This window comes from Dickeya sp. NCPPB 3274, from assembly GCF_000406205.1.
Taxonomy (GTDB): domain Bacteria; phylum Pseudomonadota; class Gammaproteobacteria; order Enterobacterales; family Enterobacteriaceae; genus Dickeya; species Dickeya fangzhongdai.
In genome coordinates, this window is the sequence record NZ_CM001979.1 from 1,652,741 (window position 1) to 1,768,083 (window position 115,343).

Here is a 115,343-nt window from a genome sequence, read left to right on the forward strand (position 1 = left end):
AATTTGGCTCCTCTGACTGGACTCGAACCAGTGACATACGGATTAACAGTCCGCCGTTCTACCGACTGAACTACAGAGGAATCGCTTGAACGGGGCGCATAATAACGGGGTCTGCCGTGCATGTCAAAGGTGTAAACCACATTTTTGACGCGTTTGGCGAGGGAATGCGCAATATGCCGACTTTTTCACACGATCGTCTTGATTGAACTGCGTTTTACGTTGCGTCGTCGTGCTAAAACGGCGGACCGGCAGCAGCGTGATGCTGCCGGTCCGGCGGGATTATTGCAGCCGCAGTTGTAACTGGTAACGGTAGCGGGGCGCGGTCAGCAGGAAATCCGGCGCGACGCTTGGGCTCCAGGAGTCGTCGCCGCCGATGCCCATGTGAAAGCCGTCCAGATTTAGCCAGGTGCCCGGCTCCGGCTGCAACAGATGCTGGTGGGTGCAATCCATCAACTGTCGCAGACTGTAGCGGCCGATACCGAAATGGAAGTCGCCTTCAATCAGCCAGTTACCGTAGCGCAGTTCACGGGTGTGGCAGCGCAGGCCGTTTTCCGATGGGAAAATGTACGGCGTGTGCATCGCTTCCAGCGGTTGCTGCCAGCGGCCGTGCAGCGCGGCGAGGCGGCGGTCGGGATAGTTTTCGTGCGGACCCAGCCCCAGCCAGCTTACCTGTGGGTTGACCGCCGCCAGTTGACCGCAGAGGCCGATGCGCGCCAGCGGCGGCAGGTGACGGGCAACGTCCACTTCGACATTCACCGTCAACACGCCTTGTGCGTCAATACGCCACTGTTTGCGACTGATGAACAGCACCTGTTGCTGATAATGGCCGACGTGTTCGGTGGTGATCAGCACGCCGTCGCTGAGCGTGTCGGCGCGGATCTGCCGGCAGTCGGTCTCATACTGATACAGCCCGGCCAGCTTCCAGCGCTCCACCCAGGCGTTCGGGTCGATGCGGTCCACTTCGCTGATGCCGATGTCGTTATCCAGCGGCGCGCGCGTCAGATTGTCCTGCAACGGACTGAGCAACTGCGGTTGCCCGTCGCGCCACCACTGCGTCAGCAGACCGCTTCGTTTGTCGAAGCTCCAGCGTTGCTGGCCGTGGCTGATATCGAAACGGTCATCATCCCGAGTCAGGGTTGGACAGGCGCCGTCGTCGCGGCGTGACGCCGGGTACGCCAGCGGCATCGGCAGCGGCCATTGATCCCAGGCGCAGCGGTGCCCGGCGGGCGACCAGTCAGTCGCGCTCGGCTGAACCACCTCCACCGTCAGCCACATATCGGCGTGATGTTGCGGCGCAGGCAACCGGTCGAGCAGAATGAGGGTCTGGCAGCCCTGCGGTGCGATAGTGAGCGGCACCACGCCTGACGCCAGTTGGACGTCATCCTGCATGATGCGCCAGTGCAGTTCCTCGTTATCGCTATGACGGAACAGGTATTCGCTGGCGACAGTCAGCGTCAGCGGGCTGTCCTCATGGCGGGTGAACTGGAAAAATTGCTGGGCGCGCTGGGCTTCGTACAGCGACGGGTGCGGCGTGCGGTCAGGGAACACCAGGCCGTTGAGGCAGAATTGACGGTCGTTGGGTTTATCGCCGAAATCGCCGCCGTAAGCCCAATGTGGTTTACCATCCTGCTCACGCACCAGCGCCTGATCCACCCAGTCCCAGACGAAGCCGCCTTGCAGTCGCGGATACTGACGGAACGCCCGCCAGTAACGGTCGAACCCGCCAAAGCTGTTGCCCATGGCGTGCGCGTATTCACACAGAATCAGCGGCCGGTTTTCTCCCGGCAGACCGATCCATTTTTTGATCGACCACTTCGGCACCGCCGGGAACGGCTGGTCCTGATCCACCCGGGCGTACATCGGGCACAGAATATCGGTGGCGGGCGTGTTGGCGCCGCCGCCTTCGTATTGCACCGGCCGACTCTGGTCTTGCTGCTTCACCCACTGGTAGAGCGCGCTGTGGGTAGGGCCGTAGCCGGACTCGTTGCCCAGCGACCAGATGATGATGCAGGGATGATTGCGATCGCGCTGTACCATGCGGGTGACGCGCTCGGCATAAGCCGGCAGCCAGCGTGGGTCGTCAGACAGGCGGCTCATCGGCTGCATGCCGTGAGTCTCGATGTTGGCTTCGTCCACCACGTACAGGCCATAGCGGTCGCATAGCCGATACCACAACGGATGATTGGGATAGTGGGAACAGCGCACCGCGTTGAAGTTGTGCTGCTTCATTAACAGAATATCCTGCCGCATGGTCGCCTCATCGATGGCCTGACCGCGTTGCGGGTGGTGTTCATGGCGGTTGACGCCGCGAATCAGCAGCGGCTGACCATTGAGCAGCAGCAGGCCGTTACGGATGGCGACCTCGCGAAAGCCGACGTCATAAGCTTCCGCTTCCGCCAGCGTGCCGTCGGCGCGCTCCAGCGCGACTACCGCCCGATACAGATTGGGTGCTTCCGCGCTCCACAGTGCGGGCCGTTCTACCTCCAGTTGCAGGCTGACTCGGTCATGGTAGGCGCCGCGTTCATCGACCGCCGGCGTGCCGAACGGCGCGCGGCTTTCACCCACCAGTTGCCCGCCGCGCCACAGCTGCACATACAGTTGCCACGTCTGCGCCTGTTCTTCCGGCAGAGTAGCCTGCGCGGTAACGCACAGCGTGCCCTGCGTGTAGCTGTGGCGTAGCGGGGTAGTGATCTGCACATCGCGCAGATGCACCGCCGGTTTATGCAGCAGGTAGACATCACGGTAAATGCCGCTCATGCGCCACATGTCCTGATCTTCCAGATAGGTGCCGTCAGACCAGCGCAGCACCATCACCGCCAGCCGGTTTTCTCCCGGCTGCAGGCAGGGCGTCAGGTCGAACTCCGCCGGTAGACGGCTGTCCTGGGAATAGCCGACCCATTTGCCGTTGCACCACAGGTGAAAGGCGGAGTTCACGCCGTCGAACACGATGCGGGTCTGGCCCTGCGCCAGCCAGTCGGCGTTAACTGAAAATGTGAGCGAATAACAACCGGTGGGGTTGTCTTGCGGTACGAACGGCGGATTGACCGGTATCGGGTATTTGACGTTGGTGTAAATCGGCGCGTCGTAGCCCGCCAACTGCCAGTTGGATGGCACAACGATAGCGTCAGCGTCGGTCAGATCCTGCGTCAGCCACTGCTCCGGTACCGCCTCCGGGCGCGGGAAATAGCTGAAGGTCCATGCGCCATTCAGCCACTGACGCCGATCGGAAGGCTGGTCGTCACGCGCAGCGTCAAGGCTGCGCCAGCTGGAAAACGGCGGGTGGGCGTCCAGCCGGCGAGCGTGAGGACAAGCCGGGTTTTCCCAATCGCGTCTGGCCAGAATATCCGCCAGCGAGATACCGGCTAGAGGAACGTAAGCGGAAGCAGTGGACATAAAGCAGGCTTTCCTTGTATTGGCTGAAAATGAGTGGCTGAAAGCGCCTGACTGGCGGATGAACAGAAATTGTTATCCGCTCACAATTTTATTGGCAGGATCGCGGCTTACCGGGCGTGAGTAAAGCGTAAGGGCGCCGGAAAGCGGTGCCGATCACAAAACCAACCGGCCTCGGGAAAATGGATTAGCGTTGTAATTGCCGCGCCAGTGTAATCAGCTGTAGCGCCACATCCTGCGGCGACAAGATGGAGGGTTGCCAGGCGGCGGTGGTCTGACGGGGGATCAGCGTGGTTTTCAGTCGCAGCGGGGCGGGGGTGTGCAGGTGTTGCAGGCATTCCAGCAGCCGGTTGACGCTTTCCCGGCCCAGTTGCCGGAAGTCCTGACGGATGGTGGTCAACGGCGGCTGGAAATAGGCGCTGTCGCGGGTGTCGTCAAAGCCGATCACCGAGATCTGTTCCGGTACGCGCAGGCCATACTCGTGGATGGCCCGCAGAACGCCCAGCGCCATTTGATCGTTGGCGACGGCAATGGCGGTCGGGCGAACCGCATTCGCCAGCAACAGATGCGCCTGCTGATAGCCGGAACTGGCGCTCCAGTCGCCTTCCGCCATGGCGCAGGGCGCCAGCAGATGGGCCGCAAGCGCCTGTTGCCAGCCTTCATAACGCAGCCGGGCGGATACCGAACTTTGCGGGCCGGCAAGCAAGGCAATCCGGCGATGGCCCAGTTCCACCAGATGATCGATAGCCAATTTGGTGCCCTGATGCGGGTCGAATATCACGCTCGGCAGGTCGGCGGCGGGGGCGGTGTCGAGAAACAGCGCCGGCGTGGCGGCGCACAACTGGTGGATTTGCTCCGCCGCTTCCTGTTCCAGCGGCACGTTGACGATCACGCCGTCCACCCGTTGCGCCAGCAGTTCATTGACCGCACGCTGAACGTCATTGCCATCGACGGCGCGCAGCATGGATATCACTACGTTGAATCCCAGTTCGCTGGCGGTGGTTTTAATCGCGGCGGCAATTTGGGAAGGCGCGTGCAGCGACAGGTCGATGGTCGCCAGCCCGATGGTGGTGGCGCTGCGGCGCGCCAGCTGCTGGGCCACCCGGTTGGGGATGTAGTGGAGCGCGGCCATCGCCTGCTCCACTTTTCCCCGGGTACGATCCGAGACATGAGGCGCCTGATTCAGCACCCGGGAGACTGTCTGGTACGATACACCGGCGTAAGCCGCCACGTCATTGAGCGTTACTGGTTTCGCTTTCATGATTCTCTGTTAATCAGTCCCTGTATTGTCACCTGGCGTTATCATAACAAAGGCTGGCGACAGTAGACTGCGACCGACAGAGAAAAATTACGCTGCGACCGGCGGATGCGTTACCTGCTGGTAATACCAGGCGATGGTTTTTCTGATCAGCGCATCGGTGGCATCCAGATAGGCGTCTGGCTCGGCGACGGCTTCCGGCTCCAGAATCAGCGGCAGTTCGGTACAACCCAGAATGATTTTTTCCACGCCCCGCTGCCGCAGCGAGTCGACCACCGGCAGCAGCAGCGTCCGGGCTTGCGCGGCATCGCCCGCCTTGTAGGCGTAGATACTGTTCATCACCGCGTCCTGCTGCTCGTCGGTCGGTAATGTACAGCGTACCTGCTGATCGGCCAGTGCGTGCTGGTAAATTTCGCCGCGCACGGTGGCGGTGGTGGCCAGGATGGCGACGTGACGGACGCGCTGCTCAGCCACCTGCTGACAGGTAGCATCAATAATGCTGATCATCTCCAACTGGGTATGCCGCTTCAAATCCTCAAACCAGTAATGCGCGGTGTTGCAGGGAATGATGATGCAGGTCGCGCCGGCTCTCTCCAGAATTTTCATGTACTCCACCATTTTCTTCAGCGGTGAGGCGCTGTGATTGAGAATACATTGGGTACGATCGGGAATATCCGGGATAGAAACCGCGATCATCGGAATATGTTCCTGATCCTTTCTGGCCGGAGTATGCCGGATGAGTTTTTGCATGGCATCCACGGTCGCACCGGGTCCCATGCCGCCAAGAATGCCGACTACAGGATTCACGTTTTCCGCCTCATTGATGGTGATGTTGGAGTGGAAAAATCATCGCACAGCGCCCGGAAATGTGAATTGCGAAATTCCCATCCTCTATGTATGTTTTGCATAACTGTACTGGCATTATGCGCGTAATGCGTTTTTCGGAAAGGTGAGAGTCGATGCTAAATAACATTGAAACCAAATGGTTATACGATTTTATCGCACTGGAGGAGCACCGCAGTTTTACGCTGGCAGCCGAGACGCGCAACATTTCCCAGTCGTCATTCAGCCGACGAATCCGGGCGCTGGAAGAGGCGGTGGGGTTCGATATTTTCGACCGCGGCGCCCAGCCGTTGCAACTGACCGAACCGGGCAAGATTTTTCACGCCCATATCCGCAACACCCTCGACGATCTGGAATACCAGATTCACAAACTGCACGGCGGCAGCCATTACAAGAACAAGATCACGATTGCGGCGGCGCATTCGCTGTCGGTGTTTGTGATGCCGGAGTTGCTCAAAACCGTGCCGGATCGGCAGGAGAAGATTTTCTATGTTGAATCCATCGATGTGGATGATGCGGTACTCAATCTGAAAGAAGGGCGCAGCGATTTTATTTTTTCGTTTTACAACGAGGAACTGATGTCGGAACCGTTTCGCCATACCCGCATCATGGATTCCACCCTGTACCCGGTTTGCGCCTGCGATGCAGCCGGCAAACCGTTGTTTGATATCCGTGCCGCCGGGCTACCGCTGCTCAATTACACCGACACCAGCTACATGGGGCGTCAGGTCAACCGCTATCTTTCCACGCTGGCGCCCGAGCGGTTTACCGTGAGTTTTGTCTCCTCGATGAGCGACTTGCTCAAACGTATGGCGAAGCAAGGCCACGGCATCGCCTGGCTGCCGGATTATTCCATCCGCGATGAGCTGGCGCACAAGGAGCTGACGGTGCTGAAACTGGATCAGGCGGTGATGAAGATGCAGGTGTATCTGTACCGGCTGGATGCGCGGCTTAACGTGGCGTCGGAGTCATTCTGGCGGGCGATGACCGCGCCGCGTTCGGCGCAATAAAAAACAGCGGCCGCAGGGCCGCTGTTTGATTGACGAACTAAGCTGTTTCCGGGAACGGTCAGGCGTCTTGTCTGGCCTGTTGCAGCACCACTTCCGCCTCAGGCTCTTCCTCGTCGTCGGTGATGTCTTTTTCCAGACTGGCCACCACGGCGGTCGAGATGCTGTTGCCGATAACGTTGGTCGCGGTACGGCCCATATCCAGGAACTGGTCGATACCCAGAATCAGCAGGATACCGGCTTCCGGCAGGCTGAACATCGGCAGGGTGGCGGCTACCACCACTACGGAGGCGCGCGCGACGCCCGCCATGCCTTTACTGGTGATCATCAGCGTCAGCAGGATCAGGATCTGCTGGGTCAGACTCAGGTCAATATTGTACGCCTGAGCGATGAACAGGATAGCGAACGACTGGTACATCATGGAGCCGTCCAGGTTGAAGGAGTAACCCAGCGGCAGCACAAAGCTGGTGATCTTCTTCGGTACGCCGAAACGTGTCAGGGCATCCATGGTTTTCGGGTAGGCCGACTCGCTGCTGGCGGTGGCGAACGCCAGCATGGTGGGTTCGCGAATCAGACGAGCCAGCACCGCGATGGAGCGGCCAAGGAACGCGTAGCCCACCAGGAGCAGCACCGCCCACAGCAGCGCCAGACCGAGATAGAACTCGCCGATCAGCTTGCCGAAGTCGTAGATCAGGCCCAGACCCTGAGTGGTGATGGCGGACGCGATGGCGGCGAACACGGCGATCGGCGCCAGCGCCATCACGTAGTCGGTCACGCGGAACATCACTTTGGCCAGTTCTTCGATAGTGGACAGAATGAAGTTGGCCTGTTTGTTATGGTGTTTAACGTAAGCCAGCGCAGAACCGAAGAACAGTGAGAACACCAGAATCTGCAGGATTTCGTTGTTGGCCATCGCTTCCACGATGCTTTTCGGGAAGATATGGCTGATGAAGTTTTTCAGCGTGAAGCCATCGGTATTCAGACCGGTGGTGACATGGTTGACCGGCGCGACCAGATTCATGCCGACGCCCGGCTGGAAGAAGTTCGCCAGCATCATGCCGATCAGCAGCGACAGGAAAGACGCGGTAACGAACCAGGTCATAGCTTTCAGGCCGACGCGGCCCACGGCAGAAGAGTTGCCCATGCTGGCCAGACCGGAGACCAGAGTGGCGAACACCAGCGGCGCGATGATCATCTTGATCAGACGCAGGAAGATGTCGGTGACCATATTGAAGTAAGACGCTACCTCTTTGGCGCGGGCGCTGTCCAGATTGTTGTGGCATGCCCAACCAATCAGAATACCGAGCACGATCGCCAAGCATATCTGTATTAATAACTTCTGCCTTTGCATATTAACCTCATGTTGATGAATGTATTCAGACAACACACAGTGTTATTGCAGCGTAGCGGTCAGAGATGTCGTGAGACATACGCAGGCCGATACCCTGATTTGTTTGTGGGGTGTTGTGTCTGCCGCGCGAAATATTACAACGAAATCGGATTTTTGCCCTTTTTTTCTGCTGATAAAATGAAATGCATCACTGAATGAGGTCAAAAATGCGTTATTTCCCTGCTGATTATGGCTAAAGCCCGCACAAATCCCAGGTGTATATGTCAATATAAACCTATATTTATCAATTGGTTAAATTTAATGACTCGTAAGGTGGCAAGTGGTTTTTGGGTTAATCATAACTTTTTTTTATATCTTCATCTGAGTCAGCAATAAATCCAATAATTTCCGCTGAACTATTTTTATCCCTTCACGGTTTTATTATTGGTTGATGACATGGGTGATTAATAAACAGTAATTACCCTTCTATTTATGAAAATATAATCTGGCGTAATACGAAAAAACCGGATCGTAATTGAATAAAAACAACAGTAATTTTAATGACCTGCTTTAATTGCATTGGATAGGACCACAAATGTTATTTTCTTCTTTCTGGATGTAAATGGAGTGTTGGGGTTTGGTTTTTATATGGCGATGTTTTAACCAATTCAGCGCGATGAGATGCGCGAAGACAATATTTCCTTCGCAAACATTGGTCATGGTTTCTGTATAAAATACGCCCACAATAGTAAACGGTTCTTATTATTATCTGCCGCGACAGGCGGCAATCGCTCATCCGGTAACCGCTTGTTGCCGGCGTGCTCCGGTTTAGCACGATTCAGATCAAGCTATTGGTGAGGCGACGTGTCATTTCGTCAGTGAAGCTCTTACACTATTTCCCCACACTATCTATGGAAATTGGATTACGGTGGTTATGGCGACACGACTGACAGACTCTCCGTCCCGGCTGTCTATTCTGTGGCAGGATGCCTTGCTGAAAATTTCTCAGTCACTGTTGCAACAGCGCAACATTCCCGACCTGTTGCGGGCGCTGGATGGCGTGTCGTTTTCAGTGGTGCGCTTCGGCCGGGTTAATCTGATCCTGCTTGATCCGCTGCATAACCAGATGAATTTCTACCGCCACGACCGCGAATCCGGGCTTACCCAGTGCAGCGAAGAGGCGATTCTGCTGGCGAACGGCCCCGGCGGGGTGGTGTGGAGCACTCAGACCCCGCTGCATTGCGATCGCACGCACTTCCTGCGCGATTTTCCCCACCTGACCGACCAGCCGGCCTACGCCGGACTGAGCGATTATTGTCAGTTGCCGCTGCGCGGCACGCACCGCGGGCTGGGCGGGGTTGAATTTCTCAAGACCGACGGCAGCCGTTTCACCGATAACGAACTCGATTTTTTCCAGGCGCTGGCCGGCGTGGTGGCGCTGGTGGTGGAAAACATTAGCGAACGCGAGCAGGTGCTGCAAGAAGAGGAGCGGTTGCGCCATGAGCGCGACCATCTGCGCATTCTGGTGGATGTCACCAATACCGTGATTTCCAAACTGGAGCTGAAGGCGCTGGCGCTGGAGGTGTCGCGCGAAATCCACCGTTTCTTCGGCATCGATTTTATCGCGCTGGTATTAAAAGAAGGCGAGGGCGAAGCGCAAGCGCTCAAGTATCTCGCCACCGTCTACCCGCAGGCTGGCGCGCCGAAAACGGTGCAAGGCGAGGTGGAGCGGGCGCAAACGCTGGCAGACGGCGTGATGGCGCAGCATCAGCCGCAACTGGTACGGGTGGCGGAGCGCCCCCAGGCCGGCGAACCGCGCCCGCTTAGTCAGTGGTTTGACAATGCGTTGTCTCACGTCTGCCTGTTGCCGCTGGCGTTTGGCAACCGGACGTTGGGGGTGCTGGAGCTGGCGCACCGCTCAGCGCTGGCGGTCAGCGAAGCGGATCTCCGGCTGCTGCGGCAGATTGCCGCGCGTATCGCCATTGCGCTGGATAACGCGCTGGCCTATGAGCAGATCACCCGCATGAAAGATTCGCTGGTGCATGAGAATTTCTACCTGACGGAACAACTGACCGAGCATATTCATCAGCGCAGCGGCGACGAGTTCGGCGAAATCATCGGCCGCAGCGCCGCCATCCGGCAGGTGCTGGAACAGGTGGAGATGGTGGCGGCCAGCGACAGCACGGTGCTGATTTTGGGTGAAACCGGCACCGGCAAGGAGTTGATTGCCCGCGCTATCCATAGCCTGAGCCAGCGTAAAGCCCAGCATATGGTGAAAATGAACTGCGCCGCCATTCCGTCCGGCCTGCTGGAAAGCGACCTGTTCGGCCATGAAAAGGGCGCCTTTACCGGCGCCACCAGCCAACGTCAGGGGCGGTTTGAACTGGCGGATAACAGCACGCTGTTTCTGGATGAAGTGGGCGATATCCCACTGGAATTGCAGCCCAAACTGCTGCGGGTGTTGCAGGAGCGGGAGATAGAGCGGCTGGGCGGCAGCAAAGTCATTCCGGTGGATGTGCGGTTGATTGCCGCCACCAACCGCGACCTGAAACAGATGGTGGCGGACCGCGAGTACCGCAGCGACCTTTATTACCGGCTCAACGTGTTTCCCATCGTCATTCCGCCGTTGCGCGAGCGGCCGGAAGATATTCCGCTGCTGGTGAAGTTTTTCACCCGCAAGATCGCCCGTCGCATGAACCGCACCATCGACAGCATTCCGTCCGACATGTTGCGTCAGCTGAGCCGTTTACCGTGGCCCGGCAACGTGCGGGAACTGGAAAACGTGGTAGAGCGGGCGGTGATCCTGACGCGCGGCACCACGCTTAATTTGCAGATAGATGAATTGCAGCATCATCTGTCGCCGTTGGCGGTGCCCAAACCGGCGCACCGCGATTTTACGCCGCCGCCAGTGGCGGCCGAGCCGTCATCCGGGCAGTTGGATGCCGAAGAGGAATCGGAGCGCGAGCGGATTATCCGGGTATTGCGAGAAACCAATGGCATCGTCGCCGGCCCGAAAGGCGCCGCCGCCCGGCTCGGGCTTAAACGCACCACATTGTTGTCGCGGATGCAGCGTATGGGGATTTCCGCCCGGGAAATCGAAGGGATTTCCTGATTAAGGCGATGAGGTGGTGACAGGGTCTGAAAAAACCCTCCTCCCCGTTCGGGGAGGAGGGGTAGGGATCAACCTGCCACTTCCGCTTCTTTACGCAGACGGGCTTTCAGCGCGCTGTACTCCTGTGTGACGTAGTTCTCCGCCCAGTTCTGGTCGGCGATCGGTTCCAATTTCACCGCGCAGTGCTTGTATTCCGGCGTCTTGGCGATCGGGTCCACTTCGTCCAGCGTCAGCTCGTTGCAGGCGCCGATCCACCACTGGTAGGTCATGTAAACCGCGCCTTTATTGATGCGCTCGCTGACCATCGCCCGGCTGATCACCTTGCCGCGGCGTGACGCCACCCACGTCAGTTGCTGATCGCGAATGCCGAGACGGGCGGCGTCTTCCGGGTTCATCTGCACGTAGCCCGGTTCGTCCGCCAGCGTTTGCAGCGCAGTACAGTTGCCGGTCATGGAACGGCAGGAGTAGTGACCGACTTCGCGCACCGTGGAGAGCACCAGCGGGTAGTTGGCGTCGGTTTGTTCCATCGGCGGGTGCCATTCTGTCGCGAACAGCAAGCCTTTGCCGTTCGGGCGGTCGAACTGGTTGCCGGCATACAGCCACGGCGTGCCCGGGCTGTCTTCGGTCAGACACGGCCACGGTATATAGCCCAGACCGGCCATTTTCTCGTAGGTGGCGCCGTAGTAGAGCGGGCACAGATTGCGCAGCTCATCCCAGATTTCCTGAGTGTTGTTGTAATGCATCGGGTAACCCAGAGCGGTCGCCATCAGACTGATGATTTCCCAGTCCGGCTTGACGTTGCCCTGCGGCTCCACCGCCTTGTAGAAACGCTGGAAACCACGGTCGGCGGCGGAATACACCCCTTCATGTTCGCCCCAGGACGTCGCGGGGAAGATCACGTCCGCCACGGCGGCGGTCTTGGTCATGAAGATGTCCTGAACGATCAGTAGTTCCAACTGGTTGAAGGTTTCGCGCACCACCGACAGGTCCGGTTCGGTCTGCAGTGGGTCTTCACCCATCAGGTAATTGGCCTTGATCTTGCCTTCTTTGATCATGTGCGGCACGTCGGTCAGCGAGTAGCCGATGCGGTCGGACAGCGACGGCACGCCCCAGGCTTTGGCGAATTTTTCGCGCACGTCCGCGTCGGTGACTTGCTGGTAGCCGGGGAACTGGTTCGGCAGGGCGCCCATATCGCAGGCGCCCTGCACGTTGTTCTGACCGCGTACCGGGCCGACGCCGACATTCGGGCGGCCGAGGTTGCCAGTCAGCAACGCCAGACCGGACAAGCCTTTCACCACATCCACACCCTGGGTCCACTGGGTGACGCCCATGCCCCACAGAATGGTGGCGGACGGCGCGGCCGCGTACAGGCGGATGGCGTCGCGGATCAACTGCGGGTCGAGACCGGTGATGTCCGCCACGTATTCCGGCGTGTATTTCACCACCAGATTGCGGTATTCCTCGAACCCTTCGGTATGCTGGGCCACGAAATTCGCGTTATACAGCCCTTCATTGATCAGCACGTTGGCGAAGGCGTTGACCAGCGCCATGTTGGAGCCGTTTTTCAGCGGTAGCCACAGGTCGGCGATACGGGCGGTTTCGATATGACGCGGGTCGCAGACGATGATTTTGGCGCCGCGTTCTTTGGCCTTGATGATGCGGCGCGCCACAATCGGGTGAGAGTCGGCGGCGTTGTAACCGAACACCAGAATGCAGTCGGTGTGTTCGATTTCGCAGATCGAGTTACTCATCGCGCCGTTGCCCAGCGTCACCTGCAGGCCGGAGACTGACGGGCCGTGGCAAACGCGGGCGCAGCAGTCGATGTTGTTGGTGCCGGTGACCGCGCGGGCGAATTTTTGCATCACATAGTTGGTTTCGTTGCCCGGCCCGCGGGAAGAACCAGTGTGCATGATGGCGTCCGGACCGTATTTCTCCTTGATGGCTTTCAGGCGGGAACTGGCGAAGTCGATAGCTTCGTCCCAGGACACTACCTCAAACGGCGCGCCTTTCTGGCGGCGGATCATCGGTTGCTTCAGTCGCGGGGTTAACAGCTTGGTGTCGTTGAGAAAATCCCAGCCGTAATAGCCTTTCAGGCATAGTTCGCCTTCGTTGGTCAGGCCGTTGGCGCCTTCCGCGCCGACTACTTTGCCGTTTTCCACCAACAGGTTAATTTTGCAGCCTGACCCACAGTAAGGGCAGACGGTAATCACTTTCTGCATGACATTGCTCTCCTTCATCGTACCGACGGCACGCTCAGAATTTCATTTCCGCGGCTTCATCGAGTGCTGCGCGCCGCTGTTTACGTTGGATCATCTCCTGAATGTCTTCCCGGCTGATCAGGCGCAAGGCTTTGGTCGGGCAGACTTCGACACAGGCCGGGCCGTTGGCGCGCCCTTCGCATAGGTCGCACTTGTGCGCCTCCGCCTTAATGCAGTTACCCAGTGTCTGATAATGGCTGATACGCGCCACCGGTTTACTGATCACCGTCATGGCGCCGTACGGGCAGGCCACTACGCAGGTTTTGCAACCAATGCATTTTTCCTGCTGCACCCGGATATGATCGCCGGCGTGTACGATCGCCCCGTTAGGGCAAACATTGGCGCAGGGCGCGTCTTCACAGTGGCGGCATTGAATCGTGGTGCTGACATTCAGCCCCTTCACCACTTTCAGGCGCGGTGTGAAATGTTCTGGCGACAGCGACGACGGGTTGCCGTCGCTGTGCGCCAGCACGCAGGCGACTTCGCAGGTGCGGCAGCCAATACATTTCCTGGGGTCTGCTAAAACGAACCGGTTCATGACAGGGTCTCCTTCCGCGGCTCTGATGGACTAAGGGTTATGTCGAAGGCTCGGCCCGCCGACACATCACCCTATATAAAGCAGGGTTTATGCCAGAATGAATGCTTATGGTTTATCAATTTGATTTTTAAATAATTTAAAGTGATTTTCTTGGGAAAAGACCGCCTGTGACCAGCCGGTGACGAGTGTCAGTCGACGAGGTTCGGCAGATTTGACGACGTGCGCCCGGCGCGATGCAGACCACCGCGACAGGCAGAGAAAAACCACGCTGTTGCGAGGCGCGTTCCAGCTCTGAAAACTGCCTATCGAGGTTAGAAAGTCCGGCCTTTATTGTGTCTTCAGCGCGATGGCGCTTTACCCGCACATTTCAGCGGTGCGCAATAGTTTTTTATTTTTTAATGAAATCAACATGGAGCCTTTTGCAGGTGGTAAGACTGAAATAGGATGATTGTATCCCATGGGATACAGTGTTACTCTGTTCATTGATAAGGAGTGCCAATGCCTGAGATTGACAGACTGGCGGGGCTGATTTTCCATTTGTACCTTCTTATACCCAAAATAATTCGAGTTGCGGGAAGGCGGCAACCGAGGGAATCCCCGGGAGCTTACATCAGTAAGTGACCGGGGTGAGTGAGGGCAGCCAACACACCTGCAACTTGAAGTATGAAGGGGATATGATGATCGGCACCACTTGCCGCACGTTCATGTCTGTTATGGCAACCATGAGCTGATCATCAGCATTCGTACTGGAACAGAGATCGAAGGATATCTGCCGAATAACAAGCGCAAGATGGCGCTTGCACATATCAGAGCCCATCGGGAACAACTGCTGAGTATGTGGGAGCGGGCGGTAGTGGGGAGAAATCCGGGAAAATTGTGAGGCATTTATGCATAAAATCGTGGAAGTTGACGTTATTGGCGACTTTTCGTTGCGCCTGACCTATGAGGATGGTTTGGTGTGCGACATCAATCTTTATCAATATGCCTCCAGCCCGGTATTTTCGAACGCCGGCCTATTTATCAAGTTTGGGCTGCTGCCGGATGGCGCGCTGGAATGGTCGCCGGATATTAAGATTTCCGCGTCGGAATTGCGGAAAAAAGGGGAGTATGTCAGCCACACGCTGGCGGTGCGAGAAAACAACTTCGCTGATGTCATCTCTCGCGCCTTCTATGATGCCGTGATTGAAAACCGGCCGGAAATTCTGCAAGCGGCGTTGAAAATCGCGGTGGAAAAACATGGCAACAGCACAGTAGCCAAAGAGGCGGGGGCGAAAAGTCGCACCAGCCTGTATAAATCGCTGAATAAAAATACCCATGTCAGTCTTGCGACGGTGGTCAGCCTGGCGCATACCGTGCTGCAACTGGAAGAGAAGTAAGCCGTGGGTCTGCCAGGGGCGGAGCTGGCGTCTGCTCCGCCCGTAGCCATATCAGGTCAATACCGCGTCAACGTACGAGCGCCTTACCCCAGCACCTCAAACCCGCCATTCTCCTCCCAGCCAGATAATCGCTGATACAGGGTGTCCACCGCCCGGGTTACTTCCGGGCTGATGGGAAAATAGAACGCCACCAGCGCAGGCTGGATGCCGACAAAAATCACCTCGGGAATGTCTTCCTTCAGGCTGTCGATCAGGTAGTTCAGCGGCAGGCTGTGGGTATTCATCAGCATGTCTTCGGCGATGCGACCCGGATCGACGATGCGGATGGCGCCCGGCGTCAACCCCATGTCGGTGGCGTCCACCACCAGCAGGCGGCGAGGCTTCAGTTCCCGCAGCGTGTGAGCGGCATTTTCCGGAATGGCGCCGCCGTCAATCACCGACCAGCCCGCTACCGGCTGCTGGCTCATGCGTTCCGCCAGCAGCGGGCCGGCGCCGTCGTCTCCCATCAGGGTGTTGCCGACGGTCAGCACCATGTTTTCGATATATAAAGGGGCTTCGGTGTGTAAAGGGTGTTCAGTCATCAAGGCGTTTCACCATCAGATAAATAGCCGGTTCCCGTTGCATCGCCGCCAGATAGTCCACCAGCGTAGCGGTCCATTCCGGGTAGCGATCCCCCGCCGCCAGTGCGGTGAAGGCAGCGCCCAGCAGCGCGGTGTGGGTGTGGTCAATGGTGATTTCGCCAAAGCGCAGTAAGCCCAGCATTTTGCGGCGGGCTTCCTCATCACTTAGCTGACCGACCCAGCCTTCGTACTCCGCCAGCGGGCAATGCAACACCTGTTTCAGGCAGTCGATGACGCCGACGTGATGGCCGATAGCCAGCGAGTAATACATCACCTGCTGCGCCTGCTCCGGTACCTTGTCGCGGCTGTCGAGAAACTTGCGGTTCAGGGCATAAAAACGAACGCTGCTCATGACAGGATCTCCCCGCGCAGCATGGCGTGATAAATCTGTAGCAGATGACCGACGATCTCGTTTAGCCGCGGGTCTTCATATTGGTTGAGCCAACGGTTGACGCGATGCTCAAAGCCTTCCAGCGGCTGGTTTTCCAGCAAGTCGAGGAAACGGTCGCTGATTTCCCGCCCCTGGCGATACCCCGCCATCAGGCGGGCTTCCCGTTCCACCCGCACCCGCAAATCCAGCGGCACCGCCGGATGAATCAGCGCCGCTTTCTCGTGCTCGGCCTGCTGGTGGTCGCTGCCGTGCAGTTTCTGCTCCAGCAGCCCCAGCGCCACCGCAAAACCGTAAATCGTCGCCGCCGGGGTCGGCGGGCAACCGGGGATGTAGACGTCGATCGGCACGATTTTGTCGCTGCCGCCCCACACGCAGTACAGGTCGTGGAAGATGCCGCCGCCGCAGCCGCAGGCACCGTAGGAGATACAGATTTTCGGATCTGGCGCCGACTCATAAGCGCGCAGCGCCGGGCTTCGCATGGCGCGGGTTACCGCGCCGGTAAACAGCAGGATGTCGGCGTGGCGCGGTGATGCCACCACCTTGATGCCGAAGCGTTCGGCGTCGAACAGCGGCGTAATGGCGGAGAAGATCTCGATCTCGCAACCGTTGCAGCCGCCGCAGTCCACGCGGTAGACGTAGGCGGAGCGCTGGATATCTTTCAACAGCGTCTTTTTCAGCTGCTGGGCCTGTTCGTCGAGCGTAATCGGGGTAGTGTGGTAGTGATCGACCCCGTTGGGCAGCATACTCATTGCGCATTCCCCTTGTGAGTGGTCGGGGCGGGCAGGTGCTGACTCAGCCGCACGTTGCCCTGATGGTTCATGTTCTGTTTGCGTTTGCAGTCCGGGCAGGTTTCGAACTGGTGGCGACGCGCCTCCACCTCGTTTTCCGGCACCCCGGCGTGCGCCAGCAGCGCCATCGCGTATTCCACCTCTTTCTGCGGCGCGAACGGCCGCTGGCAGACATGGCAGTTCAGCAGTTGGAAGGTGGCGCGCTGATACAGGTCGGCCTTGCTGGCGACCGCCATTTCGAACTCCTGCGACAGCACGATGGCGCGGGTCGGGCACACTTCTTCGCAGCGGCCGCAGAAGATGCAGCGGCCGAGGAACAGCTGCCAGGTGCGGGTGCCGTTGTCCAGGTCGTTAGCCATCGTCAGGGCATTGGCCGGGCAGGCCATGGTACAGGCGGCGCAGCCGATGCACTGTTCCGGGTCGTACTCCGGTTTGCCGCGAAATCCGGCGGGCACCGCCAGCGGCGCGAACGGGTATTTCACCGTGCTGTTGCCCGCCTTGAGGATGGTTTTGAACAATTTAATCATGGGGCCTCCCTCATTTCAGCGGCGAACGGGTGCGTTCCAGTCCGTAGCGCTCGATCTCTTTGTACGGCACGGTGGTGACTTTCTTCTTGCGGACATCCACCAGCGTGACGCGGTCGGTACAGGAGTAGCAGGGGTCGAGGCTGCCGATGATCAGCGGCGCGTCCGACACCGTGTTGCCGCGCAGCATAAAGCGCAGCACCGGCCAGTTGGCGTAGGTGGCGGCGCGGCAGCGCCAGCGGAACAGCTTCTGGTTGTCGCCGGTCATGCTCCAGTGGATGTCTTCGCCGCGCGGCGCTTCGGTAAAGCCCAGAGCGAACTTGTGCGGCTGATAATGGATGTGCTCGTTGAGGATCGGCCCGTCCGGCATGTTGTCCAGCCCGAATTCGATCATCGCCAATGAGGTGAACACTTCACGCACCCGCACCAGCACGCGGGAGTAAACGTCGCCGCCGTCGAGGTGATGCAGCTCCATCGGCAGGTCCAGATAGCCGGCGAACGGGTGGTCGACGCGCACGTCGCGTTGAAAACCGCTGGCGCGAATCATCGGCCCCACCGGGCTGTAGTCGCGCGCCACCTGACGGTTCAGCACGCCGACGCCCTGGGTGCGTTGCGCCATGTTGGCGGTATTGAGCAGCATATCGGTCAACTGCGTCACCTCTGCGCGCATTTCACGGATCAGCCGGATGGTCTTCAGCCGGTCCTCTTTCAGAATGTCGCGGCGAATGCCGCCGATCAGGTTGAGACCGTAGGTCTTGCGCGCGCCGGTGAGCATCTCGGCGATCTGCATCGATTTTTCGCGTACCCGGAAGAACTGCATGAAGCCGGTGTCGAAACCGACGAAGTGGCTGGACAGCCCGATATTCAGCAGGTGACTGTGCAGGCGCTCTACCTCCAGCAGGATGCTGCGGATGGTATGGGCGCGCGCCGGCACCACCACGCCCAGCGCGTTCTCGATGGACGAGGTATACGCCACGCTATGGGTGAAACCGCAGATGCCGCATACCCGGTCGGACAGAAACGTCACTTCGTTGTAGCCCATGCGGGTTTCCGCCAGCTTTTCCATGCCGCGATGGACGTAGAACAGGCGGTAGTCGGCATCGATAATCTGTTCGCCGTCGACAAACAGCCGGAAGTGCCCCGGTTCGTCGGAGGTGATGTGCAGCGGGCCGATCGGCACCACCCGGGTGTCGCCGGTGGCTTCGTTGACGAAGGTGTAGGACTCATCGTCACGGGTGGGGGCAGGGCGCTGGCGGTAATCCATCGCGTCTTTGCGCAGCGGGTAGAGTTCGTCCGGCCAGTCGTCCGGCAGCACCAGCCGGCGTTCGTCCGGCAGGCCGACCGGGATCAGCCCGTACATGTCGCGCACCTCGCGCTCTCCCCACACGGCGGCGGGTACGCGCGGCGTCACCGACGGAAACTCCGGCACCGTTGGGTTGACCAGCGCTTTCACCACCACCCAGCACTTCTCGCCCTGTTCCATCGACAGCACATAGTAGACGGCGAAATGGCCGTTGAGGGTACGTTCGTCATTGCCGAACAACACCGACAGCCAGCCGCCGTGCTGGTAGTAGAGGTATTCCACCACCTCCGGCAACTGGTTCAGTTTGACGGTAATGGTCAACTGATTGGCGGTTTGCCGTTCTTCTTCCAGAATCGCCGTCGGGAATTGCTGTCTGACATGGGCGACGTAATTGGCGCCTAAATTTTCAGCGCTGGTCGCGGCGGATGAATTAATCACGGTACATCTCCTGACGGGAAGGGGTTAACGATGACGCAGGCGCCGTGTCCGGCGTGGTAGTACCCAACGTGGTAGTACCCAACGAGGTAGTGCGGGCGCTCAGCGATGGCCAGCCCAGACGCGGCGGCGTTGACTCGCCGGCATGGCTGCCGTTTAAAACAATGGCGGTGGCCTGTTCCAGCAAATGGATGACCGGCTGCGGAATGCGGGTGCCCATCACCAGCATCAACACCAGCAGAATCAGCATCGGCGCGGTAGTCAGCCAACCCAGTTCGCCTTTACTGACCGCTTCCGGCTGGCTGCCCAGCACGCTGGTGGCGATCATGCGAACCAGCCCGGCCAGCACCACGGTCAGCAGCGCCAGCAACACCAGCACCAGCGGTAAATGGCCGGCGTGGATGCCGGCGGTAACCGTCATGAACTCGCTCAGGAACACGTTGAACGGCGGCATACCGCCGAGCGCCAGCGCGCCGCCGGCCAGCAGCGCGCCCGTCACCGGCGCGACGCGCAGGATGCCTTTCACCGCGTCCATATCACGGGTGCCATATTTCAGCAGTACGTTACCGGAGCCGCAGAACAACAGGGTTTTCGCCAGACTGTGGTTCAGGGTGTGCAGCAGCGCCGCCAGAATGCCGAGCGGGCCGCCGATGCCGAGCGCCACGGCGATCAGCCCCATGTTTTCTACGCTGGAGTAGGCCAGCAGGCGCTTCATGTCGCGCTGCACCAGAATCAGGAACGCGGCGACCGCCACCGACAGCAGGCCGAACACCAGCAACAGCCGTTGCGGAAATTCCGGGCCGATGGCGGCGCTGATCAAGATGGTGTAGCGCACGATCACCAGCAGCGCGCAGTTGAGCAGCACGGCGGAGAGCAGGGCGCTGGTGGGGCTGGGCGCCTCGCTGTGGGCGTCCGGCAGCCAGGCGTGCATCGGAAACAGGCCGGTTTTGGTGCCAAAGCCGATCAGAATAAAGATGAACGCCAGATGCATCAGCGTGCCGTCCAGCTCGCTGGCGTGTTGCAGTACCTCGGTCCAGAAAATGGCGTTGCCCGGTTCCGCCATCACGTTGGCGGCGTTGGCGTACACCAGCACCGTGCCGTACAAGCCGAACGCGACGCCGACGGTACAAATAATGATGTATTTCCACGCGGCTTCCAGCGACGAGCGTTGGCCGTACAGGCCCACCAGAAACGCCGAACTGAGCGTGGTGGCTTCAATCGCCGCCCACATCAGGATCAGGTTGTTGCTGGTGATCACCAGCAGCATGGTGAACAGGAACAGGTGGAAGAAGCCGTAGTAGTGGCACAGCGTGGTGACGCTTACCTCACCGCCGTCCACTTCGTGGCGCATGTACCCCATCGAATAGAGGCCGGTGAGAAAGCCGATTACCCCGAGAATCGCCAGAAACAGCGCGCTCAGGCTGTCGAGATGCAGCCAGCGGTGGGCCGCCAGCAGCTCGCCTTGCTGGTACACCGTCCATACCGCCAGCAATGCCGCCAGCAGCAGCGCGCTGATGCCGAGCAGATGAATCAGGCTCACCAGCGTGCGCGCCGCCGAGCCGGTAAAGCGGCAGGCGAACGCCAGCAGGGCGGCGGCAAACGGCACGCCCAGCAGCAGGGAAAAAAGATCCAAAGTCGTCATGTGATTATCCTTTCAGCGCGGTCAGTTGCTGAACATCCAGCGTGTGCAGCGTGCGGTGGATTTTGCGCGCCATCAGCGCCATCACGATGACGGCGAAAATGGCGTCGGTGGCGATGCCGATCTCCACCAGCTCCGGCGCGCGGTAGGCCAGCAGCGCCAGCGTCAGGTGGGCGCCGTTTTCCATCAGGCAGTAGCCGAACACCTGTTTGAGAATGTTGCGCTGGCTGACGATGCACAGCAGGCCGATCAGGAAGTGGCCGAGCGAGACCGCCAGCACCGGTTTAAGGTCGTTGACCATCGGCAGTTTTACCGGCGCGACGGCAAAGTAGCTCAACAACACAATCAGGGTGGCGATCAGTATCAGGGTCGCGGTGCCGATTACGCCGCCGTCGGCTTTCGGGTCAGCCAGCCGGCAGAAGGCGAAGCTCATAATGGCGGGCACCATCACCACCTTGGTGATGAAGGCGGTCAGCGACCACAGATACAGCTCGTGGGAGCCCAGCAACCCGCCCAGCGCCACAAAGATCAGCACCAGCACCAGCGACTGCAACGCGTACAGCGCGGCGGACACCGTGGGTTTTCTGGCGGCGATCACCAGCAGCGAGGTGATGATCAGCAAACCAGCCAGATTATTGACGAGAAGAGATCCAGTCATGGGAGTTCCTTATTTCAGCCAGAGTGCGGCGATAACGCTGGAGCACAGCGACATCACTATCAGCACCAGCAGCACCAGATTCATCGACGCCGGCACCGCCGTGGCCGACGCCACCTCATCGGACGGCTCGCCCGGCACGGTGCGGCCAAACCAGTAGAGGAACCAGGCGAAACTGGCGACCGACTCCACCAGCGCAATGATCAGCAGCGGCAGCAGCCACCCGGCGTCGTTTGAGAGCGTAAACCCGGCGGCGAACAGCGGGAATTTGCTGAAGAAGCCGTTGAACGGCGGTACGCCGGTGATCGCCAGCGCCGCCACGCAGAAACCCACGCCCAGCAGCGGCAGACGGCGCATCATGCCGCGCAACTGCGGCAACATACGGGTGCCGCAGCTGTAGCTGAACGCGCCGGCCACCAGAAAGAACAGGCTCTTGGCGTAAGCGTGGTTGAAGATGTAGGCCATACCGGCGTCGAAGGCCATGCGCGAGCCGAAAATGGACAGCGACAGCGCCAGAAAGATGTAGGCGAGCTGGGTGATGGTGGAGTAGGCCAGCAGCCGCTTCATGTCTTTTTGCGGCAGGTACATCAGGAAACCGTACACCAGCGTGATGGTCGCCATGATGACGCCGACCACGCCGATGATGTGCGGCACTTCGACGGCGGACAGAATGGCGCGGGCGAAAATATACACGCCGACTTTCACCATCGAGGCGGCGTGCAGGTAGGCGCTCACCGGCGTCGGCGCTTCCATCGCATCCGGCAGCCAGACATGCAGCGGCAGCTGGGCCGACTTGCCCCAGGCCGCGAACAGAATGCCGCCGAACACGATGATTTTGCTGCTGTCGTCCAGTTGCGCGATGGCGCTGAGCGCGAAAGTGCCGGTGGTGGCGAACAGCCAGGCCGCCGCCAGATACAGGCCGACAGACGCGACATGGGTCACCAGCAGCGCTTTAAGCGCCGAACGCAGCGATTTCGGTTTCTGGTAGTAACCGATCAGCGCCCAGGAACAGCCGCCGGTGATTTCAAAGAACAGCAACTGGCCGAGAATGGTGGATGACAGCGTCAGCCCGGCCATTGCGCCGATGAACACCAGCAGAAACGCGTAGTAGCGATTGCTGCCGTCGTGCGGATGCTCGCGGTTGCCCAGCGTCAGGTAGCCGCAGGAGTAGAGGCTGACCAGAAAACCGAGCGACACCACCGCAAAGCCGATCAACAGACTGATGCGGTCAAACACAAAACCGAACAGATCAGTCTGACCGTAACGGTAAAGGGTGACGACCAGGTCGGTTTTGCCGCCGTCGAGGTAACGCCAGGCCAGCAGCGCCATGCCGAGCGTCGCCAGCAGGGCGAATAGCGTACACACCCCTTTGGCGAAGCGCTGCGGCGCAAAGGCGACCAACAGCGCGCCGAGAAACGGCAGCAGCAGGGTCGCAAGAGCAATATTCTCCATGATGGATGCCGACTCCTTATAGTCCGGTCAGGTAGAAAACGAACGCCAGCGCCGCTACGCCGAAGCCGAGCCAGGTCACCCGGCCGGTCAGCAGAAAGCGCCCGCGCGCCAGGCTGTTTTCGATAATCGCGGCGATGACGAACACCACCACCAGCTTGATGATCAGCGCCAGCGTGCCCCATAGCAGGCTGATCGCCGTGAGCGTTTCGGCCTTGCCGAACGGCACGAAAATCGACAGAAACAGCGTGGCGACCACCACCTGTTTGAGGCTGATGCCCCATTTCACCAGCGCCAGCCCGGCGCCGGCGTATTCGGTCAGCGGGCCTTCCTGCAACTCTTGTTCCGCTTCCGCCACGTCGAACGGGATTTTGCCCATCTCAATAAAGGTGGCGAAGGCGCAGGCCAGCAGCGCCAGCGCGGTGGCGGTGGGGGACACCCAGTGGCCGCTCGCCAGTTTGACGCTGATATTGCCGATGTTGGTGGAGCCGGCGACCAGCGCCACCACCAGCAACGCCAGCATCAGGATCGGCTCGACCAGAATGCCGAGCGTCAGCTCGCGGCTGGCGCCGATGCCGGCAAAGGTGCTGCCGGAGTCCAGACCGGACAAGGAGAAGAAAAAGCGAAACACCGCAAACAGGTACAGCAGGGTGATGATGTCGCCCGCCGCGCCGAACGGAGAACTGTCGGTCACGGCCGGCAGCGTCATCGCCACCAGCAGCATGGTGGCGAGCAGGATGAACGGCATCAGGCGAAACACGCCGCCGCTGTGCTCGGGCGCCACTTCCTGGCGGCGCAGCAGTTTGAATAGGTCACGATAATCCTGCAGCATGCCCGGCCCCTGCCGGGAGTGCATTTTGGCGCGGATCACGCGCGACATGCCGGACAACAGCGGAGCCGCCGCCATCAGCAGGACGGCCTGCAACAGCGCGCCCAGCAGCGGGAAAACGAGTGAAACGTAAGTCATGTTCCGGTCTCCTTAAGCCAGAGTGGCCAGTAGCAGGGCAACCAGCGCCGCCACCACATACAGGCAGTACACCCGGAAATCGCCGTGCTGAATCCATTGCACCGCGCGGCTGATGCGCTGCACGCCGCTGACCACCGGCATGACCACATGGTCGTCCCATACCGGTTCGACGTACGCCGCCGCCTGCGTGGTCTTTTCCAGCGCCTGTTGCATCGCGGGCGCCGGATCGAGGGTTTTGCGCACGCGGTAGAGCGGCGCGAACATCACCCGCAGCGGCTGGGTAAAGCTGCCGGCCGACGCCGACATGGCGGATTCGTAGCCGTAGCCGCAGGCCCAGGGCGTGCCTTTGTGGCGAAAGCCGAGACGCGGACCGCGCAGCAGGCTGTAGAGCATCAGCGGCAGCAACGGCAGCGCCAGCAGCAGGATGAAAATCAACGGCGTATTGAGGCGGGTTTGCAGGTGGTCGCCGGGGAAGACGCCCAGCCCCGCGGCCATCATGACGGCCGGAGTGTGCGCCAGATCTGCCGCGATGCGGGTCATCACCGGCACCACTACGCTGGCGCCGACGCCGAGCAGCACGCACAGCAACGCCAGCAGTAACATGGCGACCGTCATCGGCCAGGGGACCTCGCGGGCGTGAGCGGCTTTCTCACTGCGCGGCGCGCCGCAGAAACTGATGCCGTACACCTTGACGAAACACATCGCCGCCAGCGCGCCGGTGATCGCCAGCATCACGATGGCGATCGGCGCGGCCAGCCGCAGGCCGATGCCGCCGTCATGGCTGAGGGTGAACAACGACTGGTAGGTAAACCACTCGCTGACGAAACCGTTGAGCGGCGGCAGGGCGGATATCGCCATACACCCGACCAGAAACGCCAGCGCGGTACGCGGCATCAGCCGTGACAGACCGCCCATTTTTTCCATGTCTTTGGTGTGAACGCGGTAGATCACCGCGCCGGCGCCGAGAAACAGCAACCCCTTGAACACCGCGTGGTTGAGCAGGTGATACAGCCCGCCCAGCAGACCAAGCAGCGCCAGCAGCGGATGATGGGTGGCGATGCCGATCATGCCGACGCCGACCCCCATCAGAATAATGCCGATGTTCTCCACCGTGTGGTACGCCAGCAGACGTTTGATATCGTGTTCGGCCAGCGCGTACAGCACGCCCAGCACCGACGACACCGCGCCGAACGCCAGCACCACCACGCCCCACCAGGCTTCGGTAGCGCCCAGCAAATCAACACCGACTTTGATGATGCCGAATACACCGATCTTTACCATCACGCCCGACATCAGCGCCGAGGCGTGCGACGGCGCGGCCGGGTGCGCGCGCGGCAGCCAGCCGTGCAACGGCAACATCCCGGCTTTGGCGCCGAAGCCGAAGAACGCCAGCAAGAACACCACCGAGGCTTGCGGCGCCGATAACTCGGCGTGGCGGAAATCGGCGAAATCGAGGCTGCTGCTGTGGCGGTAGAGCAGGAAGAAGGCAATCATGATCAGCACCGAACCGGCATGGGCGATCAGGAAATACAGCAACCCGGCGCCGACCGCCTCTTCATCCTGATCGGCGATCACCAGGAAGTAGGAACTGAGCGACATCACTTCGAACAGCACAATGAAGTAGAAAGCGTTGTCCACCACCACCAGCGCTACCATTGAGGCGACAAACAGGTTCATGAAGAACCCCATCGCCCAGGCGCCGCGCCCGCGGTACTCCTCCAGATAAGCCAGCGAATACAGGGCGGACACCGCCACCAGCAGCGAGATCACCAGCGTCATAAACGCGGCCAGAGTATCGAAGCGCAGCGTGAGGTGAGCGAAGGCGTCAAACGGCCCGTCGAACACGGCGGTCAGCACGCCGCCGCCGAGCAGGACGGGCGCTGCCGCCAACGCACCGGCACAGCCGCCCGCCAGCGCGCACAGCCCGCTCAAGCGAATCGCCAGCGATTCCTGGCGGCATAGACATAACGACAGCAACGCGCCAGCCAGATACAGCATGAGCGACAGGCCCAGCCATTGCAGTGGCGTCATCAATTGCAGTGACATCATCATAGCGTTTGCTCCCTGTCAGTCCCTGCGGCGGGAAAAGGGATGTTGCCGTCCGGCCATTCCGCCGCCTGACGGCGTTTGGCGGCGACAGCGTCGTCCAGCGCGGCGTCATCCACCAGATACAGCGCGTGTGTCGGACAGACGCGCACACACTCCGGCCCCTGTTCGCGGAAATCGCACAGATCGCATTTCACCGCGATGCTGCGTACCCCTGCGTTCCACGCCAGCATCGGATGAACCGACGGCTGGCTCACCGGTACATCGGACAGCTGCGACAGCGGGATGTGGTGATCAAACGTAGTCGGGATTGCCAGCGGCGTGCTGCCGGATGGCGTGATGGCGCCGAACGGACAGGCGATGGCGCACAGTTTGCAGCCGATGCAAGTGTTTTCGTCCAGCAGCACGGCGTGGTCCTGATGCCTGATGGCGTTGACCGGGCACACTCTGGCGCAGGGCGCATCCTCACAGTGACGGCATAACACCGGCGCGGTGCCGTTGGCATCGCGCTCGACCGCCAACCTCGGATGAGACTGCAGGCCCTGCTGGCGATGCACCTGCGTACAGGCCGCCATGCAGGTGTTGCATCCGATACAACGCGTTGGCTCCGCAATGACGAAGCGGTTCATAGCCATACCCTCCGGGGTGATAGAAATGTTTCCTGCGCCGGAAGCATATTCCATGCCATAAGAAAAACAGTGGAGTGATGGTTTTTAAAATCAGTTAGTTAGATAAAATCGCGAAATCAACGGCGGCTAGTCGAACCTGCCGCTCGACATTAGTGACGACATTTTGCCGCCGGTTTTTACCCGATTGTCGTCACCGTCGACAGCATCGGACGGGGGTGAAAACTCGACACTTTTGACGAGCGCCGCCGGTTTTTTACCGGATAACGGTGAGTTAGTTACAACATACTATAGCTTGGGGCGCTTTCCGCTCGCGGCCGGCGCAGGATCAAAGCGGCTGGCACCGAATTTGCTTAGCATGCTGGCGTGACAAGTCGGCCTCAAACGGCAGGCGGCGATGGCGGGATGTGCTTGCGGTCGTCCGGGTCGTTATGTGCGCGCTGAGAATCAGCAGGAGACGGTGCTGTCGCCGGAATGAGGTGACGAGCAAGTGTGGTCAGGAACAACGGGAAATCGTTATGTGTCTGGGAATTCCGGGGCAGGTGGTGGAATGGGCGTCGGCGGATCATCAACTGGCGTGGGTGGATGTGTGCGGCGTGCGGCGCGAAGTCAATGTGGCGCTGGTGCTGGAAGACGGGCAATCGTCATCGCTGGTAGGCCAGTGGGTGCTGGTACACGTCGGGTTTGCCATGAGCCGGCTGGACGAGCAGGAAGCGCGCGATACGCTGGATGCGCTACGGCAGATGGAAGAAGTGGAGTCGGATGTCGGCGTTTTTCTGGCTAAGTCGGTCTGAGTTTGCTGATCCTCATACCGCTACACTTTCGCCAAACTATGTTTTCTTCTCGGAACGGGCTGGTCGTTTCCTTGAAATGGTGCACTTTATGCAGTAACCGCCGGATTGAGCGGTGCAGATGGCGGCAGGAAGGCTCAGGTTTGTCGGAAATAAAGTACTCCCCTATTTAAAGACAAAAATGGATCAACTCGATCTCGTCAGGAAATAACACTTTGGCTTTAATAGAGGCTTTTCCGTAAAATAAGACACTCGGTGGGATTTTTGGATTACCATGATCATGCATCGCATTGGATTCTTCGTTTGCAGCGGCCACGAGGTACTTGATCTTGCCGGCCCACTTGCAGCGTTTGCTCATGTGGCTAAGGTTGCCGGGTATAGCCCGTACGAACTGTATGTAATCTCGCGATTCGGGAACCCGATCGTGGGTAATGCGGGTCTTGCACTTGAGACGAAACCGTTTGGGGTACATACATTTGACACCGTCATATTTGTCGGGGGAAATATTGACGCCATGCAGTCGCCTGAGAACATAGACGCGGCCAGGCAATTGAGCACCAACGCCTCGCGGATAGCAAGCGTATGTACGGGCGCGTTTCTGCTGGCTGAAACCGGTTTGCTGGATGGGCGTCGGGCAACGACTCATTGGCGTCATGCCGCCCAGCTACAGTCTGCCTTTCCGCGCATCACGGTCGACGCTGATAGTATCTTTATCGCTGACGGACCAATCTGGACATCGGCAGGGCACACGGCTGGAATCGATTTATCGCTCGCTATGATTGAAAAAGATTTGGGTGCTGAAATTACACGCGCTATTGCCAGGCATTTAGTTGTTCCCTATCGCCGGCCTGGAGGGCAGTCTCAGTTTTCAGCTATGTCACAAATGGAACCTGAGTCGGACCGTATTCGCATGGCGCTGAATTTTGCCAGAGAACATCTGGATGAAACGTTGCCTATAGAGCGTCTCGCAGAAGCAGCCAGGCTAAGCCCACGGCAATTTGGGCGGGTGTTTCGCCGTGAAACGGGAGAAACACCGGCTAAGGCTGTCGAACGCTTACGTGTTGAGGCTGCCCGATTGCGACTGCAGGATGGTAGCGAACCCATAGAGCAAATCGCCCTTGCCGTGGGGTTCAATGACCCCGAGCGTATGCGACGTGCTTTTATCAAACTTCTTGGACACCCGCCGCAATCAATAAGAAGAGCTGGCAGAATGGATAGAGGGATCTGACCTTATTTAGGCTCCAGCGCCTACACCATAAATTATATAGCCGCGTCTCATCCGGTTGCTGCAAGTTGTGACCGCCTATCTTAGATCTGTTGAGGAAATGGCGGATTGAGTAATGGTTAGACCACGACTGTAGTCCTGCGCATTCAGTAGTTGGCGCTTATTGAATGACAGGAATTCGTGCAAGGCCCTTGGTGGCACCAGGCAGTACTTTTTCAACCATCGCAAGCACCTCCGGCGGAGCACTTCTTGGGTGACCGGAATTGAATTGCGGAGCGGGATCATATTCGATGACAAGCTGTGTGAATTCGGCATGCTGCTTTCCCTTCAGCTTTTCGGCAACATGAAGCGCAAAATCAATACCTGACGTTACACCTCCGCCGCTCATAAATCGGCCGTTGTCATCCTCAACGAAACGATCCGGAACCGGAATGGCGCCGTATTCTGCCAGTCTGTTGACGAAAGCCCAATGGCAGGCACTTCGTTTGCCTTTAAGGACGCCTGCCGCAGCAAGCGAGAGCGAGCCTGTGCATACCGACGTTATATATTTAGCGTTTTTAGCCAGTCGGCCTATCTGAGCCAGATACTCAGGGTGCATGGCTTCAGTCATATCTGAGCCACCGGGTACCATGATTAAATCAGTCTTAAATATATCCATCAGTCGCTCTGTATTGCCGTACTTGACACCAAATTCGAGAGTTACGGTTCCTCCGTTGAGGCTGGCATAGCGAACGGTTGTATTTGGCAGACGGTGAAAGATCTCGCTGGGGCCGGCAAAGTCGAGAAGCGTACCTCCATTGTATACAGCAAAAACAATGTTGAGAGGTTCGTTTGAAACCTGGCCCTTGTCGCTTAATTGAGCGCCAGGGTCGTTATTTTTAATATCGTCTGTCATGGTAATTATCTCCAGGGTTGAGATGCCTTGCAGCCTTGTTGGGTCAGCGGAAAACCTTCACAGAAAATCCTGTTTGGGATTGATCAAGCCAGAGGCGCGATGCGCAATCCCTGTGATAGCGCGACCCTGGCCCAATCTTTCGTTTCATTCTGGAAGTGATAGGCTGTGGCGTAAAGGACGTAAATGCCTTAAAAAAGGACACTGAGAGGGGGGTAACTAAATGGTTGAACCTAATACCGTTCTGGGCAAAGTCGTAACTTACAAACACCAGACCGTGTCTCTTTCACCGGCGTGGCTACTGCACAAAGGGCGTGCAAGCGCCGCAGTTCATTGAAGACGTAGCCTGAATTTATACCGCCAGGCGGCATCGTTATCGCTTCATGACGGTATCGCATCAGGCGCTGTTGTCAGGCGCCGGTCATATCGGGAGAATGCCGGGTGACCACCGGTTCAAGCTTGATGCGCATGGCGTAAATCACGCCGACGATCAGGCACAGAATACCAACGCTAGTCATCAGCGGCGGCCATGATTGACGCAACATAAAGGTATACGTCAGCGCCGACAGGGTTTCAAACACCAGCAGCGGCCCCACCAGTACGGTGGGCAGACGCTGGCTGGCGGCATTCCAGCACAGGGTGCCGAGCCAGGAGCTGAACAGGCCGATGACTGCTATCAGCGTCAGGAAACGCCACGGCTGCGGGCCGAACGGCAGCGTAAAATCCGGCGTTGTGACAGCCAGATAACTGTTGACCAGGATGAATCCGGCCAGCGCGATCGGCAGCGTCGCCAGCCCCTGTGCGGTGGCCCAGGTGGCGGGCTGTCGCTCCGGGTTCTGGCGTAGCCAGCGCGCGTTGCGCAGCGGATACCATGTCCAGCAGACGAGCGCCAGCAGCGCCAACGCCATACCGCCAAGGTAACGCCCGGTCGGCACGTCGGCCGCTTCGCCGTTCAGTTCCGCCAGATTCACCAGCAGCAAACCCAACGCGATCAGCAGCAACGCCGGAACCAGCCGCCGCCAGGGCATACGCCCGTCGTGGCGGCCGTACAGCAGGTTGGCGCTTACCGCCATCACCACCGGCAGCGTACCGATCAGCATACTGGTGATCGGTACGCCGATGCGTTGAATCGCCGCGGTCAGGAACAGGTAATAAAGTAAATTGCCTACCGTCGCCAGCTTGAATGCCTCCAGCCAGTCGCGGCGCGTCAGCTGTTGCAACCGTTTCCGGTCTATCCACGCCAGCGGCAATACAATTAGCCCGAATGCCAGGTAGCGTCCGGTGGATAATTGCATGGCGGGGTAATCTGGCACCAGCAAGGGCGCGACAAATACCAGTCCCCACATCAGCCCGGCGGACAGGGCAAAAAGGATCCCACTTAGCATGTTTTTTCCTGTTGATACTTCTATCTACCTGTCATCACTTACTATGCCCGTCTTCACGCACATGGCGCAAAGCAACCGCGGACTGTCGTTGCACGCGGGGGGGAAATACGCCGCCATATCACAAAAAGTTATAAATAGTAAATTTTCCTTATTTGTACGGAATAACAATACTTCGTATGAATAGTGATAACAAGAACGACGGACAAGGGACAAGGGCGTGAACTTTCAACAACTGAAGATTATCCGTGAATCGGCGCGGTGCAACTATAACCTGACCGAAGTCGCCAATACCCTGTTCACTTCCCAGTCTGGCGTAAGCCGTCATATCCGCGAGCTGGAAGAAGAACTGGGTATCGAGATTTTTATCCGCCGAGGCAAGCGCCTGCTGGGTATGACGGAACCGGGCAAAGAGCTGCTGGTCATGGCCGAACGTATTCTTAACGATGCCAATCATATTCGGCGGCTGGCGAACCTGTTCAGCGACAACGATGTCGGGCAGCTGGTGATCGCCACCACTCACACCCAGGCGCGTTACAGCTTACCGGGCGTGATCAAGGAGTTTCGCGCGCTTTATCCGCAGGTGCAACTGGTGCTCAATCAGGGCACGCCGGATGAAATCGTGGCGATGCTGGAATCCGGCGAAGCGGACATCGGCATCGCCACCGAGCAACTGATGAACGTGAATTCGCTGGCGGCATTTCCTTACTACCGCTGGCATCACGCCATTCTGGTGCCGGAAGGACATGCGCTGGCGGAAGAGCCGGCGGTCACGCTTGATAAGCTCAGCGCGGTGCCGCTGATTACTTACCGGCAGGGCATCACCGGCCGTTCCCGTATCGATCGCGCGTTCGCCGCCGCCGGCCTGACGCCGCATATTTCCATCAGCGCGCAGGACTCGGATGTGATTAAGACCTACGTCGAACTGGGGTTGGGGGTGGGCATCGTCGCCGACATGTCGTTTGACGCGACGCGCGATCCCGGTCTGGTGCGGCTGGACGCACGCCATCTGTTTGAAGCCAGCACGGTCTGGCTGGGCCTCAAACGCGGGCAGTTGCAGCGCAATTACACCTGGAAGTTCATTCAACTGTGCAACCCGGAGCTGACGCAGGATGATATCAAGGCTCGGGTATTCGCCGAAGACAACGAGGCAGTGATCGATTATCAAATCTGACGACGGCGATTCAGCCGCCGGCACCCGAAAATCCGGCCGCGTGCTGTTGCTGCGCGGCCGGATTTTTTTGTGATTGTCATCGGCGCAGGGACAACCGGCGCACAGTGATGAAACGCATAATTATGAAAAGTTCCCTGAATGAAGCGCTTGATCTCAGGGGGAGGGAATAGTAGCATGCCGCGGCATAACAACAGGTTATGCTTTTTTATTTTCTTTTGCGATACAAATAGTTGCGCATTTTAAATGCATAACTATTTGATTACGCACTCTGTTTTGGTGAGTCACATGTTTGCCTGTGGGTCACGTAATTGTGCAAAAAACAACCTTCATCTCTCCCCTTATCTGTCGTAGTTCAGCAGTTAGCTGGAATGCCCGGTGGCAGTGGTTTCACCATCGGCAAGTAGTCGCAGGGAGCACAGACAATGGATTCGTATCATGAAAAAACAGAAAGTTAGCCTTGCCTGGCAAATTCTCATCGCGTTGGTCATCGGTATTGCCGTCGGAGCCTGGTTGCATGAAAACCCGGCCAACAAGCAATGGTTGATCGCCAACATCCTGAGCCCGGCCGGGGATATTTTTATCCGGTTGATTAAGATGATTGTGGTGCCGATTGTTATCACCACGCTGGTGGTGGGCATCGCCGGCGTCGGCGACGCCAAAAAACTGGGGCGCATCGGTTTCAAAACCATCCTGTATTTTGAAATTATTACCACGCTGGCGATTGTGATCGGCATTACGCTGGCCAATGTGTTCCAGCCGGGGCACGGCATTGACATGTCGATGCTCACCCGGGTGGACATTTCCCAGTACGAGAAAACCACCGAGCAGGTGCAAAGCGGTTCGCACAGTCTGGTCAGTACCGTCCTGTCGTTGATTCCGCCCAATATTTTCGCCGCGCTGGCCAAGGGCGAAATGCTGCCGGTGATCTTCTTCTCGGTGCTGTTCGGCCTCGGGTTGTCGTCGCTGGCGCGCGAACAGCGTGAACCGCTGCTTAACGTGTTTCGCAGCGCGTCGGAAACCATGTTCCGCGTCACCAACATGATCATGCGTTACGCGCCGGTCGGGGTATTTGCGCTCATTTCCGTGACCGTCGCCAACTTCGGTTTCGCCTCGCTGTGGCCGCTCGCCAAGCTGGTAATTCTGGTGTATATCGCGATTTTGTTCTTTGGGCTGGTAGTGATGGGCGCGGTGGCGCGGCTGTGCGGGCTGCGCATCATGACGCTGATCCGCATTCTGAAGGATGAGTTGATTCTGGCTTACTCCACCGCCAGCTCGGAAACGGTGCTGCCGCGCATTATCCAGAAGATGGAAGCCTATGGCGCGCCGAAAGCCATCACCAGCTTTGTGGTGCCGACCGGTTACTCGTTCAATCTGGACGGCTCCACGTTGTACCAGAGCATCGCCGCCATTTTTATTGCCCAGTTGTACGGTATCGATCTCAGCCTGTGGCAGGAGTTGGTGCTGGTGTTGACGTTGATGATCACCTCCAAAGGCATTGCCGGCGTGCCGGGCGTCTCCTTTGTGGTGTTGCTGGCGACGCTGGGCAGCGTCGGCATTCCGCTGGAAGGGCTGGCGTTCATCGCCGGGGTGGACCGCATTCTGGATATGGCGCGCACCGCGCTTAACGTGGTAGGCAACGCGTTGGCGGTGCTGGTGATCGCCAAATGGGAAGGGCAGTTCGACGAAGAAAAAGCGCGCGCGTACGAGCAGGAACGGGCGACGCTGGCGACACGTCCCGCCGGTCAGGAATAATCCTGCCGTGTGACGTCAGACAACCGGGCTTCGGCCCGGTTTATCAGTTGGCCGGTGTTTACCCCTTCGGTCATCATGATTGGCGGCGAGCCGATAATTACCGGCGGGCAAATGCCGGGAGTATGGGAAATTGGGCGCTATACCGCGATGGTTTTAGGCGAGGTTAAGCGCCTGAGAGATGATCAGAACGGTTATGGCCCGTCAGGCGCCGGTTTTATTGGGCATGTGGATATGCCTGACAAGGTCACGCGGGCATGGGAACGACTAATGAGTAATCAGTCGCTGAGTAAGAAAATCAGATAACCGTTATAAATCATGCTGACAGGCCACGCTGTGCAGCCTGAGCCCTGATGGCTATAACCGATAACGACTATTATCTTGTATAGTCAGTTGTATTTCGGTAATACGCTCAGGAGTTATCCCATGAAAATCGCGCTGGTAGGGGCAGGCAAAATAGTGCTGTCCTGTCTTGATGCACTGAAAAACATTGAAGGCATTGATATTGCGGCCTTATGCGTCCGGCAGGGAAGTTTGCAAAAAGGCGAAGCATTAAAACGCCAATATAATATCCATGCGATTTACACCGATTATGATGCCATGTTGCAGGATAGCGACATTGATTTTGTTTATCTCGGGATACCCAATCACCTGCATTTTTCCTATTCCCATAAAGCGCTGTCCGCCGGAAAACATGTGATTTGTGAAAAGCCGTTCACGTCGAATTATGCGCAATTGCTGGAATTGGTCACACTGGCGAAATCAACAGGGCGTTATCTTTTTGAAGCCATCACCTCTATCCACACGCCCGGCTTTCATTATCTGGCGACTCATGCTGCTGAAATCGGTGAGATTAAGCTGGTACAGGCAAATTATTCGCAATATTCAAGCCGCTATAACGACTACGTCAACGGCATAGTGCATCCGGCATTCGACCCCGCCAAATCGGGCGGCGCGCTTTACGATATCAACTTATATAATATTTATAATGTCTGCGCCTTATTTGGGGCGCCGGAGAGCGTGAGCTATAGCTGCAATAAGGGGCACAACGGCATTGACACTTCCGGTATTCTGGTCATGAATTACGGGAAATTTATTGCTGTCTGCACCGGTGCGAAAGATTCGGCCAGTCCGGGTTATTTAACCGTTCAGGGGACGGCTGGCTATGTGAAAATTACCGATATACCGAGCGTATGTAAGCATGTTGAATTTTCGAAAGCGGGAACGCTGATAAAACATGACGACACGACGGATAAAAATCACATGATTTATGAGTTTGAGGCGTTCAGGGATATCGTTAACGCACAGGATATGTCCCGGTGCCATGAATTGCTGGATATTGCTCTCATCGTCTCTCATGTGCTGGAGCAGGCCAGAGAATGTTGCGGTATTCCTTTCCCTCTCACAGAAGAATAAACCCGCCGCCCGTCAGCGCAGCGGCGGGATGAGCACCGTCAGCGCGGCGTCGATACCTTGTCCTGCGTTTGGGTTTCGAAGTCGCTGGCGTCGTGACGCTCATGCAACTGGGTGGCGGGATCGCCGCTCAGGCGGTTGACCATGCGGCCGCGCTGAACCGCAGGACGGGCGAGAATAGCGTCCGCCCAGCGCTGCACGTGCGGATACTCGTGAACCGACAGGAATTCGGCGCCGTCGTAAAGCCAGCCTTTCACCAGACCGCCGTACCAGGGAAACGCGGCGATATCGGCGATCGTATAGTGAGAACCGGCCAGATAGTCGCTTTGCGCCAGCCGCTGATCGAGCACATCGAGCAGGCGTTTGGTTTCCATGGCGAAGCGATCGATAGCGTATTCGATCTTGATCGGCGCGTAAGCGTAGAAATGGCCGAAACCGCCGCCAAGATAGGGCGCGCTGCCCATCTGCCAAAATAGCCACGACAGGCATTCGGCGCGTTCGGCGGCGTCGGTCGGCAGGAATTCGCCAAATTTCTCCGCCAGATAAAGCAGAATGGCGCCCGACTCAAACACGCGCACCGGCTGCGGCCCGGAGTGGTCCACGAGCGCCGGGATCTTGGAGTTGGGGTTGGCTTCCACGAAGCCGCTGCCGAACTGCTCGCCGTTGCCGATTCTGATTAGCCAGGCGTCGTATTCCGCGCCGCTATGACCAAGCGCCAGCAGTTCTTCAAGCAGGATGGTCACTTTCTGGCCGTTTGGCGTCGCCAGCGAATAGAGCTGGAGCGGATGACGGCCGACCGGCAGGTCTTTATCGTGCGTGGCGCCGGCGATCGGACGATTGAGGCCGCCGCTGGCTTTATTCCAGGTCCAGACTTTCGGGGGGATGTATTCGGATGAGTGGGGCATGGCAAACCTCCTGATAATCACATTTGTCAGAGAAAGGGCGGTTAACGCGATGGACGCTCCATCATAACCCACGAGTGCACCGACGGTTGTTGCCACTGGTGCCGGGCGTATCCCGACGACGCGCCGACCAACGAGCTGTACCTTGTCTGGCCTACGCGTACGGTCAAAAGTTCGGGCGTTGCGTATGTGCGGAATGGCATTATCAATGCGTTTGCGGGAGATTCCCCGCTTTCCGGTTGAAGCGCCGTTTTAGTGCGCCTCGGTCACGGCGGGTTGCGCCGTGGCGGCCAGCGCCTGTTTTAACGCGCTACGGTCTACGGCGAACGGCAGCCGGGCGGCGACATCGGCCGGGATGGTCACCTGGGCGGCGACGAGGTCCCAGCGTGTTTCGTCGGTCAGACCCAGCGCCTGCGGCGTCTGCGGGCTGTCGTAGCGGCGCAATTGCGCCAGTAGCTCCTGATTGTCGAACCCGTGGCGCGCTTCCAGTTGCGCCTGCACCGCCAGGCCAAAGCCGACCTTTTCGCCGTGCAGCCAGCGTCTGGATTCCGGCTGGCGGGTCAGGCTGTTATGAATGGCGTGCGCGACGCCCAGCCGGGCACGCTCATCCTTGACGCTGTTGGCGATACCGGCCAGCGCGATCACCGCGTCGATCACCCGGCGTAGCGCCGGCGTCGCTTGTTGCCGCTGGTTGTCCGCCAGCGCCTGCTCGCCGTCCGCGTCAAAAATATCGACTGCCAGCCGGGCGATACGCGCTTTGATATGCAGCGACAGGGCATCGTCGCCGTGCCGCAGGTAGGGCAGAAATTCGTACCATTTGGCGAGCGCGTCAACAATGCCGGCTTTCAGATAACGCACCGGCGCGCGGGCAATCACGGTGCTATCCACCAGCACCCACACCGGCAGACGGCGCAGACTAAGCCGCCCCTGATGCACGCCGTCGCGGCTGTACAGCACGCTGATGGGCGACCAGGCGGCGCAGGTGGCGGCAATCGTCGGCACGGCGATCATCGGTAACGCGTCGGACTGGTCGGCCACCGCCTTGGCGGTATCCAGCACCTTGCCGCCGCCAACGCCGAGAATCAACTCCGCGCGTTCGATATACGCCTGTTCGCGCAGCGCGGCGATACTCTCTTCGGTGCAGTAGCCTTCCAGAAACAACGTCCGGTAGTGCAGGCCGTGTTGCCTGAGACTGGCTTCCAGTGGGGCGGCGGTGTGCTGCCAGGCGGTCGGGCTGGTGATGATCAGCACCCGTTTAGCCAGTGGTTGAATATAGTCGCCCACCTCGGCGAGCAGGCCGTCCTGATTGAGGTACGTGTCCGGAACCTGTATGGCGATCATGTTCTCGTTTCTCCTGTCGGTTTTTCTGCGCAGCCTAGCGCTGCATACCCCATTTGCGGACGGTCAGGCGTTCCAGCGTGGAGAAAATCAGCCCTTCCACCAGTAACCCGATCAGGATCACCGAGGCCAGCCCGGCGAATACGCGGTCGGTATACAACTCGTTGCGGTTCTGAAAGATGTACCATCCCAACCCGCCTTTGCCGCTGGACGCGCCAAACACCAGTTCGGCGGCGATCAGCGTGCGCCAGGCGAAAGCCCAGCCGATTTTCAGCCCGGAAATGATCGCCGGCAGCGCCGCCGGGATCAGCATGTGGACAACGTAGCGCCAGCCGGTCAGGCCGTAATTGCGCCCGGCCATGCGCAGGGTGTCGGAAACGCCGAGAAAACCGCTGTAGGCGTTGAGCGCCATCGGCCACATCACCGAATGCACCAGCACGAAAACCAGACTTTTTTCACCAAGACCGAACCACAGTAGCGCCAGCGGCAACAGCGCGATAGCGGGCAGCGGGTTAAGCATCGCGGTGAGCAACGCCAGCAAGTCGCGTCCCAGTTGCACCGACACCGCCAGCGTACTGAGCAACAGCGCCAGCACGCTGCCGATGACATAGCCTTTAAGCAGCGTGCCGAGGGATACCGCTATTTTCTGCGGCAGTTCGCCGCTCAACATATCCTGACGGAACGCCTGTAATGTCTGGAGAAAGCCGGGCAGCATCAGGTCGTTGTTCTGCCAGCGGGCGGCGACTTCCCACAACGCCAGCAGCAACAGCACCAATACCAGCCGACGCAGTAAGGTATGCTGCGCCAGCCGGGTCAGCCACGGTAGCGGCGCTTCCAGCGTGTCGGGCGGCAGCGGCGTCAGCTCACGCTGATACTCGGGCCTGACCGGGGGAGATGTATTCATGGGATACCTCAGGTGAAGCCGACGCGCCGCGAGAGGCCGGCGTCGGCGGGAATAACAGATCGTGGATACGTCGGGCGGCGTGCTGGAAAGCATCGCCGCCGGCATCGTTCAGCGAAAACTGATGGCAGTTGATTTCCGCCCGCACCCGGCCGGGATGAGGGGACAACAGCAGGATCCGGCTGCCGACCACCAGCGCTTCCTCAATGGAGTGGGTGACGAACAGCAGCGTGAAGCGCACCTCTTCCCACAGCGCCAGTAATTCCTCCTGCATCTTGCGACGGGTGAGGGCGTCCAGCGCGGCGAAGGGTTCATCCATCAGCAGGATTTTCGGCTGCATCGCCAGCGCGCGGGCGATCGCCACTCGCTGCTTCATGCCGCCGGATAACGTGTGCGGGTAGGCATCGGCGAATTTCGCCAGCCCGACCTTGTCGAGAAAGTGCAACGCCCGTTCGCGCGCCTCTGATTTGGTCAGTGTGCCGCTGGCGACCAGCGGGAACAGGGTGTTTTCCAGCACGGTTTTCCACGGCGGCAACTGGTCGAATTCCTGAAACACCATCATGCGATCCGGACCGGGGCGGGTGACCGGTTGGTTTTCCAACTGGATACTGCCGCCGACTGGCGACAGAAATCCGCCGATCGCTTTCAGCAGGCTGGACTTGCCGCAGCCGGACGGCCCCAGCAGCACGAAACGCTCCGCCGGGAACACGTCAAAACTGACGTCATGGGTCGCTTGTATCTGCGCGCGATGGGTGCGGTAACGCAGGTCAACGCCGTTGACCTGCAACAGCGGATGCAATGGATGAGCGGACATCGCAATCTCCTGTAGCCGGATAGTTAACTGCCCGGCTGATCGTGGATTTCATTGAAGAAGTAGTCTTTCCATGACGCGGCCTTGTTTTTCAGTACGCCAAGTTGTTGCAGTTTTTCGGCGTATACCGACGTTCGTTGCGGCACGATGGTGAAGTTCACCTCCGGGTCTTCGACGATGCGTTTGACCAGCGGTAGCGGCAGGCGCGAGTTTTCCACCCGGATATAGGTTTCAGCGGCGGCGGCCTTGTTGGCGTTGATAATGTCGGACGCGTCTTTCAGCGCGTCGTAAAAGGCGCGGTAGGTTTTCGGGTTTTCATCGTGGAATTTCTGGGTGGTGTAGAGCACGTTGAAGGTGCCCGGCCCGCCCAGCACGTCATAGGAACTCAGAATCTTATGCACGTTCGGGTGTTCCAGCGCCTGATACTGGAACGGCGGGCTGGAAAAATGGGCGGTGATTTCCGACCCGCCGGCGATCAGCGCCGCGTTGGCGTCCGGGTGCGGCAGGCTGACGGTAATATTGTCGAAGCGCTTGTAGTCGGCGTCGCCGAACAGTTTGGCGGTTTCAATCTGCAACGTGCGCGACTGGAAACCGACGCCGGCGGCGGGGGTGGCGATACGGTCGCGGTCGCTCAGGTCGCGCAGGGTTTTCACCGCCGGGTTATTGCTCAGCAGATAATTCGGCATCGATCCCAGCGAGGCGATGGCGCGTACATTCTGTTTGCCCAACGTGCGGTCCCACAGGGTCAACATCGGCGGCACCCCGGCGGACGCCACATCCAGCGCGCCGGACAGCAGTGCCTCGTTGATAGCGGTGGCGCCGGACAGCGTGCGCCAGTCGACCTTGATGTCCAGCCCTTGCTGTTTACCGTGTTTTTCAATCAACCGCTGGTCGCGCACCACATCCAGGATCAGGTAGCCGATGCCGAACTGCTGGGCGATGCTGATGCTGCCCTCCGCCTGTGCCGCCAGCGGCGCAGCACCCAGCGCGAGCATCAGTGCCAGCAGCCAACCGTTTTTGACGTGGCGGGAGGATGTATTCTGTCCGGTCGTATTTTCAGCTCGGTTTATTTTTACAACTCGGTTTATTTCTATGAATTGCATTTCCACTGGCGCCATCGGTATCGTCTCACAGTTAATTATTTAATTTAGAAAAGTCGGTGGTCATTTTTCATTTCTAACAAGATAATTCCCGCATGCTATTTTTATAATCCCTGACGGAAAAGCTTATTTGGAAATAAGTTATTTGAATTCTATTTATAGTTATTTCTGCTAAGCAGAGGCGATATTTTGTTAAGCAATATTATTGCTATTGTTTCCCGTATTACTCACTTACCCCGGTTTTCGTGAGGATTATAGTAAAACCTTTCTGATTTACGGGGACCCGGAGCATGCCTGTCTTTTCTCACGATTATTTACGTCATTATTTGCGCGAACGCCTGAACGAGGCGGCGGTGAACGCGGAGGTGGCCGGTCTGGTGGCGGATAATCTGGTGGAGTCCAGCCTGAAAGGCCATGATTCCCACGGCGTCAGCATGTTGCCGCGCTATATCGCCGCGATTCGCGAAGGCGGGCTGGCGCCGCATGCGCAGGCGGAAAAGACGCTTGACGTCGGGCCGATGCTGGCGTTTTCCGGGCAGCATGGCTTCGGCCAGGTGGTGGCCCGGCAGGCGATCGCTCAGGGTATTGAACGCGCGAAACAACAAGGCGTGGCGGTACTCAGCCTGGCGGATGCGCACCATCTCGGGCGCATCGGCGCCTGGGCGGAACAGGCGGCGCAAGCGGGGCTGGTGTCGCTGCATTTCGCCAATGTCTACACCCGCCCGATCGTCATGCCCTGGCAGGGGCAGCAACCGCGTTTCGGCACCAACCCGTTCTGCGCCGGGATCCCGGTGGCGGGAGGCTCGCCGGTGATTCTCGATTTCGCCACCAGTGTGATTGCCGGCAACAAGGCGCGTATCGCCTGGAACGAAGGCCGGTCATTGCCGTCGGGACAGATTGTCGACAATCAGGGCCAGCCATCGGTGGACCCGCGCTGGCTGATGGAAGAGCCGTTCGGCGCGCTGCTGGCGTTCGGCCAGCATAAAGGTTCCGGTCTGGCGCTGGTGTGCTCGCTGCTTGGTGCGGCGCTGACCGGCGGGGCCACGGAGCGCACCGCCACGGGTCAGGGTAAGCAGATCATCAACAGCATGCTGTCGATACTGATCGACCCGGAACGACTGGGCGGCGCGGCCAGCTATCAACAGGAAATCCCGGCGTTGCTGGATTGGGTGCGTCAGTCGCGGCCCGACGGCGGATTGCTGCTGCCCGGCGATCCGGAACAGCAGGCGTATCGCCAGCGGCTGGCGAACGGTATTTTCGTCGACGACACCAGTTGGCGGCAATTAACCGAGCTGGAACGGCAAGTCGCCTGATCCGGCGACCAGTCTGTGCACTGCGCTTATTTTTATTATTTTGAAAAATCTGCGTTTCGCTTTATTTCATGACGCTATCTACAACACGTTTTATTGTTTTGTCAGTTCATTATCGTGGCTGAAATAAGATGAAAAACGAGATGGCTAAAGCACATTGATTATTTCCCCAAGGAGAAGAATATGCATCTCGCCCGTTTTCCCCGTTTGTCGCTGGGCCATTTCCCCACGCCGCTGGAACCGCTGCCGCGTTTATCGGCTTATCTCGGCGGCCCGACGATTTATATCAAACGCGATGACGCCACCGGGCTGGCGACCGGCGGCAACAAAACCCGCAAACTGGAGTTTCTACTGGCTGAAGCGTTGCAACAGGATGCCGACATCATCATCACTCAGGGCGCCACCCAGTCCAACCATGTGCGTCAAACCATCGCCGCGGCGGCGAAGCTGGGGCTGAAGACTCAGGTTCTGCTGGAAAAGCGGGTTGAGGATTACGGCGTTGACTACCAGCGCTCCGGCAACGTGTTGCTGGACAAGTTGCTGGGCGGCGACATTGTCGATCACCTGCCGGCCGGCACCGACATGCAACAGGCGATGGAGGCGCTGGCGGCGACGTTGCGCGAACAAGGCCACCGGCCTTATGTGATCCCCGGCGGCGGCTCCAGCCCGACCGGCGCGCTGGGGTATGTCGCCTGCGCCGAAGAGCTGTTGTATCAGTCCAGCCAGCAGCGGCTGCGCATCGACCATATCGTGCACGCCACCGGCAGCACCGGCACTCAGGCCGGGCTGGTCACCGGGCTGACCGCCAGCAACAGCGGTATTCCGGTGCTGGGCATCAGCGTACGGGCGCCGAAGGCGAAGCAGGAAGAGAATGTCTGGCTGCTGGCGCAGCGCACCTGGCAGAAACTGGGGCTGGCGGGCGAGGTGCCGCGCGAGGCGGTTCAGGTCAACAGCGATTATGTCGGGCAGGGATACGGCATTCCCACCGCCGGGACGCTGGAAGCCCTGAAACTGGCGGCGCAGCTGGAAGGGATTTTGCTGGACCCGGTCTATTCCGGCAAGGCGCTGGCCGGGCTGATCGATCTGGTGCGCAAAGGGCAGTTTGGTAAAGACGACACCGTGCTGTTTATTCACACCGGCGGAGCGGCGGGACTGTTTGGCTACCGTCAGGCGTTCGAGCAGCAGGAAGGCTGGTGATGCCGACACGTTTTCTGATCGGCGTGCTGGGCGGGATGGGGCCGCTCGCCACCGTCGACCTGTTGCAGAAAATCATCGCCGCCACGCCTGCGGAGCGCGACCAGCAACATGTACCGATGGCGGTATGGAATGTGCCGCAGATTCCGGATCGCCAGCGGGCGCTGGCCGGGACTGGCGCATCGCCGTTGCCGGCGTTGCTGGACGGTATTGAACATCTCAACCGGCTGGACGTCAGTCACCTGGTCATTCCCTGCAATACCGCGCATCACTGGTTTGATGAACTGCGCTCGGCCAGCCGTGCGCCGGTGTTGCACATCGCCGACGCCACGCTGGCGCAGACGCAGCTGGCGTTGGCCGGCACGCCGTCGCCGCGGGTGGGGGTGATCGCCACCCACGGTACGCTGGCGGCGGGCTGGTATCAGCAGCGGCTGGCGGCGTTAGATATCGAAACGGTGCTGCCCGACGAGCAGGAGATGGATAATCTGTTCGTGCCGGGTTGTTATGCGGTGAAACGTGGCGAAGTCGCGGCGGGCGGAGCGCTGTTCGGGCAACTGGCCGATCGATTGGCTGCACGCGGCGCCAACCAACTGATTCTGGCCTGCACTGAAGTGGCACCCGGGCTGGCGGCAGCGCAGTCGCGCTGGCTGGCGCGCAGTATCGACAGCACCGAGGCGCTGGCCCGGCGCTGCGTCGCGCTGTGGCGGGAACAGGCGGACCTGTAACGAGAAACCGCCCGACGGCTGGGACCGAACGGGCGGTTGGAGGGAGAAACGTCCGCTACGCCGATGTGTCCGGCGCAGCGGGATAACTCAGTAATACCCGTACATGGCGGCGAACACCCAACCGAACACGCAGGAGGTGCTGACGCCAATCAGGCCGGGCAGGATGAAGCTGTGGTTAATCACAAACCGGCCGATATGGGTGGTACCGGAGCGGTCGAACTGGATGGCGGCCAGATCGCTGGGGTAGGTCGGCAGAATGTAGTAACCGTAGCAAGCTGGCGCGGATGCCACGATGTACGCCGGGTCAACGCCAATCGCCAACGCTACCGGCACAATCGCGGCCAGCGCAGCGGCTTGTGAGTTGACGAACTTGGACACCAGCAGCAGGATCAGCGCATACGCCCACGGATACTCTTTCACCAGCGAGCCCAGCGTATCCTTGATTTGCGTCAGGTGCGCGCCGAACATGGTTTCCGCCATCCAGGCGATGCCGTACACCGCGACAATCGCGATCATCCCGGAGCGAAACACTTCGTTTTTCGAAATCGACCCCGGATTGGTTTTGGTGGCGATGATGATGATGGCGCCGGACAGCAGCATGAACATCTGAATCACCAGCACCATCGACAGCGGTTTACCGCCGAAGGACGGACGCAGGCTTTCCACCGCGCCCAGCAGTGCTACCGCAGCGATAGTGGCAAGGAAGATCCACATGGCGACCCAGTTGCTGCGCGGCAGTTTGCGGTCCAGCAGGGTGGCGGTGTCGCCGTAAACGTATTCGCGGTTTTCCGGCACGGAAATGAATTTCTGGAAGTCCGGATCCTTGTCCAGGTCTTTACCCCTGAACCAACTGAAAATCCCGATGGCCAGAATACCCAGCAGGGTAGAGGGAATCGTGATTGCCAGTAAGTCCAGGAATTCAAGGTGTTTGCCGTGGAAGGTGAATTTACCCAGCATGGCGACCAGCGACACCACCGCTACCGATACCGGGCTGGCGATGATCCCCATCTGCGCGCCGATCGAACTGGCGGCCATCGGCCGTTCCGGGCGGATGTTGTTCTTGATGGCGACGTCGTAAATAATCGGCAGAATGGTATACACCACGTGGCCGGTGCCGCACAGAATCGTCAGCGTACAGGTCACGAACGGCGCAATGATCGACACATATTTCGGGTTGCGTCGCAGCATTTTTTCCGCCACCTGCAGCATCACATCCAGCCCGCCGGAGGCTTGCAGCGTAGCAGAAGCGGCCACCACGGAAATGATGACCAGCATCACGTCGACCGGCGGTTTCCCAGGTTCCAGTTTAAAAATGAAAACCAGAATGACGAGTCCGATACCCCCTAATAATCCGAGCGCGATACCACCTTTTCGCGCGCCGTAAAACAGGCAGATCAGGACTATGATAAGTTGAATGATAAAGTCCATAGATTCCCCATTGCTCAAAATGACGAGTTAATTAATTGAGATTGGATTACTGTCGTCATGGGTACTATAGAGATTATTCCGTCTGTTTTTTCTTGATCTAAATCTACTATTCCAACTGTTTCTTTCCCTGATGGCGAATTAACGGGATGTGCGGCGAGAATAAAAAACGTCTGATTTTTTTAGTTTATTAATTATAAGATTAATTTTATAATTCTTAATAAAGATGAGTTGTCGTGAATTTGTTTCATTGGTTTTGTTATTGCAGCGGTTTGTTTTAGTAAGTGTTTTATTTTTGTTGTGTCGGTGTTTTTTTATGGTTGTGTTTTTGCTCCGGTAGAGTGAGTGGAGTGAAAGTGAACACCGTTTTAAAAATGGAATAATAATGTGAATTTATAATAAAACTATGATTTTAAATGGTTTTATATAAATGTCATTCCTGTTTATCACTCTGTTTTTTAATGTCAACCGAGTGTGGAGGTGGCCGGGAATAAATGATAATAATTCCCAGCGGTTCTGAGTGCGTTATTTTATAAATCTACCGATGGCATCACATTATTTCATTTGTGGGTAAAATGACTATGGCGAAGAACGATTAATAGTTTTTCTGGTTATTAAAATAAAACAGTCATGCGTGTTTTTATCTATTAAGCGTGCGTCACGCATCAGTGCGGGGCAGACTAAAGCCCGTTGAAACGGGAATGACAGGTCAGCATTCATTTTGCCCCTTGGGCGCCAACCCATTCGACCATCGCCGGACAGCCGTTCTCTCGTTGTAACCCATCAATCACCCCCTGACGGTCTTCCTGCGTTCTGTTCTGGCTGACTTTCCATTTACCGTCGAGTGTCGCGATCGGGATTTCCAGCCCTACGATGCCGTTAAGTTGGGCGGCGACAAACGCGGCGGGCGCGTCGTCCACTTGCCACGGCCGGGGGCGCTGATGCTCATGGGCGTGGGTCAGAGCGCCAACCTGCCGCCGTAGCCATTCTGCTTCGTCAATCACCGTTGGCGTGCCGCGCGCCTGCACCATCACATAGTTCCAGGTCGGCACCGCTCTGCCGTGCGCTTGCTTCGACGGATACCAGTCGGGCGAGATGTAGCTGTCCGGCCCCTGAAACACCACCAGCGCTTCGCTGACAGCCCTTAACGCATTTACCTGCGGGTTATTACGGGCCAAATGGGCGCGCAATGTACCGCAGGCGCCGTCATCGATTAGCAGAAAAGGGATGAGGTTGGCCGACAGACCGCCGGGACCCGCGGTAATCAGCATGGCAAGCGGATGGGCGCGCATCAGCGCGTGCAGGATCGGCTGGCGCGCTTCCCGAAATGCGTGTGGACAATGCATAGCGATGATTCCTTCTGTGGCTGGGTAACATCATTCATACCGGCATTGTGCGGCAAAGCGGTCTGTAATGAAGGGCCACTTCTGCATAATATTGATAGGCCACTATTCATGTAGAAAGACCACTAATTAATACTGACGAACACACTATGTTGATAGCGATATATGTTGATAGCGATGTTCTGAGCGAAATCCGATGAAGGAGGAAACTGCCGATGCCAAGACCACGTTGCCTGACTGAACTGCCCGCGCTTGGCGCGCTGGACCGAACCGCCGGCGCCGTGGGGCGTCAACTGGCTCAGGCGCTGCGGCAAGCCATTCAGCGCGGGGAACTGAAAGCGGGCGAGCGTATCCCCTCGACCCGAACGCTGGCGCGATCGCTGGGGCTGGCGCGTGCGACAGTGGCGGATGTATTCGATCAACTGGCGGCGGAGGGGTATCTGGACGCGCGTAGCGGCTCCGGCACCTGGGTCGCCTCCGCGTTTGATCTGATGGCACCGGTCAGCGTGACGGCATCGCCACCTGCTCCCCCGATTCCGGTGTCGTTGCCATCCTCGGCGCAGCGTTATGCCGCCATCGCCCGTGCGTTATCGCCGTTACCCGCGGTGCCGTTTTCGGTGGCGGTGCCGGAAGGGGAGGCGGCGCCGGATGATCGCTGGCGACGTCTCGGCAACCGGGTGCGCGCCAGTCAGACGGCGGCGCTGACCGGCTACAGCGACCCCAGAGGATTGTTTTCGCTGCGTGCGGCGATCGCCACGTATCTGCGCCAGTCGCGTGCGGTGATCGGCGATCCAGACAACATCATTCTGACCGAAGGCACCCAGCAAGGGTTGTATCTGGCGGCGAGGGTATTGCTGTCGCCCGGCGACAGCGCCTGGGCGGAAGATCCGGCCTATGCCGGGCTGACCGAAGTGTTGACCGAATGCGGCGTGCAGACCCGGCGCATACCGGTGGATGCGCAGGGCATAAATGTGGAGCTGGCGATAAGCCGGTATGCCGATGCACGGGCGGCGTTTGTCACGCCGTCTCATCAGTACCCGCTTGGTATGCCGCTCGGCATGGGGCGCCGCCTGGCGCTGCTGGAGTGGGCCAGGCGGCACGACAGCTGGATTGTAGAAGATGATTACGACAGCGAACTGCGTTACGCCGGGCACCCGTTTCCCGCCATGCAAGGGCTGGACGCCGGGCGGGTGGTGTATCTGGGCACCTTCAGCAAGGTGATGGCGCCGTCGTTGCGGCTCGGGTATATGGTGGTGCCCGCCGCGCTGACGGAGGCGTTCGCCGGCGCCCGCGCGCTGATGGGACGCGCTTCACCGCTGGCTGACCAGCACGTGCTGGCGGCGTATATGCAGGAGGGGTATTTCGACGCGCATATTCGCCGTATTCGCACCGTCTATGCTGAACGGCGTCGCGTGTTGATTGAGGCCCTGCAACGCGAAACGCCCTGGCTGCAGGTGGAGCCCTGCGATCAGGGTATGCATCTGGTGGCGTGGTTGCCCGACGGCGTAGCGGATGTGGCGGTCGAGCGCGCGGCCCACGCCGCCGGGCTGGCGTTGCGCGCGCTTTCGCCGATGTATGCCGGTCCGACCCGCCGTTCGGGCCTGATGCTGGGGTTCGGCGGGTTTCCGCCTGAGATGCTGCGACACGCCGTCCGGCGACTGCGGGCGGTGCTGACGCCGTTTATGCCTTAGTCGCGCCAGTCTGATGTTATTGATGTTGCTCCCCGGTCACGCTCTCTTTGCAATCTCTCAGCTACGCTTGAAGGGTTCAGCTACGCCTGAAGTAGGGTAAATGCGGTTTTTCACCGGCGAGCGCGCCGTCGCCGTGAAGATGGCAGGTATTTTGCACTATCTGGCACAGAGGTATTTTACACGAGTGTTTCGCAATACAACCGCTACGGTACGTCTACAGCTATCGCTTCGAGGGACAGGGTATGCACGACAATTTACTGACTGACATGTTGATTGACGGAAAACGGGTGTCGGGCAAGGGGGCGCCTTACACGGTATACAACCCGGCGACCGGCGAAGCCATCGCCGCCATTGCGCAGGCGGACCTGACGCAGGTGGATGCCGCGGTGATGGCGGCGGATGCCGCGTTTGCCCATTGGGGGCAGACCACGCCGAAAACACGCGCCGCGCTGCTGCTGAAACTGGCGGATCTGATTGAGGCGCACGGCGAAACGCTGGCCCGGCTGGAGTCGCTAAACTGCGGCAAACCCTATCACGCGGCGCTGAATGATGAAATTCCAGCGGTGGCGGACGTGTTCCGCTTCTTTGCGGGGGCGGCGCGCTGCCTGAACGGTTCGGCGGCGGGCGAGTATCTGGAAGGGCACACCTCAATGATTCGCCGCGATCCGGTCGGCGTCGTCGCCTCTATCGCCCCCTGGAATTATCCGCTGATGATGGCGGCGTGGAAGCTGGCCCCGGCGCTGGCGGCGGGGAACTGCGCGGTGCTGAAGCCGGCGGAGCAAACGCCGCTGACGACGCTGTATCTGGCCAGCCTGCTGGCCGACCTGTTCCCACCGGGCGTGGTCAATATTTTGTTCGGACAGGGACGAGAAATCGGTGATGCGCTGACCGGCCACGAACGGGTGCGCATGGTATCGCTGACCGGTTCGATCGCTACCGGTTCGCATATCATCGGTAATGCGGCGGCCAGCGTAAAACGCACCCACATGGAACTGGGCGGCAAGGCGCCGGTGATTGTGTTTGACGATGCCGACCTGGAGCAGGTGGTGGATGGTATTCGCAGTTTCGGTTTTTACAACGCCGGGCAGGATTGCACCGCCGCCTGCCGCCTGTATGTGCAGCGCCCGGTGTATGAACAACTGGTGGCGAAGCTGGGCGAGGCGGTCGCTACTCTGAAGATTGGCGCGCCCGACGACCCCGCCACCGAACTGGGGCCGCTGATTACCGCCGAGCAACTGGAGCGGGTCGCCGGTTTTGTCGATCGCGCCCGCGCGCAACCACATATTCGGCTGATCACCGGCGGGGAGCGGGTGCCCGGCGGCGGTTACTATTTTCAGCCCACGGTCCTGGCGGATGCCCGGCAGGAGGACGAAATCGTCCAGCGGGAAGTGTTTGGCCCGGTCATCTCCATCACGCCGTTTGACGACGAAGCGCAGGTGGTGGCGTGGGCTAACGACTCACGCTACGGGCTGGCGTCCTCGGTGTGGACCCGCGACATCGGTCGCGCGCATCGCGTCGCCGCCTGCCTGGAATATGGCTGCACCTGGGTCAATACCCACTTTATGCTGGTGAGCGAGATGCCGCACGGCGGCCAGAAGCTGTCCGGCTACGGCAAGGACATGTCTGTCTACGGTCTGGAGGATTACACCGTGGTGCGGCACATCATGATCCGTCATTGACGGTATGGCGAGTATGGGCCGGTGATGAAAAAATGCCCGATACTGGGGCGGATTGCACACTAGTAGTGCGTCCGCCTTGTTTTTTGAGCGTTTTTTGCTCTTTATAAGGCTGCTAATGGCTGGGGGTGATACGAAATATATTATTTTGTTTATAAAGTGTTTCAAAAATAGACAATGACAGGAGGAAATCGTGATTTCCAAATCGGGTGGGCAAGTGGTGCGTTATATGCATTACTTAAATTGGTATCACGTGATACCTCACCCCCAAGGAGCGCATTTTGTCCAGACCACCGTCACATCTTAACCCGCTAGAGTGTTCTCAGCAGGCCCTTGACTTGATTATGAGCGATACCCTATCCGCCGACGCGATGGCGGCGCTCAACCATGAAACCCTTAACGCTTTTCGTGAATACGTCAATCCCGGTTTTCTGGAATACAGAAAATCCGTCACCTCCGGTGGCAGCTACGGTGCGGTAGAATGGCGCGCCAGCGGCCCCAACACGCTGCTTGATACGCAGGGCAATGAATACCTCGACTGCCTTGGCGGCTATGGCATTTTCAACGTCGGTCACCGTAACCCTACGGTGGTGGCTGCGGTGGAAAAACAGCTGTCCAAACAGCCGCTGCACAGCCAGGAACTGCTGGACCCGCTGCGCGCCATGCTGGCGAAAACGCTGGCGGCCATCACGCCCGGCAAGCTGAAGTACAGCTTCTTTAGCAACAGCGGTACCGAGTCGGTGGAAGCGGCGCTGAAGCTGGCGAAAGCCTATCAGTCTCCGCGCGGCAAGTTCAGCTTCATCGCCACCCACGGCGCGTTCCACGGCAAGTCGCTGGGGGCGTTGTCCGCTACCGCCAAGCCGGTGTTCCGTCGCCCGTTCATGCCGCTATTGCCGGATTTCCACCACGTGGCGTTTGGCGATATTCAAGCTATGCGGCAGAAAGTCGAACAGTGTCAGCGCAACGGCGAAGGCATCGCCGCGGTGATTCTGGAGCCGATTCAGGGTGAAGGCGGGGTAATCGTGCCGCCCGAGCAGTATCTGCCCGCCGTTCGCGCCTTGTGCGATGAAATTGGCGCGTTGCTGATTCTGGATGAAGTGCAGACCGGCATGGGGCGCACCGGCAAGATGTTCGCCTGCGAGCACTATGGCGTACAGCCGGATATCCTCTGTCTGGCCAAAGCGCTTGGCGGCGGCGTGATGCCGATTGGCGCGACGGTCGCCACCGAAGAGGTGTTCTCGGTGCTGTTTGACAACCCGTTCCTGCATACCACCACGTTTGGCGGCAACCCGCTGGCCTGCGCGGCGGCGCTGGCTACGGTCAACGTGCTGTTGCGCGACAATCTGGCGGATCAGGCGGCGCGTCAGGGGGCGTTTTTGCTGGCCGGGCTGCAACGGCTGGCGGCGGCGTACCCGGATCTGATCGTGGAAGCGCGCGGCAAAGGGTTGCTGCAGGCAATTGAATTTAAAGAAAACGCGATGGGCTATGCCTTTGCCAGCGAACTGTTCCAGCGCCGGGTGCTGGTGGCGGGCACGCTGAACAACGCCAAGTCGATTCGCATCGAACCACCGTTGACCATCACCCACGAACAATGCCTGCACGTGCTGCAGGAGTCGGAACGGGCGCTGGCGAGGCTACGGGCAACCGGTGTGGATGATGCCAAACCTAAACCTATCAATAAGGAACTCGCACTCCAGTGAACACCCACCCTTATGCGTTCAGCCCGGTGCTGAGCCGATACGTTAAGCCAGTCTGATTATTCGACTGGCTTTTTTTTGGTCCATTGCGCTGTAACGTCATTCGCGACAAAAGGCATGTTGTTCTGGCAGGCATAACATGAATAAATCATTAGCCGCCACATGATGTTATTAGTTCATGAAAAGTGATTTCATTTGAAATTGATTCAATGTATTTGGTTTTACTCAACGCTATAAATTTTAAGTCATTACCTTTCACGGCGTAGTGATCTTTTCTGACCTGGTTTCCGTCATCCTGGATTGACACACACGGCATGAGTGGTTATTTTTATTCACTTTATGTGATTTTATATTCATTTTGGTTTATATCAACGGACACAGTGACACTCACACAGAGTCCTGATAGCGATAGGATAACCATGGAACAAACCAGTTTGATTGCTTTTGCATTTGCCGCTTTATTACTGAACCTGAGTCCCGGCCCCTCCTTATTTTTCGTGAGTGCACGGGGAATGAGTCAAGGGAAAGCTGCCGGTGCTGTCTCGGCATTGGGGTTAGCTTCGGGGAGTTCCATTCATGCACTTCTGGCGGGGCTGGGGGTGACGGCGATTGTCGCTAAAAGCGCTTTTATTGCTAATGCCGTCGCGTTGATTGGTGGCGGGTATATTCTCTATCTGGGATGGGTGTCTCTTAAGGCAGCACAGGATGCAGGTGAAAATAACGGTACGCAGACAGCCTCAATGCCCCAGAATAGCTTGCTGAAACTGTATTTGCAGGCAGTATCAGTGGAGTTTCTTAACCCCAAAACGATTCTTTTTTATCTTTCAATATTACCTGGTTTGATTTTAACTGGCGGGTATACACCCGTACAGGCACTGCTTGTTTCACTGATTGTACCGGCGACAGCGTTACCGATTGACATGACCGCCGGGCTGACCGGGGGAATGTTGGCCCGCGCATCGCAAAATAATCGAGTCATGAGCGTGGTGCTGAATTATGTATCAGGCGGTGCACTCGTCTTTATTGGCGTGATTATTCTTTATAAGCATTTTATGACGAGCTGATCGCGTTGTCGCCGCGTTAAGCCAGTCTATTTCATCGACTGGCTTCTTTAAGGTTACGCTGTGACATCGTGATAAGAAATTAAAAATCATATTCGCTAAGTTTGTCTGCTATCTGCTGATTTCCTTTGTACTTATGTCTGAGTTCGTTCTGCTGCTTTTTTGCCGCTTTACAGTACTTATTCGCTTGCCGCTCAATGTCCCGCTGGCGTGATTTAGGCAGCGTGCTGTCCCATTCTTCGGAGAAATATTGGCATTCTTCCGCATTATTTAAGAAGCGTTGTACGTCGGCAGGTAAATGAACGTTATTCGCTAACGTAACCTGCAATGGTAACAGGAAAAGCAGCATGATGATTGTTGGTTTTGTTTTGTTGATGCTTTGCACTTTATTCGCCTGAATTGGGTGAACTAAATAGAACTGTTGCAAACCAAAATACCGGGTGTGATTTATAGTATCAACTGATTTTACAATGATGCGGTTATCATAGTGGTAATCACGTGGTTTTTATTATAGAATTTAGAGTTAATGCTTTTAAATTTCGGGAAGTTCAACAACTGACATTAACAGGGATTACGGTAATGAATTACATGGATCGGTACTTACAGCAGAAGTTAGAAGCCGAAAAAAATTTGGCATTGAATGCTGAGCATACAGGAAAAGCATTGAGTGATATTGCAAAGGATACCGTTGAAACAATCGAGGTTGGTGCTAAGAGACTCATCTGGAGAACTTCTGTTTTTTTTGAAGGCTATGAAGATGTGAATGAGAAAATCAACGTTGAAGATACTAGGATGGCTAAGAACATATGGAGGGTTGTAAAAGAAGGTAATGCTATATTTAGAATAACAGAGTTATATGTCAATGAGATTTTAAAGAATAGAGATTTTGATGTGGTATATAAGATTTTACTAAAACACACATCTAAGTTTATATTTAATGGTGTGACAAAAACGGCGATTGCATATTCTATAGCTAAAATTTTATCAGAGCAGCTCTACTTCAATATGGTAGTCAGAAGAAGGCTTCAGTCGTTTTCTAATATGTCTATTTTTGCATTTACATTATATGGAAATGTTGAACATGCTGCTGTATCTGCAGATAGACTAAAGCGAGAGTTCCCGGAATTTTATTGGGTTCTATACTCTGAGAGGTTGGAAATGGTTTATTTCGTTGTTGAACCAGCTTTTTCCAAACATATAAATCGTATAAAGAAAATCGGAACGGACGAGGAAGCGGCTTTAACATTGTTAGATTTATCAAATGGTGATTGATGTGATTAGGTATATTGTTAAATTTCTAATGGAGCTCGCTAGTGATATTTTATGGGGCGTTATCCCCGTTATTCTTATCGTAATGTGTTCTGTTATCACGTTAGAATTCTTTCCAGATATTTGGGGACGGTTAACATTAGGATTCACTGTAATGGTTTTGACTTGCGTTTGGTATAGAAAGTAACCAGGTGTGATTGTAACACCTGGCTTAATTTTAAAGGGAATTTTCATTCCATATGCTATATCCCGAAGTCCCGGCTGTTTTGTGTGACCATGAAATTGATTTATATTTTAGTAGGATCTTCTCATATGGAATGGCATCGTTGTTGTTGATAGAGTGAGGATAGGTTGACGATACATCAACAATTCTGGCATCTGCGAGCTTAATTTCATAAAATACTTCTAATTGTCCCGCTATATTTGTTCTATAGAAAAAGAATGTCGCTGTGAGGGACTCGTTGGATGTTATCGATACACCCAGCAAAGGTGAGGATTTATCAATCGGCTTAATGAGTTGAATTGGATGGTGAGCAATATTTTGCTCTCTGGTAATTGCGTGGTTAAGTCCCAGAACCTGAATTTGATTTTCATGTCCAGATTGATATCTATTTCCAATCGAGTCATGTGTTGAGCACCCGGATGATATTAACCCCTGTTGGTCACCCTCTAAGGTTAGATAAATAACATGCGACATAATTAACATCCTTATTGATTGGGTTGTTGTCTTTTATTCCTGAAGATATTATTTCTAAATGGATTCTATTTCAATGTGAATTTCTCAGGTGGTATGATTTTCTTTTATTTTTGCTACCTGATGGTGATTGTAGTGAAAATACAATAGGGAATATAAAATATTCGTTTATGTTTTAATGAAAAGAGTAAGTTGTTTTCCTCTATTCCTGATTTTTTTCAAGTCTCCCCATCTCCCCGCCTGTCCTTTTTCCTTCACCATTTCGTCATCCACGCTTCGCCAGTCTGTCACACAGCTTTGCCAACATAATCGCCAATCCCCCTGATTGAAGCGATGTACCGCGTTGCCCGCTGGCAGCACTCCGGTCGCGCTTCGTGGCTAACCGATCCGTGAGCGAATGTCCGCCCGGAAAGGCTCCCTGCGAGCAGGAGTTTTTTTATGGACATGATATCTAGACATCCTACCACTGTGTATCAGGCCATCGCCGCCCGGCTGGAAGAAGAACTGCGCACCGTCTACCGCTGCGGCGACTATCTGCCGTCCGAGCAGCAACTGGCGGCGCACTACGAGGTTAATCGCCATACGCTGCGGCGTGCGGTGGATGAACTGGTCAACAAAGGGTTGGTACAGCGTCGGCATGGCGTCGGCATTCTGGTGCTGCTGCGTCCCTATGACTATCCGCTGCATGCGCAGGCGCGTTTCAGCCAGAACTTGCTGGAGCAGGGCAGCCATCCCACCAGTGAGCGGTTACTGGCGGTGCTGCGCCCGGCCAACGCCGATGTGGCGGCGGCGCTGGGGCGGGAAGAGGGCGATGAGGTTGTCCACCTGCGCACTCTGCGTCGGGTCAACGGCGTGCCGGTATCGGTGATCGATCACTACCTGCCGGAGTTGAGCTGGTGGCCGTCGTTACAGCGTTTCACCAGCGGCTCGCTGCACGATTTTCTGGCCCGCGAACTACAGCAATCCCTGACCCGTCGCCAGACCCGCATCAGCGCCCGGGCGTCGCAGGCGAAAGAAGCACAATTGCTGGAAGTGGCGCGGCAAACCCCGCTGATGTGTATTCGCACGCTCAATATTTGTAGCGGCAGCGACCGGGTGGCGGAGTACTCCGTCAGTCTGGCGCGGGCCGACATGATCGAACTGACAATGGAGCACTGAATGGCAACCCAAACCGCAAGGCAACGCTGGCTGTCGGTACTGGCGCACAGCGATCCGGATCAACTGCGGCGCCACTGGCAACCGCTGAGTCTGCATCCGGTCTGGCAAACGCTACGGGCGCCTGAAACCGGGCTGGCTCGTTTGCAGGCGCGTATCGGCGCTACCGGCAATCGCTTCGTGCTGGGTGATGTCACCGTCACCCGCGCGGTGATCCGGCTGGAAGACGGTACCTGCGGCTACAGCTACGTCACCGGCCGCAACAAGCCTCACGCCGAACTGTGCGCGTTAATCGACGCCCTGCTGCAACAACAGGGGACGCAAAGCGCGCTCTACCAACAACTGATCGTGCCGCTGGCCGCTACCCGTGACGAGCTGCGTCAGCAACGGGCGCGGGAGATCGCCAGCAGCAAGGTTGATTTCTTTACGCTGGTGCGAGGAGATAACGCATGACGCTACTGGCAGGATTTTCCCATCCCTGGCGCGATGCGCAGTACGCGTTTCGCCGCATTCTTAAAGCGATGAGCGAACCGGGCGTGGTGGTGTCGCTGAATCACGATATCGGCTGGGATGGCTTATCGCCGTCCGCCACCGCGGTGGCGCTGACGCTGATGGACCGCGAAACGCCGCTGTGGCTGGACCCGGCGTTGTCGCAGGAGACGTTGCTGACCAACCTGCGGTTTCACACCGGCGTGAAGCTGGTGGAACGCGAGGCGGCGGCGTTCGCGCTGTTGCCGGTCAGCCGGGAACTGTCGCTGGACGGCTTTACCGCCGGCGACGAGATGACGCCGGAAAACAGCGTCACGCTGGTGCTGGAGGTGCCCGCGCTGGGCGGCGGACGCGCCTTGCGCCTGACCGGGCCGGGGATTGCCGAAGCGCGCATGATTGCGCCGCAACTGCCCACCAGCGTGCGGGATTATCTGGAACAGCGCCCGCATCCGTTTCCCGCCGGGCTGGACTTCATTTTTACCTGCGGCGGCACGCTGATGGCGCTGCCGCGCACTACGCATGTGGAGGTGTGCTGATGTATGTCGCGGTGAAAGGGGGCGAAAAAGCCATTGAGGCCGCTCATCAGTTACAGGCCAACCTGCGGCGCGGCGACACCCGGCTGGCGGAGGTGCAGGCGGCGCAGATTGAACAGCAACTGGGGCTGGCGGTGGATCGGGTGATGACCGAAGGCGGTATTTACGACCGGGAACTGGCGGCTCTGGCGATCAAGCAGGCCAGCGGCGACCTGGTGGAGGCGATTTTTCTGCTGCGCGCCTACCGCACCACGCTGCCGCGGCTGGCGGACAGCCTGCCGCTGGATACCGGTCGTATGCAACTGGAGCGGCGTATTTCGGCGGTGTACAAGGATCTGCCCGGCGGGCAGGTCCTTGGCCCCACTTACGACTATACCCACCGGCTGCTGGATTTTGTCCTGCTGGCGGAAGGCGAACCGCCGCTCGCGCCAAAGGCGCAGGAACCGCTGGCGGACCACTGCCCGCACATGTTCGCCATGATGACGGCGGAAGGGCTGGCGGCGGCCGAACATGACGACGGCGACGAGCCGTTGGATATCACCCGCGATCCGCCCGCCTACCCGATGCCGCGCAGCGCCCGGCTACAGCAACTGGCGCGCGGCGACGAAGGCTTCCTGCTGGCGTTGGGCTATTCCACCCAGCGTGGCTACGGCCGTACCCACCCGTTCGCCGGCGAGATTCGCACCGGTTATGTCACGGTGGAAATCGAGCCGGAAGAGCTGGGCTTTGCGCTGGAAATCGGCGACATCCTGTTGACCGAATGCGAGATGGTCAACGGTTTTACCGTGCCGGAGGATGAGCCGCCGCACTTTACCCGCGGCTACGGGCTGGTGTTTGGCCGCGCCGAGCGCAAGGCGATGGCGATGGCGCTGGTGGATCGGGCGTTGCAGGCGCCGGCTTATCAGGAGCCGGTCGGCAGCCCGGCGCAGGACGAAGAGTTTGTGCTGTCGCACGCGGACAATGTCGAGGCGGCCGGTTTCGTCTCCCACCTCAAGTTACCGCATTACGTCGACTTTCAGGCCGAACTGGCGCTGCTGCGTCAGTTGCGCCAGTCACCGCAGGAGGAGCGCGATGAACACGCTGAGCGGATATAACCCCGGTTATCTGGACGAACAGAGTAAACGTACTATTCGGCGCGCCATCCTCAAAGCGGTGGCGATCCCCGGTTATCAGGTGCCGTTTGGCGGGCGGGAAATGCCGATGCCCTACGGCTGGGGTACCGGCGGCATACAACTGACCGCCAGCCTGATCGGCGATGACGACGTGCTGAAAGTCATCGATCAGGGCGCCGACGACACCACCAACGCGGTGTCGATCCGCCGTTTCTTCCAGCGGGTCAGCGAAGCCGCCGTCACCGAACGTACAGCAGAAGCCACGCTGATCCAGACTCGGCACCGCATTCCGGAAACGCCGCTGCGCGAAGACCAGATCCTGATTTATCAGGTGCCGATCCCCGAACCGTTGCGCTTTATCGAACCGCGCGAGACGGAAACACGCAAAATGCACGCGCTGGAGGAGTACGGCATCATGCAGGTGAAGCTGTACGAAGACATCGCCCGCTTCGGCCACATCGCCACCACCTACGCTTACCCGGTCAGGGTGAACGACCGCTACATCATGGACCCGTCGCCGATCCCGAAATTCGACAACCCGAAGATGCACATGATGCCGGCGCTGCAACTGTTCGGCGCCGGGCGCGAGAAGCGCATTTACGCCCTGCCGCCCTATACCCGGGTGGAAAGCCTCGATTTTGACGACCACCCGTTCAGCGTTCAGCGCTGGGACCAGCCCTGCGCGCTGTGCGGTTCGCACGACAGTTACCTCGACGAGGTGGTGATGGACGATCAGGGCACCCGCCTGTACGTCTGTTCCGATACCGATTATTGCCGCGAGCGTCAGGAGGCCGGGCACCATGAATCACATTGATCAGGCCGGCATGGATCAGGCAGGCATGGCTCAGGCCGCCGCGCCGGTTGTAGGCGCCGCCGCAGGTCGCGACGACGAGACGCCGCTGTTGCAGGTGCGCAATCTGACCCACCTGTACGCGCCCGGCAAGGGGTTTTGCGAGGTGTCGTTCGATCTGTACCCCGGCGAAGTGCTGGGCATCGTCGGCGAGTCCGGTTCCGGCAAGACCACGCTGCTGCGGGCGATTTCCGCCCGGCTGACGCCGCAGGCCGGACAGATTGACTACCAGGGACGCTCGCTGTACGCGATGAGCGAAAGCGATCGCCGCCGCCTGCTGCGCACCGAGTGGGGCGTGGTGCATCAGCATCCGCTGGATGGCCTGCGTCCCCGCGTGTCGGCGGGCGGCAACATCGGCGAACGGCTGATGGCGGTCGGCGCCCGTCACTATGGCGATATTCGTCATCAGGCCGGGCAGTGGTTGCAGGATGTGGAGATCCCGCTGTCCCGGCTCGACGACCTGCCCATCACCTTTTCTGGTGGGATGCAGCAGCGGTTGCAGATCGCCCGCAATCTGGTCACCCATCCGAAGCTGGTGTTCATGGACGAACCGACCGGCGGGCTGGATGTGTCGGTGCAGGCGCGATTGCTGGATCTGCTGCGCACGCTGGTGCGCGATCTCGGTCTGGCGGTGGTGATTGTTACCCATGACCTCGGCGTGGCGCGTCTGCTGGCGCACCGGCTGCTGGTGATGCGCGAGGGCAGGGTAGTGGAAAGCGGCCTGACCGACCGGGTGCTGGATGATCCTCATCACCCTTACACCCAGTTGCTGGTGTCGTCGGTGTTGGGATAAGCGTGAATGGCGATGAGGTGAAACATGACAACCGAAGGCACGTCCATGACGGTTCTGCGCGTGGAAAATCTGAGTAAAACCTTTGTACTGCACAACCAGCACGCCGCCCGGCTGCCGGTGTTGCATCAGGCCAGCCTGACGGTGGCCGCCGGCGAGTGCGTGGTGCTGCACGGCCATTCCGGCAGCGGCAAGTCCACGCTGTTGCGTTCGCTGTACGCCAACTATCAGCCGGACAGCGGTCATGTCTGGGTGCGCCATCGCGAGGCGTGGGTGGATCTGGTGACCGCCCCGGCCCGACAGGTGCTGGCGGTGCGGCGCGACACTATCGGCTGGGTCAGCCAGTTTCTACGGGTGATCCCGCGCATTCCGACGCTGGACGTGGTGATGCAGCCGCTGCTGGAGCGCGGCGAAGACCGGGCGGTATGCGAAGCGCGCGCCGAAGCGTTGTTGACCCGGCTCAACGTCCCGCGCCGGCTATGGACGCTGGCGCCCGCCACCTTCTCCGGCGGTGAGCAACAGCGGGTCAACATCGCCCGCGGGTTTATCGCCGATTATTCATTGCTGCTGCTGGACGAACCGACCGCCTCGCTGGACGCCGCCAACCGCGACGCGGTGGTGGAGCTGGTTGAGGAAGCGCGAGCCCGCGGCGCGGCGGTGGTCGGCATTTTCCACGATGCACAGGTGCGCGATCGCGTGGCGGACCGCTTGCATCATATGACACCCGTAACGCAGGAGCTCACGCCATGAGCGCGACGACTCAGATCAGCAATACGACCCGGATCATCAATAACGTGCAGTTGGTGTTGCAGGATGAGGTGGTCAGCGGATCGCTGGCCTGGCGCAACGGCGCGATCGAGGCCTTTTCCTCCACGCCCAGCCAGTTGCCGCAGGCGCTGGACGGCGAAGGCGGCTGGCTGCTGCCGGGACTGGTGGAACTGCATACCGACAATCTGGACAAGTTCTTCATGCCGCGCCCGAAGGTCGACTGGCCGGCGCATTCGGCGATGAGCAGCCACGATGCGCTGATCGTCGCCAGCGGCATCACCACGGTGCTGGATGCGGTGGCGATAGGCGATGTGCGCGACGGCGGTCACCGGCTCGATAACCTGCGTCGTATGATCGACGCTATCGTCCACAGCCAGCAACTGGGGGTGAACCGGGCGCAACATCTGATTCACCTGCGTTGCGAATTGCCGCACCACACCACCTTGCCGCTGTTTGAAGCGTTGATGGACACGCCGGAAGTGGCGCTGGTGTCGCTGATGGACCACTCGCCGGGGCAGCGGCAGTTCGCCACGCCGGAAAAATACCGCGAGTATTATCAGGGAAAATACCACCTGAACGATGCTGAGATGGATGCCTTTGAAACCGAACAGCGGGCGCTGTCCGAACGCTGGTCGACGCCGAACCGGCTGGCGATTGCCGCGCATTGCCGCGAGCGCGGCATCGCGCTGGCCAGCCACGATGACGCTACCGCGGCACATGTGCATGAATCGCTGGCGCTGGGCAGCGTGATCGCCGAATTTCCCACCACCGAGACGGCGGCGCAGACGTCGCACGCCAGCGGCATGAAGGTGCTGATGGGCGCGCCCAACATTGTGCGCGGCGGCTCCCACTCCGGCAACGTGGCGGCGTCCCGGCTGGCGGAGCAAGGACTGCTGGATATTCTGTCATCCGACTATTACCCCGCCAGCCTGCTGGATGCGGCGTTTCGCCTGGCGGCGGATGAGCGTAATCCGTTTACGTTGCCGCAGACGGTGGCGATGGTCAGCGCCAATCCGGCGCAGTCGGTCGGGTTAGACGACCGGGGGCGGATTGCCGACGGGCTGCGCGCCGATCTGGTGCTGGCGCATCACTCGCACGGCCAGGTCCGGATTCGTCAGGTGTGGGCGCAGGGGCGACAGGTGTTCTGATGGCGCGGCTAATCTGGCTGACCGGCGCGTCCGGCTCCGGCAAAGATTCCCTGCTGGATGCCCTGCGGCAGACGAATCCGACGCGCCTGCTGGTGGCGCACCGCTATATTACCCGCCCGGCGCAGGCGGGCGGCGAAAACCATATTGCGCTGAGCGATGCGGAGTTCGCGCATCGCCGCGAGTGCGGGTTGTTCGCATTACACTGGCAGGCGCACCACTATCAGTACGGCATCGGCATTGAAGTCGACCTGTGGCTGTCCGCCGGGCTGGATGTGGTGGTCAACGGCTCGCGCTTGCATCACCAGCAGGCGCAAACGCGCTACGGCGACCGCTTATTGCCGGTGTGCCTGCAGGTATCCCCGGACGTGCTGGCGCAGCGTTTGCGTCAGCGCGGGCGGGAAGATGAAGCGGCGGATCGCGCAGCGGCTGCAGCGGGCTGACGCCATGCCGGTTCCGGCGGCATGTCGGCGACTGGATAACGATGGTGCGCTGGCGCAAACGCTGCTGGCGTTTCACACCCTGTTGGCGGCTGAAAAATCAGATTGCTGATACCCCCCTTTAGCCCAGGGGGGAGTGTTTTTTCCGGCGTCAACATCTATTCGCCAATAACAAAACAACACGGCTGTTTGTTAACAGCCTCAAAAGTGGAGCTGATGTTATGGAACTGATGTTTATGGGTACCGGCGACGCGCAGCAGGTGCCGCTGACCGGTTGCGACTGCATCGCCTGTGAGCGGGCGCGGTTGGACCCACGCTTTCGGCGCGGGCCGAGCAGCATGCTGGTTCGGTGCGACGGTGAGGCGACGCTGCTGGACGCCGGCGTCACGCAACTGGAGCAGCGCTTTGGCGTCAATGAGATTCGGCGCATCCTGCTGACGCACTACCATGTCGACCATGTGCAGGGGCTGTTTTCGCTGCGCTGGGGTATCGGCGATCGCATTCCGGTGTTCGGACCGCCGGATGAGCAGGGATGCGACGACCTGTACAAGCACCCGCGTCGGCTTGATTTTCAGCCGGCGATGACGCCGTTTCAGGCGGTGGCGATGGGGGCGTTGCGGGTGACCGCGCTGCCGCTTAATCATTCCAAACCCACCTTCGGCTATCTGCTGGAACAGGATGGGCAGGCGGTGGCTTACCTGACCGACACCTGCGGGCTGCCGAACGATACGCTGGATTTTCTGCGCGGCAAACGGCTCGATCATATGGTGATGGACTGCACCCAGCCGCCGCGGGATCAGCCGCCGCTCAATCACAGCGACCTCAACACCGTACTGCGGGTGCGCGAACAGCTGCGGCCGACGCAGACCTGGCTGACCCATGTCAGCCACGAAACCGATGCCTGGTTGATGCTAAACGACCTGCCGGACGGGGTGCGTGCGGCGGCCGATGGCGCGTGGATCAACGTGTAGCGACGAAGACCGCGGCTGAGGAGGCTGAGACGGGAGGGCGGCGTCAGTTCCCGCTCAGCGGTCAATCGAGCGGAGAGGTCGAAGCCGGATACGTCGCGGCGTATCCGTATCGAGCATCGGTGCGGCGTTATCTGCCGGGAGCGGCGACGTCACCGCGTTGAGCATGGGTTAGCGCCGCGCTCAGCGTCTCTTTTGTCATCCGTACACAATAAGCCGGCATTCCCCGCTCAAAGCGCCATCCTTCGGCGAGAGCACCTGCGTCAACGACATCGAAACCAAAAGCTTCATACAGTTCGGTGACCAGCCGTTTACCTGTCGCATCATCTCCGGCAAGCGGTAACGCCCGGCGCGTCGGCGCGCCAGAGGGAAGCCCGTCACTTTCAAGCTGTGTCATGGGGATGGCGTTAAATGCTTTTGTTATCAGCGCGTCGGGCAAATAGCCGGCCAGAAGCTCGCTGGTAGTGGTTTCCAGTCTGTCCAGCGCCTCAACCTGCCCATCGCGCTCAGGATAGTAGTTGACGGCATCCACCACCGGTTTTCCCCGTAGTTCCGCGACAGGAAGCTGGCTGATAGCCGAGAGGGGAACCGCGATGACGACGATATCGCCAAAAATGGCGGCTTCGGTGGCGGTGCCGACGTCACAGCCAATCATCGGCCGGAGGCTGAACAGCGTTTGTGGGCCTCGTGAGTTGCTGAGCATCACCTGATGGCCGGTTTTAATGGCAAGCGCTGCTATTGCCCGTCCAACGAACCCTGCGCCAATAATGCCAATCTTCATCTGTTTTTCCTTTTTCGTGTCGAGATAACAAGAAAATAGTTCCCTACAAATCGGAGATAAAGCGCAATATAAGACATAAATAAACAACAAAATGGAGGGAATGGTGGACAGGCTGACCAGCATGAACATTTTTGTGAAGGCGGCGGAGCTCGGCTCTTTTGCCGCGGCAGCCGAGGCGTTAAGCCTCTCTGCGCAAATGGTGGCGAAACATGTGGCCTGGCTGGAAGCGCGGCTCGGCGTCAGATTGCTGAACCGCACCACACGCCGCCAGAGTCTGACCGATATTGGCCGCAGTTATTACGAACGGTGTCGGATGGTACTGGCTGAAGCGGAAGCCGCCGATGCCATTGTGCTGGACATGAAGGCTACGCCTTCCGGCGTGATTCGGATAAACGCGCCGGTGACATTTGGCTCATATACCCTGGCTCCTTTTATTACGCATTATCTCGGAAATTATCCGGACACGCAGGTGGAACTGACGTTGAGCGATCGTCTGGTCGACCCGATTGAAGAAGGCTTTGAAGTCATCATTCGCATCGGTGAACTGGCCGACAGTTCAATGCTGGCATGGCCGCTGCTGCCTTACCGTTTAATCGCCTGCGCCTCGCCAGACTATGTTGCGCGCGAAGGCTTACCGGAAGCACCGGCTGAGCTTGCGCATCACGCCTGCCTCGTTTACGGCATATGGTCACCCGCCGCGCCTTGCCGCTGGGTGTTCCATCGCGCAGGCAAAACCGAAGAAGTCAGGCCGCAAGGCCGGTTTCGCTCAAATGACTGGAAAGCGTTGTTGCATGCCGCGATAGAGGGGTATGGCGTCACGCTAGGCCCGGAAGATGTGCTACGCGAAGAAATCCGGCAAGGGCGTCTTGTTCAGGTGTTGCCCGGATATGAAGGGCCAGCCCGCCCTATGCATGTGCTGGTGCCGGCAGGACGGCGGCAGACCGTTAAAATTAAAAGCTTCGTCGACGCGCTCAGAATGCGCTTCGGGGAGACGACGTAAATCCCCTCATCGCAAGCGATGCCGGAAACGGTATGAGGCGAGGTGGAATGTCCGTGAGTTCATTTTTTAATCATAAAGCTGTCATCAGGTATTCATCTGCGCTGCGCTTAATAACGTCCATATTGTTGACTAAACGATGACGAAACTCATGGCACAGGCATTGTTGGCATCCGAAAGCGCTACCCAACTGCGCGCACATCATTTCCAGACGCAACCGCAGCAGACCATTCTGTCGGTGCGTCAGCTGTGTAAGGCCTATTCCAGTCAGCAGAAGCGGGTGCTGGAGAACCTCAGTTTTGATTTGCGCGCCGGCGAGATGGTGGCGGTGATTGGCCGTTCCGGCGCCGGTAAGTCCACCTTGTTGCACGTGATGAACGGCACCATTCCTGCCAGCGAAGGACAAATCCTGCGCTATCCTGCCCAGCACGATGGCGGGCAGGGCGACACGCAGGACATTCTGCGTTTCAGCAGCCGGCAGATGCGCCAGTGGCGCAGCGAATGCGGTATGATCTTTCAGGATTTCTGTCTGGTGCCGCGGCTGGATGTGCTGACCAACGTACTGCTGGGCCGCCTGAGCCGGACCTCCACTCTGAAGTCGTTCTTCAAACTGTTTTCCGATGAGGATCGCGCGCACGCCATTGGGCTGCTGCAATGGATGAACCTGCTGCCGCATGCGTTGCAGCGGGCGGAAAACCTGTCCGGCGGCCAGATGCAGCGCGTCGCTATCTGCCGCGCGCTGATGCAGAACCCCAAAATCCTGCTGGCCGACGAACCGGTGGCGTCGCTCGACCCGAAAAACACCCGCCGTATCATGGACGTACTGCGACAGGTGAGCGACAACGGCATCACCGTAGTGGTGAACCTGCACTCGGTCGAGCTGGTGAAAGAATACTGCACCCGGGCCATAGGCATCGCCCAGGGACGCATCCTGTTTGACGGCCCGCCGTCAGAACTGACCGACAGCCTGCTGCATACCCTGTACGGCGACGATCTGCAGCCGGTGCACTAATTCCCTTTTTAGCACTCCCCGCGTCCCGGTGGTTTTAACGCGGGTAGCGGATTTTTCGACATCACATCACTACACCTTGGCATAACGACAACATAGGCAAAACTGATGAAAAAAACCTTCACGTTGACCACCTTGCTGGCCGGTGCGGTAGTGTCCGCCAGTGTATTCGCCGCGGAAACACCGAAAACGCTGAATCTGGGCATCCTGGGCGGTCAGAACGCTACCCAGCAGATCGGCGATAACCAGTGCGTTAAACAGTTTCTCGATAAAGAGCTGAATGTCGATACTCAATTGCGCAATTCATCCGACTATGCCGGGGTTATTCAGGGGCTGTTGGGCAAGAAGATTGATCTGGTGTTGAGCATGTCGCCGTCGTCGTATGCGTCGGTATACATCAAAGATCCCAACGCGGTGGATGTCGTTGGTATCGCGGTGGACGACGTCGACCAGTCGCGCGGCTATCACTCGGTGGTGATCGTTAAGGCCGACAGCCCGTACCAGAAGATGGAAGACCTGAAAGGTAAGGCGTTCGGTTTCGCCGACCCGGATTCCACCTCCGGCTACCTGATTCCTAATCAGGAGTTTAAAGAGAAATTCGGCGGCAGCGCCGATAACAAATACAACAATTTCTTCTCCAGCGTCACCTTTTCCGGTGGGCACGAGCAGGACATCCTCGGCGTGTTGAACGGCCAGTTTGACGGCGCGGTAACCTGGGCATCGATGATTGGCGACTACAACACCGGCTACACCAGCGGCGCGTTCGGCCGTCTGATTCGCATGGACCATCCGGACCTGATGAAACAGATTCGCATCATCTGGCAATCGCCGCTGATCCCGAACGGTCCGATTCTGGTGAGCAACGCGCTGCCGGCCGACTTCAAAGCCAAACTGATTACCGCGGTGAACAAGCTGGATAAAGAAGATCATACCTGTTTCATCAAGGCGATGGGCGGCAAACAGCACATCGGCCCGGCCAGCGTGGACGATTACAAAACCATTATCGCTATGAAGCGTGAACTGACCAAAGGCAACCGTTAAGGGCGGCGCGCCGGGTCGTCAGGCTCGGCGTTTTCCCGACCGGCGGTGCGCAACGGCGCAACATTGACGGACTGCGGTACAGGCAGGATGCCTATTTTTCACCCCGTTGCGGCTCCAAACCCATCATCGCTTTTCCACCATTCAGACCAAACTCATGCTGAACCCTGATTTTGAACGCTATTACCAGCGGATACGCACACGGCAGAAGCGCGAGTCGCTGATATGGACACTGGTGCTGGTCGTGCTGTACATCGGCGCGGGCGCGTTGTCCGAATTCAATCTGCATACCCTGTGGACCTCGTTTCCCCACTTTTTTGACTACCTGATCGAGACGCTGCCGGTGCTGCACTGGTCGCTGCTGTTCGCCGACGGCCATACCGAAGGCTCGCTGGCCTACTGGGGGTATCGTCTCAATATCCAGCTGCCGTTGATCTGGGAGACGCTCAACCTGGCGTTGGCGGCGACGCTGCTGTCGGTGGCGGCGTCGGTGGTGCTGGGGTTTCTGGCGGCCAACAATACGCAAAGCCCGCCGGGCGTGCGTTTTACTCTCCGTGCGTTGCTGGCGTTTCTGCGCACCATGCCGGAGCTGGCGTGGGCGGTGATGTTCGTGATGGCGTTCGGTATCGGCGTTATTCCAGGCTTTCTGGCGCTGGCGCTGCACACCGTCGGTTGCCTGACCAAGCTGTTTTATGAAGCGATTGAAAGCGCTTCGGAACGGCCGGTGCGCGGGCTGGCCGCCTGTGGCGCCAGCGTGTTGCAGCGTATGCGTTTTGGGCTGTGGCCGCAGGTTAAACCGATCGTGCTGTCCTACAGTTTTATGCGGCTGGAAATTAACTTCCGTCAGTCCACCATTCTCGGGCTGGTGGGCGCCGGGGGCATCGGCCAGGAACTGATGACCAATATCAAGCTGGACCGCTACGATCAGGTCAGCATGACCATGCTGCTGATCATCGTGGTGGTCTCGATTCTGGATGCGCTGTCCGGACGGTTGCGGCGGCAAGTGGTGGAGGGCGGTAAATGAACATGACCCCATTGACGCCGGCGGACATCGCCGCGATGAAACAACAGCACCCGGCGCTGTTCAGTCAGCAACGCCGCTATTTGCGGCGCGTTGGGCTGATGGCGGCCGCCGTGCTGCTTTACTATCTGGCGTTTCTGGTGTTTTTCGGCATCAGCGCCGAGCAGTGGCTGCGCGGCTTTAGCGAACTGGGGCGCTATTTTCTGCGTATGTTCGTGTGGCATGATTTTCTCAACTGGCCGTTCGGTTACTACCTGTCGCAGGTATTCATCACCATCGCCATCGTGTTCGCCGGTACCCTGACCGCGACGATAGTGGCGCTGCCGTTGTCGTTCCTGGCGGCGCGCAACGTGATGCACGAACCGATGTTGCGGCCGGTGGCATTGCTGGTGCGTCGTCTGCTGGACATCTTGCGCGGTATCGACATGGCGATCTGGGGGCTGATTTTCGTGCGGGCGGTGGGCATGGGGCCGCTGTCCGGCGCGCTGGCGATCCTGATGCAGGATGCCGGTCTGCTCGGCAAGCTGTACGCGGAGGGGCACGAAGCGGTAGAGCGTTCACCCAGCCGCGGACTTGGCGCGGTCGGCGCCAACAGCCTGCAAAAACACCGTTTCGGCATCTTCACCCAATCGTTTCCCACTTTTCTGGCGCTAAGTCTGTATCAGATGGAGTCCAACGTGCGGTCGGCGGCGGTGCTGGGGTTTGTCGGCGCCGGCGGCGTCGGGTTGGTGTACGCCGAAAACATGCGACTGTGGAACTGGGACGTGGTGATGTTCATCACCCTGATTCTGGTGGCGGTGGTGATGCTGATGGATGTTTTGTCCGCGCATTTGCGCCAGCGCTACATCATCGGCAAGCCGTTGCCGCTGTTTGAAGCGGACCCGCCGTCGCGCTGACGTTGTACTGAAAGAATGCCTGCCAGTGTGTGATTAAGCCGGTTTCCCTGCGGAGGAAACCGGTTTTTTTATCACCAGCGTCAATCGGAAGGCGATGATAACTGGCTGAGAACATCCTATTTTCTCTGCCTGATCGCATCGAATGGCGGCAAAGTCTTGCGTGATGGCGCTCCCCGGCAGTATGCGAATTTTGTTTAGCGTCTTTTTCGTGATGCATGTCACAAAAATGATTTCTCATCCCACCAGTCATTTTCCCGCTTTTTGGCGTCATTCGACGGTGAAAGTCCTCTCGCCGCCTGCATTTAGTTAACATTTCGCCAGAGATTGTAAGGATTTGGTTATGAAAACTGTCATTTAAATAACACTTGAGCGTCATTATTGTTAATGATAATTGTTGTCATTATCAATATCACAGGGGGTGAAGACGATGTCAGAGACACAGTTTGCGGTTAAGGATCATGTGCAGAGAACCAATGCAGATTATCTGGAGCGACAGGGATGGTTTGAGTCCAATGTTCGAAGTTATCCGCGCAAACTGCCGCTGGTCATCCAGAAAGCGCAAGGCGTGTGGGTGACGGATGTGGATGGCAATCAGTATCTGGATTGTCTGGCGGGAGCCGGTACGCTGGCGCTGGGTCATAACCACCCTGAAGTGGTGGCCAGCATCCAGGAATTTCTGGCGTCGGGCCTGCCGATGCATACGCTGGATCTCACCACGCCGCTGAAAGACGCCTTCTGCGAAACCCTGCTGGCGCAGCTGCCCGGCGGCGAAAACCAGTACTGCCTGCAGTTCTGCGGCCCTTCGGGAGCGGATGCGGTTGAAGCCGCATTAAAACTGGCGAAAACCTATACCGGCCGCGGCGGCATCATCAGCTTCTCCGGCGGCTACCACGGCATGACGCACGGCGCGCTGGCCGTCACCGGTAATACCGGTCCTAAGGATGCGGTGCAGAATCTGATGCCCGGCGTCCAGTTCCTGCCTTACCCCCATGAATACCGCTGCCCGCTGGGGATTGGCGGCGAGGCGGGTGTACAGGCGTTGAGTCACTATTTCACCACGTTTATCGAGGATGTCGAGCGCGGCATGTCGTTGCCGGCCGCCGTCATTGTCGAAGCGGTGCAGGGCGAGGGCGGCGTCAACCCGGCGCCGGTCAGCTGGCTGCAAACGCTGCGCGAGGTGACCCGTCGCCACGGCATTCTGCTGATTGTGGATGAAGTGCAGGCTGGATTCGCCCGCACCGGCACGCTGTTCGCCTTCGAACAGGCCGGTATCGAGCCGGACATCATCGTGATGTCGAAAGCGGTGGGCGGCGGCTTGCCGATGGCGGTACTGGGCATTCGCCGCGAGTTCGATGTCTGGAAACCGGGTACCCACACCGGCACGTTCCGCGGCAACCAGATGGCGATGGCCTCCGGCAAAACCACCATCGAGATTCTGCTGCGCGACAAGCTGGCGGCGCAGGCGGCTGCCCGCGGTGACTGGCTGAAGCAGCAGTTTACCCAGTTGCAGACGCGCTTCCCTTGTCTGGGACAGGTGCGCGGCCGTGGCCTGATGCTGGGGATTGAAATCGTGGATGAGCGCCAGCCAACGCAGACGGGCGGCTGTTATCCGCTGGATGCCGAACTGGCGGTTGCGATTCAACAGCACTGTTTCCGTCAGGGCTTGCTGCTGGAACGGGGCGGGCGACAGGGCAACGTGGTCAGGCTGCTGCCGCCGCTGATTATTACCGAGGAGCAGTGCCGCAACGTAGTAGAACGCTTCGAGCGCGCATTGATCGAAGCCGTGGCGCAAGTCCGTCATCCATAATGCCAGAGGTAAGTATATGGTCCGTAATGATAATGACGACGACAGAATAAAAAGAAAACGTAACCGGCGTTATTACGGATATAGCCTGAGGCTAAACAATAATATTAGCGACGTATGCTGGCGGAACCGCCAGCGTTTATTTACTGGGAAGATAATAATGAGGTTGAATGAATGAAGGTTCGGGCATTTTATGCGTTGACGCCATTATTTTTATTTGCACAGGCTAACGCAGCAGACAGCACAAACAAAAATGACAACGAAATGGTGGTGACGGCATCCCGAACGGATACCGAGAAAAAAGATTCGCCTCAGGTCGTGACGATTATTACTAAAGAACAGATCGAACAGCAGCGACAAATTACCAGTGATTCTTCCCAGATATTAAGCAACTTATTGCCGTCAATGGCGCCGAGCCGTCAGAAAATGAGCGGCAGCGGCGAGACCTTCCGCGGCCGCGCTCCGTTGATTCTGGTGGATGGTATTCCGCAATCCAACCCGCTGCGCCCCACCGGGCGTGAAATGCACACCATCGATTTCGCGATGGTGGATCGCATTGAAGTGATTCACGGCGCCAGCGCCAGCAACGGCATCGGCGCGACCGGCGGGGTGATCAATATTATTACCCGCCGCCCGGAGCCAGGCTCGTTCAACCAGCACTTCAGCGTGGAAACCACCTCGCCGACGAAAGTCAGCTCCGACGCCATGAGCTACAAAACCACCTACGGGTTCAGTGGCCGTGAAGAGTATCTGGATTACCTGTTTTCAGTAAGTTACGAAGATCAGGGATTATTCCTGGACGGGAAAGATCGCCCTATCGGGGTTGATAACACCCAGGGCGACCTGATGGATTCGCGCGCCTACGACGTGATGGCGAAGGTTGGCTACTGGCTGGATAACGACCAGCGGATACAGTTCAGCCTTAACCGCTATCAGATCAAGGGCAAGATGAACTATTTAGGCGTCGCCGGCGACCGTAATAACGGCATCCCGACCACCTCGGTATCCGGGCGCCCGGTCGGCGATGCGCCGATGAACAGCGTCTGGACCACCAGCGCCACCTACGATAACTACAACCTGGCGGGCATGAAGCTGAACTCGCTGGTGTATTACCAGAATTACGAGTCGCTGTTCGGCGCCGATAATTCCGCATCTTTCCAGGATGTCCGCATTGCGCCGCTCAATCAGCTGTACGATCAGTCGCGGGTGACCTCCAGCCGCTACGGCAGCAAAGTGGCGCTGACCAAGGACGATATCTGGGACGATTACCTGAAAGCGACGGTCGGGTTCGATACCCTGTTCGATACCGGCAAACAGGATTTCTGGCTGACCAAGCGTCTGTACGCGCCGCAGATGGAATACACCGATCTGTCGCCGTTCATGCAGTTTGACATTCAGCCGATCGATTCGCTGAAAATCACCACCGGGGTGCGCTACGAGTACGCGCGTCTGGATATCGACAGCTTCCGCACCGTGGCGGCCAGCACCGCGCGTGCGCCCAATAACAGCGTGGATGTTCAGGGCGGGCGCCTGAGTTTCAACAAGACGCTGTACAACGTCGGCGCGGTATGGACCACGCCTTATCAGCCGCTGAGCCTGTTCGCCAACTACTCGCAGGGCTTCGGCATTCCGGACGTGGGTCGTACGTTGCGCGGCATCAAAACCGCCGGTCAGTCGGTCAGCATGCTGCCGCTGGAGCCGATTGTCACCGACAACGTTGAAACCGGTATTCGCATCCAGAAAGACCCGGTGGAGTTTGAGCTGAGCTACTACCGCTCGACATCCAAGCTGGGCGAACGCGTGGTGGATGTGAGCGGCACCTTCCAGAGCGAACGTCAGAAAACCCGTATCGATGGCATCGAGACGTCGCTGGGTTACAAGGTGAATGACGATCATCGCCTGAAACTCGGTTATTCCCACATTCAGGGATGGTATGACAGCGATGGCAACGGCAGTCTGGACGGCAAGCTGGACGGGCTGAATATCCCGCCGGATCGCCTGACCGCCAGTTGGTCGGCCAACTGGACGCCGCAATGGTCATCCTTTATTCAGGCTAATTATGCCTTTGACCGAATTATGGATAACCGTCAACAGGACTTTAACGGTTATCTGCTGGTGGACGCCGCCGTCGGTTATAAATTACCGAAAGGTAAAATTAATCTGGCGGTTTCCAATCTGTTCGACAAGGAGTACATCACGTATTACTCGCAAAGTGCGATTGTGAACTCCCTGCGTTATTTCTCCGGTCGGGGAAGAACCGTGACATTAGGATACAGCGTTGACTTCTGATAATAACCCCGCCGTAAGGCGGGGCATTATTCAGTGATTTATTCAGGATATTTAACCTTCGCCACGAAATAAACCACCGGCCGATTGTTATTCTTACGGAGCAGAGATGAACAACCGAAATCATGATGTTTTGTCCACAATGATAAGCGAAAAAGCAGCCTTACATGGGTTACTGAATTGTCTTATCAAAGAGTTCGCGATACCGGAAGGGTATTTGCGATATGAATGGCCAGACGAAATGAAAGGGATCCCGCCGGGGGCCTATTTTGATGGTGCGGACTGGAAGGGCATCCCGATGATTATCGGCTTGCCCGACCAACTGCAACTGTTTGTCATGGTAGACCGCCGCGACACCTTCGGCAGCCAACATTACCTGTCCGATGTTTACCTGCGTCAGGCGCAGGATGAATGGCAATGCCCCGATTTTGAACGCCTGGTCGCACGCCTGCTGGCCGCGTGCGAGCAAATCGCCGGGAGGAAAAACCCGGAGCTGTACGAGCAGATTCTTCAGAGCCAGCGGCTGGTGAGCGCTATTGTCAGCCACAACGGCCGTCAGCGCGCGGACGCGCCGCTGCAGCACTATCTGCAGAGCGAGCAGGGGCTGTGGTTCGGCCATCCCAGCCACCCCGCGCCCAAAGCGCGTCTGTGGCCCGCGCATCTTGGTCAGGAACAGTGGGCGCCTGAATTCCAGGCTCGTGCGGCGTTGCATCAGTTCGAAGTGCCGGTGGACGGATTGCACATCGGCGCCAACGGCCTGACGCCGCAACAGGTGCTGGACGGGTTCGCCGACCAGCAGTCAGCATCGCCGGGGCACGCCATTATCTGTATGCATCCGGTGCAGGCGCAGCTGTTTATGCAGGATGAGCGCGTGCAGCAGTTGCTGCGCGATAACGTGATCCGCGATCGGGGGCAGAGCGGCCGCGTCGCCAGCCCGACCGCCTCTATTCGCACCTGGTTCATCGACGATCACGATTACTTCATCAAAGGCTCGCTGAATGTGCGCATCACCAACTGTGTGCGCAAAAACGCCTGGTATGAACTGGAAAGCACGGTGCTGATCGACCGGTTGTTCCGTCAGTTGCTGGAGCAGCACGCCGACACGCTGGGCGGGCTGGTCGCGGCTGCCGAACCCGGTGTGGTGAGCTGGAGCCCGGTCGCCGCCAGCGAGTCGGACAGACACTGGTTCCGCGAGCAGACCGGCGGTATCCTGCGCGAGAATTTCTGCCGCCGTACCGGCGCGGATCGCAGCATCATGGCCGGTACGCTGTTTGCACGCGGCGTGGATTTGCAGCCGATGATTCAAGCTTTCCTGCGTACGCACTACGGCGAGGCGCTGGATGACAACGCGTTGCTGTACTGGTTCGATGACTACCAGACGCAGCTGCTGCGCCCGGTGCTGTCGCTGTTCTTCAATCACGGCGTGGTGATGGAGCCGCATCTGCAAAACAGCGTGCTGGTGCATCAACACGGCCGGCCGCAGCAGGTGCTGTTGCGCGATTTCGAAGGGGTGAAACTGACCGACGATCTCGGCATCCGGCATATCGGCGACGATGTACACCCACGCGTGCGCCAGTCGCTGCTGTACTCGCGCGAACAGGGCTGGAATCGCATCATGTACTGCCTGTTCATCAATCATCTGTCCGAAACCATTCTGGCCTTGAGTCAGGGACGTGCGCATCTGGCGCCTTTGATGTGGCAGCGGGTGCGACAGCAACTGCGCGCCATTCAGGGGGAACTGCAACAACCGTCGCCGGAGCTGGACGCGTTGATCGCCGGCCATCCAGTGGCGTGCAAAACCAACCTCAAGGTCAGGCTGGCGGCCGAAGCCGACCGTCAGGCCAGCTATGTCCGGTTGCCGTCGCCCTGGGGCAAGGCCGCGCAGCACGGCAGTGAAGTACCGTCTGGTGAAGTACCACATGGTGAGGTGCAGCATGGCTAAGCTGCCTCAGCACGTTCACGATGTGATTGTCCGCCTGCAACAGCAGCATACCGACCCGCTGGCGGCGTTTGTGTACGACCTGACGGCGCTGCGCCGGCATGTCAGCGAAGTGATGGCGGCGCTGCCGCCGGGCGTCGAACTCTATTACGCCATCAAAGCCAACAGCGAAAAACCGATTCTGGACGCGATCGCGCCGTTGGTGCATGGCTTTGAAATCTCGTCGGGCGGTGAAATCGCGCGCGTGGCCGGTTGCGACACGCGCAAACCGTTCGTGTTCTCCGGGCCGGGCAAACTGGACTCGGACTTCGACCTGGCGCTGGAGCAGGGCGTGGAAGCGGTTCATGTGGAAAGTCGCCACGAGATTGCCCGCCTGCAACAGCGGGCGAAGCAGCATGACGTGGTCCAGCCGGTGTTCATCCGTATCAATCCGGAACTGGCGTCGTCGCTGACCAGTAAACTGGCGATGGCCGGAACGCCGACGCCGTTCGGCATGGATGAGGCCGACCTGGCGGATGCGGTGCGGGAAGTGGATAACGCCAGCCATTTGCAACTGAAAGGATTTCATGTCCACGCGATGTCGCACCAGATGGTGGTGGCGCGGCACCAGCAATTGCTCGATCTCTACCTGACGCGCTGGCCGCAGTGGAAAGCGCTGTCCGCGCATCCGCAACACATCACCCACCTGAACGTGGGCGGCGGCATCGGCGTGCCGTATCTGACGCCGGAGCGTTTTGACTGGCCGGCGCTGTGCGATTACCTACGCACGCGGCTGGCAGAACAGCCGGACGCGCCGGTGGTCCGCTTTGAACCGGGGCGTTTCATCAGCGCCTACTGCGGTTATTACGCCATTGAGGTACTGGATAAAAAGCGCAGTCACGGCAAACATTTTCTGGTGTGCCGCGGCGGCACCCACCAGTTCCGTCTGCCGGTGGCGCAGGGGCACGACCATCCGGTGGTCCATCTGCCGTTGGCAGCGGCGCCGGCGGCCGGGGAGACGCGCGACTGGACGGTGGTCGGTCAGCTGTGCACGCCGAAGGACGTGCTTAGCCGCGACCAGCGCCTGACCGACGTCAACATCGGGGATCTGCTGGTGTTGCCGCTGGCGGGCGCCTACGGCTACAACATTTCTCATGCCGACTTCCTGTGTCATCCGCGTCCCGTGCAGTATTTCATCACTGACGACGGCATGGCGGTGGATGCGGCCGGAGCGGTGCGCCGTGTGGAATAACGCTATTCCCCGCTGGCTGGTGGTGGTTAATGTGCTGCTCGGCACCACTACCGTCAGCCTGAATAACAGTACGCTCAACCCGGCGCTGCCGGCGTTTATCGAGGTATTCCAGATCGGGCCGTTGCTCGCTACCTGGATCGTGGCGGCGTTCATGGTCAGCATGGGCATGACCATGCCGTTGACCGGCTATCTCGGCCACCGGCTGGGCAACAAACCGCTCTACCTGCTGGGCGTGGCGTTGTTTATCTCCGGTTCGTTGCTGGGGATGATGGCGGATTCCATCTCGCTGGTGATCGCCGCCCGTACGGTGCAGGGCATCGCCAGCGGGTTGATGATCCCGCTGTCGCTGACGCTGATTTTTTCGGTGTACCCCAAGCAGGAGCGGGGCGGCATTACCGGTGTCTGGGGCGCCATCGTGATGCTGGCTCCGGCGCTGGGGCCGCTGTGCGGCGGCATTCTGCTGGAGTGGTTCAGTTGGCGGGCGCTGTTCGCCATGAATATTCCCATTGGGGCGCTGGCGCTGCTGATGGGGTTGGTGGTGCTGCCGAAAACCGCGCCGGGTGAGCGCAAACCGTTCGATATGACCGGTTATCTGCTGGTGTCCGCCGGCATCGGGTTGTTGATGATCGGCGCCGGGCGATTGCACCATGCCGCGGCGCTGGCTAATCCGTTCAACCTGCTGATGCTGCTGGCGGCCGCGGTGTGCCTGACCGCTTTTGTACGCGTCGAACTGCGTAAGCGCGAGCCGCTGCTTAACCTGCGTATTTTTCAACTGCACGGTTATCGGCTAAGCGTGGTGATCGCCGTGGTGCAATCGGTCGGGATGTTCGAGTGCCTGGTGCTATTGCCGATGCTGGTGCAGATGGTGATGGGCTACAGCGCTATCTGGACCGGGCTGGCGCTGTTGTGCACCGCGCTGTTCGCCAGCCTGTTCGGCAAGGTCGGCGGCAGCCTGCTGGACAGCCACGGCCCGTCGCGGGTGGTGGGCGCCGGGGTATTGCTGACCGCGCTGGCGACCATCGGATTGGGCATGGCGGGCGCGCAGACCTCGATTGGCGTGGTGTTCGGCTGGATGATGCTGCGCGGCGTCGGACTGGGGCTGTCCTACATGCCGGTCACCACCGCCGGGCTGAATGTGCTGCCGGAAACGCTGGTCACGCAGGGCGCCGCCATGAACAACATTTCGCGCCGGCTGGTGTCGTCGCTGGCGATCGTGGTGGCGTCGCTGTACCTCGAATTCCGGCTGGCGGGCAGCGGGCTGGCGCACGAAGCCGTGCGCGCCGCGGCCATTAGCGAAACCTTTATTGCCACCGGCATTTTGATCTTGCTGGCGCTGCCGTGCGCCCTACGTTTTCCCACGGCAACCGATGAGGCGGCGGTGAACGCCTTATTAGCCAGCGGCCCGACGTCGCTGGCAGGTCCGCGGGAATCGCGCTGAGGCGCGGTTGATTACCCGCAATGTTGTTTTACTGAGAGCGTTGTTTTTACTGACAAGGTTAAGAGATCGTATGGAAACATTATCCCCCGCCGTATTTCAGGACATCGCCTGCGACTGGCTGCCGCAAATGGATGCGCAGCGTTATCTGCTGGTGGAACAGCGTGTGGTCGGACAGTTGCTGCAGACGCTGCTGTACGAGGATGTGCTGCCTTATCGCCGCACGCCGATCGGCGACGGCAACAGCCAGTTTGCGATAACCGGGCACGATGCGCAGCGGGTGCCGGTGGAGTACCGGTGCAGCGGGCTGTTTAGCGACAGCTTCGATTTGATCCGCCTCGACTACGCCAGCGTGCGCCGCATCGGCCCTGACGGCGACGCGCAGTCGCCCAACCTGCACCAGATGCTGGAGGAGTTGCTGGGCGAGCAGGAGAATAACCCCTTCCTGACGCGTTTTGTGCAGGAACTGGAGCAGACCCAACTGAAGGATTTGCAGTCGCGGGCGCAACGTTATCAACCCGGCAAACCGGCGCATCAGCTCAGTTTCGACGAGCTGGAGCGCCACTTTATGGACGCCCACAGCTACCATCCCTGCTACAAGTCGCGCATCGGCTTCAGCCTGCAGGATAACGCCCAATGGGGACCGGAGTTCGGCCAGCCTTTCGCTATTGTCTGGCTGGCGCTGGCGAAGCACCGGGCGTCCGCCAACCATTCGACCAAACTGGATCTGGACGATTTCCTGCAAACCGAATTCGGCGCGGCGCGCTGGCAGGCGTTTGGCGAACAGCTGGCGCGTCAGGGTCGTAAGGCGGAAGACTACCAACTGGTGCCGGTGCATCCGTGGCAGTGGAAAAACGTGATTGCGCCGGTGTTTTATCCGGAGCTGGTCAGCGGCGAGCTGATTTACCTCGGCGCGTCCGATGATCGCTGGCAGGCGCAGCAGTCTATCCGCACGCTGGCTAACGTGACGGAGAAAACGCGTCCTTACGTCAAGCTGGCGATGAGCATGACCAACACCTCCAGCACCCGTATTCTGGCGCGGCACACGGTAATGAACGGACCGATCATTACCGACTGGCTGCAACAGTTGATCGACACCGACCAGACCGCCCGCAACCTGAAATTCGTGATTCTCGGCGAAGTCGCCGGCGTGAGTTTCGACACCCAACCGCTGCCCGCCACCCGTATGGCGCAGGCCTACGGCGTGATGGGCGCGATCTGGCGCGAAAGCATCCATCAGTATCTGCAGCCGGACGAGCAGGCGGTGCCGTTCAACGGCTTGAGTCACGTCGAACACCGTTACGACGGCGGCGAGCAGGCGCCGTTTATCGATACCTGGATTCGCCAGTACGGGCTGGAAGCCTGGACTCGTCAACTGTTGCAGGTCACGGTGTCGCCGATCGTTCACATGCTGTACGCCGAGGGCATCGGCATGGAGTCGCACGGTCAGAATATCGTGCTGATAGTGCGCGACGGCTGGCCGCAGCGCATTGCGCTCAAGGACTTCCATGACGGCGTGCGTTATTCGCCGGACCATCTGGCGCGCCCCGCCATGCGTCCGGATCTGGTGCCGCTGCCCGCCAGCCACGCCAAAATCAACCGTAACTCGTTCATCCTCACCGATGACATCGACGCGGTGCGTGATTTTACCTGCGACTCGTTCTTCTTCATTTGTCTGGCGGAAATGGCGATCTTCCTGCGTCAGCATTATCAACTGCCGGAAGCGCGGTTCTGGGAAATGACGGCGGAGGTGGTGCTGCGTTATCAGGCCGAGCACCCGCAACACCGCTCGCGCTACACCTTGTTCGATGTGTTCGCGCCGACCTACGAGGTGGAAGAGTTGACCAAGCGTCGGTTGTTGGGCGACGGCGAGCGCCGCTTCAAATCGGTGCCGAACCCGCTGCATCCGTTCAGGCCGTCGTCATGCTAAGAACCAACCAACTCAAGCGCAAGCTGGCGGCAGGTACGCCGGTATACGGGTTGATCGCCTCGATTCCCTCGCCGGTGTCGGTGGAGTTGATCGCCGAAGCCGGGTTCGATTTCGTGATTATCGACACCGAACATGTGCTGATTAACCCGGAAACGGTGGAGAACATGATCCGGGTGGCGGAAAGCTACGCGCTGACGCCGCTGGTGCGGGTGGCGGATGATAACCCCAAAACCATGCTGCGCCTGCTGGATGGCGGCGCGCAGGGCATTGTGCTGCCGATGGTGGAGCAGGCTGAGCAGGTACGCGCGGCGGTGCGCGCCTGCCATTACCACCCGCAGGGCGAGCGCAGCCTGAACAGCGGCCGCCCCGGTGCATTCGGCAAGCACAGTCTGGCGGAATACGTCGCGCTGGCAAACCGGGAAATCATGCTGGTGGCGATGATCGAAAGCGCCGGGGGCGTGCGTCAGGCCGAGGCGATCGCGGCGGTGGAGGGGGTGGACATGATTCTTGAGGGCGCGGCGGATCTCTCCCAGTCGCTGGGTATGCCGTGGCAGACCGCGGCGGCTCCGGTACAGACGGCGCTGGCCGAGGTGCGGCGGGCTGCCGACGCGCATGGCGTAACGTACTGCGCCATTCCCCGCCAGCACGACGATCATGCACGCTGGCGCGAGCAGGGCGTGCACGCATTTGTATTGGGCGACGAGCGCGGCATCGCGTTTCGCGCTTTACAGGCCAGACTGGCCGCAACGATTTCAGCAGAAGGAAAGTGATCCGATGGAAAGTAATGCGATGGAAAGTAGTGTGATTAAGACTACGTCTCACTACAAGGACGCCGGCCACAGCGTGATGCAGGATCTGGTGGATTGCCTGCTGGCCGAGGAGTTTTTTGGCGCGCAGCCGCTGGCGCTGTATACCACCGACGAATGGCGGCGGCAGTACGGAAAGCCGGCGCCGTTTGGCGCGCTGGATAGCGCGGCTCGCCTGTGGCGCTGGTGCAGCGATGAGCGCGAACAGCGTCATCTGGTGGTGGCGCTGCGCCCCGGCATTACCCAACGCTGGGAAAAAGTACCGGGCACCACGGTTTACGCCTGGCAGCAGGGCGGCGATGATTGGCGTGAACTGGAGCCGGAGAGCTTCATGCATCTGGTGTTCGCCGGTCAGCACGGCGAAGAGGAGCCGGCCGGAGAAGGCAATGCCAAAGGGCAAGCGTTGTTTCTGGATGTGCTTAACACCAGCGTTGAGCAGACCGCGCTGTCGCGCGAGCACCGCATCGATACCGATAACCTGCTGGCACGCGGCAACGCCGATTTCTTCCATGTGATGGAGCAGTGGGCGTCGTTGCGCGATCGTCCGTTCCATCCGACCGCCAAGGCCAAACAGGGGCTGAATGCGCAGGAGTACCGCCGGTACGTGGCCGAGTTCGCCGAACCGGTGGCGCTGAACTGGGTGGCGGTGGCGAAAAATCGCCTGCAATGCGGCGACGGCATCAGCGACGCGGTTGACCCGTACCCGGCACATTACCTGCTGCCGCAGGCGGAGCAGGCGGCGTTGCAGCAGGAGCTGGCGACGCGCGGCATTGCCGAGAGCCATATCGCGCTGCCGGTGCACCCGTGGCAGTTCGACCACATTCTGGAAACGCAACTGGGCGACGCCTTTCGCAACGGCGACTGCCACCGGCTGGATTTCAGCGCCGCCCGCTATCTGCCGACGTCGTCATTGCGCTCGATGACGCCGTGCTTCGCCAGCGCCGATTACCTCAAGCTGCCGATGGCGGTTTACTCGCTGGGGGCATCGCGCTATCTGCCGGCGGTGAAAATGATCAACGGCGGACTGAGTGAAGCGCTGCTGCGGCAGGCGCGTGACAAAGACGCCGTGTTGCAGGAGCGGCTGTATCTGTGCGATGAAGGCAAGTGGTGGGCGTTCATGCCGCCGCAGGCCACGCTGTTTGATGAAGCGCCGCGCCACCTGTCGGCGATGGTCCGCAGTTATCCGTCAGCGCTGTTCGACGATCCGGATTACCGCCTGTTGCCGATGGCGGCGCTGGGCACGCCGCTGCCGGGCAGCCGCCGTCATTTCTTCGACGACTGGCTGGCGTATCGCGGCTTGCCGACGAACGCTGATTCGGTCTTGACATTGTTTGCTGAGCTTTGTCATTGTTTCTTCGACATTAATTTCCGCATGTTCCGGTTGGGGATGCTGGGCGAGATCCACGGTCAGAATGCGGTGCTGGTATGGAAAGCTGGTCAGGCTCACGGCCTGCTGCTGCGCGATCACGACTCGCTGCGCATCCATGTGCCGACGCTGGAGCAAAACGGCATGCAGGACCCGGTGTACCGCATCAAGCAAGGTCATGCCAATACGCTTTACCACGAGCGTTTGGACGACCTGCTGTTCTGGCTGCAAACGCTGGGCATTCAGGTCAACATGCGGGCGATTATCGAAACGCTGTCGCTGACTTATGAGATAGACGCCGCGACGCTGTGGGGCGTGATGCGCCGTGAAATCAACGGCGCCATTGACCGCGCCGGTTTCGCCGCCGATACGCAGACGATGCTGAAAACCCGTCTGTTCGACGTGCCGAACTGGCCGCAGAAACTGCTGATCACCCCGATGATCGCGCGCGCCGGCGGACCGGGGAGTATGCCGTTCGGTAAAGGGGAAGTGATTAACCCGTTTCAGGCGATTACTGGTAAATAGATTATCGTGAAATCGTTTTTAGCGACAATCTTCCAGGTTGAGTGCGTGGTTTTCTGGCGTTAAAAACTGTGCTGAGGTGTGCGACTTCGCCGGGTGAGCGGCATGGATGCCGCGAAAGCTCGTGTCGCGCCGGACAAAAACGCGGAGAGCGTTTTTGAACAGCGTTTACGCTGGCCCGTAGGGCGAGCCACGGTACGTGGCGAGTAACCGCGTCATGGGCGGCCCGAACAGCGAAGGCGAGCGCCGAAGGCACCGCGTTAGCGGCACAGTTTTAGCCATTAGCCCGAGGTCAAGGAGAGGCGGCGTTTGAGCCTCTCCTTGTCGTGCGTGCGATGAGGTTGCAAAGGACGAATCGTGGTTTATCACGCACGAAACTTCTCGCTGTCCTGACATAGTTCGCCGGTAACGAAAATAACACGGCTGTTTATTAACAGCCCCAACTGTCCGTCAACAGTTCAACCTGTAAGGTAGATCACACATAACGTGAATGAGTATTTGCTTTCGCGCCGCAGGTTGCTGCGGTTGTCGTTAAGCCTGTTGCCACTGGGACTGGGCCGGCCTGCGCTGGCCCAGTCCTTGTTTATGCCGCAACGGGTCATCACCCTGTTTCAGGGCGCTACGGATACCGCGGTGGCGCTGGGGATCACGCCCGCCGGCGTGGTGGATTCGTGGAGTGAGAAGCCCATGTATCGCTACCTGCGTCAGGCGCTGGACGGGGTGCCGCATGTGGGGCTGGAAACCCAGCCCAGCCTGGAGGACATCGTGCTGCTGAAGCCCGACGCCATCGTCGCGTCGCGCTTTCGTCATCAGCGGCTGGAGCCGCTGTTGTCGCAGATTGCGCCGGTGGTGATGCTGGATGAAATCTACCAGTTCAAAAAAACGGTGCAGGTGATGGGACAGGCGCTTGGGCGTCAGGCGGTGGCCGATCGGTTGTTGCAGGACTGGCAGCAGCGGGTGAGCGGGCTGCGCGGGCAGTTGCAGCGCAAGTTCGGCGGCGACTGGCCGCCGACCGTGTCGATACTGGATATCCGCGAAGACCATATCCGCAGCTATTTGCCCGGCAGTTTTCCCGGTTCGGTGCTGAGCGAACTGGGGTTTGGCTGGAGCGACGCCAGCCGCGCCCAGCCGGGCGTCTCGCTCAAACTGAACAGCAAAGAGAGCATCCCGGTGGTGGATGCCGACATCTTTTTCATTTTCCTGCGATCCGAGAGTCCATCTGTGCAACGCAACTATGAGTCCCTGATTCGTCACCCGCTGTGGCAGCAGTTACGCGCCCCGCGGCGAAATCAGGTGTGGGTGGTGAATGGCGTCACCTGGAGTCTGTCCGGCGGCATTCTGGGCGCCAACATGATGCTGGACGACATCGCCCGGGTCACCGGTATCGCCGGAGGCGCGTCATGAGTCATGTCGTGATGCCGGCCGGGAAGCGGATGGCGCCCGGTCAGGTGCTGGCGGGCGGCGGCGTTTGCCTGCTGGCGCTGGCCATCCTCAGCCTGATGGTCGGGCCGATGTGGATTGCGCCGTCGCAGGTGCTGGGCGCGCTGTGGCACCCGGATCCGCTTAACGTCAGCCATATTCTGGTTACCTCTACCCGCCTGTCGCGCACGCTGATCGCCATCGTGGTGGGCGCCAGTCTGGCGGTGGCGGGCGCATTGATGCAGGTGCTAACCCGTAACCCGCTGGCGTCGCCGGGGCTGTTCGGCATCAACGCCGGGGCGATGTTTTTTCTGATTGTCTGCGTGTCGCTGTTTCCCAAAGTGGCGATGTCGGTGTGGCTGTGGTCGGCGTTTGCCGGCGCGGCGATGGCCGGGTGTCTGGTGTGGCTGATCGGCACTATGGGCAAAGGCAGCCTTAACCCGCTGCGCATGGTGCTGGCGGGCGCGGCCATCACCGCCATGTTCGCCGCCTTCAGTCAGGCGATGCTGGTGGTGAATCAGGAAGGGCTGGATACGGTACTGTTCTGGCTGGCGGGGTCGGTGGCCGATCGCGAGCTGGCGACGGTACTGCCGCTGATGGGCTACTGTCTGGCGGCGCTGGTCGGCGCGCTGTTGTTGTCGGGGCAGGTCAATGTACTAAACGCCGGGGAAACCATAGCTCGCGGGCTGGGGCAGCGCACCGGGCGCATCCGGATGCTGATGAGCTTGCTTGTCGTGGCGCTGGCCGGCGGCGCGGTGGCGATGGCGGGCAGCATTGGTTTTGTCGGCTTGATTGTGCCGCACATGGCGCGAAAACTGTTGCCCGCCGACCACCGCTGGTTGCTGCCTGGCTGCGCGCTGCTGGGGGCCTCTTTGCTGTTGCTGGCGGATATCCTGGCGCGGGTGGTGATTGTGCCGCAAGAGGTGCCGGTTGGCGTGATGACCGCGCTGTTCGGCGCGCCGTTCTTCATTTTCCTGCTACGGCGCGGAGGTCGTTATGGATAAGCATGGGATGAGCCATGTGCTGGTGTGGCGGCAGGGGCGTTTTTCCCGCCAGATCAATCTGACCACCGTAGGCCGGGTTGCGCTGGCGTTGTTGCTGGCGCTGGCGGTAATGGTGGCATCGCTCGGCGTCGGCAAACTGATGCTGTCGCCGTGGGAGGTGCTGCGGGCGCTGTGGTCGTCGCAGCCGGAAGGCGCAGCGCTGATCGTGCAGCAGTTACGGTTGCCGCGGGTGGTGCTGGCGGCGCTGGTCGGCGGCGCGCTGGCGGTGTCCGGACTGATTCTGCAGGCGATGATCCGCAATCCGCTGGCTTCGCCGGATATTCTGGGTATCACCAGCGGCGCCAGCGCCGCGGCGGTGTTCTACCTGTCGTTTCTCGCCACCACGCTGGGGGCGCACTACCTGCCGCTGGCGGCGATGATTGGAGCCGCGACGGCGGCGCTGGCGGTGTATTGGCTGGCGTGGCAGGCGGGCGTATCGCCGCAGCGGCTGGTGCTGACCGGCGTCGGCGTGTCGGCGCTGTTGATGGCGGCCACCACCTTCATGCTGGTGTTCAGCCCGCTGACCACCACGCTGTCGGCTTACGTCTGGCTAACCGGCAGCGTCTACGGCGCCAGCTGGCGCGAAACCCGTGAGCTGGGCGGCTGGCTGCTGCTGATTGCGCCGTGGCTGGTGTTGCTGGCGCGTCAGGTGCGGGTTCAGCAACTGGACGATGGGCTGGCGCAAGGCATCGGCGTGCGGGTGCAGTGGCTGCGTCTGGCGCTGTTGTTGCTCAGCGTGGCGCTGGCGGGCGCGGCGATTGCCTGGGGCGGCGCGATGGCGTTCGTCGGGCTGATCGCGCCGCACATCGCCAAACGGCTGGTGGCGCCGACCTTTGCCGGGCAGGCGGCGATGGCGTTTCTTTGCGGCGCCGGGCTGGTGATGGTGGCGGACCTGTGCGGGCGAACGCTGTTTTTGCCGCTGGATCTGCCCGCCGGGATTTTCGTATCGGCGCTGGGCGCGCCGTTCTTTCTGTATTTATTGATTAAACAACGTCATTAAGGAAACGGATGATGACCGCCATTACCAGCCGGGAACTGACCCTCGGCTATGCCAGCCAGACCATTATCGACAATCTGGATATCCAGTTGCCGAAGGGCAAAGTGTCGGTGCTGATTGGCAGCAACGGGTGCGGCAAAAGTACGCTGCTCAAATCCTTCGCCCGTTTGCTCCGGCCGCTGAGCGGGACGGTTGTCCTCAATGGCGAGGATATCCACCGTAAGTCCACCGCCGAGGTGGCGCGCGAACTGGCGATTTTGCCGCAGATGCCGGACGCGCCGGAAGGCATTACCGTGAAACAACTGGTCAGCCTGGGGCGCTACCCTTACCAGAACTGGTTGCAGCAGTGGTCGCAGGAAGATGAGCGGATGGTGAACCTCGCGCTGGCGCAGACCGGTACCCAGCAACTGGCGGAACGACCGGTGGACGCGCTGTCAGGCGGTCAGCGTCAGCGGGTATGGATAGCGATGACGCTGGCGCAGGACACCGAGGTGGTGCTGCTGGACGAACCCACTACGTTCCTCGATCTGGCGCACCAGATCGAGGTGCTGGATTTGCTGCGTGAGTTGAATCGCCAGCACGGCAAAACCATCATTATGGTGCTGCACGACCTCAATCTGGCCTGCCGTTACGCCGACCACATGGTGGCGGTGCACGATCGCACCGCTTTCGCGCAGGGCGCGCCGGCTGAAATCCTCGACGAAACGCTGGTCAAGACGGTGTTCAATCTGGACTGCCGTATCATCCCCGACCCGTTTTTCCATACGCCGCTGTGTATTCCGTTCGGGCGCGAGAAACCACGGGAAGACGCGACGGTGGCGTGAAGCCGGAAGATCAACCTGTTTCAGGATAAACGATGAATTATCACATTATTCCCCGCGTGCCGCCGCTCAGTGATGACCTGCTGGCAGGCTACCGCCACATCAGCACCTCAACCCTCGGTCATCTGACGGAGGCGGGGTATTTGTCCGGCATCCGGCCGCTGCTGCCGGACGTGCAGATGGTCGGCAACGTGGTGACGGTGAAACTGTGCCCGCCGGACGGCGGCGTATTGCGTGAGGCGCTGCTGCTGAGCCAGCCCGGCGACGTGCTGGTGATTGATGCGTCTGATGAGGAAGAACGCGCCTGCTGGGGAGAATTGCGCGCGCTGGCGGCGCGTGTGAAAGGGCTGGCGGGCGTGGTGGTGGCCGGCGCGGTGACCGACTCGCGCGCGCTGCGTCAACTGGGGCTGCCGGTGTTCTGCAAAGGCGTCAGCGCCATCACCACCCGCACGCTGGGAACGGCAGGCTCGGTCAATGTACCGGTGACGATAGCGGGCGTGACGGTGCAACCCGGCGATGTGGCGATCGGCGATGACGATGGGGTGTTTATTCTCAGCCCGTCCGCTGCCCGTGGCTGGCTGGAGAAGGCGCAACACAAGGAACGTGCGGATGCAGAACGGCGGGACGCGCTGCGGCGGAAATTGCCCGAGTGCGCCTCCGGCATCGATGATCGGTGACTGTGACTGCCGGTAACCCCTTTATTATAGGGGGCCATCACCTGCGGAGAAACAGCCCGCCATTTCTGGCGTGCCGTAGCATCATTGATCCTTTTTAGATCATGCGAACAGAGACATACGCACTCATAAATCACAAAATCATCTGTTCAGGCTGGCATCCGTACAGTTCAGCCAGCTTTTGACGGGTTTTCTTCTGCGGGCGGGAGTCTTTGGCTTCCCACTGAGAAACCGCTGATTGCGTCGTACCCAGTCGTTCCGCCACATCGTACTGCGACAGCCCGCGGTAAACGCGCCAGGCGGCTAGCAGGCTGATATCGTCACGAAACATAATGTTGACCACCTCATTCGGCACGGTTTCATCATCATGCCCATCGGCGGTATAAGGAATGGATTCGTACCCGCTATCATCATTGGCGAGCAGGCTTTCGTACACATCTATCGGTAATACCACGAATTGCGGTTTACCGTTCACATCATTGATATATTGCGGTTTTGACATATTTTTTATCCGGGTTTCTATGAGTCGCGGTCGTCTTATGTCATTGAGGAAACGTGTGGTTTTCCCTGCCTGATTAATAGGTTGTTGACGTTCTGCGCTTAACTTCTTTGATTTCACAGATCACCGGTTCGCCTTTAATGAGTTGGAAAATGATCCGGTAGTCGCCAACCCTCATCCTGAACATACTTTCTTTCCCCTTCAATGGGACGATATCCAACCTGACAGCAGGGAAATTCTCCAGTTCAGTCACCTTTTCACTTATGGCGTTCTGATATCGCTTGTCTATGGTCAGACGTTGTTTCAGCGCTTTCCTTGACCAGATCACCTTTACCATCTGTTTCCTCAGTTTTTAAAGAGCATATCCTTTTGGATAAGTTAATAATAAGATAAAATGTTAATTTCTGCAATTATCTTATTATCTAATCATCAGATTACAGCAACATAGAATTTTGTCCCATCCATGAAAAGAAACCCGCTTTCGGTCATCTTTTGCCCATCCCGTTGCTAACAGTAGCGGAAATGCCAGCCGCTGGATCTCGATGTTGCTGACATCCCAGCCGATTGAGTGGGTGAAATCGGCAATACTGGCGCGCTGTTCGTCCCCCACCTCAGTTATTCCACATCTTGCACGGCGGTATCGGTGATCAGCGATGCCTGCCGGGCATCAACGTATTTCTCCCACCATGCCGGGGTGGCGGTGGGGTCGCCCAGGGTGACGACTTCCCCCAGCATCGGCATGATGATCGGTAACTGCCGCTCTCGCGCCAGTTGGCTGCTGTTGCGCACCGGGTCGGCCCAGTCGTGAAAGGCCAGCGCGAACATACCCCAGTGGATCGGCATAAACTGGCGGGCGCGCACGTCCTGCACTGCCTGCACGGTCTGTTCCGGATGCATGTGCGAATCCGGCCAGCGGTGGTTGTACTGGCCGTTTTCCATAAACGCCAGATCAAACGGGCCGAAGCGTTCGCCGATATCGCGGAAGTGCTCGCCATAGCCGGAATCGCCGCTGAAAAAAATACGCTCCCGCTGCCCCTGAATCACCCAGGACGCCCACAGCGTGGTGTTGCGCCCGGATAAACTGCGGCCGGAAAAGTGGTGCGACGGTGTGGCGGTAAAGGTGATGCCGTTGAGCGTATGGGACTGATACCAGTCCAGTTCCTGAATGCGCTGTGCCGCAATGCCCCATTTTTGCAGATGCTCGCCCACTTTCAGCGGGGCGATAAAGCGAGTAGCGGTATCGCGGAAGGCGCGCATGGTCTGCTCGTCAAGATGGTCGTAGTGGTCGTGCGACAGCAGGATGATGTCGATATCCGGCAGCGCTTCGCGCGTCAGCGCCGGCGGCTGAAAACGGCGGAACATAAAGCTGAACGGCGAGACGCTGGCGGAGAACACCGGGTCGATCAGAATTCGGACGCCATCCAGATTGAGCAGCAGGGTCGAGTGTCCGAACCAGATAAATTTGAGGCGTTCGTCGGCGGCGAGGAACGTATTGAGGTCGGGGGATACCTCCGGCAGCCGTTTGTTCGGCACGCGCCCTTGGCGCTGAAACCCGAGCCGCCACAGCAACGACAGACTCTGCCACAGGCTCATCCGCGGCGCAGTAGCCGGACGCAGGTTAAAGAAACGCCCGGTTTCGGGGGAATAGTGTTTCGCTTGCGGGTCCGCCATAAGGCCTCCGGGTCAGTGCAACTGTGGCTACAGGTTATATCAGCGTATGGGTATAGATGTGGTGCCAAAAGCGGCGGGATTCAAGGTCTATCCCCATTTTCATCGCGTCCATGCGTTATGGCCGCACGCCGTCTGCCGGCTGATAGCGCCGGAACGTCCGGCCGTCAGGGGGGTTATCGGCAAAACCGGCTGTTGACGGTATGTTGCAAAATCGCGTCGGGCAGGTTTCTTCACCCCATTGCCGAACGGCCCGGTTGTTACGCATTCGTAGCGATAGGTTATTGGTATGGGTAAAGACGGGTAGGTGGTGATGGTGAGATGAGGTGCTGATACCGAAAATAACGGGAGCCGGAACAGTGCCAACATGTCGATTAAATAAGCATTTTAATCGTTATGTATTTAATTACATAACGAAAATCTACCTGCCAATACCCATAAAGGGGGTGAATGTACTATTAAAACCGTAATTTTTGATTTTGCTCAAAATCTCCTCGTGGCGTGTTGTTAGATTTCCCGCAACAAAAAAAATACATAAATTTTATAGGGAAAAGCATGCAAGTTAATCGAAGGGGCTTTTTTAAAGTCTGTGCCGGGGGAATGGCTGGGACGACACTCGCTGTCTTAGGGTTTACGCCAACGGAAGCGATGGCATCGGTCCGTCAGTACAAGCTGCTGCGGGCGAAGGAAACGCGCAATAACTGCACTTACTGTTCCGTCGGCTGCGGGCTGCTGATGTACAGCCTGGGCGACGGGGCGAAAAACGCCAAACCCGCCATCTTTCACATCGAAGGGGACCCGGATCATCCGGTCAGCCGCGGCTCGTTATGCCCGAAAGGCGCCGGTCTGGTGGACTACATCCACAGCGAAGGCCGCCTGAAATACCCGGAGTACCGCGCGCCCGGTTCGGACAAATGGCAACGCATCAGCTGGGATGACGCCATTGACCGCATCGCCCGCCTGATGAAAAAAGACCGTGACGCCAATTTCGAGCGCGTTAACGCCAAAGGCGCGCTGGTCAACCGCTGGCTGACCACCGGGATGCTGTGCTCTTCCGCCGCCAGCAATGAAACCGGCATTCTCGACCAGAAGTTCGCCCGTTCGCTGGGGATGGTCGCCATCGATTGTCAGGCCCGCCTGTGTCACGGCCCGACCGTTGCCGCGCTGGCGCCGACCTTCGGCCGCGGGGCGATGACCAACAACTGGGTGGATATCAAAAACGCCAACCTGATTATCGTGATGGGCGGCAACGCGGCGGAAGCGCACCCGGTCGGCTTCAAATGGGCGGTGGAAGCCAAAACCCACAATGACGCCAAACTGATTGTGGTCGACCCGCGCTTCAACCGTTCCGCCGCGGTCGCCGATTTGTACGCGCCGATTCGCGCCGGCTCCGACGCCGCGTTCCTGCTGGGCATCGTCAACTACCTGATTACCCACGACAAGATTCACCACGAGTATGTGAAGTCTTACACCAGCGCCAGCCTGATCGTGCGTGAGGATTTCAGCTTCGACGACGGCCTGTTCAGCGGCTATAACCCACAGACTCGTCAGTATGACAAGGGCAGTTGGCAGTATGAACTGGGGGCGGACGGTTTCGCCAAACGGGACATGACCCTGACCCACCCGCGCTGCGTGTGGAACCTGCTGAAAAAGCATGTTTCCCGCTACACGCCGGAGATGGTGACCTCGCTGTGCGGCACGCCGGCGAAAGCCTACGAAGAGATTTGCCAGTCGCTGGCGGACACTTGCGTACCCAACAAAACCGCTACCTTCATGTACGCGCTGGGCTGGACCCACCACACCAACGGCGCGCAGATTATCCGCGCGGCGGCGATGATCCAACTGCTGCTGGGCAACATCGGCATGGCGGGCGGCGGCATCAACGCGCTGCGCGGCCATTCCAACATTCAGGGCTATACCGACCTGGGGCTGCTGAGCCTCAACCTGCCGGGTTACATGCCGCTGCCGTCCGAGAAACAGGGCGATCTGAAAACCTACCTCAGCCAGATCACGCCGGACGCGCTGCTGCCGGATCAGGTGAACTACTGGAAGAACACGCCGAAGTTTTTTATCAGCATGATGAAGAGCTTCTGGGGCGATAACGCACAGGCGTCCAACAACTGGGGCTATGACTGGCTGCCGAAGTGGGACCGCAGCTATGACGTGATGGTCCAGACCGAACTGATGCTGGACGGCAAAATGAACGGTTACATCGTTCAGGGCTTTAACCCGCTGGCGGCGTTCGCCAACAAAAACAAGGCCACCGCCGCGCTGTCGAAACTGAAATACATGGTGGTGATCGACCCGCTGGCTACCGAAACCTCCACGTTCTGGCAGAACCACGGCGAGTTTAACGACGTGAATTCGGCTGACATTCAGACCGAAGTGTTCCGTCTGCCGTCCAGCTGTTTTGCCGAAGAAAACGGCTCCATCGCCAACTCCGGCCGCTGGCTGCAATGGCACTGGGCCGCGGCTGAGCCGCCGGGTGAAGCGTTGCACGACGGTAAAATCCTCGGTCGGCTGATGATGCGCCTGCGTGAGCTGTACCATGAAGAGGGCGGCGTCTGTCCGGAACCGGTGATGAACATCAACTGGAACTATCAGGACCCGGAAGACCCGACGCCGGAAGAGATCGCCCGCGAAGGTAACGGCATGGCGCTGGCGGACGTGTTTGATGACAAAGGCAATCTGGTGCTGAAAAAAGGCCAGCAGCTGTCCGATTTCTCGCAACTGCGCGACGACGGCACTACCGCCAGCTTCTGCTGGATTTACGCCGGTAGCTGGACCGACGCCGGCAACCAGATGGCTAACCGCGACAATACCGACGTCGGTCTGGGCAGCACGCCGGGCTGGGCCTGGTGCTGGCCGCAGAACCGCCGCATTTTGTACAACCGCGCGTCGGCCGATTTGCAGGGCAAACCCTGGGACAGCAAACGCAAGCTGTTGGAATGGAACGGCCAGAAGTGGAAGGGCATCGACGTACCGGACTTTGCCGCCACCGTACCGCCGGGCAAAGACACCATGCCGTTCATCATGCTGCCGGAAGGCGTGGCGCGGCTGTTCTCGCTGGACAAGCTGGCGGACGGCCCGTTCCCGGAACACTACGAACCGATAGAAACCCCGCTTGGCACCAACCCGCTGCACCCGGCGGTGGTGTCCAACCCGGCGGCGCGCCTGTTCGCGCGCGACGCCAAAACCATGGGCAAGGCGAGCGATTTCCCGTACGTCGCCACCACCTATTCCATTACCGAGCTATTCCGCCACTGGACTAAGCATGCGCGCCTGAACGCCATCATCCAGCCGGAGCAGTTTGTCGAAATCGGCGAGAACCTGGCGAAAAGCAAAGGGATTCAGGCGGGCGACATGGTGAAAGTGTCCTGCCAGCGCGGTTACATCAAAGCGAAAGCGGTGGTGACCAAGCGCATCAAGACGCTGACCGTGGCCGGGAAAGCGATCGAAACCGTCGGCATTCCCTGTCACTGGGGATTTGAGGGCGCCACGCGCAAGGGATTCCTGGCGAATACCCTGACGCCGAGCGTCGGCGACGCGAACTCGCAAACGCCGGAGTACAAGGCGTTCCTGGTCAATGTGGAAAAGGTGTAAGGGTAAAACGTTATGTCAATGCAATCTCAGGATATTATCCAGCGCTCGGCCACCAGTAGCCTGACGCCGCCGCCACAGGTTCGGGATGATAAAAGCGAAGTCGCCAAACTGATCGACGTCACCACCTGCATCGGCTGTAAAGCCTGTCAGGCGGCCTGTTCCGAATGGAACGACATCCGTGATGACGTCGGTCACAACGCCGGGGTGTACGACAATCCGGCCGATCTGAGCGCCAAATCCTGGACGGTGATGCGCTTCTCCGAAGTGGAAAGCGAAGACCGTCTTGAGTGGCTGATCCGCAAGGACGGCTGTATGCACTGCGCCGAACCGGGCTGCCTGAAAGCCTGCCCATCGGCGGGTGCCATCATTCAGTATGCCAACGGCATCGTCGATTTTCAGTCCGAGCACTGCATCGGTTGCGGCTATTGCATCGCCGGCTGTCCGTTCAACATTCCGCGCTTAAACAAGCAGGATAACCGCGTCTACAAATGCACGCTGTGCGTGGATCGCGTCAGCACCGGACAGGAGCCGGCCTGCGTGAAGACCTGCCCGACCGGCGCCATCCACTTCGGCACCAAGGACGAGATGAAGCAGCTCGCCGCCGAACGTGTCGCGCATCTGCAAAAACGCGGCTACGACCAGGCCGGCCTGTACGACCCGCAGGGCGTCGGCGGCACCCACGTGATGTATGTGTTGCATCATGCGGATAAACCGTCGCTGTACCATAACCTGCCGGACAACCCGAAAATCTCGACGCCGGTCAACCTGTGGAAAGGCATTCTCAAACCGCTTTCGACGCTGGGCTTCGTCGCCACCTTCGCCGGGTTGATGTTCCACTACATCGGCATCGGGCCGAACACGGAAGAGACCGCGCACCCGCATGAAGGGCAACCGCACGAAGGAGAAGATAAGCATGAGTAACCCGAAAATGATTGTGCGCACCAAATTTATTGACCGTGTCTGCCACTGGATTGTGGTGATCAGTTTCTTTATGGTGGCGCTGTCCGGCATCGCGCTGTTTTTCCCGACGCTGCAATGGTTGACGCAGACCTTCGGTACGCCGCAGATGGGACGCATCATGCACCCGTTCTTCGGTATTCTGATTGTGGTGTGTCTGGTGCCGATGTTCTTCCGCTTTGTCGGGCATAACATTCCGAAGCTGCGTGATTTGCCGTGGTTCCTCAACATCATCGAGGTGTTGAAGGGTAATGAGCATGAAGTCGCCGACGTGGGCAAGTACAACCCCGGCCAGAAGATGATGTTCTGGAGCATCATGGGGTTGACGTTGGTGCTGCTGATTACCGGTATCATCATGTGGCGCCCGTACTTCGCGCACCTGTTCCCGATCGACGTGGTGCGTTACGCCATTCTGCTGCACGCCACGGCGGCCATCGTGCTGATCCACGCCATCCTGATTCACATGTACATGGCGTTCTGGGTGCGCGGCTCGATCAAAGGGATGATCGAAGGCAAGGTATCCGAGAAGTGGGCGTTGAAACATCACCCGCGCTGGGCGCGTGATGTGATCGCCAAGGCCAATAAAGACAAGAAGTAACCCTCCCTGCTGGCGATTCCCGTTTGGATGCAGGATAGAATGGTTTTTCCGGCTGTTCACAAAACTGTGCTGCGGTTTGTCGACTTCGTCTCGGTTGACGCTGTCATCCCCCCCTTGTCGTAATTTGTGGTAGTCTGGCGCGTAACGGAATTCAGGGTGGGTGATGCGCCATGTCACTGAAACAGATTGCAAAAACGCTGGGGTTGTCGGTCACGACCGTCAGCCGGGCGCTGAACGGTTACGATGACGTGGCCGCCGAGACGCGTCTGCGGGTGGAAGAGGAGGCGCGACGTCTTGGCTATCGCCCTAACACCTTTGCTCGCCGCCTGAAAATGGGCCGCATCGATGCGGTTGGTCTGGTGTTCCCGTTGCAGCCTGCGCCGCTCAGCAATACGACCTTTATGGAGATGGTGGCGGAGATCAGCCATGAATTGTCGAAGCAGGAGATTGACCTGCTGTTGATCGCCGACGAGGAGCAGGCCGACCACCCTGCGTTTTTGCGCATGATTGAAAGCCGCCGGGTGGATGCGCTGATTGTCGCTCACACCCTGCAACAGGACTCTCGCCTGCAGTATCTGCAATCGATCCGCTTTCCGTTTCTGGCGCTCGGGCGCAGCGACCTGCCGTCGCCCTATGCCTGGTTCGATTTTGACAATCAGGCCGGCGCCGCGCTCGCCACCCGTCACCTGGCAGCGCTCGGCCATCGCCATATCGCCTTTCTTGGCGAACACCACCCGCAGTCGTTCATTGTCCAGCGGCGCGCCGGTTATCTGGACGCGCTGGCCGCCGCCGGTATCGCCCGGCGCGACGAGCTGTTGCGTCAGGTAGCGCCATCACGCCGGGAAGGCTACCAGACCACCTTGCAATGGCTGGCACTGCCGCAGCCGCCTACCGCCATCGTTGTCGACGGCAGCACGCAGGGGGAAGGGGCGGCGCTGGCGTTGCGCGACAGCGGACGCCTGCAGGGCGAGCAGGCGGTATCGCTGATCGTCTATGACGGCTTGCCGGCTGACTCGCTGGTGGAGATACCGGTCACCGCCATTACGCAGGCCACCCGTGCGCAGGTCGGGCAGCAGATCGCCGATATGGTGTTTCGCCTGCTGGCGGGAGACGAACCAGCGTCGTTGCAGGTATTGTGGCAACCGCAATTGCGCGCCGGACATACCGATAACCCGCCGCCGGCGCAGGCCGAATAGCCGCTCCCGCCGGCGCGTTCATGTCATCGCCTTCATCGTTCGCTTTTTAACCCGATCACAAAACCAAAACGTTTCGGTTCCTATCCGAAACGTTTCGGAATACAAATAACCTCATCAATCGTTCAGGAGGATGAGGATGGATACGACGCTGATTCGTCTCGCCAGCCCGGTGACGGATGTGATTGTCCGTTGCCGACCGGCGGCGGAAATACTGTACTGGGGGCCGCATCTGGCGACGTTTTCGCCGCAGGATGCGGACAGCCTGTCGCGGCCGGTGGCGAACGGCCGGCTGGATGTGGACGTGCCGGTGACGCTGGCGGCGGAAACCGGGCGCGGGCTGTTCGGCTCGCCGGGGATCGAAGGCCATCGCAACGGTCTCGACGCCTTTGCGGTGCTGACCACCGTTGAGGTACGGCAGCCCGACCCGCAGCAGCTGGTTATCGTGGCGGAAGACCCGCAGGCTGGCCTGCGCCTGACCACCGAATTACGGGTGCACGCCGACAGCGGGGTACTGCAACTGCGTCATTGCCTGACCAACCTGCATCCGGGCGACTGGCAGGTACAGCGGCTGGCGCTCACGCTGCCGCTGCCGGAATCGGCGGCGGAGGTGCTGGCGTTTCATGGTCGCTGGGTGCGGGAGTTTCAGCCGCATCGCACCTTGTTGTCGCACGGCAGTCTGGTGCAGGAAAACCGCCGCGGGCGCACGTCGCACGAGTATTTTCCGGCGATGGTCGGCGGCGAGCCGGGATTTGCCGAGCAGCACGGTCAGGTGTGGGGCGTACACCTGGGCTGGAGCGGCAATCACCGGTTGCGCGCGGAGGTGAAAACCGACGGCCGGCGGTTGCTGCAGGCGGAGGCGCTCTATCTGCCCGGCGAAATCGCGCTGGCGCAGGGGGAGTCCCTGACCACGCCGTGGCTGTACGCCGCCTGTTCCGGGCAGGGGCTGAACGGCATGAGCCAGCAGTTTCACCGCTTTCTGCGTCAGGAGATTATCCGTTTTCCGCACGGCAAGGCGCGCCCGGTGCATCTCAACACCTGGGAAGGGATCTACTTCGAGCATGACCCGGCCTACATCATGCAGATGGCGAGTCAGGCGGCGGCGCTGGGCGTTGAGCGCTTCATTATCGACGATGGCTGGTTTCGCGGCCGCGACCATGACCGCGCCGCGCTCGGCGACTGGTATGTGGACCAACGCAAGTACCCGCAGGGGCTGATGCCGGTGATCAATCATGTGCGGGAACTGGGCATGGAGTTTGGCATCTGGGTGGAGCCGGAGATGGTCAACCCGGATTCCTGCCTCTACCGCGCCCACCCGGACTGGCTGCTGGCGCTGCCCGGCTACGACCAGCCGAGCGGCCGTTACCAGTACGTGCTCGACCTGTCTAACCCCGAGGTGTTCGATTACCTGCTGGCGCGCCTGAGCTGGCTGTTGGGCGAGCACCCTATCGATTACGTGAAATGGGATATGAACCGCGAGCTGGTGCAGCCGGCGCATCAGGGACGGGCGGCGGCCGACCGCCAGACGCAGGCGTTTTACCGTCTGCTCGATGTGCTGGGCGAGCGCTTCCCGCAGGTGGAGTTTGAGTCCTGCGCGTCCGGCGGCGGGCGTATCGATTATGAGGTGTTGCGGCGTTGCCACCGCTTTTGGGCGTCCGACAATAACGACGCGCTGGAGCGGCAGACGATTCAGCGCGGTATGAGTTATTTCTTTCCGCCCGAGGTGATGGGCGCGCACATCGGTCATCATCGCTGTCACGCTACCGGGCGCCGGCACAGTATTGCCTTTCGCGGCTTGACGGCATTGTTCGGCCATATGGGCATCGAACTGGATCCGGTGCGCGCCGATGCGCGGGAGCAGGATGGCTTTCGCCATTACGTGGCGTTGCATCGGCGTTATCGCGCGCTGCTGCACACCGGCTGCCTGTGGCGGGTCGACATGCCGGACGCCTCCACCCAGGTGCAAGGGGTGGTCAGCGCCGATCGGCGTCAGGCGCTGTTTCTGATAGCGCAACTGGCGATGCCGGATTACGCGCTGGCCGGGGTGCTGCGGTTCCCCGGTCTGGATCCGCAGGCTCGTTACCGGTTGACCGTGGTGGATCATCCTGACCTGAAGCCGGTGATCGAAGGCGGCAGCACTATGCGCCAGTTACCGGCGTGGATGGCGACGCCGGCGGAATACAGCGGCGAATGGCTGATGAAAGCCGGGCTGCGCCTGCCGATCCTCAACCCGGAAACGGCGCTGCTGCTGGCGTTGGAACGTCTGTAATACGGCGGGAGAGGGCGACCTCTCCCCAGTCTGGACCCTCTGAGGATAATAATATGGACATCAGCCACCCGACCCTACGCATCACCACTCACAAACATAACCGCAATTTCTGGATTTTCGGCCTGTTCTTCTTTCTGTACTTTTTCATCATGGCGACCTGCTTTCCGTTTCTGCCGGTCTGGCTGGCGGAAGTGATCGGTCTGAACAAAACCCAGACCGGGGTGGTGTTTTCCGCCATTTCACTGTTCGCCATTCTATTCCAGCCGCTGATGGGCGTATTGTCGGACCGGCTGGGGCTGAAAAAACACCTGCTGTGGGTGATCGCCATCTTGCTGTTTTTGTTCGCGCCGTTCTTTCTGTATGTGTTTGCGCCGCTGCTCAGGGTCAACAGCCTGCTGGGGGCGATGGCGGGCGGCGTTTACATCGGGCTGGTGTTTTCCGCCGGTTCCGGCGCGGTGGAAGCCTACATTGAGCGCGTCAGCCGCCAGAGTGGTTTCGAGTATGGCAAGGCGCGCATGTTCGGTTGCCTGGGCTGGGGGCTGTGCGCCTCGACGGCGGGCATGTTGTTTAACGTCAACCCGGCGCTGGTGTTCTGGATGGGGTCCGGCGCGGCGGTGATGCTGCTGGTGTTGCTGCTGATAGCCCGTCCCGAGCCGCATCCGACGGCGCAGGTGATGGATGCGCTGGGCGCCAATCAACCGCAAATGACGTTGAAAATGGCGGCCGGGGTATTTGGCGATCGCAAACTGTGGATGTTTGTGCTGTACGTGGTGGGAGTGGCCTGCGTGTATGACGTGTTCGATCAGCAGTTCGCCAACTTCTTCAAATCGTTTTTCGCCACGCCGCAGCAGGGCAATCAGGTGTTTGGCTTTGCCACCACGCTTGGCGAACTGGCTAATGCCGTCATCATGTTCTGCTCGCCGTGGATCATCAATCGCATCGGCGCCAAAAATACGCTGCTGGTGGCGGGGGCGATCATGACGGTGCGCATCGTCGGCTCGGCGTTCGCCACCACGGCGGTGGAAGTGGTGGCGTTGAAAATGCTGCATGCGCTGGAGGTGCCGTTCCTGCTGGTGGGCGCGTTCAAGTACATCACCACCACCTTCGACACCCGATTGTCCGCTACCATCTACCTGATTGGGTTTCAGTTCGCCAAACAGTCGGCGGCGATTTTCCTGTCGGCGATGGCGGGGAATCTGTATGACCGCATCGGTTTTCAGCACACCTATCTGATTCTGGGCGCTATCGCCCTGACGGTGACGCTGATCTCCGCGTTCACATTATCCGGCTCGCGCGCCAATGCGCAGCCCGCGTATCGCACAACGCTATCCTGACATCCGGGAGGACAAAGTCGGCCTGCCGTCTGGCCGACCTTGCCCGTACTGTCATCGCGATGTTTGGGAGCTGCGCGAATGGATTGCCGGACAGCGGCTAATCAGGGCGGCTAATTCTTAACCGTATTGATGGTCCAGATATCATGCGACAGCCGGCCGTCCAGCAGGTAGGCGTACGGCATGTGGAAATAGCCGTTGTCACCCACGTCTTTCCCCCACGAATTACGGAATTTGAAGAGCTGGGTGGTGTTGTCATACCCCACGCACAGCACCGCATGACCGCCTTCCGGTCTGTCCTTGCCGGAGGGTAACGGCACCACCAACGGTAGATTTTGCAGATCGACCCAACTGGAATAGACCGTAAAGCCGAACACAAATGGAAAACCGCAGGCCAGGCAGTTTTGCAGGTGCGCCAGGTCCTGATGCAGCCGCTGATAGTTGGTGATGGTGTATTTCTGCGCATCCTGATAGCAGCGCGCCGGTGGTTTGGTGGCGGCCGGCGCGCCGGGCGGAAACTCGCCGCCGTCTTCCTGCGGCGGCGTCGCCACGTAGGGCCACTCGTCTTCCGGGCAGACGCCGAGTTTGTGCAGGGTTTTGATGCCGTCGCGCAGCATGGCGCCGGAGTCGTGTTTGACGTCTCCCTCAATGGTGCGCTCGTTGTAATAGATAAATAACCGGGAGGGAATGAAGTTCGGCCTTTCGCCGATTTTCAGCCGGCTGAATTGTACGGCGCCTGCCAGCGCGTTAGCGGTGCAGGAGCCGATGGGGCCCTGATCGTACACCTCAAAGGTCGGGGTCAGGTCCACTTTGGCCGGCAAGACTTTCAGTACGCTTGGGTCCGGCGCGTAGAAATGGTCGCGGATATCTGGGATATCAGGAATGTAGCCCAGTAGGGATTTGCGTCTTTTGGTTAGCATGGTCATCAACCTCTTGGTTGTAGGGTTCCCGCCCATTGTTGACGATGCGCTTGATACAGCCATCAGAATGGGTTGAGAGATCGTGACCGGCTGATAACCGTCTGTTGCAGGATATGACCCCGAAAAATCCGGTATCGACCGCCAGCGCCGTTTGCCTGCCGCTGACGGCACAAAATGCGGTTTGCGCCGGTAACACCGTGGTTTGTTTCGTTACATCCTGCTGAATGCGCATCGGCCGCGCAGGCGCTTTTAGTAGAGTGAAAGCCTTATCTGTCAAGGAGGCTTTATGTTCAAACACATGCTTCACGACCCCGGCCTGCTGCGCCGGCAGGCGTTTTTCGCCGGCGCGTGGCGGGATGCGGAAAACGGCGACACGCTAACCATACAGGACCCCGCCACCGGTGAGGCGCTGGCGACCGTTCCGGCGCTGGGGGCGGAGGAAACCCGGCAGGCTATCGACAGCGCCGAGGCGGTACGGGCCAGTTGGGCGGCGACGCCGAATGCCCGGCGGGCGGCGTTGCTGGAGGCCTGGCACCAGTTGATCGTGCAGCATGAGGCGGATCTCGCCGTGCTGATGACGGCGGAGCAGGGCAAACCGCTGGCGGAAGCGCTGGGTGAAGTGCGCTACGGCGCCAGTTTCGTCAAATGGTTCGCGGAAGAAGCGCGCCGTATTTACGGCGAGACTATTCCGGCGCCGGGCAGCGACCGGCGTATTCTGGTGTTGAAACAGCCGGTGGGCGTGGCGGCCGCCATCACCCCGTGGAATTTCCCGATCGCCATGATCACCCGCAAGGTGGCGCCGGCGCTGGCGGCCGGTTGCCCGGTGATCGTCAAACCGTCCGAGCTGACGCCGCTGTCGGCGCTGGCGTTGATGGAGCTGGCGCGCCGCGCCGGCATCCCCGATAACGTGATACAGGTGCTGACCGGTTTGCCGCAGGCTATCGGCGAAACGCTGACCGCCAGCCCGCTGGTGCGTAAAATCTCCTTCACCGGTTCGACCCGCGTCGGGCAACTACTGATGCGCCAGAGCGCCGACAGCGTCAAACGCCTCAGCCTGGAGCTGGGCGGCAATGCGCCGCTGATCGTGTTCGACGACGCCGATCTGGATCTCGCCATCGCCGGGGTGATGAGCAGCAAATTTCGCAACGCCGGTCAGACGTGCGTCTGTGCCAACCGCATTCTGGTGCAGCGCGGCATTTATGCCGCCTTCACCGAACGGCTGCTGGCCGCCGTGGCGGCGCTGAAGGTGGGCAACGGCTTTGATGACGGCGTTACTATTGGCCCGCTGATTAATCCGGCGGCGGTGGCGAAGGTCAATGCCCATATCGACGATGCGCTCAGTCAGGGCGCGGGTCTGCTCGCTGGCGGCATCGCCCGCGGGCCGGGCACCTTTGTCGCGCCGACGGTGCTGACCGAGGTTACGCCGGCGATGCGTATCGCCCGGGAAGAAACCTTTGGGCCGGTGGCGCCGTTGTTCCCGTTCGATAGCGAGGACGAGGCGATCGCGATGGCGAACGATACCCCGTTCGGTCTGGGCGCCTATTTCTTTACCGAAGACATGCGTCGTGTCTGGCGGGTCGGTGAAAAACTGGAGTTCGGTATGGTGGGGTACAATACCGGCATTATTTCGATGGAAACGGCGCCGTTCGGCGGCGTGAAATTATCCGGCATTGGCCGTGAAGGTGCGCATCAGGGACTGGATGAATATCTGGAGCTGAAAACCTTTCATTTCGGCGGCCTGTAAATTCATTAGGTACGACAGACTATTTGTATCAATTAGGTAAACGCCCGGTGCGAAAAATTCGCCCGGGCGTTTTTTTTATTCCGGCGTTATTTCTTCACTTCCGGTCGGCATCTTATTTTCTTATCGCTATTCTGGTGCAATAAATTAACCCGCTGCTTTGTGGTGGTGCATGAATAAGATCATGTAAATCAGCTAATTATGTCGCCGGCTTATCTGGAAAAAATTCCCATTCATAACGGCATAAAATTTTTTTCCGCCCGGTTATACGCATTATTATTTTTTCCCCTGACTGGCATACTTTCTGCATTGGTTATGAACAAGTTACGGCTGGGTTAATGGCTGCGGTGCGTGCTTATGATGCGACCGGCGGGCGTTGACGCTATTTTCGGCCGCGAGTTCCCTGCGGAAAATATAAGGTCAGATTATGTTGAGTTTTAATCCCGATAATGTCCGGCTGCCGTTGGGGCATTTTATTGATGGTCAGCATCGTCGTGCGCAAGGGCAGGCGCTGACCGTTAAGCGGCCGTCCGACGGTAAGCCTTACGCCGAGCTGTCTGAGGCTGACGCCGATCTGGTGGACGAGGCGGTAACGCGGGCGGAGCAGGCGTCGGTACAAAGCGGCTGGCGCACCTGTCCACCGCGCCAGCGCGGCGCGGTGCTGCGCCGCTGGGCTTCGCTGATCGACGCCGATGCCGACTACCTCGGGCAACTGGAAGCGCTCGGCTCCACCCGGCCGATTAGCGATGTGCGTCAGCACGAAATCCCCTTTACCGCCGAAGCGATCCGCTTCTATGCCGAATGCGCCGACAAGTTTGGCGGCGACGTGCTGCCGACCCGCGAATCCAGCCTTGGCCTGCTGGTGCCGGAGCCTTACGGCGTGATCGCCGCGATCACGCCGTGGAATTTCCCGCTGTCGATGGCGTCCTGGAAGTGCGGCCCGGCGCTGGCGGCCGGCAACGCCGTGGTGCTGAAACCGTCGGAGCTGACGCCGCTGTCTACCGTGCGCATGGCTGAACTGGCGCTGGAAGCCGGTTTGCCGCCCGGCGTACTCAACATCGTACAAGGCACCGGCGCGGTGACCGGCGCGGCACTGGTGGCGCATCCGCTGGTGCGCAAGGTGTCGTTCACCGGCTCTACGCAGACCGGGGCGCGCATCATGAGCGACGCCGCGTTTCACGGCATGAAGCCGGTGACCCTCGAACTGGGCGGCAAAAGTCCGCAACTGGTGTTTGACGACGCGGGCGATCCGGCGACGGTGGCCGCCCGCATCCTGCGCGGATTCACCGCTAACGGCGGGCAGGCATGCGTGGCCGGTACCCGGTTGATTGTACAGCGCGGCATCGCCGATGCGCTGGTGTCGCAGCTGATCGACGGCTGCCGCGCGATTCGTCCAGGCGTCACCTGGCAGGAAGAGAGCCGCTATTCGCCGCTGATTGACGAACGGCAGTCGCACAAAGTCGCGAGTCTGGTGGCGGCGGCGCAGACGGCGGGCGGGGAGATTCTGGTCGGCGGCGAACGCTTCGCCGACACCGGCGATGGTTATTTCTGGCAACCGACGCTGATTGCCGGCGTGAAAGCCGACAACCCGGCGGTGCGTGAAGAAATCTTCGGGCCGGTGCTGACGGTGCAGTATTTCGACGATGAAGACGAAGGGCTGGCGCTGGCGGCGCACCCGACCTACGGCCTGTGCGCCGGGGTACACACCCTGAACATCGAACGCGCGCTGCGCGCCATGCGCGGCATCGCCGCCGGGACGGTGTGGATCAACCGCTACGGTCGCTCCGGCGACTTCATTATTCCCACCGGCGGCTTTCAGGGCTCGGGGATCGGCAAGGATCTGGGGCGGCAGGCGTTTGAAAGCTGTCACCGCTACAAGAGCGTGCTGATCGACTTTTGACGGCATTCGATTTTTAACGACATTCGATTTTTAAAAACGTCCGATTCCGGGGCAATAACCGCCTCCGTTATGTTCACTGTTTGAGGTAGCAAATGGCTGTGTTTAAACCGAAATACATCACCTTCGACTGTTACGGCACGCTGATCAACTTCGACATGGCCGGCGCGGCGCGCGCCACGTTTGCCGATCGGGTCAGCGAGACCGCTATGCCCGCATTTATCCGCACTTTCTCCGCCTACCGGCTGGATGAGGTGCTGGGCGCCTGGAAACCCTACCCGCAGGTGGTCGGCAACGCCATCCGCCGGACCTGCGCCAAATGGGGCGTGTACTGCGACGATCGCGACTGCGACGCCATCTATACCGCCGTCGCCACCTGGGGACCGCATCCGGACGTAGCGGCCGGGCTCAGCAAGGTGGCGGCCGAGTTCCCGCTGGTGCTGCTGACCAACTCGATGAACGATCTCATCACCCATCACGTGCCGCGGCTGGGCGCGCCGATCCACCGGGTGTTCACCGCCGAACAGGCCGGCGCTTACAAACCGCAGATGCGCGCGTTCGAATACATGCTCGACCAACTGGGCTGCGGCCCGGACGAGATTCTGCATGTCTCCTCCAGCCTGCGTTACGACCTGATGACCGCCCACGACATGGGCATCACCCACAAGGTGTTCGTGGCGCGCGGGCATGAGCCGTCCACGCCGTATTACGGCTATACCGAAATCGCCGATATCGGCGGGCTGGCGGCGGTGGTCGGGCTGTAACGCCCGGATGGAGGCGGTGATGAAACTGGATTCTTTCTGGCAGGCAACCGCACCGGCGTTTGACGGCGTGGATCGCGGTGGGTTGCCGTCGCACGCCGATGTGGTGGTGATCGGCGGCGGATTTACCGGCCTGTCGGCGGCGCGTCGGCTGGCGCGCGACGGCCTGCGGGTGGTGGTGCTGGAGGCGTCTCAGATCCTGAGCCAGGCCTCCGGGCGCAACGGCGGGCACTGTAATACCGGCGTGGCGCAGAATTTTTCGTCGCTGGCGGCGTCGGTAGGGCTGGAACAGGCCAGCCGTTACTACCGCGCTTACGCCGATGCGGTGGATTACGTGCAGCAACTGGTGGCGGACGAACAGATCGACTGTGATTTCCTGCGCTGCGGCAAGCTGAAACTGGCCAGCAAACCATCGCATTTCCCGTCGCTGCGCGCCGCCTGCGAGCTGATGCGCGCCACAGTGGACCCGGATGTGGAACTGATCGGCGCGGACGAGATTCGCCGCGAGATTGGCAGCGACGCCTTTCACGGCGGGTTGATCCAGCACCGGGGCGGACAGATGCACATGGGCAAGTTCGGCGTCGGGCTGGCGCAGGCGGCGGTGCGTTACGGCGCGCGCATTATTGAGCAGACGCCGGTTACCGGACTGGTGAGAGTCGACGAGCATCGCCACAAGGTGATCACCGCTCGCGGCGCGATCGATGCCGACCGGGTGCTGATGGCGACCGGTTGCTGCGAGCGCGGGCCGTTTCGCTGGTTTCGCCGCCGCATCATCCCGGTGGGCAGTTTTGTGGTGGTGACCGAACCGCTCGACCCGGCGCTGCGCGCCAGCCTGTTCCCGACGCTGCGCACTTATGTCACCTCGCTCAATATCGGCAACTATTTTCGCACCACCGCCGACGGGCGGCTGGTCTTCGGCGGTCGCGCGCGCTTTGCCATGAGCAACCCGACCGTCGATCGCCACAGCGGCGACATCCTGAAAGCGGCGATGACCGCGCTGTTTCCGCCGCTGCGCGATGTGCGTATCGATTACTGCTGGGGCGGGCAGGTGGACATGACCGCTGACCGGCTGCCGCGTGCCGGGGTGCGGGACGGCGTGTTCTACGCGCTGGGCTACAGCGGACACGGCACCCAGATGTCGGTATGGATGGGCGACCTGATGGCCGGATTGGCGGCCGGACGGGAGCGCGACAACCCGTGGCAGCGGACCGACTGGCCCGCGATTCCCGGCTACTTTGGCAAGCCGTGGTTTCTGCCGCTGGCGGGACTGTATTACCAGGCCAGGGATCGGTTTTCCTGAACGTGTTTCCTGAATGTCGTGATGACGAAAATCTCGCGATAACGCAATTTTTGAGGGTGTGCAGATGAGTAAATATGAAAAAGACGGTAAGACCCCGCGTTCCCCTCTGTCGCAGGCCATCAGGGAGGTATCGTTAACCCGGCGCGGCGTGATTCGCCTGCTGTCGGCGGGCGTGGTGATGAGTTCCGGCCTGTTGGGCTTTCCGGAACTGAGCCTGGCGGACGATAAACCGGTCAACGGCGGCAAACTGCGGGCAGCGGTGTCCAACGCCTCGGCGACCGATACCCTCGACCCGGCCAAAGGCAGCAATAACGGCGATTATACCCGCCAGTTCATGTTCTACAGCGGCCTCACCGAGCTGGATAAACACATGATCCCGCAGCCGGCGCTGGCCGAATCGCTGGAAACCACCGACGGCGCCAACTGGCTGCTCACGCTGCGCCCCGGCGTAACGTTCCACGACGGCAAGGCGTTGAGCGCACAGGACGTGGTGTACTCGCTGAGCCGCCATAAAGACCCGGCGGTCGGTTCGGTCGCGATTAAGCTGGCGGAACCGATGCAATCGATCACCGCGGTCAGTCCGTCGCAGGTGAAGATTGTGCTGGCGCAGCCGAACTTCGATCTGCCGTCCATTCTGGCCACCAGCGCGTTCCTGATCCTGCAGGACGGCGCTAAAGACTTCACCAAAGCCGTCGGCACCGGCCCCTATATTTGCAAGGAGTTCTCGCCGGGCGTGCGTTCGGTGGGCGTGCGCAACCCGAATTACTGGAAACCGGGGCTGCCGCATCTGGATGAAGTGGAACTGCTGGGGGTGACCGATCAGGCGGCGCGCGTCAATGCGTTGCTGTCCGGCGACCTGCACGTGGTGGCGACCATCGGCGCCCGCGACGTCAAACGGCTGGGCGAGAGCAGCCAGTTCGGCATTCTGGAAAGCAAATCCGGCATGTACAGCAACCTGATTATTCGCGCCGATCGCACGCCCGGCAGCAACCCGGATTTCGTGCTGGCGATGAAGTACATGCAGCCGCGCGAGATGCTGCTGAAAACCGTGATGCAGGGCTACGGCGATATCGCCAACGACGTGCCGGTGCCGCCGTGGCATCCGTTCTACAACAAGGACCTGCCGCAGCGGCCCTATGACCTGGACAAAGCGCGCTTCCACCTGAAAAAAGCCGGTCTGGCCGGAATGAAGGCCGAGATCATCACTACGCCGAACATTGAGGGCGCGGTGGAAGGCGGCCAACTGTTGCAGCAGATCGGCAAGAGCGTCGGCATGGACCTGCAGGTACGGCGCGTGCCGTACGACGGCTACTGGTCGTCCCACTGGATGAAGGACCCGATCGGTTACGGCTCCATCAACCCGCGCCCGACGCTGGACATGCTGTTCTCCCAGTTCTACCGCTCCGACGCGCCCTGGAACGAGTCAGGCTGGAAAAACGACCAGTTCGACCAGCTCGTGACCGTCGCCCGCAGCGAGCGCGACGTCGCTAAGCGCAAACAGATGTACGGCGACATGCAGCAACTGATTTACGACCACAACAGCACGCTGATCCCGCTGTTCATCAGTTCGATGGACGGCTACAGCAAGAAAGTGAAGGGGATCGAACCCTGGCCGTCGGGGCTGCTGATGGGCTATCGCTTCCACGAGTTCGCCTGGCTGTCGGCCTGATAGCGGAGGAATCGCCATGAACCGGAACATGCTGACACTGATCGCGCGGCGTTGCGGCGCGGGAATGCTGATGATGCTGCTCATTTCCGCGCTGGTGTTTTTCATCACCAGCCTGCTGCCGGGCGACGCCGCCCAGATGATTCTCGGCCAGTCCGCCACGCCGGAAACGGTGGCGGCGCTACGTCGCCAGTTGGGGCTGGACCAGCCGCTGCTGGTGCGTTACCTCGACTGGCTGACCGGCATGCTGCGGGGCGATTTCGGCACCTCGTTCGCCAGCAATGTTCCGGTCACCCAACTGGTTGCCCAACGGATTCCCGCCACCTTCGAACTGGCGGCGGTGACCACGCTGGTATCGGTGCCGCTGGCGTTGGTGATCGGTATTGTCGCGGCCATGAACCGCGGGGCGTGGCTGGACCGGGCGTTGGTGGTCGGCACCATGTCGGTGGTGGCGGTGCCGGAATTTCTGGTGGCGACGGTGGCGGTGCTGGTGTTCGCGGTGAAACTGCACTGGGTACCGGCGATGTCGCTCGGCTCGCCGAATCAGGATCTGGCCGGTTTCCTGCGCACCTACGCGCTGCCGGTGATCACGCTGTGCTGCGTGCTGGTGGCGCAGATGGCGCGCATGACCCGCGCCGCCATCATCAATCAGCTCGATAGCCCGTATCTGGAAATGACGTTGCTCAAGGGCGTGCCGCCGCTGCGCGCCATTTTGCGCCACGCGCTGCCCAACGCGGTCGGACCGATCGCCAACGCCATTTCGCTGAGCCTGTCGTATCTATTCGGCGGGGTGCTGATCATCGAAACCATCTTCAGCTATCCGGGGCTGGCGAGCCAGATGGTGGACGCGGTCAGCAACCGTGATCTGCCGGTGGTGCAGATTTGCGTCATGTTCTTCTCCGTCTGCTACCTGTCGCTGTTGCTGGTGGCCGACATCATTACCATTGCGTTTAACCCGAAATGGAGGGGCTGATGAAAGCGTTCCTTCTTCCCTGGCACGTTATGTTGTCGCTGTCGCCGTCCGGTCGTCTGGGGCTGCTGATCACCCTGTTCTGGCTGGCGATGGCGCTGCTCGGCAACACGCTGGCGCCGCACAGCCTCGACGACATCGGCAGCGGCGAGCTGTTCGGCGGCCTCAGCCGCGAATTCTGGCTGGGCACCGACTATCTGGGGCGCGACATGCTCAGCCGCATCCTGTACGGCGCCCGTTACACCTTAGGGCTGGCGCTGACCGCCGCGCTGCTGTCCAGCCTGGTGGGCACGTTGCTGGCGTTGATCGCCGCGCTGGCCGGGCGCTGGCTGGAAGAGGCGATCGGCCGCCTCAACGACGCGCTATTGATCATGCCCGGCAAAATTCTGGCGCTGATGATGGTGGCGGTGTTCGGCTCCTCGTTGCCGATGCTGCTGGTCACCGCGGTGGTGACCTACTGGCCCGGCGCTTACCGTATCGCCTACGCGATGGCCAGCACGCTGCGCGGCATGGACTACGTACAGGCGGCCCGGCTGCGCGGCGAAAGCCGCTGGTACATCGCGCTGCACGATATTCTGCCCAACATGCTGCACCCGATGCTGACCGATTTCGGGCTGCGCTTCGTCTACATCGTTCTGCTGTTGAGCGGGTTGAGTTTTCTCGGTCTGGGGGTACAACCGCCGTACGCCGACTGGGGAACGCTGGTGCGAGAAAATTTGCAGGGGTTGTTTGACGGCGCGCCGGCGGTGCTGGTGCCGGCACTGGCTATCGCCAGCCTGACCATCGGCGCCAATCTGTTTATCGACAGCCTGCAGACGCAACGGTCGCTGGCGCAGGTTCGGAGGGAGGTATGAACGTGATGCCGCATACCGCGCGGCCGCTGGTGGCGGTCGAACATCTCCACATCGTGGCGCAGGCCGATGACGGCCAGACGGTGACGTTGGTGGAAGACGTGCGCTTTACCGTGCAGAAAGGGGAAGTGCTGGCGTTGATTGGCGAATCCGGTTCCGGCAAAACCACCATCGCGCTGGCGCTGATGGGCTATGCCCGCCGCGGCTGTCGTATCGCCGGCGGCACCATCCACGTCGCCGGCACCGACGTACGCACGCTGACGCCGTCGCAACTGTGCCGGTTTCGCGGCAACCGGGTGGCCTACATCGCCCAGAGCGCGGCGGCGGCGTTTAATCCGGCGATGCGGCTGATGGATCAGGTGATCGAACCGGTGCTGCTGCATGGGTTGATGTCGCGCAAAGCCGCACAGGACAAAGCGCGGGTGCTGTTTCGCGATTTGGCGTTGCCGCAGCCGGACAGCATTGGCGAGCGTTATCCGCATCAGGTTTCCGGCGGGCAGTTGCAGCGGCTGATGACCGCGATGGCGTTGATGAGCGACCCGGAGGTGGTGATCCTCGACGAGCCGACCACCGCGCTGGACGCTACTACGCAGGTCGAGGTGCTGAAGGTATTCCGGCGGGTGGTGCGCCAGCGCGGTATGACCGCCATTTACGTCAGCCACGATCTGGCGGTGGTGGCGCAAATGGCGGATACGATTCTGGTGCTGCGGCACGGCCGCATCGCCGAATACGGTCCCACCGCCCGGTTGCTGCAAACGCCGCAGGCTGACTACACCCGCGAACTGCTGGCGGCGGCGCAACCGCCGCATCGGGACAGCGTCTGGCGGCTGCCGGCGGCGGAGGTTCAGCCGCTGCTGGAGGTGCGCAATCTGCACGCCGGTTACGGCGGATTAACGGCGCAGGGCTTGCCGCGTCAGCCGATTCTGGCCGATTTCGATTTTCGGTTGTACCGGGGTCAGGCGTTGGGCATCATCGGCGAGTCCGGTTCAGGCAAAACCACGCTGGCGCATGCGTTGGCCGGGCTGAACCCATGCAGTCACGGACATATTCTGTTCAACGGCCATTATATCGCCAACCGTATGGCGGGGCGCTCGCAGGACGAACTGCGGCGCATCCAGTATGTATTCCAGATGGCGGACACTGCGCTCAATCCGGCGCACAGCGTCGCCGCCATTCTCAGCCGGCCGTTGACGCTGTTTCACGGTCTGCGCGGCGCGGCGCTCCATCGGCGGCTGACGCAACTGCTCGACCTGGTACGGTTGCCGCAGCAGGTGCTGCAGCGTAAACCGTCGGCGCTGTCCGGCGGGCAGAAACAGCGCGTCAATCTGGCGCGGGCGCTGGCGGCGGAGCCGGATCTGATCCTGTGCGATGAGGTGACCTCGGCGCTGGATACGGTGGTGGCGAGCGCAGTGCTGGATTTGATCACCGAACTGCGCCGGGAACTGGGGCTGACGGTGATCTTCATCAGCCATGACCTGCACGCGGTGCGGGCGGTATGCGATGAAATTATCGTGATGAAAGATGGACATAAAGTGACGCAGGTGGTCCGCGCCGATTACGATAAGCCGTCGTCGGAACTCTATTATGAGCGCCTCAAACGGGCGGTGCCGGAATTGCGGCAGGGCTGGCTGGAAGAGCATGAGTCCTTACCGGCCGAGGTGTTAAAGGTCGAATAATGTTAAAGGCCGAATAGACAGGGCATCGCCAGGGAGCCGACCGGCTTCTTGCGGGCGGAACGAACATGGCGTCAAAGACGTATTTTCTATTCTCAGGGGATTACAGAGGAACAACATGCCTGCACCCATCAGATATGTTCAGGACAGCAGCCAGTTGCCGGATCAGGCGGACGTGGTGGTGATTGGCGCCGGAATTGCCGGCGCGGCGGCAGCGTATGAGCTGGCGAAAAAAGGCGTCAGCGTGTTGCTGCTGGAAAAAGGATTGGTTGGCGGCGAGCAATCCAGCCGCAACTGGGGATGGTGTCGGCAGCAGAACCGCGACGAGCGCGAATTGCCGCTGATTATCTACGCGCTGCGCCGTTGGGAGGAACTGCAACAGGAAACCGGCGAAGATCTGGGGTTCCGCCGCTCCGGCCTGCTGTACACCACGCAGGATCAGACGGAAATCGACGCCTGGGACAACTGGGGCAAGATGGCGAAAGCCTACGGCGTGCGCAGCGATATCCTGAATGCCGAGCAGGCCAAAGCGATGACGCCGGGCAGCACCACGGCGTGGCTGGGCGGGGTGTCGTCGCCCACCGACGGTCATGCCGAGCCGGCGCTGGCCTGCGCCGGGCTGGCGATCGCCGCCCAGCGCCTCGGCGCCAGCGTGATCCAGCAATGCGCGGTACGCGGGCTGGACATCAGCGGCGGGCGGGTCAGCGGTGTGTGGACCGAGCGCGGGCGGGTGAAAACCTCAACGGTAATTTGCGCCGGCGGCGTCTGGAGTTCACTGTTCTGCCGTCGTCACGGCATCGAACTGCCGCTGGGCAACGTGATTGGCACCGCGTTTCGCACCGCGCCGATCGAACAGGCGATCGGCCTGCCGTTCTATACCTCAGCGTTTGCCTGCCGCCCGCAACAGGACGGCAGCTATACGGTGTCGGTGTCCGGTCGCGGCCGGCTGGAACCGGGCTTCCAGAGCCTGCGCTACGCCCGTCAGTTTTATCCCACTTTCCGCGCCCGGCGTAAAAACCTGTCGTTCCGGCCGGGCATCAAACCGTTCCTGTGCGGGCCGGAAGCGCGGGCAAGTTGGTCATTCGACGGCATTTCGCCGTTTGAGAAAACCCGCATTCTCGACCCGGCGCCGGACATGGCGATGGTGAATGAAGGGCTGGCGGCGATGCGGCGCGAATACCCGGCGCTGGTCAAGATCCGCGCCGTGCAGGCGTGGGGCGGCATGATCGACAGCACGCCGGATGCCATTCCGGTGATTTCGCCGGTAGAGAGTCTGCCGGGGCTGGTGCTGTCCGCCGGGTACAGCGGCCACGGTTTCGGCATTGGACCGGGCGCCGGGCGGCTGGCGGCGGATCTGGTGACCGGCGAAACGCCGGTAGTGGACCCGACGCCGTACCGCTATGCCCGACTGGTGGACGGTTCCGGGCTGAAGGCGCCGGGTATGATGTGAGGACATGATATGACGATAACGTTACGCGCCATGACGGCGGCGGATGCCGACTACGGCTGGTCGCTGACTCAACAGATGAACTGGCCGCATCGGCTTGAAGACTGGCAGGACGCGCTGCAACTGGGCGAAGGGCTGATGGCGGAAGATCAGGGGCAGCCGGTGGGCACCGCGCTGTGCTGGCGCTGGGGCGACCGCTGGGCCACCATCGGTTTGGTGGTGGTGGACGGGCAGCAGCAGGGGCGCGGCATCGGCCGGATGCTAATGGAAGGGCTGTTGGCCGGTCTTGACGGCTATCAGGTGCGGCTGCACGCCACGGTCGCCGGGCAGGGGCTGTATGCCCGGCTGGGATTTGCACCGGTAGGGGAAATTCATCAGTACCAGTGCCCGCAGTTGCCGGCGTTCGCCGCGCCCGCATTGCATGATGGGCAACGGCTGCGGGCCGCCGTGCTGGCGGATGCGCCATACCTGACGGCGTTGGACCAGCAGGCGCACGGGCTGTCGCGTCCGGCGCTGATCGCCTGGCTGCTGCGTCAGTCGGAGCCGGTGTGGGTGCTGGAGCAGCACGGCCGTACCGCCGGTTTTGCCGCGCGGCGCCGTTTTGGCCGCGGTTATGCCATCGGCCCGGTGATTGCCGACAGCGCGGATAACGCCCGCTGGTTGATCGGCGCGTTGATGGCCGAGGTCAGCGGCGAATTTGTGCGTATCGACAGCGATGCCGCGCTCGGGCTGGGAAGCTGGCTGGCCGACTGCGGGCTGCAACAGGTGGACGCGCCGGTCACCATGATCCGGGGCGCGTCGTGGCAGCCGGAGGCGGACGGAATGCGCGCCTGGGCGCTGATGACGCAGGCGATGGCGTAATGAACATTCTGTATAAGTCGATGGCGGAGCGTGGGCGGCAGTGGGCGGAAATCATCGCCCGCCGTTATCCGCAGGCTCGTTTCTGGCAGTGGCCCGCGGTGCCGGACCCGGCGGCGGTGGACTATCTGGTGGCGTGGGAGGCGTCGGCGGACCTGATCGCCAGCCTGCCCAATCTCAAGGTATTGTTTTCCGTGGGCGCCGGCGCCGACCAATTCGACTATGCGGCGCTGCCGCCGTCGTTGCCGGTGGCGCGGATGGTGGAGCCGGGCATCGTCAACGGCATGGTGGAGTACGTCACCTTTGCCGTGCTGGGGCTGCACCGCGACATGCCGTTGTATCTGCAACAGCAGCGCGAGCAACGCTGGCAGGGACATCCGCTGGTGCCGGCCTCGCAACGCCGCGTCGGCGTGATGGGGCTGGGCGAGCTCGGGCAGGCGGTGATAACGCAGTTGCAAACGCTCGGCTTCGCCTGTCGCGGCTGGAGCCGCACGCCCAAATCCTTGCCGGGCGTGGCGTGTTTTGCCGGCGACGCGCAGCGGGCGGCGTTTCTGGCCGACGCCGACATTCTGGTGTGCCTGCTGCCGCTGACGCCCACCACCCACGGCATGCTCAACGCGTCGCTATTCGACCAACTGCCGGCGGGTGCGGCGCTGGTGCAGGTCGGGCGCGGCGCGCAGTTGGACCACGAGGATTTACTGGCGGCGCTGGATAGCGGTCGCCTGCGGGGCGCGGTGGTGGATGTTACCGATCCGGAGCCGTTGCCGCCGACGCATCCGTTCTGGTCGCACCCGGCGCTGTGGCTGACGCCGCATATCGCCAGCCAGACCCAGGCGGACAGCGCAGTCAGCGCGCTCATGGACAACATCGCCCGTTTTGAGCGGGGCGAGCCGATGGTCGGCGTGATCGACCGTCAACGAGGGTATTAAACATGACGGATAACGAGCTGGTGGCGTTGCGCCGCGATCTGCACACGCACCCGGAGTTAGGGTTTCAGGAGCATCGTACCGCCGAACGGGTGGCGGATTTTCTCGCCGGCTGTGGGCTGGAGGTGCATACCGGCATCGGCGGCACCGGCGTAGTGGGCGTGCTGCACGGTCGAAACAGCGATCGTTGGGTCGGGCTGCGCGCCGACATGGACGCGTTGCCGATGGACGAGCAGAGCGGGCAGCCATGGAGCAGCCAGCACAGCGGCGCGCACCATGCCTGCGGGCATGACGGCCACACCGCCATGCTGCTGGGAGCGGCGCGGCAACTGGCGAGGCAGCGCGATGTGGACGGCACCGTCTGTTTCATCTTCCAGCCGGCCGAAGAGGGGCTGGGCGGCGCGCGCGAGATGGTGAACGCCGGGCTGTTTGACCGTTTTCCCTGCGAGCAGGTATTTGCGCTGCACAACTGGCCCGGCTTGCCGCTCGGTACCGTACAAACCCGACCCGGCCCGATCATGGCGGCGGCGGACCGCTTCGACATTCGGGTATTCGGCGGCGGCGGACATGCCGCCCAGCCGCACCTGACGCCGGATACGCTGCTGGCGACCAGCGAGATGGTGGTGCAACTCAATACGTTGGTGTCGCGGGCGATTGCGCCGGTGGAAAGCGGATTGCTGTCCGTTACCCGCATTCAGGGTGGCAGCTCGCACAACATGATTCCGGCGCAAGCCACGGTTACCGGCACCGTGCGCACCTTTAACCCGGCGGTGCAGGACCGGCTGGAGCAGCGGTTGCGCGAGGTGGCGCACCATGTCACCGCCGCTCACGGCCTGCAGGCGGAGGTCACCTACCTGCGCTATTACCCGGCGACGATCAACGGCGAAGCGCAAGCGCATCTGGCGCTGGAGGCGGCGCAGGCCGCCGGACTGTCGGCGTCGCTGGCGCCGCAGCCGGCGCTGACTTCGGAAGATTTCGCCTTCATGCTACAGGCGCGGCCGGGAGCCTATGCCTGGCTGGGAGCCGGCGACAGCTATCCGCTGCACCACCCGCAGTATGACTTCAACGATGCGCTGATTCCTTACGGCGTGCGCTGGTTGAGTCAGGTGGCGCGTCAGGCGGCAGGCCCGCGCGGCGGCGGAACCTCATCATCAGGTTGACCGCGATACGCGGTGTTCCGACCGGCGCGTGACCGGTCGGTATTTCCTTCACGCCAATCGTCTGAATTCGACAGTAAATGCTGTTGCCGTAGTGATTACGGCAGCTGGCAGCGGCGGCTTATTGCCATACTGAAGCCTGTTTTTTCCATCAGGACCGTTCTTTTTCATCGAAACCGTTATTTCATCGGCCCGGTTATTTTCATAAGCCCGGTTATTTTCATAGAAGAGAGGTGGCGCAATGCAGAATTTTATCGCTGAGCAACAGGAACTGGCAGACAACTCACTGTTTCTGGATACCCGCGAAACTCAGGTGGCGCGCGGCGTGGTCAACGCGCATCCGGTGGTGATCGCCAAAGGCAAGGGGACGGAAGTGTGGGATGTGGAAGGCAACCGTTATCTGGATTTCGTCGGTGGCATCGGGGTGCTGAACGTCGGCCATAATCATCCGGCGGTGGTGGCGGCCATTCAGCAG

97 protein-coding genes, 1 tRNA gene and 2 pseudogenes (1 of these 100 cut by a window edge) are annotated in these 115,343 nt (G+C 59.7%); 65 read left to right on the forward strand and 35 right to left on the reverse strand.

Annotated elements, in window-relative coordinates; genetic code table 11:
- Window positions 1-4: 4 nt before the first annotated feature.
- From DXX3274_RS07940 to DXX3274_RS07955, 4 genes are all read right to left on the reverse strand, one after another.
- Window positions 5-80: transfer RNA gene (locus DXX3274_RS07940), tRNA-Asn, on the reverse strand.
- Window positions 81-279: 199 nt separating this feature from the next.
- A complete protein-coding gene (locus DXX3274_RS07945) occupies window positions 280-3,393 on the reverse strand; it encodes a beta-galactosidase (RefSeq protein WP_042859339.1) in 3,114 nt (1,037 codons plus the stop codon).
- A 184-nt stretch (window positions 3,394-3,577) separates the two neighbouring features.
- Window positions 3,578-4,651 (reverse strand): LacI family DNA-binding transcriptional regulator, encoded by a 1,074-nt coding sequence (locus DXX3274_RS07950; protein ID WP_042859340.1) that lies wholly within the window; start codon window positions 4,649-4,651, stop codon window positions 3,578-3,580.
- Window positions 4,652-4,738: 87 nt separating this feature from the next.
- On the reverse strand, window positions 4,739-5,455 hold the full coding sequence (locus DXX3274_RS07955) for an aspartate/glutamate racemase family protein (RefSeq protein WP_042859341.1): 717 nt from the start codon (window positions 5,453-5,455) through the stop codon (window positions 4,739-4,741).
- Between the two features lie 152 nt (window positions 5,456-5,607).
- Between DXX3274_RS07955 and hypT the strand changes: the two genes are divergently transcribed.
- The gene (hypT, locus tag DXX3274_RS07960) at window positions 5,608-6,501 is read left to right on the forward strand and encodes a hypochlorite stress DNA-binding transcriptional regulator HypT (RefSeq protein WP_038660250.1); all 894 of its coding nucleotides are present in this window, start codon (window positions 5,608-5,610) and stop codon (window positions 6,499-6,501) included.
- 58 nt (window positions 6,502-6,559) lie between these two features.
- On the opposite strand, the gene DXX3274_RS07965 is transcribed toward hypT, so the two are convergent.
- Window positions 6,560-7,849, reverse strand: coding sequence for a dicarboxylate/amino acid:cation symporter (locus DXX3274_RS07965; RefSeq protein WP_042859342.1), 1,290 nt, complete (start codon window positions 7,847-7,849; stop codon window positions 6,560-6,562).
- 913 nt (window positions 7,850-8,762) lie between these two features.
- On the opposite strand from DXX3274_RS07965, the gene flhA reads away from it, so the two are divergent.
- The gene (gene flhA / locus DXX3274_RS07970) at window positions 8,763-10,940 is read left to right on the forward strand and encodes a formate hydrogenlyase transcriptional activator FlhA (protein WP_050569832.1); all 2,178 of its coding nucleotides are present in this window, start codon (window positions 8,763-8,765) and stop codon (window positions 10,938-10,940) included.
- Between the two features lie 68 nt (window positions 10,941-11,008).
- Here flhA and fdhF read toward each other — a convergent pair whose 3' ends face one another.
- The gene (gene fdhF, locus DXX3274_RS07975) at window positions 11,009-13,159 is read right to left on the reverse strand and encodes a formate dehydrogenase subunit alpha (protein WP_042859343.1); all 2,151 of its coding nucleotides are present in this window, start codon (window positions 13,157-13,159) and stop codon (window positions 11,009-11,011) included.
- Between the two features lie 34 nt (window positions 13,160-13,193).
- Window positions 13,194-13,736 (reverse strand): 4Fe-4S dicluster domain-containing protein, encoded by a 543-nt coding sequence (locus DXX3274_RS07980; RefSeq protein WP_013317225.1) that lies wholly within the window; start codon window positions 13,734-13,736, stop codon window positions 13,194-13,196.
- A gap of 688 nt (window positions 13,737-14,424) precedes the next feature.
- On the opposite strand from DXX3274_RS07980, the pseudogene DXX3274_RS22740 reads away from it, so the two are divergent.
- Together DXX3274_RS22740 and DXX3274_RS07985 are read left to right on the forward strand one after the other, a co-directional pair.
- Window positions 14,425-14,616, forward strand: a pseudogene (locus tag DXX3274_RS22740) (DUF4160 domain-containing protein); the annotation flags it as partial.
- Between the two features lie 7 nt (window positions 14,617-14,623).
- Complete coding sequence (locus DXX3274_RS07985) at window positions 14,624-15,112, forward strand: DNA-binding protein (protein WP_042859344.1); 489 nt, start codon at window positions 14,624-14,626, stop codon at window positions 15,110-15,112.
- 83 nt (window positions 15,113-15,195) lie between these two features.
- Here DXX3274_RS07985 and hycI read toward each other — a convergent pair whose 3' ends face one another.
- Genes hycI through DXX3274_RS08040 form a run of 11 tightly spaced genes read right to left on the reverse strand, consistent with a single transcriptional unit; the run spans window position 15,196 to window position 26,558 of the window.
- A complete protein-coding gene (gene hycI, locus DXX3274_RS07990) occupies window positions 15,196-15,693 on the reverse strand; it encodes a hydrogenase maturation peptidase HycI (protein ID WP_042859345.1) in 498 nt (165 codons plus the stop codon).
- Window positions 15,686-16,084 (reverse strand): formate hydrogenlyase maturation HycH family protein, encoded by a 399-nt coding sequence (locus DXX3274_RS07995; RefSeq protein ID WP_042859346.1) that lies wholly within the window; start codon window positions 16,082-16,084, stop codon window positions 15,686-15,688. Before DXX3274_RS07995 ends, hycI begins: the two co-directional genes overlap by 8 nt.
- On the reverse strand, window positions 16,081-16,872 hold the full coding sequence (locus tag DXX3274_RS08000; RefSeq protein WP_038660225.1) for an NADH-quinone oxidoreductase subunit B family protein: 792 nt from the start codon (window positions 16,870-16,872) through the stop codon (window positions 16,081-16,083). The genes DXX3274_RS07995 and DXX3274_RS08000 overlap by 4 nt, the downstream gene beginning before the upstream one ends.
- Window positions 16,869-17,438 (reverse strand): hydrogenase 4 subunit H, encoded by a 570-nt coding sequence (gene hyfH, locus DXX3274_RS08005; RefSeq protein ID WP_039691199.1) that lies wholly within the window; start codon window positions 17,436-17,438, stop codon window positions 16,869-16,871. The genes DXX3274_RS08000 and hyfH overlap by 4 nt, the downstream gene beginning before the upstream one ends.
- A 10-nt stretch (window positions 17,439-17,448) precedes the next feature.
- Complete coding sequence (locus tag DXX3274_RS08010) at window positions 17,449-19,176, reverse strand: NADH-quinone oxidoreductase subunit C (RefSeq protein ID WP_042859347.1); 1,728 nt, start codon at window positions 19,174-19,176, stop codon at window positions 17,449-17,451.
- Window positions 19,169-20,815 (reverse strand): hydrogenase 4 subunit F, encoded by a 1,647-nt coding sequence (locus DXX3274_RS08015; RefSeq protein WP_042859348.1) that lies wholly within the window; start codon window positions 20,813-20,815, stop codon window positions 19,169-19,171. The genes DXX3274_RS08010 and DXX3274_RS08015 overlap by 8 nt, the downstream gene beginning before the upstream one ends.
- Window positions 20,816-20,819: 4 nt before the next feature.
- The gene (hyfE, locus tag DXX3274_RS08020; protein WP_013317235.1) at window positions 20,820-21,470 is read right to left on the reverse strand and encodes a hydrogenase 4 membrane subunit; all 651 of its coding nucleotides are present in this window, start codon (window positions 21,468-21,470) and stop codon (window positions 20,820-20,822) included.
- Between the two features lie 9 nt (window positions 21,471-21,479).
- Window positions 21,480-22,919, reverse strand: a complete 1,440-nt coding sequence (locus tag DXX3274_RS08025) for a hydrogenase 4 subunit D (protein ID WP_042859349.1) — start codon at window positions 22,917-22,919, stop codon at window positions 21,480-21,482.
- 16 nt (window positions 22,920-22,935) lie between these two features.
- Window positions 22,936-23,883 (reverse strand): respiratory chain complex I subunit 1 family protein, encoded by a 948-nt coding sequence (locus tag DXX3274_RS08030; protein WP_042859350.1) that lies wholly within the window; start codon window positions 23,881-23,883, stop codon window positions 22,936-22,938.
- A 12-nt stretch (window positions 23,884-23,895) separates the two neighbouring features.
- Window positions 23,896-25,935 (reverse strand): hydrogenase 4 subunit B, encoded by a 2,040-nt coding sequence (hyfB, locus tag DXX3274_RS08035; protein WP_084478734.1) that lies wholly within the window; start codon window positions 25,933-25,935, stop codon window positions 23,896-23,898.
- The gene (locus DXX3274_RS08040) at window positions 25,932-26,558 is read right to left on the reverse strand and encodes a 4Fe-4S dicluster domain-containing protein (protein WP_042859351.1); all 627 of its coding nucleotides are present in this window, start codon (window positions 26,556-26,558) and stop codon (window positions 25,932-25,934) included. Before DXX3274_RS08040 ends, hyfB begins: the two co-directional genes overlap by 4 nt.
- 515 nt (window positions 26,559-27,073) lie before the next feature.
- On the opposite strand from DXX3274_RS08040, the gene hybG reads away from it, so the two are divergent.
- Both hybG and DXX3274_RS08050 read left to right on the forward strand, forming a co-directional pair.
- Window positions 27,074-27,349 carry a hydrogenase maturation factor HybG gene (gene hybG / locus DXX3274_RS08045; RefSeq protein ID WP_042859352.1) on the forward strand — a complete coding sequence of 92 codons (276 nt, stop codon included), beginning with the start codon at window positions 27,074-27,076 and terminating at the stop codon, window positions 27,347-27,349.
- Between the two features lie 277 nt (window positions 27,350-27,626).
- On the forward strand, window positions 27,627-28,574 hold the full coding sequence (locus DXX3274_RS08050; protein WP_042861957.1) for a GlxA family transcriptional regulator: 948 nt from the start codon (window positions 27,627-27,629) through the stop codon (window positions 28,572-28,574).
- 157 nt (window positions 28,575-28,731) lie between these two features.
- Here DXX3274_RS08050 and DXX3274_RS08055 read toward each other — a convergent pair whose 3' ends face one another.
- Together DXX3274_RS08055 and DXX3274_RS08060 are read right to left on the reverse strand one after the other, a co-directional pair.
- Window positions 28,732-29,466 (reverse strand): DJ-1/PfpI family protein, encoded by a 735-nt coding sequence (locus DXX3274_RS08055; protein ID WP_042859353.1) that lies wholly within the window; start codon window positions 29,464-29,466, stop codon window positions 28,732-28,734.
- Window positions 29,467-29,873: 407 nt separating this feature from the next.
- On the reverse strand, window positions 29,874-30,848 hold the full coding sequence (locus DXX3274_RS08060) for a DMT family transporter (protein WP_042859354.1): 975 nt from the start codon (window positions 30,846-30,848) through the stop codon (window positions 29,874-29,876).
- Between the two features lie 217 nt (window positions 30,849-31,065).
- Here DXX3274_RS08060 and cbl point away from each other — a divergent pair, with 217 nt between their 5' ends.
- The 4 genes from cbl to DXX3274_RS08080 all read left to right on the forward strand — a co-directional run bounded on the left by cbl (window position 31,066) and on the right by DXX3274_RS08080 (window position 35,184).
- Window positions 31,066-32,019 (forward strand): HTH-type transcriptional regulator Cbl, encoded by a 954-nt coding sequence (gene cbl / locus DXX3274_RS08065; protein WP_038660193.1) that lies wholly within the window; start codon window positions 31,066-31,068, stop codon window positions 32,017-32,019.
- Window positions 32,020-32,454: 435 nt separating this feature from the next.
- Window positions 32,455-33,771, forward strand: a complete 1,317-nt coding sequence (gltP, locus tag DXX3274_RS08070) for a glutamate/aspartate:proton symporter GltP (RefSeq protein WP_042859355.1) — start codon at window positions 32,455-32,457, stop codon at window positions 33,769-33,771.
- Between the two features lie 9 nt (window positions 33,772-33,780).
- Window positions 33,781-34,074, forward strand: coding sequence for a hypothetical protein (locus DXX3274_RS08075; RefSeq protein ID WP_050569833.1), 294 nt, complete (start codon window positions 33,781-33,783; stop codon window positions 34,072-34,074).
- A 120-nt stretch (window positions 34,075-34,194) separates the two neighbouring features.
- Complete coding sequence (locus DXX3274_RS08080; RefSeq protein ID WP_042859356.1) at window positions 34,195-35,184, forward strand: Gfo/Idh/MocA family protein; 990 nt, start codon at window positions 34,195-34,197, stop codon at window positions 35,182-35,184.
- Window positions 35,185-35,222: 38 nt separating this feature from the next.
- Here the strand turns inward: DXX3274_RS08080 and yghU are convergent, their stop codons facing one another.
- The 5 genes from yghU to DXX3274_RS08105 all read right to left on the reverse strand — a co-directional run bounded on the left by yghU (window position 35,223) and on the right by DXX3274_RS08105 (window position 40,128).
- Window positions 35,223-36,086: a glutathione-dependent disulfide-bond oxidoreductase gene (gene yghU, locus DXX3274_RS08085; RefSeq protein ID WP_042859357.1), complete on the reverse strand. Its 864-nt coding sequence runs from the start codon at window positions 36,084-36,086 to the stop codon at window positions 35,223-35,225.
- Window positions 36,087-36,335: 249 nt separating this feature from the next.
- Window positions 36,336-37,424: an iron-containing alcohol dehydrogenase family protein gene (locus DXX3274_RS08090; protein WP_042859358.1), complete on the reverse strand. Its 1,089-nt coding sequence runs from the start codon at window positions 37,422-37,424 to the stop codon at window positions 36,336-36,338.
- Between the two features lie 34 nt (window positions 37,425-37,458).
- On the reverse strand, window positions 37,459-38,325 hold the full coding sequence (locus DXX3274_RS08095) for an ABC transporter permease (RefSeq protein WP_042859359.1): 867 nt from the start codon (window positions 38,323-38,325) through the stop codon (window positions 37,459-37,461).
- Window positions 38,285-39,136, reverse strand: a complete 852-nt coding sequence (locus tag DXX3274_RS08100) for an ABC transporter ATP-binding protein (RefSeq protein ID WP_042859360.1) — start codon at window positions 39,134-39,136, stop codon at window positions 38,285-38,287. Before DXX3274_RS08100 ends, DXX3274_RS08095 begins: the two co-directional genes overlap by 41 nt.
- 23 nt (window positions 39,137-39,159) lie before the next feature.
- Complete coding sequence (locus tag DXX3274_RS08105; protein ID WP_050569834.1) at window positions 39,160-40,128, reverse strand: ABC transporter substrate-binding protein; 969 nt, start codon at window positions 40,126-40,128, stop codon at window positions 39,160-39,162.
- A gap of 395 nt (window positions 40,129-40,523) precedes the next feature.
- On the opposite strand from DXX3274_RS08105, the gene DXX3274_RS08110 reads away from it, so the two are divergent.
- The 3 genes from DXX3274_RS08110 (at window position 40,524) to DXX3274_RS08120 (ending at window position 43,462) form a co-directional block, all read left to right on the forward strand.
- Window positions 40,524-41,546, forward strand: coding sequence for a malate/lactate/ureidoglycolate dehydrogenase (locus DXX3274_RS08110; protein WP_042859361.1), 1,023 nt, complete (start codon window positions 40,524-40,526; stop codon window positions 41,544-41,546).
- 180 nt (window positions 41,547-41,726) lie between these two features.
- The gene (locus DXX3274_RS08115; RefSeq protein WP_042859362.1) at window positions 41,727-42,740 is read left to right on the forward strand and encodes a D-cysteine desulfhydrase; all 1,014 of its coding nucleotides are present in this window, start codon (window positions 41,727-41,729) and stop codon (window positions 42,738-42,740) included.
- On the forward strand, window positions 42,740-43,462 hold the full coding sequence (locus DXX3274_RS08120; RefSeq protein WP_042859364.1) for an aspartate/glutamate racemase family protein: 723 nt from the start codon (window positions 42,740-42,742) through the stop codon (window positions 43,460-43,462). The genes DXX3274_RS08115 and DXX3274_RS08120 overlap by 1 nt, the downstream gene beginning before the upstream one ends.
- Before the next feature lie 87 nt (window positions 43,463-43,549).
- On the opposite strand, the gene DXX3274_RS08125 is transcribed toward DXX3274_RS08120, so the two are convergent.
- Both DXX3274_RS08125 and DXX3274_RS08130 read right to left on the reverse strand, forming a co-directional pair.
- A complete protein-coding gene (locus DXX3274_RS08125; RefSeq protein ID WP_042859365.1) occupies window positions 43,550-44,890 on the reverse strand; it encodes an anaerobic C4-dicarboxylate transporter in 1,341 nt (446 codons plus the stop codon).
- 713 nt (window positions 44,891-45,603) lie between these two features.
- Window positions 45,604-46,233, reverse strand: a complete 630-nt coding sequence (locus DXX3274_RS08130) for an FMN-binding negative transcriptional regulator (RefSeq protein WP_042859366.1) — start codon at window positions 46,231-46,233, stop codon at window positions 45,604-45,606.
- Between the two features lie 212 nt (window positions 46,234-46,445).
- On the opposite strand from DXX3274_RS08130, the gene DXX3274_RS08135 reads away from it, so the two are divergent.
- The 4 genes from DXX3274_RS08135 to DXX3274_RS08150 all read left to right on the forward strand — a co-directional run bounded on the left by DXX3274_RS08135 (window position 46,446) and on the right by DXX3274_RS08150 (window position 52,358).
- Complete coding sequence (locus DXX3274_RS08135) at window positions 46,446-47,921, forward strand: PLP-dependent aminotransferase family protein (protein ID WP_042859367.1); 1,476 nt, start codon at window positions 46,446-46,448, stop codon at window positions 47,919-47,921.
- Window positions 47,922-48,163: 242 nt separating this feature from the next.
- Complete coding sequence (gene patD, locus DXX3274_RS08140) at window positions 48,164-49,600, forward strand: aminobutyraldehyde dehydrogenase (protein WP_042859368.1); 1,437 nt, start codon at window positions 48,164-48,166, stop codon at window positions 49,598-49,600.
- Between the two features lie 278 nt (window positions 49,601-49,878).
- A complete protein-coding gene (gene ygjG / locus DXX3274_RS08145) occupies window positions 49,879-51,297 on the forward strand; it encodes a putrescine aminotransferase (protein WP_042859369.1) in 1,419 nt (472 codons plus the stop codon).
- A 416-nt stretch (window positions 51,298-51,713) separates the two neighbouring features.
- A complete protein-coding gene (locus DXX3274_RS08150; protein WP_042861960.1) occupies window positions 51,714-52,358 on the forward strand; it encodes a LysE family translocator in 645 nt (214 codons plus the stop codon).
- A gap of 79 nt (window positions 52,359-52,437) precedes the next feature.
- Here the strand turns inward: DXX3274_RS08150 and DXX3274_RS08155 are convergent, their stop codons facing one another.
- Window positions 52,438-52,740 carry a hypothetical protein gene (locus DXX3274_RS08155; RefSeq protein ID WP_042859370.1) on the reverse strand — a complete coding sequence of 101 codons (303 nt, stop codon included), beginning with the start codon at window positions 52,738-52,740 and terminating at the stop codon, window positions 52,438-52,440.
- 194 nt (window positions 52,741-52,934) lie between these two features.
- Here DXX3274_RS08155 and DXX3274_RS08160 point away from each other — a divergent pair, with 194 nt between their 5' ends.
- A complete protein-coding gene (locus DXX3274_RS08160; protein ID WP_042859371.1) occupies window positions 52,935-53,627 on the forward strand; it encodes a hypothetical protein in 693 nt (230 codons plus the stop codon).
- 214 nt (window positions 53,628-53,841) lie between these two features.
- Here the strand turns inward: DXX3274_RS08160 and DXX3274_RS22745 are convergent, their stop codons facing one another.
- A complete protein-coding gene (locus DXX3274_RS22745; RefSeq protein WP_012770379.1) occupies window positions 53,842-54,321 on the reverse strand; it encodes an Hcp family type VI secretion system effector in 480 nt (159 codons plus the stop codon).
- A 435-nt stretch (window positions 54,322-54,756) separates the two neighbouring features.
- Here DXX3274_RS22745 and phnF point away from each other — a divergent pair, with 435 nt between their 5' ends.
- From phnF to phnP, 10 genes and pseudogenes are all read left to right on the forward strand, one after another.
- Window positions 54,757-55,476 carry a phosphonate metabolism transcriptional regulator PhnF gene (phnF, locus tag DXX3274_RS08170; RefSeq protein ID WP_042859373.1) on the forward strand — a complete coding sequence of 240 codons (720 nt, stop codon included), beginning with the start codon at window positions 54,757-54,759 and terminating at the stop codon, window positions 55,474-55,476.
- Window positions 55,477-55,926, forward strand: a complete 450-nt coding sequence (gene phnG / locus DXX3274_RS08175; protein WP_042859374.1) for a phosphonate C-P lyase system protein PhnG — start codon at window positions 55,477-55,479, stop codon at window positions 55,924-55,926.
- Entirely contained in the window at window positions 55,923-56,498 is a 576-nt protein-coding gene (phnH, locus tag DXX3274_RS08180; protein WP_039695802.1) for a phosphonate C-P lyase system protein PhnH, read from the forward strand. The genes phnG and phnH overlap by 4 nt, the downstream gene beginning before the upstream one ends.
- Complete coding sequence (locus DXX3274_RS08185) at window positions 56,498-57,589, forward strand: carbon-phosphorus lyase complex subunit PhnI (protein WP_042859375.1); 1,092 nt, start codon at window positions 56,498-56,500, stop codon at window positions 57,587-57,589. Before phnH ends, DXX3274_RS08185 begins: the two co-directional genes overlap by 1 nt.
- Window positions 57,567-58,421, forward strand: coding sequence for an alpha-D-ribose 1-methylphosphonate 5-phosphate C-P-lyase PhnJ (locus DXX3274_RS08190; RefSeq protein WP_042859376.1), 855 nt, complete (start codon window positions 57,567-57,569; stop codon window positions 58,419-58,421). The genes DXX3274_RS08185 and DXX3274_RS08190 overlap by 23 nt, the downstream gene beginning before the upstream one ends.
- Before the next feature lie 25 nt (window positions 58,422-58,446).
- Window positions 58,447-59,250: a phosphonate C-P lyase system protein PhnK gene (gene phnK / locus DXX3274_RS08195; protein WP_050569942.1), complete on the forward strand. Its 804-nt coding sequence runs from the start codon at window positions 58,447-58,449 to the stop codon at window positions 59,248-59,250.
- Between the two features lie 24 nt (window positions 59,251-59,274).
- Window positions 59,275-59,997, forward strand: a complete 723-nt coding sequence (phnL, locus tag DXX3274_RS08200) for a phosphonate C-P lyase system protein PhnL (RefSeq protein ID WP_042859377.1) — start codon at window positions 59,275-59,277, stop codon at window positions 59,995-59,997.
- A complete protein-coding gene (gene phnM / locus DXX3274_RS08205; RefSeq protein ID WP_050569835.1) occupies window positions 59,994-61,163 on the forward strand; it encodes an alpha-D-ribose 1-methylphosphonate 5-triphosphate diphosphatase in 1,170 nt (389 codons plus the stop codon). The genes phnL and phnM overlap by 4 nt, the downstream gene beginning before the upstream one ends.
- Window positions 61,163-61,712 (forward strand): annotated as a pseudogene (gene phnN / locus DXX3274_RS08210) (ribose 1,5-bisphosphokinase). The gene phnM and the pseudogene phnN overlap by 1 nt, the downstream one beginning before the upstream one ends.
- Window positions 61,713-61,821: 109 nt before the next feature.
- Window positions 61,822-62,571, forward strand: coding sequence for a phosphonate metabolism protein PhnP (gene phnP, locus DXX3274_RS08215; RefSeq protein ID WP_042859378.1), 750 nt, complete (start codon window positions 61,822-61,824; stop codon window positions 62,569-62,571).
- A gap of 127 nt (window positions 62,572-62,698) precedes the next feature.
- Here the strand turns inward: phnP and DXX3274_RS08220 are convergent, their stop codons facing one another.
- Window positions 62,699-63,349: an NADPH-dependent F420 reductase gene (locus DXX3274_RS08220; RefSeq protein ID WP_042859379.1), complete on the reverse strand. Its 651-nt coding sequence runs from the start codon at window positions 63,347-63,349 to the stop codon at window positions 62,699-62,701.
- Window positions 63,350-63,452: 103 nt separating this feature from the next.
- Here DXX3274_RS08220 and DXX3274_RS08225 point away from each other — a divergent pair, with 103 nt between their 5' ends.
- From DXX3274_RS08225 to DXX3274_RS08310, 18 genes are all read left to right on the forward strand, one after another.
- Window positions 63,453-64,349 (forward strand): LysR family transcriptional regulator, encoded by an 897-nt coding sequence (locus tag DXX3274_RS08225; RefSeq protein ID WP_042861965.1) that lies wholly within the window; start codon window positions 63,453-63,455, stop codon window positions 64,347-64,349.
- A 148-nt stretch (window positions 64,350-64,497) separates the two neighbouring features.
- Window positions 64,498-65,358 carry a phosphonate ABC transporter ATP-binding protein gene (gene phnC / locus DXX3274_RS08230; RefSeq protein ID WP_042859380.1) on the forward strand — a complete coding sequence of 287 codons (861 nt, stop codon included), beginning with the start codon at window positions 64,498-64,500 and terminating at the stop codon, window positions 65,356-65,358.
- 105 nt (window positions 65,359-65,463) lie between these two features.
- A complete protein-coding gene (phnD, locus tag DXX3274_RS08235) occupies window positions 65,464-66,396 on the forward strand; it encodes a phosphonate ABC transporter substrate-binding protein (RefSeq protein WP_039695831.1) in 933 nt (310 codons plus the stop codon).
- A gap of 154 nt (window positions 66,397-66,550) precedes the next feature.
- A complete protein-coding gene (gene phnE / locus DXX3274_RS08240; protein WP_193747063.1) occupies window positions 66,551-67,417 on the forward strand; it encodes a phosphonate ABC transporter, permease protein PhnE in 867 nt (288 codons plus the stop codon).
- Between the two features lie 2 nt (window positions 67,418-67,419).
- Complete coding sequence (phnE, locus tag DXX3274_RS08245) at window positions 67,420-68,310, forward strand: phosphonate ABC transporter, permease protein PhnE (RefSeq protein WP_042861967.1); 891 nt, start codon at window positions 67,420-67,422, stop codon at window positions 68,308-68,310.
- Between the two features lie 427 nt (window positions 68,311-68,737).
- Window positions 68,738-70,117 carry a diaminobutyrate--2-oxoglutarate transaminase gene (locus DXX3274_RS08250; RefSeq protein ID WP_050569836.1) on the forward strand — a complete coding sequence of 460 codons (1,380 nt, stop codon included), beginning with the start codon at window positions 68,738-68,740 and terminating at the stop codon, window positions 70,115-70,117.
- A gap of 171 nt (window positions 70,118-70,288) precedes the next feature.
- Window positions 70,289-72,403 (forward strand): TonB-dependent receptor, encoded by a 2,115-nt coding sequence (locus DXX3274_RS08255; RefSeq protein WP_042859381.1) that lies wholly within the window; start codon window positions 70,289-70,291, stop codon window positions 72,401-72,403.
- 106 nt (window positions 72,404-72,509) lie between these two features.
- A complete protein-coding gene (locus DXX3274_RS08260) occupies window positions 72,510-74,342 on the forward strand; it encodes an IucA/IucC family siderophore biosynthesis protein (RefSeq protein WP_050569837.1) in 1,833 nt (610 codons plus the stop codon).
- A complete protein-coding gene (locus DXX3274_RS08265) occupies window positions 74,335-75,570 on the forward strand; it encodes a type III PLP-dependent enzyme (protein WP_042859382.1) in 1,236 nt (411 codons plus the stop codon). Before DXX3274_RS08260 ends, DXX3274_RS08265 begins: the two co-directional genes overlap by 8 nt.
- Window positions 75,560-77,008: a DHA2 family efflux MFS transporter permease subunit gene (locus tag DXX3274_RS08270; RefSeq protein ID WP_042861972.1), complete on the forward strand. Its 1,449-nt coding sequence runs from the start codon at window positions 75,560-75,562 to the stop codon at window positions 77,006-77,008. Before DXX3274_RS08265 ends, DXX3274_RS08270 begins: the two co-directional genes overlap by 11 nt.
- A gap of 70 nt (window positions 77,009-77,078) precedes the next feature.
- A complete protein-coding gene (locus DXX3274_RS08275) occupies window positions 77,079-78,935 on the forward strand; it encodes an IucA/IucC family siderophore biosynthesis protein (RefSeq protein WP_042859383.1) in 1,857 nt (618 codons plus the stop codon).
- Window positions 78,929-79,705, forward strand: coding sequence for an HpcH/HpaI aldolase/citrate lyase family protein (locus DXX3274_RS08280; protein WP_042859384.1), 777 nt, complete (start codon window positions 78,929-78,931; stop codon window positions 79,703-79,705). The genes DXX3274_RS08275 and DXX3274_RS08280 overlap by 7 nt, the downstream gene beginning before the upstream one ends.
- 4 nt (window positions 79,706-79,709) lie before the next feature.
- Complete coding sequence (locus DXX3274_RS08285) at window positions 79,710-81,632, forward strand: IucA/IucC family siderophore biosynthesis protein (RefSeq protein WP_238556096.1); 1,923 nt, start codon at window positions 79,710-79,712, stop codon at window positions 81,630-81,632.
- A 483-nt stretch (window positions 81,633-82,115) separates the two neighbouring features.
- A complete protein-coding gene (locus tag DXX3274_RS08290; protein WP_084478736.1) occupies window positions 82,116-83,033 on the forward strand; it encodes an ABC transporter substrate-binding protein in 918 nt (305 codons plus the stop codon).
- Complete coding sequence (locus DXX3274_RS08295) at window positions 83,030-84,052, forward strand: iron ABC transporter permease (RefSeq protein ID WP_084478737.1); 1,023 nt, start codon at window positions 83,030-83,032, stop codon at window positions 84,050-84,052. Before DXX3274_RS08290 ends, DXX3274_RS08295 begins: the two co-directional genes overlap by 4 nt.
- 7 nt (window positions 84,053-84,059) lie before the next feature.
- Complete coding sequence (locus DXX3274_RS08300) at window positions 84,060-85,091, forward strand: iron ABC transporter permease (protein ID WP_038668643.1); 1,032 nt, start codon at window positions 84,060-84,062, stop codon at window positions 85,089-85,091.
- Between the two features lie 11 nt (window positions 85,092-85,102).
- The gene (locus DXX3274_RS08305) at window positions 85,103-85,912 is read left to right on the forward strand and encodes an ABC transporter ATP-binding protein (RefSeq protein ID WP_042859387.1); all 810 of its coding nucleotides are present in this window, start codon (window positions 85,103-85,105) and stop codon (window positions 85,910-85,912) included.
- Between the two features lie 32 nt (window positions 85,913-85,944).
- On the forward strand, window positions 85,945-86,586 hold the full coding sequence (locus tag DXX3274_RS08310; protein WP_042859388.1) for an RraA family protein: 642 nt from the start codon (window positions 85,945-85,947) through the stop codon (window positions 86,584-86,586).
- A 130-nt stretch (window positions 86,587-86,716) separates the two neighbouring features.
- Here the strand turns inward: DXX3274_RS08310 and DXX3274_RS08315 are convergent, their stop codons facing one another.
- The 3 genes from DXX3274_RS08315 to DXX3274_RS08325 all read right to left on the reverse strand — a co-directional run bounded on the left by DXX3274_RS08315 (window position 86,717) and on the right by DXX3274_RS08325 (window position 88,753).
- Entirely contained in the window at window positions 86,717-87,085 is a 369-nt protein-coding gene (locus DXX3274_RS08315; RefSeq protein ID WP_042859389.1) for a helix-turn-helix domain-containing protein, read from the reverse strand.
- 73 nt (window positions 87,086-87,158) lie between these two features.
- Entirely contained in the window at window positions 87,159-87,419 is a 261-nt protein-coding gene (locus tag DXX3274_RS08320) for a type II toxin-antitoxin system RelE/ParE family toxin (RefSeq protein ID WP_042859390.1), read from the reverse strand.
- Between the two features lie 278 nt (window positions 87,420-87,697).
- Window positions 87,698-88,753: an MBL fold metallo-hydrolase gene (locus tag DXX3274_RS08325; protein WP_042859391.1), complete on the reverse strand. Its 1,056-nt coding sequence runs from the start codon at window positions 88,751-88,753 to the stop codon at window positions 87,698-87,700.
- A 552-nt stretch (window positions 88,754-89,305) separates the two neighbouring features.
- On the opposite strand from DXX3274_RS08325, the gene fdnG reads away from it, so the two are divergent.
- The 6 genes from fdnG to DXX3274_RS08355 all read left to right on the forward strand — a co-directional run bounded on the left by fdnG (window position 89,306) and on the right by DXX3274_RS08355 (window position 98,704).
- Entirely contained in the window at window positions 89,306-92,353 is a 3,048-nt protein-coding gene (gene fdnG / locus DXX3274_RS08330; RefSeq protein ID WP_071603927.1) for a formate dehydrogenase-N subunit alpha, read from the forward strand.
- Window positions 92,354-92,365: 12 nt separating this feature from the next.
- A complete protein-coding gene (gene fdxH / locus DXX3274_RS08335; RefSeq protein ID WP_042859392.1) occupies window positions 92,366-93,274 on the forward strand; it encodes a formate dehydrogenase subunit beta in 909 nt (302 codons plus the stop codon).
- A complete protein-coding gene (fdnI, locus tag DXX3274_RS08340) occupies window positions 93,267-93,908 on the forward strand; it encodes a formate dehydrogenase-N subunit gamma (protein WP_042859393.1) in 642 nt (213 codons plus the stop codon). Before fdxH ends, fdnI begins: the two co-directional genes overlap by 8 nt.
- Before the next feature lie 170 nt (window positions 93,909-94,078).
- The gene (locus tag DXX3274_RS08345; protein ID WP_042859394.1) at window positions 94,079-95,104 is read left to right on the forward strand and encodes a LacI family DNA-binding transcriptional regulator; all 1,026 of its coding nucleotides are present in this window, start codon (window positions 94,079-94,081) and stop codon (window positions 95,102-95,104) included.
- 136 nt (window positions 95,105-95,240) lie between these two features.
- Window positions 95,241-97,370 (forward strand): alpha-galactosidase, encoded by a 2,130-nt coding sequence (locus DXX3274_RS08350; protein WP_042859395.1) that lies wholly within the window; start codon window positions 95,241-95,243, stop codon window positions 97,368-97,370.
- 53 nt (window positions 97,371-97,423) lie between these two features.
- Complete coding sequence (locus tag DXX3274_RS08355; RefSeq protein ID WP_042859396.1) at window positions 97,424-98,704, forward strand: MFS transporter; 1,281 nt, start codon at window positions 97,424-97,426, stop codon at window positions 98,702-98,704.
- A 110-nt stretch (window positions 98,705-98,814) separates the two neighbouring features.
- Here DXX3274_RS08355 and DXX3274_RS08360 read toward each other — a convergent pair whose 3' ends face one another.
- Both DXX3274_RS08360 and DXX3274_RS23960 read right to left on the reverse strand, forming a co-directional pair.
- The gene (locus tag DXX3274_RS08360; protein ID WP_084478866.1) at window positions 98,815-99,621 is read right to left on the reverse strand and encodes a C1 family peptidase; all 807 of its coding nucleotides are present in this window, start codon (window positions 99,619-99,621) and stop codon (window positions 98,815-98,817) included.
- Window positions 99,578-99,928: a hypothetical protein gene (locus DXX3274_RS23960; RefSeq protein ID WP_193747064.1), complete on the reverse strand. Its 351-nt coding sequence runs from the start codon at window positions 99,926-99,928 to the stop codon at window positions 99,578-99,580. Before DXX3274_RS23960 ends, DXX3274_RS08360 begins: the two co-directional genes overlap by 44 nt.
- Between DXX3274_RS23960 and DXX3274_RS08365 the strand changes: the two genes are divergently transcribed.
- From DXX3274_RS08365 to gabT, 13 genes are all read left to right on the forward strand, one after another.
- Window positions 99,908-101,365, forward strand: coding sequence for an NAD-dependent succinate-semialdehyde dehydrogenase (locus DXX3274_RS08365; protein ID WP_042859398.1), 1,458 nt, complete (start codon window positions 99,908-99,910; stop codon window positions 101,363-101,365). The genes DXX3274_RS23960 and DXX3274_RS08365 overlap by 21 nt on opposite strands.
- Before the next feature lie 424 nt (window positions 101,366-101,789).
- Window positions 101,790-103,262 (forward strand): aldehyde dehydrogenase, encoded by a 1,473-nt coding sequence (locus tag DXX3274_RS08370; protein WP_042859399.1) that lies wholly within the window; start codon window positions 101,790-101,792, stop codon window positions 103,260-103,262.
- A gap of 92 nt (window positions 103,263-103,354) precedes the next feature.
- A complete protein-coding gene (locus tag DXX3274_RS08375) occupies window positions 103,355-104,023 on the forward strand; it encodes a haloacid dehalogenase type II (protein ID WP_042859400.1) in 669 nt (222 codons plus the stop codon).
- A gap of 19 nt (window positions 104,024-104,042) precedes the next feature.
- Window positions 104,043-105,320 carry an FAD-binding oxidoreductase gene (locus DXX3274_RS08380; protein WP_042859401.1) on the forward strand — a complete coding sequence of 426 codons (1,278 nt, stop codon included), beginning with the start codon at window positions 104,043-104,045 and terminating at the stop codon, window positions 105,318-105,320.
- Window positions 105,321-105,384: 64 nt separating this feature from the next.
- Entirely contained in the window at window positions 105,385-106,989 is a 1,605-nt protein-coding gene (locus DXX3274_RS08385; protein ID WP_042859402.1) for an ABC transporter substrate-binding protein, read from the forward strand.
- 16 nt (window positions 106,990-107,005) lie between these two features.
- A complete protein-coding gene (locus DXX3274_RS08390; protein WP_042859403.1) occupies window positions 107,006-107,959 on the forward strand; it encodes an ABC transporter permease in 954 nt (317 codons plus the stop codon).
- Window positions 107,959-108,810, forward strand: coding sequence for an ABC transporter permease (locus DXX3274_RS08395; protein WP_042859404.1), 852 nt, complete (start codon window positions 107,959-107,961; stop codon window positions 108,808-108,810). The genes DXX3274_RS08390 and DXX3274_RS08395 overlap by 1 nt, the downstream gene beginning before the upstream one ends.
- Entirely contained in the window at window positions 108,807-110,483 is a 1,677-nt protein-coding gene (locus DXX3274_RS08400; RefSeq protein ID WP_042859406.1) for an ABC transporter ATP-binding protein, read from the forward strand. Before DXX3274_RS08395 ends, DXX3274_RS08400 begins: the two co-directional genes overlap by 4 nt.
- A gap of 115 nt (window positions 110,484-110,598) precedes the next feature.
- Window positions 110,599-111,930 carry an FAD-binding oxidoreductase gene (locus DXX3274_RS08405; protein WP_042859408.1) on the forward strand — a complete coding sequence of 444 codons (1,332 nt, stop codon included), beginning with the start codon at window positions 110,599-110,601 and terminating at the stop codon, window positions 111,928-111,930.
- Window positions 111,931-111,939: 9 nt separating this feature from the next.
- Window positions 111,940-112,788: a GNAT family N-acetyltransferase gene (locus DXX3274_RS08410; RefSeq protein ID WP_042859409.1), complete on the forward strand. Its 849-nt coding sequence runs from the start codon at window positions 111,940-111,942 to the stop codon at window positions 112,786-112,788.
- On the forward strand, window positions 112,788-113,714 hold the full coding sequence (locus DXX3274_RS08415) for a glyoxylate/hydroxypyruvate reductase A (protein ID WP_042859410.1): 927 nt from the start codon (window positions 112,788-112,790) through the stop codon (window positions 113,712-113,714). Before DXX3274_RS08410 ends, DXX3274_RS08415 begins: the two co-directional genes overlap by 1 nt.
- A gap of 2 nt (window positions 113,715-113,716) precedes the next feature.
- The gene (locus DXX3274_RS08420; RefSeq protein WP_042859411.1) at window positions 113,717-114,871 is read left to right on the forward strand and encodes a M20 aminoacylase family protein; all 1,155 of its coding nucleotides are present in this window, start codon (window positions 113,717-113,719) and stop codon (window positions 114,869-114,871) included.
- 238 nt (window positions 114,872-115,109) lie between these two features.
- Window positions 115,110-115,343, forward strand: the 5' portion of a protein-coding gene (gene gabT / locus DXX3274_RS08425; RefSeq protein ID WP_042859412.1) for a 4-aminobutyrate--2-oxoglutarate transaminase. It continues 1,083 nt past the right edge of the window; only the first 234 of its 1,317 coding nucleotides appear in the window; the start codon lies at window positions 115,110-115,112; its stop codon lies beyond the right edge, outside the window.

Excerpts from the sequence above, each read along its gene's own strand:
- DXX3274_RS07945 (WP_042859339.1), bottom strand. The coding sequence starts at position 3,393 with ATGTCCACTGCTTCCGCTTACGTTCCTCTAGCCGGTATCTCGCTGGCG.
- DXX3274_RS07950 (WP_042859340.1), bottom strand. The coding sequence starts at position 4,651 with ATGAAAGCGAAACCAGTAACGCTCAATGACGTGGCGGCTTACGCCGGT.
- hypT (WP_038660250.1), top strand. The coding sequence starts at position 5,608 with ATGCTAAATAACATTGAAACCAAATGGTTATACGATTTTATCGCACTG.
- DXX3274_RS07965 (WP_042859342.1), bottom strand. The coding sequence starts at position 7,849 with ATGCAAAGGCAGAAGTTATTAATACAGATATGCTTGGCGATCGTGCTC.
- flhA (WP_050569832.1), top strand. The coding sequence starts at position 8,763 with ATGGCGACACGACTGACAGACTCTCCGTCCCGGCTGTCTATTCTGTGG.
- fdhF (WP_042859343.1), bottom strand. The coding sequence starts at position 13,159 with ATGCAGAAAGTGATTACCGTCTGCCCTTACTGTGGGTCAGGCTGCAAA.
- DXX3274_RS07980 (WP_013317225.1), bottom strand. The coding sequence starts at position 13,736 with ATGAACCGGTTCGTTTTAGCAGACCCCAGGAAATGTATTGGCTGCCGC.
- DXX3274_RS07985 (WP_042859344.1), top strand. The coding sequence starts at position 14,624 with ATGCATAAAATCGTGGAAGTTGACGTTATTGGCGACTTTTCGTTGCGC.
- hycI (WP_042859345.1), bottom strand. The coding sequence starts at position 15,693 with ATGACTGAACACCCTTTACACACCGAAGCCCCTTTATATATCGAAAAC.
- DXX3274_RS07995 (WP_042859346.1), bottom strand. The coding sequence starts at position 16,084 with ATGAGCAGCGTTCGTTTTTATGCCCTGAACCGCAAGTTTCTCGACAGC.
- DXX3274_RS08000 (WP_038660225.1), bottom strand. The coding sequence starts at position 16,872 with ATGAGTATGCTGCCCAACGGGGTCGATCACTACCACACTACCCCGATT.
- hyfH (WP_039691199.1), bottom strand. The coding sequence starts at position 17,438 with ATGATTAAATTGTTCAAAACCATCCTCAAGGCGGGCAACAGCACGGTG.
- DXX3274_RS08015 (WP_042859348.1), bottom strand. The coding sequence starts at position 20,815 with ATGACGACTTTGGATCTTTTTTCCCTGCTGCTGGGCGTGCCGTTTGCC.
- hyfE (WP_013317235.1), bottom strand. The coding sequence starts at position 21,470 with ATGACTGGATCTCTTCTCGTCAATAATCTGGCTGGTTTGCTGATCATC.
- DXX3274_RS08025 (WP_042859349.1), bottom strand. The coding sequence starts at position 22,919 with ATGGAGAATATTGCTCTTGCGACCCTGCTGCTGCCGTTTCTCGGCGCG.
- DXX3274_RS08030 (WP_042859350.1), bottom strand. The coding sequence starts at position 23,883 with ATGACTTACGTTTCACTCGTTTTCCCGCTGCTGGGCGCGCTGTTGCAG.
- hyfB (WP_084478734.1), bottom strand. The coding sequence starts at position 25,935 with ATGATGATGTCACTGCAATTGATGACGCCACTGCAATGGCTGGGCCTG.
- DXX3274_RS08040 (WP_042859351.1), bottom strand. The coding sequence starts at position 26,558 with ATGAACCGCTTCGTCATTGCGGAGCCAACGCGTTGTATCGGATGCAAC.
- hybG (WP_042859352.1), top strand. The coding sequence starts at position 27,074 with ATGTGTCTGGGAATTCCGGGGCAGGTGGTGGAATGGGCGTCGGCGGAT.
- DXX3274_RS08050 (WP_042861957.1), top strand. The coding sequence starts at position 27,627 with ATGCATCGCATTGGATTCTTCGTTTGCAGCGGCCACGAGGTACTTGAT.
- DXX3274_RS08055 (WP_042859353.1), bottom strand. The coding sequence starts at position 29,466 with ATGACAGACGATATTAAAAATAACGACCCTGGCGCTCAATTAAGCGAC.
- DXX3274_RS08060 (WP_042859354.1), bottom strand. The coding sequence starts at position 30,848 with ATGCTAAGTGGGATCCTTTTTGCCCTGTCCGCCGGGCTGATGTGGGGA.
- gltP (WP_042859355.1), top strand. The coding sequence starts at position 32,455 with ATGAAAAAACAGAAAGTTAGCCTTGCCTGGCAAATTCTCATCGCGTTG.
- DXX3274_RS08080 (WP_042859356.1), top strand. The coding sequence starts at position 34,195 with ATGAAAATCGCGCTGGTAGGGGCAGGCAAAATAGTGCTGTCCTGTCTT.
- yghU (WP_042859357.1), bottom strand. The coding sequence starts at position 36,086 with ATGCCCCACTCATCCGAATACATCCCCCCGAAAGTCTGGACCTGGAAT.
- DXX3274_RS08090 (WP_042859358.1), bottom strand. The coding sequence starts at position 37,424 with ATGATCGCCATACAGGTTCCGGACACGTACCTCAATCAGGACGGCCTG.
- DXX3274_RS08095 (WP_042859359.1), bottom strand. The coding sequence starts at position 38,325 with ATGAATACATCTCCCCCGGTCAGGCCCGAGTATCAGCGTGAGCTGACG.
- DXX3274_RS08100 (WP_042859360.1), bottom strand. The coding sequence starts at position 39,136 with ATGTCCGCTCATCCATTGCATCCGCTGTTGCAGGTCAACGGCGTTGAC.
- DXX3274_RS08105 (WP_050569834.1), bottom strand. The coding sequence starts at position 40,128 with ATGCTCGCGCTGGGTGCTGCGCCGCTGGCGGCACAGGCGGAGGGCAGC.
- DXX3274_RS08110 (WP_042859361.1), top strand. The coding sequence starts at position 40,524 with ATGCCTGTCTTTTCTCACGATTATTTACGTCATTATTTGCGCGAACGC.
- DXX3274_RS08115 (WP_042859362.1), top strand. The coding sequence starts at position 41,727 with ATGCATCTCGCCCGTTTTCCCCGTTTGTCGCTGGGCCATTTCCCCACG.
- DXX3274_RS08120 (WP_042859364.1), top strand. The coding sequence starts at position 42,740 with ATGCCGACACGTTTTCTGATCGGCGTGCTGGGCGGGATGGGGCCGCTC.
- DXX3274_RS08125 (WP_042859365.1), bottom strand. The coding sequence starts at position 44,890 with ATGGACTTTATCATTCAACTTATCATAGTCCTGATCTGCCTGTTTTAC.
- DXX3274_RS08130 (WP_042859366.1), bottom strand. The coding sequence starts at position 46,233 with ATGCATTGTCCACACGCATTTCGGGAAGCGCGCCAGCCGATCCTGCAC.
- DXX3274_RS08135 (WP_042859367.1), top strand. The coding sequence starts at position 46,446 with ATGCCAAGACCACGTTGCCTGACTGAACTGCCCGCGCTTGGCGCGCTG.
- patD (WP_042859368.1), top strand. The coding sequence starts at position 48,164 with ATGCACGACAATTTACTGACTGACATGTTGATTGACGGAAAACGGGTG.
- DXX3274_RS08150 (WP_042861960.1), top strand. The coding sequence starts at position 51,714 with ATGGAACAAACCAGTTTGATTGCTTTTGCATTTGCCGCTTTATTACTG.
- DXX3274_RS08160 (WP_042859371.1), top strand. The coding sequence starts at position 52,935 with ATGAATTACATGGATCGGTACTTACAGCAGAAGTTAGAAGCCGAAAAA.
- DXX3274_RS22745 (WP_012770379.1), bottom strand. The coding sequence starts at position 54,321 with ATGTCGCATGTTATTTATCTAACCTTAGAGGGTGACCAACAGGGGTTA.
- phnF (WP_042859373.1), top strand. The coding sequence starts at position 54,757 with ATGGACATGATATCTAGACATCCTACCACTGTGTATCAGGCCATCGCC.
- phnG (WP_042859374.1), top strand. The coding sequence starts at position 55,477 with ATGGCAACCCAAACCGCAAGGCAACGCTGGCTGTCGGTACTGGCGCAC.
- phnH (WP_039695802.1), top strand. The coding sequence starts at position 55,923 with ATGACGCTACTGGCAGGATTTTCCCATCCCTGGCGCGATGCGCAGTAC.
- DXX3274_RS08185 (WP_042859375.1), top strand. The coding sequence starts at position 56,498 with ATGTATGTCGCGGTGAAAGGGGGCGAAAAAGCCATTGAGGCCGCTCAT.
- DXX3274_RS08190 (WP_042859376.1), top strand. The coding sequence starts at position 57,567 with ATGAACACGCTGAGCGGATATAACCCCGGTTATCTGGACGAACAGAGT.
- phnK (WP_050569942.1), top strand. The coding sequence starts at position 58,447 with ATGGCTCAGGCCGCCGCGCCGGTTGTAGGCGCCGCCGCAGGTCGCGAC.
- phnL (WP_042859377.1), top strand. The coding sequence starts at position 59,275 with ATGACAACCGAAGGCACGTCCATGACGGTTCTGCGCGTGGAAAATCTG.
- phnM (WP_050569835.1), top strand. The coding sequence starts at position 59,994 with ATGAGCGCGACGACTCAGATCAGCAATACGACCCGGATCATCAATAAC.
- phnP (WP_042859378.1), top strand. The coding sequence starts at position 61,822 with ATGGAACTGATGTTTATGGGTACCGGCGACGCGCAGCAGGTGCCGCTG.
- DXX3274_RS08220 (WP_042859379.1), bottom strand. The coding sequence starts at position 63,349 with ATGAAGATTGGCATTATTGGCGCAGGGTTCGTTGGACGGGCAATAGCA.
- phnC (WP_042859380.1), top strand. The coding sequence starts at position 64,498 with ATGGCACAGGCATTGTTGGCATCCGAAAGCGCTACCCAACTGCGCGCA.
- phnD (WP_039695831.1), top strand. The coding sequence starts at position 65,464 with ATGAAAAAAACCTTCACGTTGACCACCTTGCTGGCCGGTGCGGTAGTG.
- phnE (WP_193747063.1), top strand. The coding sequence starts at position 66,551 with ATGCTGAACCCTGATTTTGAACGCTATTACCAGCGGATACGCACACGG.
- phnE (WP_042861967.1), top strand. The coding sequence starts at position 67,420 with ATGACCCCATTGACGCCGGCGGACATCGCCGCGATGAAACAACAGCAC.
- DXX3274_RS08250 (WP_050569836.1), top strand. The coding sequence starts at position 68,738 with ATGTCAGAGACACAGTTTGCGGTTAAGGATCATGTGCAGAGAACCAAT.
- DXX3274_RS08255 (WP_042859381.1), top strand. The coding sequence starts at position 70,289 with ATGAAGGTTCGGGCATTTTATGCGTTGACGCCATTATTTTTATTTGCA.
- DXX3274_RS08260 (WP_050569837.1), top strand. The coding sequence starts at position 72,510 with ATGAACAACCGAAATCATGATGTTTTGTCCACAATGATAAGCGAAAAA.
- DXX3274_RS08265 (WP_042859382.1), top strand. The coding sequence starts at position 74,335 with ATGGCTAAGCTGCCTCAGCACGTTCACGATGTGATTGTCCGCCTGCAA.
- DXX3274_RS08275 (WP_042859383.1), top strand. The coding sequence starts at position 77,079 with ATGGAAACATTATCCCCCGCCGTATTTCAGGACATCGCCTGCGACTGG.
- DXX3274_RS08280 (WP_042859384.1), top strand. The coding sequence starts at position 78,929 with ATGCTAAGAACCAACCAACTCAAGCGCAAGCTGGCGGCAGGTACGCCG.
- DXX3274_RS08285 (WP_238556096.1), top strand. The coding sequence starts at position 79,710 with ATGGAAAGTAATGCGATGGAAAGTAGTGTGATTAAGACTACGTCTCAC.
- DXX3274_RS08295 (WP_084478737.1), top strand. The coding sequence starts at position 83,030 with ATGAGTCATGTCGTGATGCCGGCCGGGAAGCGGATGGCGCCCGGTCAG.
- DXX3274_RS08300 (WP_038668643.1), top strand. The coding sequence starts at position 84,060 with ATGAGCCATGTGCTGGTGTGGCGGCAGGGGCGTTTTTCCCGCCAGATC.
- DXX3274_RS08305 (WP_042859387.1), top strand. The coding sequence starts at position 85,103 with ATGACCGCCATTACCAGCCGGGAACTGACCCTCGGCTATGCCAGCCAG.
- DXX3274_RS08310 (WP_042859388.1), top strand. The coding sequence starts at position 85,945 with ATGAATTATCACATTATTCCCCGCGTGCCGCCGCTCAGTGATGACCTG.
- DXX3274_RS08315 (WP_042859389.1), bottom strand. The coding sequence starts at position 87,085 with ATGTCAAAACCGCAATATATCAATGATGTGAACGGTAAACCGCAATTC.
- DXX3274_RS08320 (WP_042859390.1), bottom strand. The coding sequence starts at position 87,419 with ATGGTAAAGGTGATCTGGTCAAGGAAAGCGCTGAAACAACGTCTGACC.
- DXX3274_RS08325 (WP_042859391.1), bottom strand. The coding sequence starts at position 88,753 with ATGGCGGACCCGCAAGCGAAACACTATTCCCCCGAAACCGGGCGTTTC.
- fdnG (WP_071603927.1), top strand. The coding sequence starts at position 89,306 with ATGCAAGTTAATCGAAGGGGCTTTTTTAAAGTCTGTGCCGGGGGAATG.
- fdxH (WP_042859392.1), top strand. The coding sequence starts at position 92,366 with ATGTCAATGCAATCTCAGGATATTATCCAGCGCTCGGCCACCAGTAGC.
- fdnI (WP_042859393.1), top strand. The coding sequence starts at position 93,267 with ATGAGTAACCCGAAAATGATTGTGCGCACCAAATTTATTGACCGTGTC.
- DXX3274_RS08345 (WP_042859394.1), top strand. The coding sequence starts at position 94,079 with ATGTCACTGAAACAGATTGCAAAAACGCTGGGGTTGTCGGTCACGACC.
- DXX3274_RS08350 (WP_042859395.1), top strand. The coding sequence starts at position 95,241 with ATGGATACGACGCTGATTCGTCTCGCCAGCCCGGTGACGGATGTGATT.
- DXX3274_RS08355 (WP_042859396.1), top strand. The coding sequence starts at position 97,424 with ATGGACATCAGCCACCCGACCCTACGCATCACCACTCACAAACATAAC.
- DXX3274_RS08360 (WP_084478866.1), bottom strand. The coding sequence starts at position 99,621 with ATGCTAACCAAAAGACGCAAATCCCTACTGGGCTACATTCCTGATATC.
- DXX3274_RS08365 (WP_042859398.1), top strand. The coding sequence starts at position 99,908 with ATGTTCAAACACATGCTTCACGACCCCGGCCTGCTGCGCCGGCAGGCG.
- DXX3274_RS08370 (WP_042859399.1), top strand. The coding sequence starts at position 101,790 with ATGTTGAGTTTTAATCCCGATAATGTCCGGCTGCCGTTGGGGCATTTT.
- DXX3274_RS08375 (WP_042859400.1), top strand. The coding sequence starts at position 103,355 with ATGGCTGTGTTTAAACCGAAATACATCACCTTCGACTGTTACGGCACG.
- DXX3274_RS08380 (WP_042859401.1), top strand. The coding sequence starts at position 104,043 with ATGAAACTGGATTCTTTCTGGCAGGCAACCGCACCGGCGTTTGACGGC.
- DXX3274_RS08385 (WP_042859402.1), top strand. The coding sequence starts at position 105,385 with ATGAGTAAATATGAAAAAGACGGTAAGACCCCGCGTTCCCCTCTGTCG.
- DXX3274_RS08390 (WP_042859403.1), top strand. The coding sequence starts at position 107,006 with ATGAACCGGAACATGCTGACACTGATCGCGCGGCGTTGCGGCGCGGGA.
- DXX3274_RS08395 (WP_042859404.1), top strand. The coding sequence starts at position 107,959 with ATGAAAGCGTTCCTTCTTCCCTGGCACGTTATGTTGTCGCTGTCGCCG.
- DXX3274_RS08400 (WP_042859406.1), top strand. The coding sequence starts at position 108,807 with ATGAACGTGATGCCGCATACCGCGCGGCCGCTGGTGGCGGTCGAACAT.
- DXX3274_RS08405 (WP_042859408.1), top strand. The coding sequence starts at position 110,599 with ATGCCTGCACCCATCAGATATGTTCAGGACAGCAGCCAGTTGCCGGAT.
- DXX3274_RS08410 (WP_042859409.1), top strand. The coding sequence starts at position 111,940 with ATGACGATAACGTTACGCGCCATGACGGCGGCGGATGCCGACTACGGC.
- DXX3274_RS08415 (WP_042859410.1), top strand. The coding sequence starts at position 112,788 with ATGAACATTCTGTATAAGTCGATGGCGGAGCGTGGGCGGCAGTGGGCG.
- DXX3274_RS08420 (WP_042859411.1), top strand. The coding sequence starts at position 113,717 with ATGACGGATAACGAGCTGGTGGCGTTGCGCCGCGATCTGCACACGCAC.